The following is a 115343-nucleotide window of genomic DNA, read 5'->3' on the forward strand; positions in this document are numbered from 1 at the left end:
CTGATGCCGGTTGGTCGTAGCGCGCGGCCCGAAACAAGTCTATCGCACCAAAGTCCGGGTTCCGGCTGCGCCTGCCTCTTGCCTGCATGGACGCATTGTCCTATCGATTTGTCATACAAATACGGAGACCACCATGGCAGGCGCCCCTACCAAGAAAAAGAAATTTCGCTCGCAGGAGTGGTTCGACAATCCCGACAATCCGGGCATGACGGCGCTCTATCTCGAACGCTACCTCAATTATGGCCTGACGCGCGCCGAGCTGATGTCGGGCAAGCCGCTGATCGGCATCGCGCAGACCGGTTCCGACCTTTCGCCCTGCAACCGGCATCACCTCGAGCTTGCCAAGCGCGTGCGCGAGGGCATCGTCTCGATGGGCGGCATCCCATTCGAGTTCCCCTGCCATCCGATCCAGGAGACCGGCAAGCGCCCCACGGCCGCGCTCGACCGCAACCTTGCCTATCTCAGCCTAGTCGAAGTGCTCTACGGCTATCCGCTCGACGGCGTGGTGCTGACCATCGGCTGCGACAAGACGACGCCTGCCTTGCTGATGGCGGCGGCCACCGTCAACATCCCGGCGATCGCGCTTTCGGTCGGCCCGATGCTGAATGGCTGGCACAAGGGCAAGCGCACCGGTTCGGGCACCATCGTCTGGGAATCGCGCCAGCGGCTGTCGGCCGGCGAGATCGATTATGACGAGTTCATGGACATCGTCGCCTCCTCGGCGCCGTCGACCGGCTATTGCAACACCATGGGCACCGCTACCACCATGAACTCGCTCGCCGAGGCGCTCGGCATGCAACTGCCCGGCTCGGCCGCTATCCCTGCACCCTACCGCGAGCGCGGTCAGATTTCCTACGAGACGGGCAAGCGCATCGTCGAGATGGTGCATGAGGATCTGAAGCCGTCCGACATCATGACCCGCGAGGCGTTCGAGAACGCCATCGTCGTCAACTCGGCCATCGGCGGCTCGACCAACGCGCCGATCCACCTCAACGCCATCGCTCGCCATCTCGGCGTGCCGCTCGACAATGACGACTGGCAGAAGATCGGCCTCGACATCCCGCTGCTGGTCAACCTGCAGCCGACGGGCGAGTATCTCGGCGAGGACTATCACCATGCCGGCGGCGTGCCGGCAGTCGTCGCCGAACTGATGAAGGGCGGCCTGCTGCCGCATCCCGATGCCGTCACCGCCAACGGCAGGTCGATGGGCGACAATTGCCGGGATGCCGTCAACGAGAATCACGACGTCATCCGCAGCGCCGACAAGCCGCTCAAGGCCAATGCCGGCTTCATCAACCTCAAGGGCAACCTGTTCGATTCCGCCATCATGAAGACCAGCGGCATCTCGCCCGAATTCCGTGAGCGCTACCTCTCCAACCCGAACGACCCGGAGGCCTTCGAGGGCAACGCCATGGTCTTCGACGGGCCGGAGGATTACCACGCCCGCATCGACGATCCGGCGCAGGGCATCGACGAGCACACGATCCTGTTCATGCGCGGCGCCGGTCCGGTCGGCTATCCGGGCGGCGCCGAGGTGGTCAACATGCAGCCGCCTGCCTACCTGATCAAGAAGGGCATCCACGCCCTTGCCTGCATCGGTGACGGCCGCCAGTCCGGCACGTCGGGTTCTCCGTCGATCCTCAACGCCTCGCCTGAAGCTGCGATCGGCGGCGGGCTGGCGCTGCTCAAGAGCGGCGACCGCGTCCGCATCGACCTGAAAAAGGCCACGGCCAATATCCTCGTCAGCGACGAGGAGATCGCCAAGCGGCGCGCCGCGCTGCAGGCCAATGGCGGCTATCACTATCCCCAGAACCAGACGCCTTGGCAGGAGATCCAGCGCGGCATGGTCGACCAGTTCTCGGCCGGCATGGTGCTGAAACCGGCGGTGAAATACCAGGACGTCGCCCATACCAGCGGCGTGCCGCGCGACAATCACTAGGCCTATTTATTCGGCCGATCAAAAGGGGCGGCTTGCCGACGGCGAGCCGCCCTTTTCTGTTGCCCTTGTTTCATCTCCAGGGAACCCACAGATAAGCTCGACCTCGGCAGCTCACGAAGCGACAGATCATCGTGGCAAAACGGCGCTCTTCCCTCGGCTTTCTCGGCATGTTCGGCCGCTCCGGCGATCTGCGCCAGCTCGACGACGCGTTGCGTGCGGCCGACCTGCATCCGGCGCTGGTACCAGAGGGCGTGAAACTCACCATCGTCAACCTGATGAACGACCGCTGGCCCGATGAGCCGCCGGGGGACGCCTATGCATCCGTGGCGCAGCTCTGCGGCTATTGCGTCGCCGGACGCCATGTATTCGAGCAGGTCAACGGCCGCGAGCTGACATTGCAGGTCGAGCGCCGCATCGAGGCGGCGCTGGAGGCCGGCGACAGTTTCGACGCGCAGATCGTGCTGATGACGCTGCACGCCAAGCTGATCAACTCCGAGGTCGTCGAGCGCTATGCGCTGAGCGCTGAGTAGCGGTCCTAGCCGCCCATCTTGCTGCGCGGCAGCTTGATCATCTCGCCGAAGCGGGCGCGCAATTTGTCGTCGAGCAGGCGCGAGACGTGGCGCGGGAAGCGCTCGGCAAGCACGCGCTTCTTCTCCGCGATTGCCCGCGACAGGATGTCGGGCCGGCCCTTCTCGTTCCATTCCTTGGGCGAGAAACGGTCGCCGACGGCGGGATAGAAATACTCGGTCTGCATCAGCTTCAATGTCTGATCGTTGCCGAGATAGTGCCCGGGACCCTTGAGGCAGACATCGGCGATCGTGTCGATCGATAGCGCGTCGTCGGTCACCTCGATGCCGCGCACGCAGCGCAGGCAATGGCCGAGCATGTCGTTGTCGATGATCAGGCTTTCGAGGCAGAAGCCGAGCAGCGAGGCATGCATGCCCGCCGATTCATAGACCAGGTTCAGGCCGGAGAGACCCGCCATCACGTTGGTGATGCCCTTCTCGTAGCCGGCCTGGATGTCGGGCAGCTTCGAGTCCGACATGCCGGCAGCCGAGCCGCCGGGCAGGTCGTAATATTGCGCCATCTGCGCGCAGGCCGCGGTCAAGACTGCTTGCTCGGCCGAGCCGCCGGACATGGCGCCGGTCCTGAGATCGGAGACGAACGGCCAAGTGCCGAAGATCGCCGGATGTCCAGGCTTGACGGCATTGACATAGACCAGGCCCATCAGCACTTCCGCCACCGCTTGCACGACGGCGCCGGCAATGGCGGCAGGTGCCGTGGCGCCGGCCTGGCCGGCCGACAGAAGCAGGATCGGAATGCCGCCTTCGACGCAGGCCTCCAACACTCCGCAGGCGTCCTCGGCGAACTTCATCGGCGGCACGACGAAGCAGTTCGAGTTCGACACGAACGGCCGCGCCCGGAAATTCTCCTCCCCGCCGGCGATCGCATAGAGCATCTCCAGCGCCGGCTTGACGTTCTCGCGCACGGTGAACGAGGTGCCGACATGCTTGGACGTCCCCATCACGCAGGCATAGAGCGTGTTGAAGTCCATATCGAGCGGGTCAGGAATATCACGCGGCACCATGGTGCGCTGGAAGAAATGGATGTTGTCCAGCCCATCGACGAGACGGGCGGCGTCGTAGAGGTCCTGCAGCAGCGATTCGCGATATTCGCGCTTCTCGACATCGACCAGATGCACCGCCGCACCCGCCGTGCCGTAATGCACGCGTTTGCCCTGGATCAGCATGTCGTGCTTCGGATCCTGGCCATGGAGGGTGAAGTTGCGCGCCGCCTTTTTGATCGTGTCCAGCACCAAGGCGCGCGGCAGCCGAACGCGGCCGTCATCGCCATGGATGCCGCCGACCCGGGTCAGCGCCTCGATGCAGGACGGGATGGCATTGGCGAAGCCGACCGTTTCCAGCAGCGTCAGCACCGCTTCGTGGATGCGTTCGCGGTCGTTCTGGCTCAATGGGCCATAGCTGCCGCCTTCAAGCCCCGGCCGCACCGGACGGATGTCGTCGGCCAAGGGCGCTGCCCGCATCGCGCGGCGCGCTTCGCGCCCGCCGGAACGCCGCGAACGCTGGTCCGACGACGATTCCTGCTTCTCGAGAGCCACTGACATGGAAGCACTCCACCTTTTGTCTTTTTCTGCGCGGCGAACGCGGCGGTTGGTCCACCATCGGCTGCCTCGTCCCCTTCTGGCTCCGACTATGCCGCCGGCATTGGCACAGCCTATGGGCCAAGCAATCCCGTCGAATATGCCAGAGTGCTAAAGCGGCAAACATGCGCCCAAACAAAAAAAGCCGGCGCGGCGCCGGCTTTTTTCAGGAGGTCTGCGGCGATCAGGCGGCCGCGGGCCTGCGCCCGGCGGCGGTGGCAAGTTCGCGGATGCCCGGCTCGATATGCTGCAGCGAGATCGAGGAGATGCCCAAGCGCATGAAACGAGAGGGCTTTTCGCTGCGATCGAAGAACCGGTCGCCGGGTTCGATGATGACGCTGCGCGAAGCGGCCGCTTCCGCAAGGCCGCGTGAATCGGTACCGCGCGGCCCTTCCAGCCACAGCGATGTGCCGCCCGCCGAGTCGGTCGAGCGCCACTCTGGCAGGAAAGCGGAAATCGCATGGACCAGGCGCTTGCGCCGTTCGTCGAAGGCGGTGGAAAGCCTGCGCACCAGCGCCTCGTGATGGCCGAGCGACAGGAACAGCGCGACGGCGCGCTGGTTGTTCGCCGGCGGGTGCCTGAGCATGAAGCGGCGCAGCGCGCGAAGCTCGGCGATCAGCCCGGCCGAGGCCACGATGTAGCCAAGCCTGAGACCCGGAGCCAGCGTCTTCGACATCGAGCCGACATAGATCACGCGGCCGGAACGATCGAGGCTCTTCAGCGCCTGCTGCGGCGCCTCATCGAGCAGCTGGCTGTCATAGCCGTCCTCGATAATGATCTGGTTGTTGCGGTTGGCGCGCGCCAGGAGATCCTGCCGCCGCTCCGCCGACAACGGCACCATGGTCGGGCAGTGGTGGCTGGGCGTGACGAAGACGAAGCCGGAATCGCTGGGGATCGCCGAGGTCACGATGCCCGACTGGTCGACCGGAACCGGCTGGATATCGGCGCCGGCCAGCCGGAAGATCGAGCGGGCGTCAGGATAGCCCGGGTCTTCCATGGCCACCTTCGAGCCCTTGGTCATTAGCAGCGACGCAAGCATGTAAAGCGCGTTCTGCGCGCCCAGCGTCACGATGATCTCGTCCGGATTGGCGAAGATACCGCGCCGCGGCAGAAGCCTGGCCTGGATCTGTTCGATCAGCAGCGGATCGTCGCGGTCCACCATGTCGGACGCCCAGTTGCGGATCTCGAGCACCGCCAGCGCCATGCGGTTGCACTCGCGCCATTCGGCGGTCGGAAACAGCGCCGGATCGAACTGGCCGTAGACGAACGGGTAGGAGGACTTGATCCAGTTGTCGTGCTTGGCCGGCGGCGGCATGTCGCTCGCGGCGATCTGCCGGCGCGCCTTCCAGTCGATCTCGTTCTGCTGGTCGGGCGCCTTCTGGTGCGGCTTGGCGGGGGTGGCCAGCACGTCCGGGTTAACGAAATGGCCGCGTCGCTCGCGCGCCACCAGGAAGCCCTGGTCGACCAGCTGCTGGAAGGCGAGCACCACCGTGCCGCGGGCAACCCCGAGTTTTTCCGCGAGAATTCGGCACGACGGCAACGGCATCGAGGCGGCGATCTGTCGGTCGAGAATGGCCGCGACGATCGCCTGGCGGATCTGCGCCTGGAGGGTTTGGCCGGATTCAGCCGAAATCCGGAACAGGCCGGACCATATGGCCGTGTCATTGCGCTGTGGCATGGGAAATCTTCCTCGGACGGCCAGCTGTTTTCACTTGGCTGGACCAGTGGAGTGTATGGGTGGCATAAGGGGTTGCGCCAATCAATTTTTCTGATCGCTGGGATTTATGCCAGTGATCTATCAAGCGCGACGCGAAGCGTCGTCGCCGCGCGTTCAGGCGCGATGCGCAGCATCGTCGCCCCCGCGATGCGCAGCATCGTCGCGGCACTGTTCCAAGGCGCGATGCGACAGCATCGTCGCCCTCCGCCCAGCGCCCCGCCGCGAGTTCCCGCACCTCACCGTCCAACACCGCCCCTCATCAAAGCGTGAATGCGGTGCGGCAAAGCCGCGCTTGAACGAAATGGAAATCGGCTCGATAGAATGACGCGCCGACACGCGCCGGAAACATCCGGCCTGTTAAAATGGTCTAAAAACCCGCCAGGAGCCTGCCCCGTGGACCAGTCATCCTTCGACAAGCAACTTGCCGCCTTGCGCGATCAGCGCGCGGCGGCCAAGGGCTCAATGCGCGAGGCTTTCGCCGCCGATCCCAAGCGCTTCGAGACATTCTCAGCGACCGATGGCGATCTTTTGCTCGACTGGTCGAAATGTGCCGTCGACGCAGATACGATGACGATGCTGGAAAAGCTCGCGGGTGCGGCCGATCTCGCGGGACGCCGTGCCGCCATGTTCCAAGGCAAGAAGATCAACATCACCGAGAACCGCGCCGTGCTGCACACCGCGCTGCGCAACCTGACCGGCAAGAGCGTGATCGTCGACGGCCAGGACACCAAGGCCGATGTGATCGCCGTGCTCGACGCCATGGGCGCCTTCGCCGACGCCATCCGCTCCGGCAAGGCGGCCGGCGCCACCGGCAAGAAGATCACCGACATCGTCAATATCGGCATCGGCGGCTCCGATCTCGGCCCGGCGATGGTGACGCTGGCGCTCGCGCCCTACCATGACGGGCCGCGCGCGCATTACGTCTCCAATGTCGACGGCGCCCATATCCACGACACGCTGAAGGGTCTGTCTGCCGAGACGACTTTGTTCATCATCGCCTCCAAGACCTTCACCACGGTCGAGACGATGACGAATGCGCAGACGGCGCGCGATTGGGTTCAGAAGGCGTTGGGCAAGGAAGCGGTCGGCAAGCATTTCGCCGCCGTCTCGACCGCCCTCGACCTGGTGGCGAAGTTCGGCATCGAACAGGACCGCGTCTTCGGCTTCTGGGACTGGGTCGGCGGCCGCTATTCCGTCTGGAGCGCCATCGGCCTGCCGGTGATGATTTCCGTCGGTCCGCGCAACTTCCGCGCTTTCCTCGACGGCGCGCATGAGATGGACGAGCATTTCCGCTCGGCGCCGATGCAGAAGAACCTGCCGGTGCTTCTGGGGCTGATCGGCTGGTGGCATCGCGTCGTCTGCAAATATCCGGCCCGCGCCGTCATCCCTTACGACCAGCGCCTGTCGCGCCTGCCGGCCTATCTGCAGCAGCTCGACATGGAATCGAACGGCAAGAGCATCACGCTGGACGGCACTGCGGTCGCCACGCCGACCGGCCCGCTGGTCTGGGGCGAGCCCGGCACCAACGGCCAGCATGCCTTCTTCCAGCTCCTGCATCAGGGCACCGACTTTATCCCGGTCGAATTCCTCGCCGCCGCTGTCGGTCACGAGCCCGAATTGAAACACCAGCATGATCTTTTGCTCGCCAACTGCCTGGCGCAGTCGGAGGCCCTCATGAAGGGGCGCACGCTGGAAGAGGCGCGCGCCCAGATGCTGGCCAAGGGCATGAAGCCGGCCGACGTCGACCGCATCGCGCCGCACCGCGTCTTCTCGGGCGATCGCCCCTCGCTGACCATTCTCTACAGAAAGCTCGACCCGCGCACGCTCGGCCGGCTCATCGCGCTTTACGAGCACCGCGTCTTCGTCGAAGGCACGCTGTTCAACATCAATTCCTTCGACCAATGGGGCGTCGAGCTCGGCAAGGAACTGGCGACAGGCCTGCTGCCTGTCGTGGAAGGCAAGGAGACTGCCGCAAAACGCGACGCCTCGACTGCCGGGCTGGTGGGACATATCCACCAATTGCGCGGCGCGGAGTAAACGGGATTGGCGGATATCAAGGGAATATTGTTCGACAAGGACGGCACGCTTGTCGACTTCAACGCAACCTGGCTCGGCGTCGCCGACTTCATGGCGATGGATGCCGCCGAGGGCGATCGCTGGAAGGCGGATCGACTGCTCGCCGCCGCCGGCTTCGACTTCGTCACGAAGCGCTTCAAGCCGGATTCGATCTTCGCCTCCGGCTCGAACATGGACGTCGTCGAGCTCTGGTTCCCGCGTCTGTCCGAGGAGGACCAGATGCACGCCGTTTCCCGCTTCAACGAGATCACTTCGGCGCAAGGTTCGGCCATGGCGGTCGCGCTGCCGGGCGTCGTCGACTCGTTGCGGGCCTTGCACAAACGATCCTATCGCATGGGCGTCGCCACCAACGATTCGACCAGCGGCGCCGAAAAGACGCTGGCCACGCTGGGCATCGCGCAGCTCTTCGATGCCGCCTTCGGCTATGACGCTGTTGCCAACTCCAAGCCGGCGCCCGACACGGTCGTCGCTTTCTGCGACCTGACCGGGTTGAAGCCGGGCGAGATCGCCATGGTCGGCGACAACCGCCATGACCTGGAGATGGCGCGCGCCGGCGGCTGCGGCCTGGCGGTGGGCGTGCTCTCCGGCACCGGCACGCGCGACTCGCTGGCGCCGATGGCGGACGTCGTTCTGGACTCGGTCGCCGACCTGCCGGATTTTCTGACTGCGCGGGTGAACGTGCCGGCGGGCTAACCAGTCGCCGCCCAGGAAGACGCCTCAGTCAGCCATTTTCCGATGCGACTGCTTCTTGGCCCGATTGCCGCAGCTGTTCATCTCGCACCACCGTCGCGAACCGTTCTTCGTGCGATCTATGAAAAGCCAGCGGCAGTCGTGCGGCGGGCATTGTTTGAGACGCGATAGTTCGTCGCCGCGAAGCAGGTCGAGAGCCGACCACGCGATTGCCCCGGTGATGCGATTGGCGCCTAGGAAATGCAACGACACGGCGATCCAGCGAGCGCGGCGGTTCTGAGCGCTTCGGCCGCGTATTTTCTGATGGTATCGAGCGCGGCAGCGGGAGGTTCGTCGCCATGAGCGATTGCCGAGCCGGTGTCGCTTACGGCGCGGCGAAGGGCGAGAACGTCTTTGACCAAAGCTTCGTGGTCGGCCGAAGGAAGGGCGAAATCATCGTCGATCAGGCCCGTTTGCCTTGACCACGCCAGGATGTCCGCCGCCGTCGCGAGATGGTCGATTTCCCGGTCGGTGCCGCGCCGACTGATGGTGTTGGCGAGATCAAGGGCCAGGTTGCCGGCGATACGATGGGGAAGTGACATTGGCGACGGCTTTCATTTCCTCGCTGCGTTGGGGCGGTCGCGCCCAAACAACGCCAATCCTGCGGCTACCAACAACAGTGCGGCGCCGCCGATCTCGGCCGCTCCGACCTTTTCGCCGAACAGCCAAACGCCTACGGCCAGTGCAACGATGGGCGAGATGAAGGCATAGAGCCCGGCGCGGGCGGTGCCCCATTGTTCAAGCAGGCACAGATAGATCGTGTAGGCTACGATGGTTCCGAGGAGGGAGAGGAACAACAGGCTTGCCGCAGCCGGAGCGACATCGATCCTTCCTGGCAGCGTCGCCGAAACCTCGCCCAGAAGGAATGAGACGACGATCAGCGCCGCGCCGCCGAGAACGGCGTGGATCGCGGTGAGTGTCAGAGGCTTGATCGGGCCGATCAGCGGCCGCGCAATGACGCTCCCCGCGCAGTAGCACGCCGTGCCGGCCACGATAGCGGCAAGGCCCAATCCGTTTCCGGATTCCTGTTCGACAAGACGCGTCCAGAAGAGGCCAAGGAGACCTGTGCAGCCGAGCGCCAGCGCCAGGCCGTGCCGCCAAGTGGGCCGCTCTTCTCCGAGCAGGACTGCCAAGCCAAACAGAAGCACCGGAACCAGCGCGAGATTGACCAAGCCGGATAGGCCGGAGGGGACCGTTTGCATGCCCCAGAACAGCAGTCCGTAGGTTCCGGCATTCGTCAGCAGGGCCGATATGATGACTCGCATCGACCGGCCTTCCGCGAATGCCGATAGGGCTCCATGTGTCCAAAATGCCAGGATTCCCGCAGTCAGCAGATAGCGCAGCCCCGCCAGAAGAATCGGGGGGACGCCCGCATCCAGGCCGATCTTGACTGCCGCCCAGGTCAGCCCCCAGATCAGTGCCATGAGGCCGAACAGGGCGAGGTTGCTCATGACGGCAACGTCAGCGCAGATCCTGGTCGTCGACGAGGATGCGGTGGATCTCGATGCGCTCGGGCAGTTCGATCAGAAATTCGGCGTCGCGGTCCAGATGGTGGACTTTGATCGGGTCGCCCTTGGTGAAAGCGGTCATCGCCTCGATATCGGGCCAGTAAGAGATGGTCGTGAACCAGGTCTCCTCTTCCCGGTCCTCGCGAAAGAGCTGGACGCCGAGCGCAACCCGCTGAAGCGGAGGAATGCCTTCTGCCTTCAAATAGGTTTCGTAGCTGTTCGCGACGTCGCGACGGGTGCGGCCGCGCCAGATGCGTGCGATGGTTGGTTTCGTCGCCATGTTCGTCTCCTTGGGTTCTGGATTTGGCGGAGAGCCGTGCTTACGGCAGCGTTCGCGAGAGGAAGTCGCGCACCAGCCGCAGGGCTTCCTCGAAATGTGTTTCCAACAGCCAATGGCCGGCCTCGTCGAGGATGTGCAGTTCTGCATCCGGGAGGTCGCGCCGATAGGCGAGCGCTGACTGCTCGGGCATGTAGCCGTCCTGCGGTCCCCAGACGATCAGCGTCGGCGGACGGTGCTCGCGCAGATAGGATTGGTATCGCGGGAACCATTCGATGTTCTGCTCGAGCTTTTCCATCAGCCGGACCGACACCGCCTTCCGGATCGGTGTGTTCATGAGCGGCCAATGCAGCTTCCACAGATCGGGAGGAACGCGGCTGGCGACGTCCTGAGATATCTCGCCGATGAACTCCTTGCGGAATCCCTCCTCGCTGACCGCCTCCTCGAGTGGACGGTGCCTCTCTGCCGATTTGTCCACCCACCAGGCTTTGATCGTGTCGTATTTCGGCCCGAGCACGTCCTCGTAGATGTCACCGTTCTGGATGACCAGGCCCGCGATCCTGTCGGGATGCGCTATCGCGTGACGGAGGCCGATCTGAGAACCGTAATCGTGGAGCCAGAGCGCATAACGCTCCAAATGCAGCGCATCGGCAACGTCAGCGAGAACGCCGGCATAGGCATTGAAATCATAGTCGAACTCGGCGGGGTCCGGTGTGTCGCTGTAGCCGAATCCAGGCCAGTCGAAAGCTACTGTCCGCCAGCGGTCGGCCAAGCCCGGCATCAGGCGTCTGAACTGGTAAGACGAGCAGGGGTAGCCATGCGGCAAAAGAAGGACGGGAGCATCGGGCGGTCCTGCTTCTCGCAGAAATATCGTGTGGCCGCCGATCTTTGATCGACGGTGATTTGTGTCGTGGATTTCCATGACTGCTCCGTCTCTTCGTTCTATCCGTTAGAACTGGTAAAACGGGTTTAGCTGGTCCCTGTTCCGAGCTTTGCTCTCGGAACGATGAATAAGAAAGTGCTGTATGACCCGTGGCGCCCGATGTGAGGCGAGGGGCGATTGCTGGGCTCCTCAGCCACCCTTTTATCGGACAAAGGCGAACACCGCGCTGGGCCTGGGTTCGCTGCCGCCGTTTCCGCCGACATCCGGCACGTGATATTCGCCGAGCAGGCAAAGCCGTGGTCTGGGCAGCCAGGCGCGGCCGGGATCGCCGACCAGCACATCGATGCCGGCGGCTAGGCAGCGGTCGAGGAACGGGATCATCCGTTGCCCGACATCCTGCGCGTAAAAGACGTCGCCGGCGAGAACCAGGTCGACCACCGGCGGGGGGCCGTCGGTGAGGTCCTCGTCGCGTGTCTGGATGGCGACGCCGTTGGCTTGCGCATTGAGGCGGAGCGCCACGATGCCGTTGCGGTCGATCTCCGCTGCGATCACTGCGCTCGCGCCGGCTTTTGCCGCAGCGATGCCGACCAGCCCCGAGCCGGCGCCGAGGTCGAGCACGCGTTTGCCGGCTACGATCGACGGACGGTCGAGGATATAGCGTGCCAGCACGGTGCCGCCGGCCCAGGCATAGGCCCAGTAGGGCGGCTGTGGGTCAGGCCGGCTTCCGTCGCTCTCGTCTTCCGGTTCGAGCAGCCGCCGCAGTCCGCTGCCGGGATGCGCCTGGTAGAGTCGGACCTCCGGCACTGACGGCACCGGCGCCAGCCGCATGTTCGCCTTGATGAAATCCGCCGGATCGAGCCGCTTGCCTCGCTCCCATGCCTTGCCGGCGGAATAATCGCTCAAACCTGGTCCCGCAGCGCCCGCCGCAGGATCTTGCCGACCGGTGTCTTCGGCAACTCGGTGCGGAATTCGATGAATCTCGGCCGCTTGTAGCCGGTCAGGTTCTCGCGGCAATAGGCCATCAACGTCTCGACGGTGAGCGCCGGATCCTTCTTCACCACGAACAATTTAGGCACCTCGCCGGAATGCTCGTCCGGCACGCCGATGGCCGCCACTTCGAGCACGCCGGGGTGATGCGCCACCACCTCTTCCAATTCGTTCGGGTAGACGTTGAAGCCGGAGACCAGGATCATGTCCTTCTTGCGGTCGACGATCTTGGTGTAGCCGCGCTCGTCCATGAAGCCCATGTCGCCGGATTTGAAGAAGCCGTCCTTGGTCATTGCCTTGGCGGTCTCATCGGGCCGGTTCCAGTAGCCGGCCATAACCTGCGGGCCGCGGATGCAGATCTCGCCCACTTCGCCGAGCGGCACGTTGTTGCCGTCGTCGTCCCGAATGGCGATCTCGGTCGAAGGCAGCGGCAGGCCGATCGTGCCGGTGAAATCGGCCGAGCTGAACTTGTTGGCGGTCGCCACCGGCGAGGTTTCAGAGAGCCCATAGCCTTCGCTCACCGGACAGCCGGTCAGCGCCTTCCAGCGCTCCGCCACGCCCTTCTGCACCGCCATGCCGCCGCCCAGCGTCAGGATCAGCGGCTTGAAGTCGAGCTTGCGGAACTCCTCATTGTTGAGCAGCGCGTTGAACAGCGTGTTGAGGCCGGGGAAGATGTGCATCGGGTATTTCGCCAGTTCCTTGACGAAGCCCCGGATGTCGCGCGGGTTGGGGATCAGCACGTTCTGCGCGCCCTGCTGCATGCCCATCAGCGCGTTCACCGTCAGCGCGAAGATGTGATAGAGCGGCAGCGCGCAGATGAAGTTGAGATGCGCCGGCTTCGGCTTGACCGTATAGGCGTCCTCTACCCACAGCGAATTCTGCGCGACGTTCGAAAGCACGTTGCGATGCAGCAGCACAGCGCCCTTCGAGACGCCGGTGGTGCCGCCCGTATATTGCAGGAAGGCGATGTCGTCGCCAGAGACCGTGGGCGGCTTGAAGGCGATGCTCGCTCCGGTCTTGAGCACGGCGTTGAACTTGACATGGCCGGGCAGCGACCATGCCGGAACCATCTTCTTAACCCGTCGCACCACGAGGTTGACGATGGCGCCCTTGAGGCCGCCCAGCATGTCGCCCATGGCGGCGACGATGACATGCTTGACCGGCGTCCTGGCGATCACCGCCTGCAGCGTGGCGGCGAAGTTCTCGAGGATGACGATCGCCTGCGCGCCGGAATCCTTCAGCTGGTGTTCCAGCTCGCGCGGCGTGTAGAGCGGGTTGACGTTCACCACCGTATAGCCGGCGCGCAGTATGCCCATCATCGCCACCGGATATTGCAGCACGTTCGGCATCATCAGCGCCACGCGCGCGCCCTTCTCCAGGCCTCTCGCCTGCAGATAGGCGCCGAACGCGGACGACAGCCGTTCGACCTCGGCATAGGTGATCGACTTGCCCATGCATACGAAAGCCGGCCGCCCGGCGAATTGCTTGCAGGCGCCGACGAGGAACTCGCCGATGGACTTGTAGGGCAGGGCGCCGATCTCGGCCGGCATGTTCTTGGGATAGCTTTTCAGCCACGGCTTTTCCGGCAAGCCGACGGTGAGCTCGGTGATCGCCTTCGGCAGGCTCTTCGAGGCAGGCTTCGCGTTGCCCGTCGCTGGCGCCGTCTTCGCGGCGGGCGACTTCGCGGCCGCTTTTCCGGCTTTTGCCGCCGCGGGCTTGGCAGCGGCCGGCTTTGGGGCTGATTTTGCGGGTTTTGCAGTCGTCTTCGCCTTCGCTGTGGCTGCGGCCTTGGCGGTCTTGGGCGCATCGCTTGCGGCGGCGCCCTTGGCCTTTGCATTCACCGGGGCTGTCGTCTTGGCTGCTTTTGCCACCTGTCTCTCCCTGTCGCCTTCGATCTCGGCGTCCGCTTCCAGGGAAGCGTCCTCCACGCCGTCGCGGATTTCCGGGAAATCCCGCCCGCAGTCTATGTATTGCCTCTATCGGCGACGGTGCAAGCCTTGCCCCAGCGGCAGGGCGGGGAAAGATTTGCCGTCGAAATCCGATGATCCGGACACCTTCCGCAGCACGTCCGGCGGCGGGCAGATCTTCGGCAGTCGGGCCCTGTCGGCTGGTTTTAATAGGTGAGCGATCAATAAAAAAATGCCGTCGTTAATAATGTCGTGAGCAGAAAAAACTACTCATTTTTTCTGCGGTTTGAGCAAAAGCTAGATTCTTTTCCTGCTTCCCATGGGGTACGCAAACGAGGTGTTCCAAAGGCGAAGAAACGGTGCTTATATGCGCCCTTCGCGAGCCTGATAGAGGGGCTTGAGAGAACATCAGGGAGTGGTCAATGAAAAAGACAATGACTTTTGCAGCCGCGTTGCTGGCTGCAAGCGTCCTCAGCGGCATGGCCAGTGCTAAGACGCTCGTTTATTGCTCGGAAGCGTCGCCGGCCAATTTCGATCCGGGTACGACGACCGGCGGCAACGACTTCGATGCGTCTTCGCGCACCGTCTATTCCCGCCTGGTCGAATTCAAGCATGGTGGCACCGAGATCGAGCCTGGTCTGGCCGACAAGTGGGAAATCTCCGACGATGGCCTGGTCTATACTTTCCATCTGCATCCGGGCGTGAAGTTCCAGACCACCGACTATTTCAAGCCGACGCGCGACCTCAACGCCGATGACGTCGTCTTCTCCTTCGATCGCCAGTTCAACAAGCAGAATCCGTGGAACGGCGACAAGTATCTGCCGAACCTCACCTGGGACTATTACACCGGCATGGACATGCCGAAATATGTCGCCAAGTGGGAGAAGGTCGACGACCTCACCGTCAAACTGACGCTGACCGAGCCGAACGCGCCGATGCTGGCCAATCTCGGCATGGATTTCGCCTCGATCGTGTCGAAGGAATATGCCGACCAGCTCCAGAAGGACGGCAAGATGGCCGACTTCTCGACCAAGCCGGTCGGCACCGGCCCGTTCCAGTTCGTCGACTACCAGCTGGATTCGGTCATCCGCTATGCTGCCAATCCCGACTACTTCAAGGGCAAGGAAAAGATCGACGATCTCGTCTTCGCCATCACGCCTGACGCGACCGCCCGCATCCAGAAGGTGATGGCCGGCGAATGCGACGTAGCGCCCTATCCGAACCCGGCCGACATCGCCACCATCAAGACCAACAAGGACGTGACGCTGATGGATCAGGCCGGCCTGAACATCGGCTATATGAGCTACAACACCACCATCCCGCCGCTCGACAAGCCGGAAGTGCGCCATGCGCTCAATCAGGCGATCGACCGGGAGGCCCTGATAAAGTCGCTGTTCCAGGATGCCGGCGCGACGCCCGCCGAGAACCTCATCCCGCCGACCATGTGGTCGTGGAACAAGGACGTGAAGACCGACACCTACAATCCGGAAGCGGCCAAGAAGGTTCTCGCCGATGCCGGCCTGAAGGAAATCCAGCTCTGGGCTGCCGACCGCGTTCGTCCTTACAATCCGAACTTCCAGCGCGCGGCTGAGCTGATCCAGGCCGACTGGGCCAAAGTCGGCGTCAAGGCGAACATCGTCAACTACGAGTGGACGAAGTATCGCGAGGAAGGCAAGAAGAAGGACCGTCCCGGCGCCTTCCAGATCGGCTGGACCGGCGACAATGGCGATCCGGACAATTTCTTCGCCACTCTCTTCGCCTGCTCGGCCATCGGCGTCTCGAACTACTCCAGCTGGTGCGACAAGGATTTCGAGGACCTGATCCAGAAAGCCAAGAAGACCAGCGACCAGGCCGAGCGCACCAAGCTCTATGAGCAGGCGCAGGTGATCTTCGCCAAGCAAGCGCCCGCTTTCCTGCTGGCTCATAGCCAGGTTTACGCGGTCGTTCGCAATAATGTCACCGGCTTCAAGATGGACCCGCTCGGCATTCACCGTTTCGACGGCGTTGACAAGTCCGAGTAATATTGCGAACGGGGCGGCGCAACTTCCAGCGCCGCCCCGTTCCATTTGATGATGCTCCGATATCTTCTCAACAAAATCGCCCTCCTGATTCCGACCCTGGTCGGCATCACCATCTGTGCCTTCGCCTTTGTCCGGCTGCTGCCGGGCGATCCGATCCTCGCCATGGCCGGCGAGCATGGCGTCGCCCCCGCCCGCTACGAAGAGCTGAAGCAACAGTTCGGCTACAATCTGCCGATCTGGGAGCAGTATGCGCGCTATGTCGGTGAGGTCGCCACCGGCGATTTCGGCGTTTCCATCTCGTCCAAGCGCCCGGTCATCGAGGAGTTCAAGACGCTCTTCCCGGCGACGCTGGAACTGTCCTTCTTCGCCATGGTCTTCGCCATGGTGATCGGCATTCCCGCCGGCATTTTTGCCGCCGTCAAGCGCGGCTCATGGTTCGACCAGTCGCTGATGGGCACGGCCCTTGTCGGTTACTCCATGCCGATCTTCTGGTGGGGCCTGCTGCTCATCATCTTCTTCTCGGGCTATCTCGGCTGGACGCCGGTCTCGGGCCGCATCGGCCTGCAGTTCTTTTTCAAGCCGATCACCGGCTTCATGACCGTCGACAGCCTCCTCTATGGCAAGTGGGATGCATTCCGCTCCGCGCTTAGCCATCTCGTCCTGCCGGCGATCGTGCTCGGCACCATTCCGCTGGCAGTGATCGCGCGCCAGACGCGCTCGGCCATGCTCGAGGTGCTGGGCGAGGACTATGTCCGCACCGCGCGCGCCAAGGGCCTTTCGGCAGCGCGCGTCATCGGCGTGCATGCGCTTCGCAACGCGCTTATCCCGGTCGTCACCACCATCGGCCTGCAGGTCGGCACGCTGCTTGCGGGCGCCATCCTCACCGAGACCATCTTCGCCTGGCCAGGCATCGGCAAGTGGATGGTCGATTCCATCTTCAAGCGCGACTATGTCGTCGTGCAGTCGGGTCTGCTTTTGATCGCGCTCATCGTCATGGCGGTGAACCTCATCGTCGATGTGCTCTATGCCGTCATCAACCCACGCATCAGGGCGGCATAAAATGACCCAGACCGAAATCGCCCCGATGGCCGCCGGCAGCCCGGATCGGCTCACAGGCCTCAAGACCTTCTGGCACTATTTCTCCGTCAACCGCGGCGCCGTCATCGGCCTGTTCGTCTTCCTCCTTTTGGTGCTCGCCGCGCTGTTCGCGCCGCTGCTCACGCCTTATGCGCCCGACGTCCAGGACAAGACCGCGTTTCTGCGGCCCCCCGCCTGGCAGGCCGGCGGCTCGACGCAATATCTGCTCGGCACCGACCCGGTCGGCCGCGACATCCTCTCGCGCCTTCTCTACGGCGCGCGCTTCTCGCTGCTGATCGGCGCCGTGGTGGTCACGCTGGCGCTCACCGGCGGCATCACGCTCGGCCTGCTGGCCGGCTATTTCCGCGGCTGGGTCGACGTTGCGATCATGCGCGTCATGGACCTGATCCTGGCCTTTCCGTCGCTGCTCCTGGCGCTGGTGCTTGTCACCATTCTCGGCCCGGGCCTGTTCAACGCCATGCTAGCGATCGCATTGGTCCTGCAGCCGCATTTCGCCCGCCTGGTGCGTGCCGCCGTGATGGCCGAGAAGAGCCGCGAATATGTCGTGGCGGCGAAGGTCGCCGGCGCCGGCCATCTGCGGCTGATGCTCGCCACCATCCTGCCCAACTGCCTTGCGCCTTTGATCGTCCAGGGCACGCTGTCCTTCTCCAATGCTATCCTGGAAGCCGCCGCGCTCGGCTTCCTTGGCCTCGGCGCCCAGCCGCCGACGCCGGAGTGGGGCACGATGCTTGCCACGGCGCGCGAATTCATCCTGCGCGCCTGGTGGGTGGTGACCTTCCCGGGTCTCGCCATCCTCATCACCGTGCTTGCCATCAACCTTGTCGGCGACGGCCTGCGCGATGCCCTCGATCCCAAGCTCAGGAGGTCGTGATGGCGCTGCTCGACATCCAGAACCTCGTCGTCGAATTCCAGACCGCGTCCGGTCCGTTCCGCGCCGTCGACGGCGTCTCGCTCCATGTCGACGAACGCGAGGTGCTCGCCATTGTCGGCGAATCCGGCTCCGGCAAGTCGGTGTCGATGCTGGCGGTGATGGGCCTGCTTCCGTGGACGGCGACCGTCACCGCCGACCGCATGGCCTTCAACGGCCGCGATCTGTTGAAGATCGACCCGGCCGACCGCCGCAAGATCATCGGCAAGGACATTGCCATGATCTTCCAGGAGCCGGTCGCCAGCCTCAATCCCTGCTTCACCGTCGGCTTCCAGATCGAGGAAGTGCTGCGCTTCCATATGGGCATGGACAAGACCCAGCGGCGGGCGCGCGCCATTGAGCTTTTCAAGCAGGTCGGCATTCCGGAACCGGAGGAGCGGCTGAATTCCTTCCCGCACCAGATGTCGGGCGGCCAGTGCCAGCGCGTCATGATTGCCATGGCGATCGCCTGCAATCCGAAGCTGTTGATCGCCGACGAGCCGACCACTGCGCTCGACGTCACCATCCAGAAGCAGATCCTCGACCTGCTGGTCTCGCTGCAGGCCAAATACGGCATGGGCCTGATCATGATCACCCACAATATGGGCGTGGTTGCCGAAACCGCCGACCGCGTCATCGTCCAGTACAAGGGCCGGAAGATGGAAGAGGCCGACGTGCTGTCGCTCTTTGAATCGCCGAAGAGCAACTATACGCGCGCGCTGCTCTCGGCGCTGCCGGAGAACGCCGTCGGCGACCGGCTGCCGACCGTCTCCGACATGCTGTTCGAGCCCGCGCCTTCAGGAGCCGGCGCATGACCAAGGTCGTCGAAGGCAAGGACATCAAGCGCGACTACCATGTCGGCGGCGGCCTGTTCCGCGGCGCGCGCACCGTCCATGCGGTGAAGGGCGTGTCCTTCAGCGTCGAGAAGGGCAAGACGCTTGCCGTCGTCGGCGAGAGCGGCTGCGGCAAGTCCACGCTCGCCCGCATCATCACGCTGATCGATCCGGCCACTTCCGGCGAGCTCTTCATCGACGGCAACAAGGTCGACATCGCCAGGGACGGGCTCACCAAGGAAATGCGCCGCAAGGTGCAGATCGTGTTCCAGAATCCTTATGGCTCGCTCAATCCGCGCCAGAAGATCGGCGACGTGCTGGGCGAGCCGTTGCTCATCAACACCGACAAGCCTGCCGAAGAGCGGCGCGACCTGTCGATGAAGATGCTGAAGAAGGTCGGTCTCGGACCCGAGCACTACAACCGCTACCCGCATATGTTCTCGGGCGGCCAGCGCCAGCGCATCGCCATTGCCCGGGCGCTCATGCTGAACCCGAGCCTGCTGGTGCTCGACGAGCCGGTCTCGGCGCTCGACCTCTCCGTGCAGGCGCAGGTGCTGAACCTGCTTGCCGACCTGCAGGACGAGTTCCAGCTGACCTATGTCTTCATCAGCCACGACCTCTCGGTGGTCCGCTATATCGCCGACGACGTGATGGTCATGTATTTCGGCGAAGCCGTCGAATACGGCCCGCGCGACGAGGTCTTCTCCGACCCCAAGCACGCCTACACCAAGACGCTCTTCGCCGCGACGCCGCGCGCCGACATCGCCAGCATCAAGGCCCGGCTGGCGAAGAAGGCTGCTTAAGTCCGGAATTCGTCATCCATGGGCGGAGCGACGCGAAGCGTCGCGCAGACCCGAGGATCCATTCCGTCCCCTACAGGGCAGGCACAGCGGAGCAGAATTCTGCACCGCTGCAACGCGTTGAAGTCACGGAATGGATCCTCGGGTCTGCGCCGCGTCGCTTCGCTCCTTGCTCCGCCCGTGGATGACGAAGCGGAACTTGCTGCGCCCCAATTCACCTAAGAAGGCTCGGTTATTTCACGCCAACTTCGCAATAGTCGCCCGCAGCGCTTCCCCAAAGCGGTGCACCTCTTCCACCGTGTTGTAATGCACCAGCGAGGCACGAATGGCGCCGCTGTCCATCGACAGATTCAGCCGCTTCATCAGCCGCGGCGCATACATGTGGCCGTCGCGTATGCCGATCTGCATGGCGGCCATCTCCTCGACGATCCGCTGCGGCGACAGCTTGCCGATGTTGAAGCAGAAGGTCGGCACGCGCTCGGTGATGCGCGCCTCGTCAGCGACGCCGTAGATCGTGGCATTGCAATCCTTCAGCACCTTCAGCATTGCGCGCGCCAGCATCAGCTCGTAATCGCGGATGGCGTTCATGCCGGCGACGATGTTGTCGCGGCGCGAGCGGTTGTTTTCGGGAAGGAAGTTGCGGCCGATCGATTCCAGATAGCGCACCGCCGCGTCCATGCCGGAGACGTTCTCATAGATGAAGGTGCCGGCCTCGACCTTGTAGGGCGGCTCGTCGGGAATGAAGTCCTCGCGGAAGGTCGGCAGCCGCTTCAGCGTGTCGAAGCGACCCCATAGGAAACCCATATGCGGCGAGAAATTCTTGTAGCCGGAGCAGACGAGATAGTCGCACTGCCAGGCTTGCACGTCGATCAGCCCATGCGGGCCGTAATGCACGCAATCCAGCAACACTTCGGCGCCGGCCGCATGCGCGATCGTGGCCACCGAGGCGACGTCGACGATCGAGCCGATCGAATGCGCCGTCACCGTGCAGGCGACGAGGCGCGTGCGCTCCGACACCAGCGGCTTGAGGTCGTCGACATGCAAATTGCCGTCCTCGCGCATGCGCCACCATTTGAACTTGGCGCCGGCGGATTCCAGCGCCAGCCAGGTGGCGATGTTGGCATCGTGGTCCATGTCGGTGATGACGATCTCGTCGCGTCCCCCAACCGTGTCGTTGGAAAGCATCTGGCCGATGCCGAGGCTGACCAGGCGGATGAACGAGGTGGCGTTCATGCCGAAGCAGATTTCGGACGGACTGTAGGCATTGATCAGCAGTGCCACGCTTGTCCGCGCGTCGGCGACCGACTGATCGACGGTGACGCTGCGGCCATAGCGGCCGCCGCGTTGCACATTGTGCGACACCAGGTGGTTGGTCACGGCGTCGAGCACGCTTTGCGGGATCTGCGCGCCGGCGGCATTGTCGAGGAAGATGAAGTCGCCCGCCTGTTGAAGCGCCGGAAACATGGCGCGGATCTTCTCGACCGGGAACGCGGCGGCGTTGGTATTGTCGGACTGGTGCTTGTTCACGGGCAGGCTCCTGCGGGGGACTTGGACGATCGGTGGACGGGGTTCAGCGCGTCTTCTCGGTCTGGAAGCGGCGCTCGAGCAGGCTGACGAGGCGCACCATCGGCCAGAGGAAGATGAGGTAGACAAGCGCCGCGCCGATCAGCGGCGAGGGATTGGCGTAGAGCGACTGCGCATTGGTCGCTTCCTTGAGCAGCTCCGGCAGCGCCACGGTCGAGGCGAGCGAGGTGTCCTTGAACATCGAGACGCAGTTGCTGGTCATCGGCGGGATGACCACGCGGATCGCCTGCGGCAGCACGACCTTGCGCAGGGTCAGCATGAACGACAGGCCAAGCGCCTGCGCCGCCTCGAACTGGCCGCGTGGAATGCTTTCGATGCCGGAGCGAAATACCTCGGCCGAGTAAGCCGACATGATGATGGCGAAAGCCGTCACGGCGGACGCCCAGGACGACAGGCGTATGCCGAGGAAGGGCAGCGCGTAGTAGATCAGGATCAAAACCACCAGCACCGGCAAAGCGCGAAAGATGTCGGTGTAGCCGACTGCGAGCAGCCGCAGCGGCTTCGGCGCATAGAGCCGCACGAGGCTGATCGCCAGCCCCGCCGCGATACCGATGACGATGCTCATCACCCCAAGCAGGAGCGTGTTGAGAAAGCCGCGCAGCAGCGCCGGCAGGCTGGCTGCAATAACGCCGGGATTGAAGAAGGTGTCGATCAGCGACATGGGAGCGTTCCCGAACCGTTTTGCGTCCAGAGCAATTCCACGAAAAGTGCGAAACGGCTTTTCATCCGCAATTGCATCAAATCAAGGAGACAGACGCCAGAGCCAGGCACCGACACCGATTTTGCCGCACCGGCTTCGGCGATGGCAGGGCTCGTGGGTGAAAAAACGGACGTGCCGGCCTCTCGCGCCGGCACGTCCTGTTGTGTTCGTCGCCGCTCAGGCCTTGGGCAGCGGCATTTCCTTGACCGTGGAGGAGTCCGCCGGAGCATCGCTGTCGAACCACTTCTTGTGGATCGCGGCCAGCGTCCCGTCCTTCTTCATCGCCGTCAGCGCGTCGTTCAGCTTGCCGAGCAGCGGGTGGTCCTTGGTCATCATCAGGCCGTATTGCTCGCCGGTCTTGATGCGCTGCTTGACGACGAGGTCCTTCATCTTCTTGAAGGAGTATTGCATGCCGGGGATATCGCTGACGGCGGCATCGACGCGGCCGGCGCTGAGGTCGAGCAACAGGTTCTGCTGCGTGTCATAGCCCTTCACGTCGCTGAAGCCGTCGGCCTGCTGATGGTCCTTGACCCAGGTTTCGCCGGTGGAACCGGAAAGCACGCCGACGACCTTGCCCTTGAGGTCCGCCTCGGTGCTGATCGGGCTGTCGGCCTTGGTGGCGATGCCCATGTCGGAGTCATAATAGGGCTGCGTGAAGGACTGCGACTTCAGCCGCTCCTGCGTGATGGTGATCGAGGAGATGGCGACGTCAATGCGCTTGGAGGTGGTGGCGGCAAACAGCGCCTGGAACCCGAGATCGGCGATGTCGGTGGTCATGCCGATGCGCTTGGCCGCCTCGTTGACGATGTCGACCTCGAAACCCTCGAAGGTGCCGCTCTCGTTCTTGTATTCGAAAGGCGGATTGGTCGGGTAAGCGCCGACATTGAGCGCATCCGCGGCGTAAGCGGTGGCGGGGCCGGTGGCGATGCCGATAGCGGCGGCCATGAGAAGCAGGTTGCGACGAGTAAAGCTCATTTCTGTTCCCTCTGTTGTTGAACGGGCGGGTTTTCCCCGCACGGCTTTTTGCCGCCCCGCTTCCGGCAGGGCGTCAATTCATTGCGGCGGTCATGCGTTGAAGCGCCGTTTCTATCTGGCTGGTGTCGTGGCACACGCACATGCGCAGGAACGCCGCCGTCGAAGTTCCGAACAGGTGACCGGGCGCAAGCCCGACCCGCGCCGTCTCCAGAATGCGGGCGCAGGCGCGCCGCGCGTCGTTCTCGCCCTCCAGGGCGAAGAACGCATACATGCCGCCGCGCGGCTTGGTCGGCAGGATGGTGCCTGGGATTTGCACCAGCCGGTCATAGGCGAGGTCGAGGCCTATCCTGATCCGCTGCCTGATTTCCTCGACCAGCGGCTCGCCCTGGCGGATGGCGGCGACGGCGCCCGCCTGGATCGGCGCGGCGGTGCCGCTGTTGACATATTGCGTCATCGCGCCGAGCTGGTCGGCAACGCCTGACGGATGCGTCAGCCAGCCGATGCGCCAACCGGTCATCGCCCAAGCCTTCGAAAAACTGTTGACCGACAGCACCCTGTCGCCGTCCTCGGCGATCTGCAGGATGGAAGGAGCGACGTCGCCCTCGAGATAGAGTCGGCCGTAGACCTCGTCGGAGATGATCCAGATGCCGGTGCGCCTGCTGAAGTCGAGCAGCGCCTGCATCTCCTCGCGCGTCGCGGTCCAGCCGGTCGGATTGGACGGCGTCGACAGGAAGATCGCGCGGGTGCGCGCATCGCAGCTTGCAAACAATCGGTCGAGATCGAGTTGCCAGTCGCCCTTGAAGTCGAGCGAGAACGGGCGCGGCTCGCCGCCGATCAGATGGATGGCGTTGTGGATGTTGGGCCATTGCGGCGCGACATAGACGACGTTGGTGCCGGTATCGACCAGCAGTTCCAGCGCCAGATAGAGCGCCTGCATGCCGCCCGGCGTCACCGTGGTCCGCGCGATCGGGATCGAGCGGCCGTGGATGCGCGTCTGGTACTCTGAAAGCGCCTCGTTCAGCGGGCCGTGCCCGCGCATGTTGGGAACGTAGAAGGTCAGGCCTTCGTCGAAGGCGGCCTTCGCCGCGTCGCGGATGAAGGCTGGCGTCACCATATCGCCTTCGCCGTACCAGAGCGCGATGACATCGCCGAGTTCCCGCGCGCGAACCGCGAGGTTGGCGATGTTTTCGGTGTGCAGATCGCGAATCTGGGCACGCACGCCATCGAAGGCATAGCGCGCGCTGGACGATGAATGGGGCAGTATGAACGACAAGGACCGAACCCCTCTCACCCGGAACACTGCGATGGACCGGAAAAGCCCCTCCAGCCGGACAGTCGCGATCTTGATGCTATCCAAAGTACGGCGCTTTTCAAGGCGAAAGTTTTAAGCTTAAAGTTTGGCGACCTCTACCTTGCCGATATGCTCTCGCCTAGCCGGCCCCTTGCGCCAGTTCGGCACGGGCGGCGGTGCCGTTGGCCGCGGCCCCGGCACCGAGAAACATCGTGTCGCTGGCCAGCACGAAGAAACTCGCGCCGATGGCTGCCCATCGGCTGACGGTCTGGGGGCTGGCGCAAAATATGCCGGCAGTCCTGCCATGTGCGATCGTTACGCGAATGATTGTTCCGATCGCCTCGGAGAGCTTGTCCGCGCCTGCCGGGCCGATCGCGTCGATCGACACCGAGAGATCGCCAGGGCCGACGAAGACCACGTCGACGCCGTCGACCGCCGCGATCGCTTCGATATTGGCCAGTCCCTCCGATGTCTCAACCTGGACCGCGACGATCGTTCGGTTGTTGGCGGAGGCAAGATATTCGGGAATACGATAGCCATAGCCCGCGGCCCGGCCGGGACCGACACCGCGCGCGCCTTGCGGTGGATAGCGCGAGGCCTTCACCGCCATCGCGGCCTGCTCCGCTGTCGAGACGCGCGGCACGAGCACGCCTTGCGCGCCGCTGTCCAGCGCCGCCTGAATGGCTTCTGGCGCATGGCCGGGAACCCGGACCATCGCCGGCACGCGATGCACGTCGGCTGCTCGCACCATGGTCTCGATCATGTCACGCGAGATCTGCGCGTGCTCCCAGTCGATGCAGAGGAAATCGAGGCCGGACAGCGCCATGACCTCGACGGCGACCGGATGGGGAATGGCGACGAATGACCCGACGAGGTTCGTCTTGCCGATGCACTTCTGGCGGAACTCGCTCATGCCATCCCCTTTTTGAGTTGCCCAATGCATACCCGCAAATGACGGCCAGGCGAAGCTATTTCAGGCTTGAAATATTTTCACGCCAGCCTAGCGTGTGGCGTCCCGCCGCGAGTTGCCAAGATGATCAAAGCCCATCCCCTGCACGGCCCGAACAGACTGAAGCTCGGCGTCTTCTCGGCCAACGCCGATGGCGGGCTTGCCATCACCGACGTGCCGGAACGCTGGACCGCAAGCTGGCGGGATAATCTGACGGCCGCCCAGATAGCCGACCGCGCCGGCCTCGAATTCATGTTGCCGATCGCGCGCTGGCGCGGTTTCGGCGGCCGCAACAAGGTCCGCGAATTTTCCTTCGAGACCTTCACCTGGGCGGCGGCGCTCGCGGCCGTGACCGAGCAGATCGGCCTGTTCATGACGGTGCATGTGCCGCTGGTGCATCCACTCTACGCCGCCAAGGCGCTGGCGACGGTCGACCACATCAGCCAGGGCCGCGCCGGGCTCAACATCGTTTGCGGCTGGAACCCGAAGGAATTCGGCATGTTCGGCACGCCGCTGGTCGAGAAGGGCTATGACCAGGCGGCGGAATGGATTGAAATCCTCGAGCGGCTCTATGCATCGAGCGAGCCTCTCGACTACGAAGGCACTTATTATCGGCTCAAGGAGGCGGTGAGCCGGCCGGCCAGTCTCCAGGTTCCGCGGCCGGTGACGATGAATGCCGCTTTCGGCGGCCCGGGCCGGGATTTCGCCGCCGCCAGATGCGACTATCTGTTCACGACCTTTTCCGAGATGAACGATGCCGGCAAGCATGTCGCCGACATCGGTGAGCGCGCCGACAAGGCGGGCCGCGATGTCGGCGTCTATACGGTTGCGCATGTCGTCTGCCGCCCGACGGTGGAAGAGGCGCAGGCCTATTACACGCGCTACGCCGTCACGATGGCCGATCACGAAGCCGTCGATGCCCATATGGCCGGCAAGAAGGAATTCTCCCAGTCGCATGACCCGCACGCCTATGACCGCTATCGCCAGCGCTTTGCCGGCGGCGCCGGCACTTATCCATTGATCGGAACCCCTGAAAAGATTGCCGCCGATATGGTCGCCATTGCCGGGCATGGCTACCAGGGCATCGCATTGTCCTTCGTCAACTACACCCAGGAACTGCCCTATTTCTGCGACCATGTTCTGCCGCTGCTGCGGCAGGCCGGGCTTCGCCGGTAACTATTCCGGGATAACAGCCGTCGCCTGAATCTCAACCTTGGCCCGGTCCTCGACCAGCGCCACCACTTGCATCGCCGCCATCGCCGGGAAGTGTCGGCCGATCACGTCGCGATAGGCCTCGCCGATGCCCTTGAGGTTGCCGACATATTCGGCCTTGTCGGTAAAGTACCAAGTCATCGAGGTGATGTGCCGCGGCTCGCCGCCGGCTTCGGCGAGCACGGCAACGATGTTGGCGAGCGTCTGGCGCACTTGGCCGACGAAGTCGTCGGTCTCGAACCGGCATTCCGCATTCCATCCGACCTGGCCGCCGATAAAGACGAGCCGGCCATGCGCGGCCACACCATTGGCGTAGCCGATCGGTTTGGCCCAGCCTTCCGGCTGCAGGATCGTGTGCATGTCCAGTTCCCCCTGGTTCAAACTCGTTGTCACGCCCCGCCCATCACCTGCCTGGCGATGACCACCTTCTGCACGTCCGAGGCGCCCTCATAGATGCGCAATGCCCGGATCTCGCGATAGAGGCTCTCGATGATGTGTCCCTTGCGGACGCCATCGCCGCCATGCAGTTGCACCGCCTTGTCGATCACGTCCTGCGCCTTGTCGGTGGCGAAGAGCTTGGCCATCGCGGCCTCGCGCGTCACCCGCGCGGCGCCCATGTCCTTGGTCCAGGCGGCGCGGTAGATGAGGAGCGCAGCGGCGTCGACATCCAGCGCCATATCGGCGAGGTGGCCCTGCACCATCTGTAGCTCCGCCATCGGCGCACCGAACAGTTTTCGTTCGGCCGCGCGTTTAATGCTTTCGTCCAGTGCGCGGCGCGCGAAGCCGAGGGCCGCCGCGCCGACCGTCGAGCGGAACACGTCGAGCACCGACATGGCGATGCGGAAGCCGTCACCGGGCTTGCCGATCAGGCCGGAAGCCGGAATGCGCACATTATCGAAGGAGAGCCGCGCCAGAGGGTGAGGGGCGATGACCTCGAGCCGCTCGGCGACGCTGAGCCCCTTCGTCTCCGCCGGCACGACGAAAGCGGAAATCCCCTTGGCGCCGGGCGCCTCGCCGGTGCGGGCGAACACCACGTAGAGGTCGGCGATGCCGCCATTGGAGATCCAGGTCTTTTCGCCCGTGAGCAGACAGTCGCCGCCTTCGCGGACAGCGGTCATTTCCATATTGGCGACGTCCGACCCCGAGCGTGGCTCGGAGAGCGCAAAGGCGGAGATCGCTTGGCCGGCCCGCGTCTTCTCCAGCCAGCGCTGCTGGTCCGGCGTGCCGAACAGCGTGATCGCGCCGGTGCCCAGCCCCTGCATGGCGAAGGCGAAATCGGCGAGTCCGTCGTGGCGGGCAAGCGTCTCGCGCGTGATGCAGAGCGTGCGCACATCGAGCGGTCCGGGTTTGGCCGGGTCGAGCGCCGTCGGCTTCAGCCACCCGTCGCGGCCGAGCATCGCCACGAGCGCGCGGCAGGCGGCGTCGACGTCGTGGTGGTCGACGGGAAGGTTCTGTTGGCACCAGGCTTCGAGACGCTCGGCGAGTTGGCGGTGGCGATCTTCGAAGAAGGGCCACGAGAGGAAGGTGCGGTCAGGCATTTGCACCTCCGCAGTGCTTAGGGCGTTGCGCTCTACGGCGCCCCCCTCTGTCCTGCCGGACATCTCCCCCTCTAGGGGGGAGATTGGCAGTTTTGGCGTCCCGCTCAATCGTGCGGCGTTGGTGGTTGGCGAAAGCGGGGGCGACATCCGATTTCCCCCCTAGAGGGGGAGATGGCCGGCAGGCCAGAGGGGGGCGCTGTCCCGCCAACCTCTCCAAGAACACACCCATCCTCAACTCCCCTCGAACACCGGCTTTTCCTTCGCGACGAACGCCTTGTAGGCCCGCTTGAAATCGCCGGTCTGCATGCAGATCGCCTGCGCCTGCGCTTCCGCCTCGATCGCCTGGTCGAGGCCCATCGACCATTCCTGGTTGAGCTGCATCTTGGTGATGCTATGCGCGAAGGTCGGGCCGGAGACGATGCGCGCGGCCATGTCGAGCGCGTCGGGCTCCAGCGCCGCCGGTTCGACCAGCCGGTTGTAGAACCCCCAGCGCTCGCCTTCGGCGGCGCTCATGGTGCGGCCGGTGTAGAGCAGTTCGGCGGCGCGGCCCTGGCCGATGATGCGCGGCAGGATCGCGCAGGCGCCCATGTCGCAGCCGGCGAGGCCGACGCGCGTAAACAGGAAGGCGGTCTTTGCCTCCGGCGTGGCGATGCGGATGTCGGAGGCCATGGCGATGATCGCGCCGGCGCCGACCGCGACGCCGTCGACGGCCGCGATGATCGGCTTGCCGCAGTTGAGCATCGCCTTGACGAAATCGCCGGTCATGCGGGTGAAGGCGAGCAGCGCCTTCATGTCCATCTGGATCAGCGGCCCGATGATGTCGTGGACATCGCCGCCCGAGCAGAAATTGCCGCCATTGGGCAGGAACACCACGGCATCGACGTCGTCGGCATAGACGAGCTCGCGAAACGTGTCGCGCAGCTCGGCATAGCTGTCGAAGGTCAGCGGGTTCTTGCGCTCCGGCCGGTCGAGCCGAATCTTCGCGACCTTGCCTTCGACCTGCCAGAGGAAGTGCTTCGGCTTGAGCTTGGCCATGGCGCTCATTCGCGTCCCTCCCAATTGCTGCGGAACGATTTCAACATGCCGGTCAGCTGCCGCGCCTCGTCCTCGCTGACATTGCCGAGCAGCTCGCCGACCCAATTCTCATGCGCGGCGGCGATCGCGGCGAAAGACTTCGAGCCTTCCTCGGTCAGCCGTACCATCGAGGTGCGGCGGTCGCCGTTGCGGCGCGCCCGCGTCACCAGCCCTTCGGACACCAGCCGGTCGACGATGCCCGTCACATTGCCGTTCGACACCAGCAGGAAGCGCGACAGATCGCTCATCAGCATGCCTTCCGGCGAGCGGTAGAGCGCCGCCATCACGTCGAAGCGCGGCAGCGTGGTGTCGAACTCCTTCTTCAAACGCTCGCGCAGCTCCGCCTCGATGGTGCGCGATGCGCGCAGCAGGCGTATCCACAGCCGCAGCCTGTCCTTGCCCGGTCCGGCGGAAGTCGGTCCCGCTACCATGTCTCGCCCCCCGAGATCGAAATGGCCTGCCCGGTGATCGACCGCGCGGCGTCGCTGCACAGCCAAAGCACCGCCGCCGCGACTTCTTCCGGCTGGATGAAATGCCCCTGCGGGTTCGTCGCCGCAAGGCTCGCGCGCGCCTCGTCGGTGGAACGTCCGGTCTTCTCGACGATGCGCTGGACGGACTCCTCTAGCATCTCGGTTTCGACGAAGCCCGGGCACACGGCATTCACGGTGACACCGGATTTGGCGGTCTCGGCAGCCAAGGCCCGCATCAGGCCGACAACGCCGTGCTTGGCCGCGACGTAAGGTGCGACATAGGCGTAACCCTTGAGGCCTGCGGTCGAGGCAATGAAAATGATCCGGCCTGTCTTTCGCGCGAGCATTCCGGAGAGCGCCGGCTTCACGGTCAGGAAGGCGCCGGTGAGGTTGACGTCGAGCGTGCGCTGCCAGTCGGCCAGCGCGGTCTTGTGCGCCGCCGCGCTGCCCGCCATGCCGGCGTTGGCCACGACGATGTCGAAGGGTCCGCGTGCGGCTTCCGCCTTCTGGTACACGTCCGCCATGGCGGCCTCGTTCGTGACATCGGCGGTGACGGCAAAGATGCGGTCGTTTTCCTTTGTAACCTCAGCCAGCGTCGCTTCGCGCCGCCCGCATATGGTGACGGCCACACCTTCTGCCGCCAGCACTTGCGCAATGGCTTTGCCGACGCCGGAGCCGCCGCCGGTGACCAGCGCGTGCTTGCCGGCAATTTCGCGCACGGCGCTCATACTTTGAGCCCCGCAGCCGCTTCGCGCTCGGCCAGCCGGTAGATCTGGTCGCGTCCCGGCAGATAGGGATCGGGCCATTTGACGCCGCGGTCGCCGAGCGTCACCGCCGCGTGCAGCGTCCAGTAGGGATCGGCAAGATGCGGCCTTGCCAGCGCCACCAGGTCGGCGCGCCCGGCCATCAGGATCGAGTTGGCGTGGTCCGGCTCATAGATATTGCCGACCGCCATCGTCGCCATGCCGACCTCGTTGCGGATGCGGTCGGAAAACGGCGTCTGGAACATGCGGCCATAGACCGGCTTGGCGGCGATGGTGGTTTGCCCGGCCGACACGTCGCAAAGGTCGACGCCCGCTCCGTGCAGAAGTCTGGCAATCTCGACCGCATCCGAAGGCGTGACGCCTTCGATGCCCACCCAGTCATTGGCCGAGATGCGCATCGAGATCGGCTTCTCGGCCGGCCACACTGCGCGCACCGCATGGAAGATTTCCAGCGGATAGCGCATGCGGTTTTCCAGCGAGCCGCCATAGTCGTCGGTGCGGCGATTGGTCAGCGGCGTGATGAAGGCCGACAGCAGGTAGCCATGCGCGGCATGGATCTCCAGCATGTCGAAGCCGCAGCGTTCGGCCATCTCGGCCGAGGCGACGAACTGATCGCGAACCAGATCCATGTCGGCGCGGTCCATCGCCTTCGGCACCTGGTTCTTCGGCGACCATGGCACGGCCGAAGGCGCCATCACCGGCCAGTTGCCGTCCGGCAGTGGCACGTCGGTTCCTTCCCAGCCCACCCGGGTCGAACCCTTGGCGCCGGAATGGCCGATCTGGGCGCAGATCTTCGCTTCGGTCTCGGCATGGACGAAATCGACCAGCCGCGTCCACGCGACCTCATGCTCCGGTCTGTAGAAGCCAGGGCATCCGGGCGTGATGCGCCCTTCCGGGCTGACGCAGGTCATCTCGATATAGAGCAGGCCGGCGCCGCCCTTGGCGCGTTCGGCATAATGCGAAAAATGCCAATCGGTCGGGCAGCCGTCGACCGCCTTGTACTGCGCCATCGGCGAGACGACGATGCGGTTGCTGAGCGTCATGTCGCGCAGCTTGAACGGCGCGAACATCGGCGCGCGGCGTAAGCTGTTGCCGCCGGCGCCGGCCTTGCGCTGGAACCATTCTTCGGCGCCCGCGAGCCATTCGGCATCGCGCAGCCGAAGGTTCTCGTGGCTGATGCGCTGCGAGCGGGTGAGCAGCGAATAGTTGAATTGAACTGGATCTAAACCGAGATATCGTTCGACTTCTTCGAACCATTCCAACGAATTGCGCGCCGCCGATTGCAGCTTCAGCACCTCGGTGCGCCGCGCATCCTCATATTTGCGGAAGGCCGCATCGAGGTCCGGCTCGGACTCGACATAGTCGGCGAGCGCCACCGCGCTCTCCAGCGCCAGCTTGGTGCCGGAGCCGATGGAGAAATGCGCTGAAGCCGCCGCATCCCCCATAAGCGCCAGGTTCTTGTACGACCAGCGCTCGCACAGCACCCGCGGAAAATTGATCCAGGCCGAACCGCGGATGTGGTTGGCGTTGGTCATCAGCGGATGGCCGCCGAGATGCTTTGAAAAAATGCGCTCGCAGACCGCGATCGAGTCCTGCTGCGTCATCTGGCCGAACCCGAACGCAGCCCAGGTCGCTTCGCTGCATTCGACGATGAAGGTCGCGGTCTCGCTGTCGAACTGGTAGGCATGCGCCCACACCCAGCCATGCTCGGTCTTCTCGAAGATGAAGGTGAAGGCGTCGTCGAATTTCTGCGTGGTGCCCAGCCAGACGAACTTGCATTTGCGGGTGTCGATGTCCGGCTTGAAGACGTCGGCGAACGTGGCGCGGGATTTAGAGTTCAACCCGTCGGCGGCGACCACCAGGTCATGCGTTTCCATAAAGGGTTTCGGGTCGGAAACATCGGTCTCGAACATCATTTTGATGCCGAGCTCGCGGGCGCGCCGCTGCAAGAGGATCAGGAGCCGCTTGCGGCCGATGCCGCAAAAGCCATGACCTGAAGACACCGTGCGCACGCCATCATGGATGACGGCGATGTCGTCCCAATAGGCGAAATGCTTCTTGATCCAGACGGCGCTGACCGGGTCGTTCCTGGTCAGATTCTCCAGCGTCTCCGCCGACAAAACAACGCCCCATCCGAATGTGTCGTCGGCGCGGTTGCGCTCATAGACCGTCACCTCATGCGCGGCATCGCGCAGCTTGAGCGAGATGGAAAAGTAGAGGCCGGCTGGTCCGCCGCCGAGAACCGCAACCTTCATGTCTTGCGATCTCCTCTAGGGCAATTCCAGGAAAAGCGCGTAACGGTTTTCCGTCCGGAATTGCATGAAACGCTCTAAGGCATCGGGAACGCCGGCAATCCGGCGACCCAACTGTCAGTATCGCGCTGGCCGGCGATTATTTCAAGCTTAAAGTTTTATAATTGAATGATCAACGTCAGCCTGTTTGGTTAGTCACTTGGTCGGATCCTTTGGGCTCCACAGCACCGTCTCGGCGCCCTTTTCATACGCCATCCCTTCGGGGTAGCTGATCGCCTCGAGCTGCAGCCCCCACGGCGCCTGGAAATAGAGGATGGTCTGGCCCGCGGCCGGCCCTTGCTTCACCGGCAGCGGTCCCATCCGGGTCTTCACGCCCTTGGCCTCGAGATAGGTTTTCGCGGCGGCGACGTCGTCGACATAGAAGGCGATGTGGAAGCCACCGATATCGCTGTTCTTCGGCGTCAAATCCTTCTGGTCGGGCGCGGTATATTTGAACAGCTCGATGTTCGATCCATAGCCGCAGCGCACCAAGGTGATCTCCTCGATCACCGCCTTCGGATCGACACCAAGCAGGTCCTGCATGAAGGTGCCCTTGTCGTCGGCGAACGGCCCGAACGACATCGCCTTCTTGCAACCCACGACATTGGTGAAGAAGTCGACGGCCTGCTTCATGTCGGGCACGGTGATGCCGGTGTGGTCATGTCCGCGCATGCCGGGGATCGAATCCGCGGAAGCCACTCCCATTGCGCCGAACAAGGAGGCTGCGAAAACCGCCGCCTGGATTGCGTATTTCATGTCACCCTCCGTTGGCGGGCTGACTTGTCCTCGCGCACATCCGAGGCCCGCTGGTCGGCGTGCGAATCAAAAACTCACGTCATGCCGATGCCTTGGGCTGCAGCCAATCCGGATCGATCTCCGGCAGCGGAATGGCGGCGAGCAGGTCGCGCGTGTAGGTCTCCTTCGGGTTCTCGAACAGCGCGTCCGTGGCGCTGGCCTCGACGATCCTGCCTTCGCGCATCACGATGACCTGCTGGCAAAGCCGCCGGATCACCGACAAATCGTGGCTGATGAAGGCGACCGTCAGCCCCATCTCGGCCGCCAGCTTTTCCAGCAGCGTCAGGATCTGCGCCTGCGTCGAGACGTCGAGGCCGGAGACGATCTCGTCGGCCAGCACGAATTTCGGCGACAGCGCGAGCGCTCGTGCGATACCGACACGCTGACGCTGGCCGCCCGACAATTCGTGGCGGTAGCGGCTGGCAAAACTCTGCGGCAGGCCGACGCGCTGCAGGGCTTCCGCGACGCGTTCCTTCAGCCTGTCGCCAAGCCCGTTCTGCCGCAAGGGTGCGGCGATGATGTTGAAGATCGTATGCCGCGGATTGAGCGATGACATTGGATCCTGGAAGATCATCTGCAGGTCGCGGCGCAGCGGCCTGAGCTCGGTTTCCGAAAGACGGCTGATGTCGCGCCCCTCGAAGCCGATGGAACCCGCGCTGGGTTCGATCAGCCTGACCAGCGCGCGGCCGAGCGTCGACTTGCCGGAGCCGGATTCGCCGACGATGCCAGTGACAGATCCCTTTGGCAGGTCGAAGTCCAGTCCGTTGAGTATCTCGGCCAGCGGCGCGCGGCCGATCAGCGGCTTGCGCGTCATGTCGGGCAGCGCCACCTTCAGCCCGCGCACGGAAATCAGCGGCTCAGCCATGGCCGGGCCTCCAGTCCTGGTCGGCGGCGGCGATCTCTACGGCCAATCCGGCAAGCACGTTTTCGTCCACCGGCTTCAGCGAGGCGTATGGGTCGGTGTAGCGCGGTGTCGCCGCCATCAGCGCGCGCGTATAGGGGTGCTGCGGTGCCGCAAACAGCGCCTCGGTCTCGGCCTCTTCGACCACCTTGCCGGCATAGAGCACCGACACTTTCTGGCTGATCTTGGCGACGACGCCGAGATCGTGGGTGACGAACAGGATCGCCGTGCCGTGGTCGCGCTGCAGTTGCGCGATGAGCCGCAGGATCTGTTTTTGCACCGTTACATCCAGCGCCGTCGTCGGCTCGTCGGCGACGATCAGCCTGGGCTCCGCCGCGAAAGCCGCCGCGATCAGCACACGCTGACGCATGCCGCCGGACAATTCATGCGGATAGCTCTTCAGCACGCGCTCGGGGTCGCGGATCTGCACCTCGTCGAGCAGCTGCCGGATGCGCTTGTCGGCCCTCTCTGTGCTCCAGCCAAGGATGCGCACCAGCCGGTCGGTCATTTGCGGGCCGATGCGGCGCGACGGGTTGAGCGCGGTGAGCGGATCCTGCGGGATTAGCGCCGTGCGCGCGCCGATCAGGGTCCGCCGCGCCTTGGCATCGAGGCGGCCGAGGTCCTCGCCCTCGATCAGCATCTCGCCTTCGACGATGCGCACGCTCTTCGGCAGCACGCCGAGCACCGCCTTGCCGATCATCGTCTTGCCGGCGCCACTTTCGCCGACAAGCGCGCGCACCTCGCCCGGCTGGACGGCGAGCGACACGGAGCGCAGCACGCGCTGGCCGTTGGGCAGCACGGCGCTCAAACCGCGGATTTCCAGGCACGCGCTCATCGCAGCACCGGATCGAAGCGCGCCTTCAGCGCTTCGCCGAACTGGCTGAAGGAAAGCACGGTGAGGATCAGAGTGATGAGCGGGAACACCAGCACCCACCAAGCCTGGTGGATCGACAGCCGTCCCTCGGCGATGATGCTGCCCCAGGTCGGGTCGTCGGTCGAGATCGACAGATTGACGAAGGAGAGGATCGCCTCGACGATCACGGCGATGCCCATTTCGAGCGACAGCAGCGCCACCACCGACGGCAGCACATTGGGCAGCACTTCGCGCAGCATGATGCCCATGCGGCCATAGCCGGCAATGCGCGCGTTCTCGACATAATCCATGCTTGCCTGGCTCATCGCCTCGGCGCGGATCACTCGGCAGAAGCGCGTCCAGTCAATGATCGCAATCGCGAGGATGACGGAGCTCAAGCCGGTGCCCAGCACTGCTACCAGAAGGATCGCGAACAGCACCGGTGGGAATGCCATCCAGACATCGACGATGCGCGAGATGATGCGGTCGGCCCAGCCGCCGAAATAGCCGGCGATCAACCCTAGCGCGGAGCCGAGCAGGCAGGCGGACGTCGCCGCAGCGAAGGCGACGATGAAGGCGATGCGGCCGCCGAAGATCAGCCGCGACAACAGATCGCGTCCCAGGCTGTCGGTGCCCAGCCAATAGCCGGGCTCGGCCCCGTCCAGCCAGAAGGGCGGCAGGCGCTCCAGCATCAAATCCTGCGCCAGCGGGTCCTGCGGCGCGATCAATGGCGCGAAGATGGCCGCCAGCAGCGTCAGCAGCAGCCAGCCGCCGGCCAGCCACAGCCTCGGGCTCAAACCTCGCCTGGCGACACTTGCCTCATCCATGGCGCAGCCTCGGATTGAGCAGCGCATACATCATGTCGACGGTAAGGTTGATCAGCACGAAAAGCAGCGCGAACACCAGCACGATGCCCTGGATCAGCGGCAGGTCGCGGTTGATGACGGCGTCGATCGCCATGTTGCCGAGGCCTTCATAGGAAAACAGCCGCTCGACGATGACGGTGCCGCCGATAAGGAAGGTGAACTGAACGCCGACGAGCGTCAGCGTCGGCAGCGCCGCGTTCTTCAGCGCCTCGCGCAGGATCACCTGTGTCTCCGAAAAACCTTTCACGCGCGCCAGCACCACATAGTCGAGGTCGAGCACTTCCTTCAGCGACTGTTTGAGCAATTGAGCGATGATCGCTGCCAGCGGCAGCGCCAGTGCCACGGCTGGCATCAGCATGTGCTTGAGCAGGTCCCAGGTCAGGTCGAAGCGAAGCCTGAGGATGCTCTCGACCAAGTAGAACTGGGTGGCGAAGGGCAGATCGAGTTGCGGCGACACCCGGCCCGAAATGTCGAACACCGGCACCAGCACGCCGAACAGCAGGATCAGCACAAGACCCCAGAGGAAATCGGGGATGGAGAGCGTCGCGCCACTCACGATGTCGATGCCGGCCTCTATCGCCGTGCCGCGTGAGCGCGCTCCGAGGATCGCGGCGGTCGTGCCGATCGCGATCGCCATCAGCAGCGCCACGGTCGCGAGCTCCAGCGTGGCCGGCAGCCGGTTGAAGACGAGGCCGAGCACATCCTGACGCAGCGAGATCGAGGTGCCGAAATCGCCATGCAGCACGCCGCCGAGCCAGATGAAGAATTGCTGCACGATGCCCTTGTCGAGTCCATAGAGCGCGCGCAGCCGCGCAATGTCGTCATTGCTGGCGCCGGGCGGCAGCATCATCGCGATCGGATCGCCGGGGGCGACTCGGATGACGACGAAAACGACGACGGCGGCGCCGAACAGCGTCACCAGCATCGTCAGCAGACGAACGAAGAATCTTTGCAGCAGCATGCGCCCATATGCCTGGATGAAAATGCGCGCCGTCTTGCGGACGGCGCGCGTGGCAATCCAAGACCGGTGATCAGGCGGCCGGGGTCATCAGCGCCGGCAGCAGCGCGCCGGACACATGCTGCACGACATTGACCTTCTTCGAATGCACGATCGGTTGCGCATATTGGATCAGCGGCAGCACGTAGGCCTGCTCGGCGATGTACTTGTCGACGGCCTTCCAGCCGGCGATGCGCTTGGCCTCGTCCTTCTCGCCCCACAACGGGTTGATCATGTCGATCAGGTCCTGGCTGTCCCACACCGAATGCGGGCTTGGGCCATACATGGCAAATCCGGTCGAGGTGGTCGGATCGCCGATCGAGTTGCCCCAGTTGTAGAAGGCGGCCGGCGCCAGCTTGTCGGCGGCGCGCAGCTCGTAATGCTTGGCGATCTCGTAGACCTCGATATTGGCCTCGATGCCGACCTTGCGCCACATGCCGACGATCGCCTGGATCATCTCGTAATCCTTGGGCTTGAAGCCCTTGGTCGTCTGAATCGTGAACTTGACCGGCTTCTTAGGCGAATAGCCGGAAGCGGCGAGCAATTCCTTGGCCTTCTCCGGGTTGTGCTCGACCTTGATCGAGGGATCGAAGGCCGTGTATTCCGGCGTCTCCAGCGTCGCGATCGGCTGCCCGTAGCCGCGCAGCAGCCGCTTGACCAGAAGCTCCTTGTCCACCGCCATCACGGCGGCCTGGCGGACGTTCTTGTCCAGCATTGCCTCGATGTCGTTGAAGAAGATCATGCCGATGTCGGAGACGTTCTTGATTGAGCCGGCCAGTCCGTCCTTGGCGATCAGCCGGTCATATTCCTCATAGGGGATTTCGAGCGTCACCTGCGAGGAGCCGGATTCGATCTCGGCGACGCGGCTTGCGGCGTCTGTGACGAACTTGATCGTCACATTCTCGAAGGCGGGCTTCGTGCCCCAATAGTGCGGGTTGGCCTTCAGCCGCAGGAAGGCATTGCGCTCGAACTTGTCGACCATATAGGGACCGGTGCCGATCGGCGCCTTCTCGAAGCCTTCCGCGCCGACCTTCTCGTAATAGGCCTTCGGCATGATGTAGCCGGTGAGGAACGACATCCACTTGAAATAGACCGGGTCGAACTGCACGACGTCGCCGGTGATCTTGTTGCCGTCGATCCTGAAGTTGTTCACGTTCTTCCAGACGAACTGGATCGGATTGCCGGTCTTCTCGTCACCGGCCCGCTGCAGCGACCACACCACGTCCTCGGCCGTGAAGGGCGAGCCGTCATGCCATTTCACGCCGTCGCGCACCGTCATCGTCACCTTGGTGCGGTCGTCGTTCCAGCCCCATTCGGTGAGCAGGCCCGGCGTGAAGGAGAGGTCCGGCTTCTGGCCGATGATCTGATCGAACACCGACTGGTACAGGCCCTGGATGGTCGGATTGACAGCGGAGGGTCCGGTTGTCGGGTCCCATGAAGGCAGGTTGACGTTGTAGGCGATGGTGAGCTCGTCCGCCGCGTTTGCCGCCCTCGGCAGGCCAAACGTGGCGGCACCGATCGCCGCGGCGCCATATCCAAGCAAGTCACGTCTGTTGATGGTCATGGTCGTTCCCCTTGTTGGTTGTCTTTAATTTGCGCGGCGTCATCGATCCGTCTGTTCAGGCACCGGGCAACCGCACACTTCCCGTCCTGGAATTCTAGTTCCCTCCCAGCTGTTGGGCGAGCATGAAACCCGAGCCTGCGCCCGTGCCGGCGCCGGGCCATGTCGCGGCGCCGGTGAGGTAAAGGTTCGAGACCGGCGTGTTCCAGCGCGCGAAGCCGCGCGCCGGACGGAACAGGAAATTCTGCGCGAGCTGGTGGCTGCCGCAGATCTGGTCGCCGCCGACGAGGTTCGGATTCTCGCGCTCGAGGTCGAGTGGCGAGAAGATCGTGCGGCCGAGGATCTTTTTGCGCAATCCCGGCGCATAGCTCTCGACGATGTCGAGCACGCGCTCGGCATAGGCGTTCTTGACCGCATCCCAGTGCGCAGGCCCGATCTTGCCCGCGGCATCGCCAAGGATCTCCGCCGGCAGCATGCGCACCTGCACCCACAGCACATGCTTGCCTGGCGGTGCGCGCGACGGATCGACCGCCGTCGGCTGGCCGACCACGAGCACGGGCTGGTCAGGCAGCAGGCCGGCGATCGCCTGCTGGTAGACGTGCGACATGGCGTCGAGCGACGGCGCCAGATGCACATAGGCGAACTGGCGAAGTTCGGCGCCTGCGCTCCAGTCGGGCAGGTCGTCCAGTGCCAGGTGGATCATCATCGTGCCCGGCGCGTGGCGGAATGTCTTCATCGCCGCGTCGAAGCCGGCGTCGCCGGAACCGTTGGGCAGCAGCCCGCCTGCCAGCGCCTTGGGCGCGACGCCGGCAATGACCGCCTTGCTTGCGGCATGGGTTTCGCCGGATGCCAGCCGCACCCCCGTCGCCCGGCCGCCGGCCACCGTGATCTCCGACACCTCCGCACCTGTTGTGATCTTGCCGCCGGCCGCCTTCAGCATGCCGGCAAGCGCCCGGATGATGATATCGGCGCCGCCTTTGCCGAGCACCATGCCGAAACTCTGGTTGGCCATCGATTCCAGGTAAGGGAACACGGCGCCGCCGGCGATGTCGGGCGCGAAATCGAGATGCATGCCCCAGGCCGCGAGTGTCGTGCGCACATGCGGCGTCTCGAAATTTTCCTCGAGCCACGCGCGGGGCGATGACAGCAGCAATCTTCCCGTGTCGAGCGCGCCGGCCAGGCCCTTCTTGCGCCAGATGTTCCATGCGCTGCCGGCCAGCGCCCTTGCGCTCATCGGCGATCCCAGCAGGCGGAAGAGATGTTCGGCCTCGCCTGGAAAAGCGTCGACCAGCCTGCGCCATGTGGCTGCATCCGCCGCCGAGAAGGCGGCCAGCCGCGACGCCGTCTTTTCCAGGTCGTTGCTGACGCCGAACCATTTCCCATCCGGGAAGGCGCTGGCGAAACAATCGGCCACCGGCGCGAACTCCAAGCCGTGGCTTTTCAATTCATTTGCATATTTCCGGTGGAAGGCGGAGCCGGCGAAGAGGCTCAAATTCATCGCGCCGAAATCGTGCCGGAAGCCGGGAAGCGTGTACTCGGCGGTCCGCACCGCGCCGCCAATATCCCCGCTGCGCTCGAAAACCGCTATTTTCCAGCCTTTGAGCGCCAAATGCGCGGCGCATGCCAGGCTGTTATGGCCCGCCCCGACAAAGATGGCGTCGAACTCGCTCACGCCCCGCCCCAAAAATGCTTTATGCTTAAAGATAATTGCAGATGCATATGTTTTCGTCTAGTAGGTATATTAAGGGCCGCAACGAGCCTTGAAGGTCACGAACAAGAGGGAACAAAAGACCATGGACACGCAAGAACTCCTCGGCGAGGTCGCCGGCCAGCTGCTCTCGGGCGCCATCAAGGTGGTCGACCTGACGGCGCCGCTCGGGCCGAACACGCCGCTGATCAAGCTGCCGCCGGAACTCGCCGTCGACACGCCGAAGGTCGAAATCCACGAGATCTCCAAATACGACAAGAACGGCCCGTGGTGGGCCTGGAACTGGCTGAAGCTCGGCGAGCATTCGGGCACGCATTTCGACGCGCCGCAGCACTGGATCACCGGCAAGGACTATCCGGACGGTGCCACCGACACCATTCCGGCGCAGAATTTCATCGGCCCGGTCAACGTCATCGACTGCTCGAAGGAAGCGGCCGCGGACCACGACTTCCTGCTCACCGTCGATCACATCAAGGCCTGGGAAGCCAAGCACGGCGCCATCAACCCCGGCGAGTGGGTTGTGATGCGCACCGACTGGTACAAGCGCAACGGCTCGGAAGCCGAGTTCCTCAATGCCAACGAGACCGGCCCGCACACGCCGGGCCCGACGGCCGAGGCCATCCAGTTCCTGATCGCCAAGGACATCAAAGGCTGGGGCTCGGAAACGATCGGTACCGACGCCGGCAAGGCCGGCGGCATGGAGCCGCCATTCCCGGCCCACACGCTGATGCACAAGGCCAACCGTTACGGACTCGCCAGCCTCTGCAACCTCGACCAGCTGCCGCCGAAGGGTGCGATCCTGATCGCCGCCCCGCTCAAGATCGAGCACGGCACCGGCAGCCCGATCCGGGCATTGGCGCTGGTGCCGGGCAAATAGGCGAGGCGACGGTCTTCGGGAGAAGATCATGCTTGCGGGCGATGGAGTGATCGGGACGTTGGGACGACCGTTCTGTAGCGCTAGCGCTCTACGGCGCCCCCCTCTGTCCTGCCGGACATCTCCCCCTCCCGGGGGGAGATTGGCAGCTTTGGCGCCCCGCTCAATCCTGCATCGTAGACAATTGGCGAAAGCCGCGATGACGGCTGATCTCCCCCCTAGAGGGGGAGATGTCCGGCAGGACAGAGGGGGGCGCGAAGGAACGCCGTCCTGCGCGATTGACTTCCCATCATCCGCGAGCCTCCAATGACCGCCTCCGATCACATCATCGTCGGCAGCGGCATCAACGCCCTGGTCTGCGCGGCGATGCTGGGCGCCAAGGGCGCCAAGGTGCTCGTGCTCGAGCGCAACGATCGTATCGGCGGCTGCATGCGCACCGACGAGACCACGGCGCCTGGCTTCGTCCATGATGTGATGGCCACAACCTTCGTGCTGTTCATCACCTCGCCGGCCTTTGCCGCGCTCGGCAAGGACCTTGCGCGGCATGGGCTGGAGTTCTGCCATACCGCCACGCCGACAGGCGTGATCACGCCTGACGGCAGCCATGCCGTGCTCACCACCGACCGTGCCGCCAACATCGCGGCGCTGAACCGGATCGCCTCCGGCGACGGCGACCGCCATGGCACCGATGTCGGCGACATCCAACGCAATGCCGGTCTTCTCTTCGGCCTGCTCGGCGGCGCGCTCTGGTCCTACCCGACGACCAAGCTCATCGCCGGCGAGGCCTGGCGGCGAGGCCCGCGCAACCTTGCCGCCTTCATGGGCGAGGCGCTGGTGCCCGCGCGCGGCTGGCTGGAAACGACTTACAGTTCCGACCTCGTCCGCGCGCTATGGGCACCCTGGGTGTTGCATGCCGGGCTTGGACCGGAAGACGCCTTCTCCGGCCAGATCGCCAAGGTCATCGCCTTCGCGCTGGAGGCCGCCGGGGCGCCGATCGTCAAGGGCGGCGCGAAAAACCTGCTCGCCGCCTTCGAGGCGCTGATCAGGGAACGCGGCGGCGAGATCCGCGTCAACGCCGACGTCGCCTCGATCGTCCAGACCGGCGGCCGCGCCAGCGGCGTGCGGCTCGCCTCCGGCGAGACGTTGAACGCCGAGAAAAGCGTCATCTGCTCGGTCACGCCGACGCAGCTCTACGGTCGCCTGCTCGGCGACGCGGCTCCAAAGCGCGACGTCGAAGCGACGCGCGTCTATCGCTACGGCAAGGGCAATTTCCAGATCCATTACGCGCTGGACAAGCCGCCCGCCTGGCGCGGCGAGGGCCTCGACAAGGTCGCGCTGCTGCATCTGACGCCGGGTTTGGATGGCGTGTCGAAGGCCTGCAACGAGGCGGTGCGCGGCCTGCTGCCCGAAGTGCCGACCATCTGCGTCGGCCAGCCGCATGCGCTCGACCCGTCGCGCTGCCCCGATGGCAAGGCGATCCTATGGCTGCAACTGCCTGAGGTGCCGCGCCACCTCAAGGGCGATGCCGCTGGCAAGCTCGATGTCTCGCCCGACGGCCGCTGGACCGAGGCGCTGCGCGAGGCCTATGCCGACCGCGTCGAGGCGATCCTCGCCAACCACATCGACGGCTTCCGCGAGACGGTCATTGCGCGTCGCGCCTATTCGCCGGCCGACCTCGAAGCCATGAACATCAACCTTGTTGGCGGCGATCCCTATGGTGGCTCGTCGACCATCGACCAGTCCTTCCTGTGGCGGCCATTCAAGGCGAGCCGCAACCACGAGACCGGCATCAAGGGCCTCTATCATATCGGCGCCTCGACCCATCCAGGCGCCGGCCTGGGCGGCGGCTCCGGCTTTCTGCTGGCGGGAAGGCTGTGATGGAACAGAAGCTCGCCGAAAAGCGCCAGCGCATCTCGACCCTCGGCCAGATCGGCCTGCAGCAATTCGCGCCCTATCTGATGAACCGCATCATGGGCCGCTACAACGCCACTTTGCGCGACGACTTCCGCAAGCAGGGCCTGACCATCCCGCAGGTACGAACGCTCGCCGTGCTCTCGGTCGCCGACGGCGTCACCGTCAACGATCTCTCGGTCTATACGGTCATCGAGCAGTCGACCTTGAGCCGCACGCTCGACTCGCTGGAAGGCCAGGGCCTGGTGCGGCGCGAGCAGGGCGTCACCGACAGCCGCATCCGCCATGTTTTTCTTACCGATGACGGGCGAGCGCTGTTCACCCGCGCCTGGCCCGCAATGCATGACGCTTTCGAAGCCATGTTCGACGGTATCGACGATGCCGAATACGCCGCGCTGATCGCGACGCTGCAAAAAATGCTGAAGAACATCCGCAAGCACGAGATCTAGATGTACGCGCCGCCCCATGGAAGGCGGCAACGGAAGGAGGCGGAGATGGCCGAACGGTCTTTTGCCAAGGAAGTCGAAAAGCTGAGATTAGGGGCCGGCGAGGAATTCGCCGGCGAGGGCATCCTCGCCATCACCAAGGCGCTCTTGCAATGCGGCGTCGGCTATGTCGGCGGCTACCAGGGCGCGCCGATCAGCCATCTGATGGACGTGCTGGCAGACGCGCAAGACATTCTGGGCGAGCTCGGCGTGCATTTCGAGGCGAGCGCTTCTGAAGCGACCGCCACCGCCATGCTGGCCGCCTCCGTGCATTATCCGATCCGCGGTGCCGCCACCTTCAAGTCGACGGTCGGCACCAACGTCGCTTCCGACGCGCTGGCGAACCTGGCGTCCGGCGGCGTCACCGGCGGCGCGCTAATCATCGTCGGCGAGGACTATGGCGAGGGCTCCTCGATCATGCAGGAGCGCAGCCATGCCTTCGCCATGAAGAGCCAGGTCTGGCTGCTCGACCCGCGCCCGAACCTGCCATCGATCGTCAAGGCGGTCGAGGATGGCTTCGAGCTGTCGGAGGTGTCCAACACGCCGGTGATGCTGCAGGTGCGTATCCGCTGCTGCCACGTCCACGGCCACTTCATCGCCAAGGACAACAAGCGCCCGCCAATGTCGGTCGCCGATGCGCTTGCCGCGCCGCGCCGCGACACCGGCCGCATCGTGCTGCCGCCCGCCTCCTTCCTGCATGAGAAGGAAAAGGTCGCCAAGCGCTGGCCGGCGGCTGTCGATTTCATCAAAAACCGCAAGATCAACGAGATCTTCGGCTCGGACCATGGCTCGGTCGGCATCGTCATGCAGGGCGGCATGTATAATTCTGTCATCCGGGCGCTGCAGCGGCTCGGCCTTGCCGACACCTATGGCGAGACCGACGTGCCGCTTTACGTGCTGAACGCCGTCTACCCGCTGGTCGACGACGAGCTCCTCGCCTTCTGCGAAGGCAAGCAGGCGGTGCTGGTCGTCGAGGAAGGCCAGCCCAATTATATCGAGCAGGCCTTTGCCGCGATGCTGCACAAGGCCGGGCGCGGCACGAAGCTGGTCGGCAAGGAGCATCTGCCGATGGCCGGCGAATATACCGGCCAGGTGATGCTCGACGGCATCGGCTCCTTCCTGCGCACCAATGCCCCGCATCTGCTGCCGGGCGAGGTGCGCGCGCCGAACAAGGCGGGCGAGGGCGTCGACACGGCCGACCTCATCAATGTCGTTCCCGGACGGCCTCCGGGCTTCTGCATCGGCTGTCCCGAGCGGCCGATCTTCGCGGCGACGAAGCTGGTCGAGCAGGAGCTCGGCAAGCATCACATCGCCTCCGATATCGGCTGCCATCTGTTCTCGATCATGCCGCCCTTCGAGCTTGGCGCCACCACCATGGGCTACGGGCTCGGGCCGGCCTCGGCCTCCGCCTTCAATTCGCCGGAGGCAAAACGCCGCTCGATCTCCTTCGTCGGCGATGGCGGCTTCTGGCACAACGGCCTGACCTCCTCGATCGGCAATGCGGTGTTCAACAAGAATGACGGCGTCATCGTCATCGTCGACAATTTCTACTCGGCCGCCACCGGCGGCCAGGATATCCTGTCCTCGCGCGCAAACAACCGCACCAAGTCGACCAAGCATCCGATCGACGAAGCGGTGAAGGGCATGGGCGTCAAATGGCTGCGCCACATCGACCGCACCTATGATGTCGGCAAGATGCAAGCCGCGCTGCGCGAGGCGCTGACCACCGAGGAGAAGGGTCCGAAGGTCATCGTCGCCTCGTCGGAATGCATGCTCAACCGCCAGCGCCGCGAGAAGCCGCTGGTCGACAAGGCGATCAAGGGCGGCGAGCGCGTGGTCAAGCCGAAATTCGGCGTCGACGAGGACATCTGCACGGGCGACCATGCCTGCATGCGGCTGTCCGGCTGCCCGTCACTGTCGGTGAAGTCGCTCGACGATCCGCTGCGCGACGATCCGGTCGCCTCGATCGACCAGAACTGCGTCGGCTGCGGCAATTGTGGCGAGGTGGCGGATGCGGCCGTGCTCTGCCCATCCTTCTACCGTGCCGATGTCGTCCACAATCCCGGCCGCTGGGACCGTTTCCTGGAAAGCGCGCGCCGCGCCGCGATCGGCCTTCTGCAGCGCCGCCGGGAGAGCCGCCGCTTGATGTTTACCGATGCTTGACCAGGCTTCTCCCCTGCGCCCGAAGGCGGGCGCCTCTGACGACGAGCGGGTGATAAAGCTCGCCGTGCTCGCCGTCGGCGGCCAGGGCGGCGGCGTGCTCGCCGACTGGATCACCGACGTCGCCGAGCGCAACGGCTATATCGCCCAATCGACCTCGGTGGCCGGCGTCGCCCAGCGCACCGGCGCCACGATCTATTACATCGAGATGGCCCGCGACACCGGCCGGCTGCCGGTTTTCGCGCTGTCGCCCTCGCAAGGCGACGTCGATATCCTGATCGCCGCCGAGCTGATGGAAGCCGGCCGCGCCATCATCCGCGGTTTCGTCACGCCCGAGCGCACGACGCTGATCACGTCCTCGCACCGCATCGCCGCCGTCTCGGAAAAGATCGAGCCTGGCGACGGCCGCGCCTCGTCGGAAAAAGTGCACGCGACGGCACAAGCGGCGGCCAGGCGCTTCATCGCCTTCGACATGGAAAAGATTGCCGCCGACAACGGCACCATGATCTCGGCCAGCCTGCTTGGCGCGCTGGCCGGCTCCGATGCGCTGCCCTTCACCCGCGAAAGCTACGAGCAGGCGATCGGCGCCGGCGGCCGTGGCGTCAAGCCGAGCCTCGCCGCCTTCGGCGCGGCCTACGACCGCGCGCGCGGGATCGCGGCAGCGGCGGCCGGCGAAAAGGCGGCGGCGGAACCCGCCGTTGCCCAGTCCAAGACAACGGGGAGGGTCAGCGGACCAGAAACCCTGTTTAAGGGCTGGCAGGCCCTTGTCGCTCGCGTGGCATTGCTCCCGGAGCCCGTGCGCGACATGGCCGAGCGCGGGCTGAAGAAGGTCGTCGAGTACCAGGACATCGCCTATGGCGGCGAATATCTCGATCGCCTGGATAAGGCCATCGCGCTGGACAATGCGGAGCGCGGCTACGCGCTGTCGATCGCCGCGGCAAAGCATCTCGCCAACGCCATGTGCTACGACGACATGATCCGCGTTGCGGATTTGAAGACACGCTCGACGCGAGACAGGCGAGTGCGCAAGGAGGTCGGCGTCAAGCAAGGTTCGGTCCTGCAGGTCACCGAATATTTCCATCCGCGCATCGAGGAATTCTGCGGCACCCTGCCGGCTGGGCTCGGAAGCTATATCGAGAACCACCCAAACCTCGCCGCCTTTCTGGACCGCCGCATCAATCGCGGCCGCCACATCCGCACCGACAGTTTCACCGGCTTCGCCATGCTGTGGTTCATCGGCGGCCTGCGCCGCTGGCGCCGCCGCCTGCTGCGCCACAGGATAGAGGTCGAGCATCTCGAACGCTGGTACGGCCTGGCGCTCGGCTATATGCAGCAGGATTATGCGCTTGCCACCGAAATCCTGAACTGCCGCCGCCTGATCAAGGGCTACAGCGACACCCATGCCCGCGCCCAGTCGAAATTCGACCGCGTGCTGTCGGCGCTGCCGATGCTCAAAGGCCGCGAAGACGCCGCCGACTGGATCCGCCGCCTGCGCGAGGCAGCGCTGAAGGACGAAAAGGGCGACATGCTGGACGGCGCGCTGAAGACAGTGGCGACGCTCAACGAAGACGCCGCACGCTAACGAAGACGTGATCCATCGCGCTCCGACGGAATTCGACCGTGTCCCCCGTTTCACGGAGGTAGGGACGAATTACGGAGACAACGCATGTTCGCAAAATACTTTCTGCCTCTCGCGATGGCCGCCGGCACGTTGCTGCTATCCAGTGTGGGCTCGCAAGCCATGCCGATGGCCAAGCCAGGTGCTTCGCCGCTGCCCATCGAAACCGTCGGCTGGCGCTGCGGTCCCGGCTGGCACGTGAACCGCTGGGGCAGATGCGTGCCGAACGGCCGCCGGTTCATCCGGCCGATGCGCCATTGGCATCCCGGCTTTTGGGCGCATCACCGCTGGCACCCCGGCTATTGGAGCTGGTGATCGCTCTCGGATCGCCGTTGATGCCCGCGCTGGCAACGGCGCGGGCGGTTTGGCTAAGGTCCCACGCACAGGTTCGAAACCTCCGCGCCAGCGTTGGTGATTGGCCGAGGCTCCTCAGCCTCGTCATCCACGGGCGGAGCAAGGAGCGAAGCGACGCAGCGCAGACCCGAGGATCCATTCCGTGACGTTCAGGCGTTGCCACGGTTCAGAATTCTGCTCCGCAGCACCCACGATCAAAGTCACGGAATGGATCCTCGGGTCTCCGCGTCCGCTTCGCTCCCGCTCCGCCCGTGGATGACGAACTGACTGGCGCCGCCAGCCTATCGCTGACCGGCAAACTCACGACTCACGCCACCAGGTCCCGCATCGGCTTCACCGCCGCCGACTCCGGAAACACCTTGTCGCCTAGCACTGCCGCCGACAGCCCGAACTGGTCGGCCAGCAGCCCCTTCAGCACTGCACGCACATCGCTGGTCGGCGCCAGGTCGCGGCCTTCGTAGAGCTGCGCCGGCTTCAGCCCCGGCCAGTCGGCGATGACGCGGCCGCCCTTGATCGCGCCGCCGGCGAGCAGCACCACCGTGCCGGTGCCATGGTCGGTGCCGACCGTGCCGTTGATGCGCGCCGTGCGGCCGAACTCGGTGATGGCGACGACCGCGGTGTCGCGCCAATGCTCGCCGAGCCCCTTCTCGAACTCCTCGAACGCCCCGTCGAGGCCGCCGAGCAGATTGGCGAGCCGCCCTGTGGCGCCGCCTTCGTTGACATGGGTGTCCCAGCCGTCGAAGGCGAGCGCCGCGATGCGCGGTCCGTCGTCGGCAGCCATCAGCCGCGCCGCGCCTTGCGCCGACTGCCGCATGCCGGCGGCATTGTCGAGGCCGCCCTTACGCTTCATCGTCGTGCCGTCGAGCTGGTCGCCCAGCGCCATGCGGTCGGCGTCGAGCCCTTTCTGAAGCGCGGCCGCCAGCGCAGGATCGCGATGGTTGTAGAGATCGAGCACACGCTCCGCCAGCGCATCGCCAGGCGTCGGCAGCGCCTGCGGCGCCCAGCCGAGCACGGGCGCGGCGCCACGGATCACCAGCGGCGTCGAGGGCCCGACCGCCAGCCCGCCGGCTTTCGCAATCCTGTCGCCCGCCGGCAGGCTGGCCAACGCCCGGTTGAGCCAGCCGGTGGTGGCGTTGCCAGGGCCGGGCAGGCCGCTTTCCAGCACGTCCTGGCCGTCGAAATGCGAGCGGTCGCGGTAGCCGGTCGCGGCCGCGTGCACGATGGCCGCCCGGCCTGCCTTGAACAGGCGCGCAAACACCGGCATTGCCGGGTTGACGGCGAAGAAACCGTCGAGCGGCAATGCCGGGTTGGCGCCTGAGAGCGAAAGCGCGATATCGCCATGCAGGCCGGCATAGTCCGGATCGCCGACCGGCCCGACCGTCGACAGCCCGTCCAGCGCGCCGCGCAGCACGACGACGATCAGGCGCGGGTCGCGATTGTCGGCTGCGCGCGCGAAGCGCGGCAGATAGGCCCAGGCAAACAGCGCGCCGCCGCTCATCAGCACCGCGCGCCGGGACAGGCTGGGGGTTTCGCAAAGAAGGCTCATGGCCGCATCTCCATCACTGTTACCGGCGCTGGAATTACCGGCGCTGAAATTCCGGCGCCATCAACAGCAGCGCCAGGCCTTGCTGCTTGGACTCCGCGCGCGAAATCGCCTGCCGCGTCTCGGCCGAGACGGATGTGCCGATCAGCGACGCCAGCATCTCGTCTGGATCGCCGATATCGTCCGCCTGCTTCGCCGCCTGCCAGGCGATGTCCAGTCGCGTCTTGAGGCCCTCGGCGGAAACCCATGCGTCCGTCCGGTCGGGAAAGCCGTTCGGCCCCGGCGGTCGCCACAGCGGTTCGCCGAGCACGCTCAGCCAGCGAAGCGATCGTTGCGGTTCGTTGCCGGCGGTGGTGCCCACCGCCCGGCGCAACGCCACGACATAGTCTAGTGGCGAGCGCAGCTTCGTGAGCGGCGTCGACCAGGCTTCTGGCATGTCGACCAGCGCCAACGCGATCGCTCGCAGGTCGCCGTCGGTCTTGGTGAAGACCGTGGCCAGGCGGGCGACCGCCGCTTCGGGCGGATCGTCCGCGATGAAATGGCGGGCAAGCTTGCTGGCGATGTGCCGCGCGGTGGCCGGGTGGCGGGCAATGTCGTTGAGCGCGGCCTCCGCCTGGCCCATGCCGCCATCGGGATAGGTCTTGCCGAGCAGCACCACCTGGCCCGGCTGATGCGCATTGGCGTTGAAGACGAAGCTTCCCGGCTCGCCCAGCCGCCCCTCGCGGCCGGCCATCGTCCAGCCGGTCAGCATGTTCGCGAAACTGGTGACGTCGGCCTGGGCATAGCCGCTGCCGACGCCCATCGTGTGTAATTCCAGGATCTCGCGGGCGAGGTTCTCGTTGAGGCCGCGTCCGCGTCGCTTGCCGGCGCGGGAATCGGGGCCGATGGACTGCCGGTTGTCGAGATAGAACAGCATGGCCGGATGGTGCTCGACGGCCAAAAGCATGTCGGCGAAGCGGCCGAGCACGAAGGGGCGGATCGCCTCGCGCTCGAAGGCGCCGGCGCATGCCCGCACGACGGGTGCCTTGGCGACGGAAACGCAGAAATGGTTCGACCAGAAGCCGACCAGGCGCTCCACGAAGCCGGGCGCCGCAGTGAGCGCCTTGTCGAACCGGGCCTGCGCTTCGTCGCGATAGATATCGGCCTCGACACGCGGCACCGCGGGTTTGGCTTTTGCCATGGCCGGGCCGGCTGGATCATCCGTTGCCATCGGCTGCATGACGGCGGCCGCCGCCTCGGCGCGCGCCGCCTTGCGCTCCATGGCTGCCGCCATGCTGGCCTGGATCGCCGCAGTGCTGTCCAGCAACCCGGCATTCCGTGGGTCGTCGGGGGAAATGAGCGCGATGTCCTGCTGCTTGAGCTCGGCCTCGAGGTAGCCGCGCGGATCGGCGGCGATCTTGCCAAACTCGTCGCCGGGTTTCGCGCCGAGGCCGAAGCGGTTGAGCGCCACCAGGGCGGGGTCCGGCGAGGCGGAATTTGCAAACGGTGCGGCCAACAAAGCCTCCGTTGAACCCGGCGCCGATCGCGTCGGTTTCATGGATCATCGGGGATCCTCACGATGCCGGCCGCAGCACCGGCATCGCGAAGGATTGTTACCAGCGGCGCCAGTGGTGCCAGCGATGGTAGGGATGCCAGACGGGGCCGATATAGACGCGCGGTCCGCCCCAGTAGTAATAGCCGGGATAGATCACGCGGCGATTGGGCACGCAGCGGCCCCAGTGGTTAGGATGCCAGCCCGGGCCGCAGCCCCAGGCGACGTGCTCGACAAGCGCCGGTGAGGGCGTAACCGGTGCGATCGGCATCGCAGAGGCGGCGCTTGCGGCGGCCGTTCCGCCGAGGGCGAGGGCAGCCGCGATCGAATATTTTGTCAGACTGTTCATGCGATACTCCCGAAAGCTTCGAGGTTGAAGAGAACCTGCCGCCAAAGGCGGTCGCAGGCCTGTCCCTCTTCCCTTGAACGGAGCGTGCTCGCCGTTTCCGTCGCCGCCTATGGCGATTTTTTTGCAGGCGGCGGTTGCCGGCCGGCGCGTCGCAACAAGGCGTCCGCCAGCAGCCGGCGGTCCTCCGGCGAGCCTGATGCGGCGAATTCGATGATGCGTTGCTCGATCCGGGTGCGCACGGTGACATCGGCATTGCGCGCGCGCTCCAGGGCGGCGGCAAGCGCGTTGGTGTCGAGAGCCGGCTGTTGCAGAAGGTTTGCCGCCTCGCGCCGCGCGGCCTGTCCGTCGAGGATCACGTCCCGCGACTCCCGGCGCACCTCGCGTAACGCCTGGCGGAAGACCTTGCGGTCGGCGGCAGGCAACCTACCGCCGGCCGATTCCAGCGAATAGCCCGGATTGGACTTGCCGATCAGCCAGCCGGCGCCGCCGGCCACCGCGCCGATCAGAAAAACATTCAGCACCAGCGATGCCGCGACAAGACGGGGGTTCATAGATCTTCCTCGTAAGGATCGGCGTCGGGACCGGCATCGCCGAACGACGTCGCATTGGCATCCATCACATAGTGGTCGGGCTGGATATCCGGGTTGACGACGGTCACCAGCGCCAGGCCGGCCACGGCGCCGGCCAGCCCGACACCCGCAAGCCCGAAGCCCAGCCACCAGAACTGTCGGCGGCGGCTCTGCCTGACCTCGGCCGCTGCCCGGGCGACAATGGCGCGATGGAGCGCCGGGCTGGGTGCTTCGACCCGATGCCGGTCGAGCATGGCGTCGAGCCTGCCGGCGCGCGCCAGGATAGCTCGGCCCTCGTTGGTGTCGGCAAACCGCATCGCGGCTGCCTGTTCGCCCGGCGGCCAGCGGTGCAAGGCGCCGCCATAGGCATCTGCCAGCGCAGCGAAGCGCCCGGCATCCATCCGCCCCTTCGTTCTCTTCTCAGCCATCCCGTTCCCCCTTCCGCCATCCCGACCTGGCCCCCCACGTCCTTGCCCGCAACGCCGGCAATGCCTTTGCTGTCTCAGTCATCGCCATCGTCTCCAATGAGCATGGCATGCAAGGAGCGCCGGCCTCGCGCGAGCAGGCTTTCCAGCGCATCGACGCTGACCTGCATGGCGCCGGCGGCCTCGATGTTGGACAGCTCCTGATAATACACCAGCACGATGGCCTCGCGCTGGCGTGGCGCGATCCGCTGCAGCGCTTGGTTGACCCTGCGCTCTTCGTCGCCCGGCATGACATCGGGAAGCGGCGCCTCGTCCGCCACCTCCGGCAGCTCGTCCGTCGTCCATTCGCTCCGGCGCCGCAGCCGGTCGTAGCAGAGGTTGAGCGCGACGCGGTGAATCCAGGTGTCGAAGCGTGCGTGCCCCTGGCGCCAGCCCGAGGCATGGCGCCAGATGCGCACGAAAGTCTCCTGGGCGACGTCCTCTGCTTCCGCCGGGTCGCCAAGCATCCTGGCGGCCAGGGCCAGGATGCGCGGCAGCTTGCGCGCCACCATCGCCTGCACCGCGGCGGTGTCGCCGGTGCCGATGCGGCGTACCAGTTCCTCGTCCGGATCGGCGCCCATCACGTCGGGCGCTCGCGGCTGTCATTGTGCGGCATAGCCTCTTGGTCATTGCTCCTGATTGGGAGCGGTTTTATGGCCCGGCCTCTCGTCGGCGCCGAGCACGCCGTCGCTATTCTTGTCGAGCCTGGCGAAGCGCTCGGCGAGAAAGGCGTCGAGCTCGCCCCTGTCGACGAAACCGTCCTTGTTGGCGTCGATGCGCGCGAAGGATTTGGCCGGATCGCCCTTGGCCTTGCGCGCGGTCTGGAAAGCGGTCCATTCGGTGAGGCTGACCTTGCCGTCATTGTCTGTGTCGGCCCGCATGAACGCCCTTTCCCGGCGCGCCTCGAACTTTTCCAGCGTCAGGCCGGATTTGCGTTGGTCAGACTTGGCGGCCGGAGTCGGGCTGCTCGGCGCCGTCTGGGCCGGGGCAGGGGGCGGCGTCGTTGTCTGGGCGACCGCGGCCGCGGTCTGCAGGCCAAGGGCAACGACGAATATGGTGGGGCGGATCATGCTCTCGTCTCCGGTTGGGCGCGGCCATTGGCGGCCACGCTTCAACCGTTGAACGCGAGACAGAGCAAAATCCGTCGGTCTTTTTCGACCGGACACCAACCTACCGGATCCGGCGCAGCCGGATCGAAGGATTGCTAAGGACAGGAGTCGACGGCTATCTCGGCTGGTCGACCGCCACCAACTGGTCCTGCTTGAAACCTGCATGTTGCGGCGTCCAGACGTCGCCCTCGCGGTTGAACCAGTGGCACAGATACGTGCCGGAAGCCGCCCCGTCGCTGACAGTCATTTCGGGGCCTCCGGACTTCAGCCTGACGACGTCTCCGGTCTTGAAACTATTGGGCATTTCGACCTCCCATGCTGACAAAGGGAGTTTCCCACCAACAGCTGTTCCCGACAATGGCCGAGATGCGCCGATCACGCGGTGCAGGGGGAAGGCGTGAGAATGACGCCGCTTGTGAGACACGCCGGGTAGCACCGTAGGCGTGGCCGGATCATCTCGAGGTTCTGGAGCTGAAGCGAGCGGCCCGATCGCTCCTTGGGTTCAATCGGTGTCGCGCAGTGGGGCCGGCGGCTGTGCCGATTGGCTGTCTTCTGCAGCCGGGCGGACGGTCATGGACTTTTCATCGGGCCACAATGCTTGTGCCTTCATCACCGCCGCCAAAAGATTGTCTGCTTCAAGGCTTCCGATTTTGGTTAGAAGCGGTCTGCTGCCCCCTGCTCTGAAATCGACGTGATAGACCGTCCAACTCCTCATTGCATTTCCGACAGATTGCGTCTTGGCATGGGCACGCGGATTGAAGCCCGGCTCGCTTTTGTGGTTAGGATTTTGAGGTCCGCAAGCCGGGCATGCACCGACCGATAGGGCGGGGGGCTTGGGGTTATCAGCCGGTGCGATCGCGAGACTGTCTGATTTGCCCGCCAGCCCACAATCGACCGAGGTCCATCCTGCCGAACGCATTGGTCCGAAAGGACCAAAGATATAGCCCCTTATTCCGTTGGGGCAGGTTGCCCCCGCCGGTGACTTTTTGTCATCCGCCGATGGCCCATGGTTCACGGCAGACCGCTCAAGCGCTCGGCCTCCGCTAATGCGCCTGGGCAGAGATGGCGGCCACCGGCGAATCGCGGGACGTGAACCGCTGGACCTCACAGGCCCAGCATTTCGCCGGAGCCTGTGAGGAAGATCCGCCCTAGCCCCCGTTAGCAGGTGCCGGTGCCGGTTTGGCGGGAGCGGCGGGCTTGGAGACGGACGGTGCGGACGGCGCCTCAACCTTGGGCGTGTTCACGCTAACGTTCACATCCTTACCTCCGCCCCCATTTATGTTTATCGCCCCCGTGAAGAATAGTAGGGCAACAACTGCGATGATGCCAAGGATTATCGCAACGGCTGTTCCGCCACCACCAGAGTTTACGACTGTAGGGCCGTCAGACATGGCTTTTCTCCTTTTCTTGAGTTCTCACTCGGAAGAAAAGAGAACTTTGTGGTATTTGTTCCGCACTCGGGCCACGGTCTTAAAGTACATACGACCGAAGTCCATTGACTGGAATGCCCAGACGGTTGTCGCCGAGCTGTGACAGAATGAAAAAACCCGCCGGCCGAAGCCAGCGGGTGAAGGTGGTTGGGCTCGGCCCCGCCAGGACCGAGCGCCCTATCATGTGCACACGGCCGAACTGGTCGCGCCTACAAATGTTAGGGCTAAAGGAAATTCCGAAGCACGGTCTAGGCGAGCAGGGAGAAAGTTAGCTGATCAGACGGTGAAGTTCGCGGTCGCTCAGGTCTACAGCCTTCGGCATCAGGTGTTTCTGTGCGGTTTCTGTACAAATCCGGCGAGGCGATCGGCTAAGTTATTGGAATTTTGGTGCCGCTTGCGTGACTCGAACACGCGACCCCATCATTACGAATGATGTGCTCTACCAACTGAGCTAAAGCGGCCCGGGAAGCGCTGAGCTTCCAGAATGGGCTGGGTGATAGACTCAACCGCTCGCTAATTCAAGATGGGCAGCGGTGAATTCCGGTCTCGCCGGCGGCAATTCCGATCTACGGTTACCGCGCGACGGGCGCCGGCGTGGCCCGCGGCGGCGTGCGGGTAAGCGGTCCTTCGCATCTGGCTGGCCGGCGCGGCTGCAGCCGCGGTGACGAAAAATGTTGATTCTTCAACAAAAAATGCCGAAATGGCTTTGGCCGGCAAGGCAGCCGCTCGCCGTTGATCGATTGGTCGTCTGCGGCTGACGACCAGACAACCGTGAGCGAACGCGCAGAGGGAGCTCGCTTGGACCCCATCGAGAAAGCGATCCGCAATGCCTTCGAGAAAGGCAATGCCGAGGACCGGGCGTTCCGCGAGAGGGTCTATCGATCCGCTTTTGCCGCGCTCGACCGCGTCCTGCAGGCCAATCCGAACGTCACGGTCGAGGCCGCCATCAGCCGCCGCAAGGCGGTCCAGGCCAAGATCACCGAGATCGAATCGGAGTTCCTGCCGGCCGTGCCAGAGGTGACGCTGCCGCCGGAAAGCGTCGCGCCCGCCGGCAATGGCGCACCGGCCCCCCGCGTCGAAGCGCCGTCCGAATCGGCCGCGCCGTCTGTCGACGCGCCGCTGCCGCCGTCGCAAACCGCGCCCTCGCCCTCGATCACCGTCGACGGCCCGGTCCAGCCCGATGCTTCGGACCGGCCGCGTGCGCGTGTGCTGCCGCGCGTGCCCGACATCATGCCCGACGAGACGGGGCTTCCCGATGCGCCCTCGCTCGATGATTCGCCGGGCGCTCCGGTCGGCAATGGCGCCCAGGTCGCGCCCGACCGCGACGAGCGGCGCATCAGGGGCCGGCGCTTGCCGCTCACCGCGGTCTTCGTCGTCGCGACATTGCTCGCGGCCGCCGGCATCGGCCTCTATTTCGCCAAGCAGACCGGTGTCTTCAAGACGGCGGCCGAGCTCAACACCGGCCCGCCGGAGCCGGCGCCGGCGCTGGACGACGAGGACTCCTCGCAGCCGACCGAGCCAGGCTCGCCGCAGAAACCGGGCGAAGCCGACCAGTCGAAGAACTGGATCAACGTCTTCTCGCCCGCCGACCCGACCCATGTCAGCGCGCCGTCCGACGCCGCCGCCGAGGTGATGAAGGACGATACCGGCCAGTTCCTGCGCATCCGCTCGGGCGCGTCCGGTTCGGCCATCGCCTTCGATGTCGGCCAGGGCGTGCTGGAGAAGCTTGCCGGCAAGCATGCCATGTTCGACATCGTTGCCCGTTCGGAAGAAGGCAAGGAGACGCAAATATCGATCGACTGCAATTTCGGCGATCTCGGCGATTGCGGCCGCAAGCGCTACGCGGTCGGCCACGAGCGCAACGAATATCTGTTCGACGTGCAGTTCCCGAACAAGCATCCGGGCGCCGCCGGCACGATCGCCGTCAATTCCGATTTCGACCAGAAGGGCAAGTCGGTGGATATCTACGAGATACGCGTCTCGATAGCGCAGTGATCGCGCCGCTCTATCCGCCAACGCAGGCGCTGCACCCCACCCGCGCCTTCGGCGCGACCTCCCCATCAAGGGGGGGTAGAAGGTCGCGCCACCCCCTACCTCCCCTTGATGGGAAGGTCGGCGCGAAGCGCCGGGTGGGGTGAGGCGCCGGCGCTCGATCTTTAGCTATCCAGCAATGCCTGCAGCGTCTCGATGCGGTCGGCTTCCGCCGCCGGCTTGTCCCAACGCAGCCGTGAGATGCGGGGGAAGCGCATCGCGACGCCCGATTTGTGGCGGGTCGAGCGGTTGAGGCCTTCGAACGCCACCTCCAGTACCAGGCCGTTCCTGCGGTCGGCGCGCACCGAGCGCACCGGCCCGAAACGCTCGATCGTATTGTCGCGCACATATTTGTCGATCTCTCTCAGCTCCTCGTCGGTGAAGCCGAAATAGGCCTTGCCGACCGGTACCAGCTCTTCCGAGCCCTCCGGGCCGGACCAGACGCCGAATGTGTAGTCGGAATAGAAACTGGAACGCTTGCCGTGGCCGCGCTGCGCATACATAAGCACCGCGTCGATGGTGTGCGGGTCGCGCTTCCACTTGAACCACGGGCCTTTCGGCCGGCCGGCAAGATAGGACGAATCCCAGCGCTTCAGCATCACCCCTTCGATGATCGGATGCGGCGGCGCCTGGCGCAGCCGCTCCAGCGTCTCCCAGTCGGAAAACGCGACCAGCGGCGAGAGATCGAAGCGGCTGGGGTCGAGGGTTTTGACGAAAGCCTCGAGCCGCTTGCGGCGCTCGGCGAAAGACAGCGCGCGCAGGTCCTCGCCGTCGATCTGCAGCGCGTCGTAGCAGCGCATGAAGGCCGGATATTGCTGCTGGATCTTTGGCGACACGCTCTTGCGGTTCAGTCGCTGCTGCAGGTCGGAGAAGGTTCCGGTCGCCTCGCGCGGGTCGCCGACCAAAAGCTCGCCGTCCAGCGCCGCCTCGAAATTCATCGCGGCGGCAAGGTCCGGGAAGGCGCCGGACACGTCGTCGCCGGTGCGCGAATAAAGCCGGCGCACCCCGCCTTCGCACACCGCCTGCACGCGTATGCCGTCCCACTTCCATTCCGCCGCATAATCGGCCGGGTCGAGCTTTTCGAGGTCGCCGTCGTCGACGGCATTGGACAGCATCACCGGACGGAACAGCGCCAGCGCGGCGCTCGTCGGCTTTTCCGCCCGGCCCTCGAGCCAAGCGAACAGCTCGGTGTAAGGTGGCGCCAGCCCGTGCCAGAGCTCCTCGATCTCAGCGACGTCGACTTGGCCAAGGTCGGCCAGCGCCTGCTTGGCGAGCCGCGCCGACACGCCGATGCGCAAGCCCCCGGTGACCAGCTTGATGATGGCGAAGCGCGCCGAGATGCTGGCGTCGTCGAGCAGCCGTGACAGAACCTTCGGCCCGTCGGAGCGGCTCGCCGCCTGCAGTCTGCCGACCACCTCGGCAAGCGTCGGCACATGATTGGGGATGTGGCCTTGCGGTTGCGGCCAGACCAGTGACACGGTCTCGGCGAGGTCGCCGACATAGTCGTAGGAATAGCCGAACAGTACCGGATCCATGCGCTCGACCACCAGCGCGCGCAGCATCGCCGGCTTCACCGCCGCGATCGAGAGATCGCCGGTGATCGCCGCCAGCGCCAGACCGCGATCGGGATCCTCGACGCTGCGGAAATAATCGGTCAGCAGCGTCAGCTTGCCGTTGCGCGACGGCGTCAGCACGAGGCGGTCGAGGAGCTCGGCGAAGCGGTTCATGGGCGTTTGCGCTGCGCCAATTGCGAAAGCTGGCGCGAGGCCCCCCTCTCTGGCCTGCCGGCCATCTCCCCCTCAAGGGGGGAGATTGGACGGCGCGTCCGCTTTCGCGAATCTTCGGCGCCGGTAGAGATGCGCCGGCGTTCAAGCTGCCAATCTCCCCCCTTGAGGGGGAGATGTCCGGCAGGACAGAGGGGGGCGCCGTAGAGCGCGGCGGTGGCGATTTCCCTATGCGCGTACGCCATCAATCGCCCTCATCCTCATACCCCACGAGATGCAGCGGCCGCGCCGCGATGCCCTCCAGCTCGCACCAGCGCACCAGCGCCTCCTCGCGGCCATGCGTGACCCAGATTTCCTCCGCGCCGGTTTCCTTGATCGTGATGATCAGCTCGTCCCAATCGGCATGGTCGGAAATGATCAGCGGCAGCTCGACGCCGCCTTGCTTGGCGCGCTGGCGGATGCGCATCCAGCCCGAGGCGAAGCAGGAGATCGGGTCGGGAAAACGCCGCGCCCAGCGGTCGGCGAAGGCCGACGGCGGGCCGACGACGATCGCGCCGGCGAAATCGGCCTTGCCGCGGCTTTCCACCGTCGCCGGCTCGAGCTGCCCAAGATCGATGCCCTGGCTCTGATAATATTCGCTGAGCTTCGCCAGCGCGCCATGGATATAGATCGGCCTGTCGTAGCCGGCGTCGCGCAACAGCCGCATCACGCGCTGCGCCTTGCCGAGCGCATAGGCGCCGATCAGATGCGAGCGTTCGGGAAATTGCGCCGCCGATCTGAGCACGCGCGCGATCTCCTCATGGTCCGGCGGATGGCGAAACACCGGCAGGCCGAAGGTCGCCTCGGTGATGAAGACATCGCATCGGATAGGCTCGAACGGCAGGCAGGTGGCGTCCTTCTGACGCTTGTAGTCGCCGGAGGCGACGATGCGCATGCCCGCATGCTCGACGCAGATCTGCGCCGAGCCTAGCACATGCCCGGCCGGATGGAAGGTGACGGCGACGCCGTTGATGTCGATCGTCTGACCGAAAGCAGCCGCCTGTGTCGTTCCGGCGAAATCCTCGCCGTAACGTAGCCCCATGATGTCGAGCGTCTCTTGCGTGGCCAGCACCGAGCGGTGGCCGGAGCGCGCATGGTCGGAATGGCCATGCGTGATCAGCGCCCGCCCGACGGGCCGCACCGGATCGATGAAGAAATCGCCGGGCGGGCAGTAGAGGCCCTCCGGCTGGGGCTTGAGCAGGTCGCTGGCGTGCATGGCTTTGAACATAGTGGCTAAATTTGCCTCGGGAAGCCTGTTGCAAGAGACTGCTGACTCGTCCTACAGCCCCTTGCCGGCTCCGCCTCGCCGGTGGGATTCTTCAAAAGATGAAACCGCTCCAGGCCTCCTCGGGCGATTTGAACGCCGATCGTCGCGCCGATTTCGCCGAGACGCTGCTCGCCTCGGGCGAGCCGGCGCAGGCGGCCGAGCTTCTGCTTGGCGCGCTGGAACTGGCGCCGCAATGGGCGGCGGGCTGGTTTCGCCTCGGCGAGATGCAGGAGGGGGCAGGCCTGCTCGACCAAGCCGCGCAGGCCTGGGCCATGGCGCTGAAGCTCGAGCCCGCGGACCGCCTTGGCGCCGCGCTGAAGCTTCAACTGATCGGCAAGGCGCCCGCCGCCGAGGCGCCGCCCAGCGCCTTTGTCGAGACCCTGTTCGATCACTATGCCGACAGTTTCGAGGATTCGCTTGTCGGCAAGCTCGGCTACGGGCTGCCGGATTTTCTCTGGCGCGCCATAAGCAAGGCACGGCCCGGCCGGTTCCGGCTGGCCCTCGACTTCGGCTGCGGCACCGGCCTGATGGGCGAGAGGCTGCGCCCGTTCGCCGACCGGCTGGAGGGCTACGACATCTCGGCCGGCATGCTGAGGAAGGCGAAGGCCAAGGGCATCTACGACCGGCTGGCCAAGGCCGACCTCCAGCATTTCTCTTACACAGGCGCCAAGGCCGACCTCGTTGTCGCGGCCGACGTGTTCATCTATCTGGGCGCGCTCGAACGCATTGTCGGCGCGGTCGCGAACATGCTTGCCGAGGGCGGCCTGTTCGCCTTTTCGGTCGAGACGCTTGCCAGCGACGGCGATTTCGCCCTTTTGCCGTCACGGCGCTATGCCCATTCCGAGGCCTATGCGCGGCGCGTGCTTCGCGCCAACGGGCTTGCAGTCCTGTCGCTGGAAAGCACGGTTATCCGGCACGACCGGCGGGATCCGGTCGCGGGCCTGGCCATTGTGGCTGGGCTTCCCGCTGCAGCCGCCGAGGTGGGGAATCCGGCAACGGCATGAGGTCGACCTTGCTGCGAAAAAGCCTGAATGGCATGGTCCCGGTTGCGCGGGGCGGATACCGAGTCTTTGTTTTTGCGCAATTCCGGACGGAAAACCACGAGGCACTTTTCCTGGAATTGCCCTAGGGAGATATCCATGCGCTGGACCATGGTTGCGTTGGCGTCTTGCCTGACGGTCTCCGGCTGTGTCGGCGGCACGTCGATGGCCGAGCGTCAGGACGAGGATGTCCAATCCTCATTGCAATACGACGATGTGCCTTGCGATCAGTTGCTGGCGCAGCGCAATCAACTGGCGCGGCAGAACAATCTGCCCGTCACTGCCAAGCCGGGCTTCTCCAATCCGGCCATGGGCTTCGGCCCGTTCATGCCGGACATGCGCTCCAAGGCGCAGCGCGCCAGCAACAAGGCGAGCGGCGAGATCGACGCCATGAACCGCTCGATCGAACGCCGCGACTGCGGTAAGCCGAAGAAGAAGGAGACGCTCGGGCTGCCCGGCTCGAAACCTTCCTGAGCGTTCGATTCGATATTCCGTTTGACGCTCGGCTGGACCGACGAGCGTTTGATCGCGCTTCAAAGACCGCCCGATGAACCTCTCAGACCTCGGCGAGCGCATCTGCATCCTGGGCCCGTCCAATAGCGGCAAGTCCACCCTTGCCGACGCTATAGCGCGCAAGCGCGGCCTGGAAGCCGTTCACCTCGATCAGCTCTTTCATCTGCCCAATACGGATTGGGAGCAGCGTCCGAGGGCCGAATTCATTGCCCTGCACGATGCTGCGATAGCCGGCGAGCGCTGGGTGATGGACGGGAACTATTCGGGTTGCATGCCGCAGCGACTTCGGCGGGCGACAGGCTTGATTCTGCTGGATATCTCCACGGCCGCGAGTCTTCTGCGCTATTTAAGGCGAACGCTGTTCGAGAAGGACAGACTCGGCGCTCTGGAAGGCGGGCGCGACAGCATCAAATGGGACATGATCCACCACATCGCCGTGGTGACGCCGCGAAACCGCAAGCGATACCAAGCGATGTTTGAAGAGCTTGAGCTGCCGAAGTTGCGGCTGTCTTCGCTGCGGTCGATCAAGCAGTGCTTCGATGCTTGTGATTTGACCCTGAACTAATGGCACTGCACAGGGATTTTGGCAGGCGGCATGCGTTGGAGATTGGCCGAAACGCCTATCGCGATCGTCATTCCAGGGCGAAGCAGGAGCGAAGCTCCGTCGCGAAGACCCTGGAATCCATGCCGTTACCTTCGTCAAGGTGTGCAACGGAGCAAAATTCTGCACCGTGGCGGCGCTTCGAAGCCACGGCATGGATTCCAGGGTCTGCGCGCGTCGCTTTCGCTCCTTGCTCCGCCCTAGAATGACGAGGTTGGGCGGCTTCAACCAATCCTCGGAGTTTGCGCCGATTTCACGGGAATGAACGGAAAATCTTGCGCCAAGACAAACGGCAACCTTTCAAATCCCTGTGTCGGGAGAACTAATACCCCGCCTTGCGGTCGACCAGGTTCTCGAGCTTCTCGCCGCGCTCGAAGGCGGCCATCTGGCGAAGCATGATCGGCACCAGATGCGCCGGGTCCGACGTCGCCGCCGCATGCGGCGTGACGAACACTTTCGGATGACTCCACAGCGGGCTGGTCTTCGGCAGCGGTTCGACCTCGAACACGTCGAGGCTCGCTTCCTTCAGCGTGCCGTCGTCCAGCGCGCGCAAAATGTCGGCGTCCTTCTGCAGGCGTCCGCGCCCGGCATTGATCAGCACGGCGCCGCCGAGCCCGTTGCGCCGGCGCAGTTCCTTGAGCAGTCCGTAATTGACGATGCCCTGGGTCTGCGGCGTGAGCGGCAAGAGCACAACCAGGATGTCAGTGGCATTGAGGAAGGGGATCAGCCCCGCCTCGCCGGCATAGGTCGAAACGCCCTTCATCCCCCGCTCGCTGCGCGACCATCCGTTGACGGCGAAACCGAGCGACAACAACGCCGAAGCCGCGGCGCGGCCAAGACTGCCAAGCCCCATGATGCCGACGGAGACGTCGCCCGCCACCCGTTGCGGCGGCTCGTGCCAGATCTTCTTTTGCTGCTGGGCCCGGTAAAGCGACGCCTGGCGATGGTGGTCGAGCACGCGCCAGACAACATATTCGACCATGTGCTGGGTAAGATTGTCGGCGACGATCTTGACGATCGGCACGTCGGGCAGGCCGGGATCGGCAAAGACATGGTCGACACCGGCGCCGATCGAGAAGATGGCACGCAGATTGGGCAGCGACTTGAGAAGGTTGGGCTTCTGCTTCCACACCACCGCATAGGTGATCGACGGATCGTCGGCGCCGTTCGGCTCCAGCACGACCTCGCGCTCGGCCGACAGCAGCTCATGCCAGCGCTGCGGGTGGATGCCCGTGAGGACAAGCAGGATTTTGCCTTTTTCCATTCTCGGATTTTTTCCCTGTTTCGCCGGTGCGGAACCGGCTACTCGCTGACCACGCCGGTCGGCGCGGTCTCGATCTTGAAGGCCGCCGCCATCAGCGCCCGCGTATAATCGGTTTGCGGGCTGCTGAAAATCTGCTCGGAAGGTCCCGCCTCGACGATCCGGCCATTGCGCATGACGATGACATCATTGGCAAGGGCGCGGACGACCTTGAGGTCGTGGCTGATGAAGAGGTAAGCGAGATTGTGCTTGGCCTGCAGGCTGCGCAAAAGGTCGACCACCTGCGCCTGCACGCTCATGTCGAGTGCGGAGGTCGGCTCGTCGAGCATGACGAAGCGCGGGTTGAGCACCATGGCGCGGGCTATGGCGACGCGCTGGCGTTGGCCGCCGGAGAATTCATGCGGATAGCGGTGGCGCGTTTCGGGATCGAGGCCGACCTCCTTCAGCACGGCGACCACCTTGTCGTCGCGCTGGTCGGCCGAGAGCTTCGGCTCGTGGATCTTCAGCCCTTCCTCGATGATCTCGGAGACCGACAGGCGCGGGCTGAGCGATCCGAACGGATCCTGGAAGACGATCTGCAATTCGCGCCGCAGCGGCCGCATGGCGCCGAAGGACAGCTGGTTGATGTCGCGTCCGTTGAAATTGATCGTACCGGTCGAGGAGATCATCCGCGCGAGCGCCAGGCCCAGCGTCGTCTTGCCCGAGCCGGATTCGCCGACGACGCCAAGGGTCTGGCCGGCCCGCACTGTGACGTCGATGCCGTCCACGGCCTTCACATGGTCGACCGTGGTGCGGAAGAAGCCTTTCTTGATCGGGAACCAGACCTTGATGTCCTTGCCGGTCATGACGGATTTGGCGCCCGGGTCGGTTGTGGGCGGCTTGCCCTTCGGCTCGGCCGCGAGCAGATGCTTTGTATAGTCATGCCGCGGATTGGCGAAGATTTCCCTGGTCGGGCCGCTCTCCACGATCTTGCCCTTGGTCATGACGCAGACGCGGTCGGCGATCCTGCGCACGATGCCGAGATCATGCGTGATGAACAGCAGCGACATGCCCTTGCGGGCTTTGAGCTCCGCCAGCAGTTCCAGGATCTGCGCCTGCACGGTGACGTCGAGCGCGGTCGTCGGCTCGTCGGCGATCAGAAGCTCCGGCTCGTTGGCCAGAGCCATGGCGATCATGACGCGCTGGCGCTGCCCGCCGGAGAGCTGGTGCGGATAGGCGTCGAGGCGTTTCTGCGGATCGCGGATGCCGACCTCGGTGAGCAGCTCCAGCGTGCGCGCGCGGGCGGCTTGATCGCGCAGGCCCTGATGCAATTGCAGCACCTCGACGATCTGCTGCTCGATCGTGTGCAGCGGGTTGAGCGAGGTCATCGGCTCCTGGAAGATCATGGTGATCTTGTTGCCGCGCACGCCGCGCAACGCCTTCTCGTCCATGGCGAGCAGGTTGGCCCCGCTGAACAGGATCCTGCCCGACGGATGGCTGGCGGCGGGATAGGGCAGGAGCTTCAGCACCGACAGCGCCGAGACCGATTTGCCCGAGCCGGATTCGCCCACCAGGGCCAGCGTCTCGCCCTTGGCGATGTCGAATGAGATATGGTCGACGGCGATCGATTGCTCGCCGCCTTGCGCGAAGGCGACGCTCAGGTCTTGGACGGAAAGCAGGGCTTGGCTCATTTGAACGTCTTGCGCGGATCGAAGGCGTCACGCGTCGCCTCGCCGATGAAGACCAGCAGCGACAGCATCAGCGAGATCACGATGAAGCCGGAGATGCCGAGCCAGGGGGCGTTGAGGTTGCGCTGCGCCTGTTTCAGCAATTCGCCGAGCGAGGCCGAGCCCGGCGGCAGGCCGAAGCCGAGATAGTCGAGCGAGGTCAGCGTCGAGATCGAGCCCGAGAGCAGGAAGGGCAGGAAGGTCAGCGTCGCCACCATGGCGTTCGGCAACAGGTGGCGGAACATGATGGTGAGGTTCGGCACGCCCAGCGCGCGCGCCGCGTTGACATATTCGAAGTTGCGGGCGCGCAGGAATTCTGCCCGCACCACGCCGACCAGCGCCACCCATGAAAACAACAGCATCAGGCCGAGCAGGATGAAGAAGCCGGGCGGCAGGATGGCCGAGATGATGAGCAGCAGATAGAGAACCGGGATCGCCGACCAGATCTCGATGAAACGCTGGAAGAGAAGGTCGGTCCAGCCGCCGAAATAGCCTTGCACCGCGCCCGCCGCGACGCCGATCAGCGACGAGCCGAGCGTCAGGATCAGGCCGAACAGAACCGAGATGCGGAAGCCATAGAGCACCCGCGCCAGCACGTCGCGGGCCTGGTCGTCCGTGCCCAGCCAGTTCCAGTTGCCGACGGTGCAGTTGGCGTCGGCCTCGCCTTGCGGATACTGGCTGCAGCGCGTCTTCTTGTCGTAAAGCCAGGACGGCTTTGCCGGCGCCGGTTCCGGAATGGCGTTGTTGACCGTCTGATAGGAATAACGGACCGGCGGCCAGATCATCCAGCCATTGGAGTTGATCTCGTCCTGGATCACCGGATCGCGATAGTCGGTGACGGCGTAGAAACCGCCGAACTTCTCCTCCGGATAGGCGACCAGGACCGGAAACAGGATCTCGCCCTTGTAGGAGGCGACGATCGGCTTGTCGTTGGCGATCAGCTCTGAGAACAGCGACAGCACGAACAGGAACAGGAAGATCCAGAGCGACCAGTAGCCGCGCCGGTTGGCTTTGAAATTCTGCAGCCGCCGCTGGTTGAGCGGCGACAGAAATGGCCTGCGAGGCCGCGCCGGCGCGCTTTCGATCGCCGCCTCGGCCATCAGATGTCTCTCCGCTCGAAGTCGATGCGCGGATCGACCCAGGTGTAGATCAGGTCGGACAAAAGGCCAACGAACAGGCCAAGCAGCGAGAAGATGTAGAGGGTGGCGAATACCACCGGATAGTCGCGGTCGATCACCGACTTGAAGCCGAGCAGGCCGAGGCCGTCGAGCGAGAAGATGTTCTCGATCAGCAGCGAGCCGGTGAAGAAGGCCGAGATGAAGGCGCTGGGAAAGCCCGCGATCACGATCAGCATGGCGTTGCGGAAGACGTGGCCGTAGAGCACTTTGCGCTCCGACAGGCCCTTGGCGCGCGCCGTCACGACATATTGCTTGCGGATTTCCTCGAGGAAGGAGTTCTTGGTGAGCAGGGTGGTCGTGGCGAAGGCCGACAGCACGAGCGCCGTCAGCGGCAGCGTCATGTGCCAGAAATAGTCGGCGATCTTGCCCGGCCAGGACAGCTGATCCCAATTGTCCGAAACGATGCCGCGCAGCGGAAACCAGTCCCAGAACGAACCGCCCGCGAACAGCACCATGAGCATGATGCCGAACAGGAAGCCGGGAATGGCATAGCCGACGATGACGACGCCGCTGGTCCATACGTCGAAGGTCGAGCCATCCTTCACCGCCTTGCGGATGCCGAGCGGGATCGAGATCAGGTAGGACAGAAGCGTGATCCACAGGCCGATGGAGATGGAGACGGGCATCTTCTCCAGGATCAGGTTCAGCACCGAGATATCGCGGAAATAGCTGTCGCCGAAATCGAAGCGGATATAGTTCCACAGCATCATGCCGAACCGCTCGAGTGGCGGCTTGTCGAAGCCGAACTGCTTTTCCAGCTTCTTGATGAATTCGGGATCGAGCCCCTGCGCGCCGCGATATTTCGAGCCGACATCGCCGGCCACGTCGAAATTGCCGCCGCCGCCTGCGTCGCCGCCACCGCTGCCGAGGCGATCGTTGCCGCCCTGATTGGTCAGCCGGGCAATCACCTGCTCGACCGGGCCGCCCGGCGCGAACTGGATGACCGCGAAGGAGATCGCCATGATGCCGAACAGCGTCGGGATCATCAGAAGAATGCGGCGCAGGATATAGGCGCCCATCAGGCGACGGGCCCCGCGCGAACAGTGATGTCAGGCTTTGCCAATCTTTGCCGCCTTGCCCTTGTCGAACCACCACAGCGCCTCGACCGGAAAGCCGAAATCGGGTTTCTGTTCGGGAAAGCCGAACATGTCCCAATAGGCGCTTCGGTGATTCGCCAGATACCAACTTGGAATCCAATCGCGCCGCGCGCGCAAGGCCCGGTCCAACGCACGCATGGCGGTGCTCAGGCTTTCACGATCCTTGGCGGCGCCGACGGCATCGATCAGCGCATCGATTGCCGGGCTTGCAACGCCCGACAGGTTGCGTGAACCCGATACTGAGGCGCTGCGCGAATGGAAGAAAATTTCCAGATCGTCGCGGGTCGGCGTGGCGCTGAAATTGAAGGCGGCCGAGAGCAGGTCGAAATCGAATGTCGATTGCCTGAGCTGGTACTGCGCTGAATCCACCAGGCGGATCGAGGCATCGATGCCGATGGCCTTCATGTTGGCGACCCAGGGCGAATAGACTTGCACGAAGGTCTCGTCGTCGACCAGGAATTCGGCGGTCAGCCGCCCGCCTTTGTCGTTGAGCACGAAATCGCCGGAGCGTTTCCAGCCGGCCTCGGCGAGCAGCTTCAGCGCAGCGCTCAATTGCTTGCGGTCACGCCCGGACCCGTCCGATGGCGGTTGCGTCACCGCCTCGCCAAAGGTCTCCGGCGGCAACTGGTCGCGCAGCGGCTCAAGCAGCGCCAGTTCCTGCGGTGTTGGCATGCCAGAGGCGCGGAAGTCGGATTTCTCGAAGCAGGATTGCGAGCGCTGGTAGGAACCGTAGAAGAAGTTGCGCCGCGTCCATTCGAAATCGAAGCAGAGCGCGATCGCCTGCCGCACGCGCGGATCCTTGAATTGCTCCCGCCGCTGGTTAACCGCCGTGGCCTGCATGGAAGGCGTGGTTTCGGCGGGGAATTCATGCTTGATCACCTTGCCGCCGGTGAAGGCCGGAAAGTCGTAGGCCGTCGCCCAGACACGCGAGGTGAACTCCTCGCGGTAGAGGATCTCGCCCTTCTTGAAGGCCTCGAAGCCGGCCGTGCGATCCTGGTAGAATTCGATACGGATACGCCCGAAATTGTTCTGGCCGCGGTTGACCGGCAGGTCGTTGCCCCAATAGTCGGGCACGCGCTCATATTCGATCCAGGCGCCCGCCGACCAGCGCCCGACCTTATAGGCGCTTGAGCCGAGCGGCGGATTGAGCTGCGAGGAATCGAACGGGTTGGCCGTAAAGAAGGCCTTCGAAAGGATCGGGAACCCGACCACATTGAGGATGGTGCGGGCCGACTGCTTGCCGGAGAATTTGAGCTCGACCGTGTGGGTATCCTTCGCCACCGCGTCATCCAGATGTGTCAGCGACAGCGCGTAGTCCGGATGCCCTTTGTCCTTCAACAGCTTGAAGGTGAAGGCGACATCGTCGGCGGTGAGCGGCGTGCCGTCATGGAAGCGTGCCTGCGGGCGCAGCGAGAAGGTGAAGCTGTTGCGGTCGTCCGAGAGCGTGACACCGTCGGCGATCAGTCCGTAAACCGCGTCCGGCTCGTCCAGCGCCCGCACCATCAGCGAATCGAAGCACATTTCCATACGCTGCGGGGAATCGCCCTTGGGGACGAAGGAATTCAGCGTGTTGAAGGTCTGCGGGCTCTCGTTGGCGCCCCAGTTCGGCGGCGAGAAGTTGAAGGTGCCGCCTTGCGGCGCATCGACATTCACATAGTCGAAATGCGTGAAGTCGGGTTTGTATTTCAGGTCGCCGAAGGCCGACAGGCCGTGCAGCTTGACGCCGGTAGGCGTCTCGGCAAAGGCCCGGCCAGGCAGCAGCGCCGCGGCAGCGGCTGCGGCGCCGAGCGCCAGGAAGTCGCGGCGAGGGAGCAAAGTCCGCCGCTCCATCAATTGAGACCCTTGTATTTGGCGGCCAGCGCCTTTTCCTTCACCGGGTCGATCCACCAGGAATCGATATCGGCGCCGCGGTAGCTGGGCTGCTTATCCGGCATGCCGAATTTATTCCAGTAGGCGTACCAGACAGCGGTGCGATGGTACTGCGGCAGGACGTAGAAGTTCCACAAGAGCACCCGGTCAAGGGCGTGGGTGGCGGCGATAAGATCGGCGCGGTCGCTGGCAAAAACGATCCGATCTATCAGGGCGTCTACGACCGGGTCCTTAATGCCCATCAGGTTACGCGAGCCTGGGGCGTCTGCTGCCTTCGAACTCCAGAATTCGCGTTGCTCGTTGCCGGGCGATTCAGATTGCTGAAGCACCGTCGTTACCATATCGAACTCGAAGTGGTTGATCCGGTTGATGTACTGGGTCTGGTCGATGATGCGTAGGGTCGCGTCGATCCCTATTTTGCGCAGGTTAGCGATGTAAGGGCTGGAGATGACTTGGTCGGTGTCGTTCGAACCGAGTATCTCGAACTTAAGCGGCTCGCCGGACTTTGTGTTGATCATCTTGCCGCCCTTGATCTGCCAGCCGGCCTGAGCAAGGAGATCAACGGCCCGCTTAAGATGTTTCCGCTCCGCTTGCGGTGAGTCATAGACAGGTAGCTTGAACTCCTGAGTGAACAATTCGGGCGGCAGCTTGTCGCGATATTTTTCCAGGATTTCCAGTTCCTTGCCTTGCGGCAGGCCGCTCGACGCCAGTTCGGTGCCTTGGAAATAGCTCGACGTTCTGGTGTTGAAGCCAAAAAACAGCGTCCTGTTCATCGTCTCGAAATCGAAGGGCTGGGTCAGCGCCTCACGCACCCGACGATCTTGGAAAAGTGCTCGCCGCTGGTTGAACACGAAGCCCTGCATGGGCTGCGCATGTTCGCTTTCGAAGGTCTTCTTGATCACGTCGCCGCCCTTGAAGGCCGGAAAGTCATAGGCCGTTGCCCATTTGCGCGAACTCATTTCGCGGTGGATGTCGTCGAGCCCCCCCTTGGTGAAGGCCTGCCAGGCAGCGTTGTCGTCGAGGATGTAGGTAAAGCGCTGGGTGTCGAAATTCTCGCGCCCGATCTTGACCGGCAGCTTGGCGCCCCAATAGTCCGGCACGCGCTGCCAGACGATTTCCGAGCCTGGCTTGAAGCTGGCAATCTTGTAGGCCGCGGAGCCCAGTGGCGGCTCGAGCGTCGGCCTTGTGATGTCGCGCTTCTTGCCGCTGGCGTCCGTGCCTTCCCACCAGTGCTTCGGCAAGACGACGAGATCGCCGAGGATCTTGGGCAGCTCGCGGTTGCCCTTCTGGTTGAAATGGAACTCGACCTCGCGGTCCGAGACCGCGACCGCCTCGGTCACATTCTCGAAATAGCGATTGTATCTTGGGCTGTTGGCTTTGAGCACCTGGAACGACCAGATCACGTCGTCGACCGTGATCGGCTGGCCGTCATGCCATTTGGCGCGTGGATCGAGCCGGTAGGTCGCCGTCGAATAGTCGGCGGGATACTTGAAGGCATCGGCAATCAGCGGGTGGCTGACGCTGCCTTCGTCGGTCGCCTGGTCCATCAGCGTGTCGTAGAGCAGGCCGCCGCCAAACTCGGCGAAGCCGCCGGCAGGCGATCCTTGCACGATGTATGGGTTGAAGCTGTCAAACGTGCCGACGGCGACGGCGTTATAGGTGCCGCCCTTCGGCGCATCTGGATTGACGTAGTCGTAATGCTGAAAATTCTCGCCATACTTTGAAGGTCCGATCAGCGACGATGTCGTGCGCCATTCATCGGCGAAGCCGGCCTGCAGGCTGGCGGCGAAGGCAAGCGCGAATGCCGATGCGAAAAGCGTGCGGAAGCGGCCAACCTTCATGCGTTCTCCTCGTCGCGAACTCCAGAGCGGTTCATCGTTTCCCGGAAACCGCTCTATCGCTTTGTTTCGACGCAATTCCGGACGGAAACCCGGTTCCCGCTTTCGTGGAATTGCTCTGTCCACCCGCAATCTAGATCATTTGACGCGGGTGGAAACCGCAAGTGCCGCCTTTGTCGCGGTCCATGCAGCTTTCCTAACAGAAAAGCCGGGACGAACCCGGCTTTTCCAAGGAAGTCTCTATGACGAATTGTTTATTGAGCGGGCGCGGCGGGCTTGGCCGGAGCGGTTCCCTCGGCCGGCTTGGCCGGCGCAGCGCCTTCGGCGGGCTTCGCGGGTGCGGCACCTTCCGCCGGCTTGGTGCCTTCGGCAGGCTTGGCTTCGGCCGAAGCGCCCGGCTGCGGCAGCGGCTTCGGATTGTCCGACAGCGTGCGCAGATAGGCGATCACATTGGCGCGATCTTCATCCTTCGGCAGGCCGGCGAAGCCCATCGCCGTGCCCTTCACGAACTTCTTCGGCGAGGTGATGAAGTGGTTGAGATTGTCGTAAGTCCAGTGCTCCTGGCCGCCCTTGGAGAAATCCTTCATGCCGGCCGAATAGGCGAAGCCTTCATGCTCGGCGACGGGGCGGTCGACGATGTCCCAAAGGTCCGGACCGACCTTGTTCGGGCCGCCTTTTTCGCCGGAATGGCAGGCCTGGCATTTCTTGAAGATCGCTGCGCCCGCCTCGACATTGGCGGTGGCGAGCAGGTCGGCGATCGGCTTGGCTTCCGCCGCGGGAGCAGCCGGACCGCCTTCGGTCGGTTCCTGCGCTTCGATGGCGAAGCCGGGCTTTTCGGGCGTCGGCGAGGCGAACAGCCCGTCCGAGACGAGGCCTATGGAAAAGACGATGAAGCAGGTTCCAAGAAATCCGCCGAGCAGCTTGTTCACTTCGTTGGAATCCATACGCCCCTTGCTCCCTTTTCCGGCGGACCGTCCCGTCCACTCCGTCCGTCGGTATCGCGAACTGCCCTGAAAGGCCAGTCAAACCGCGCGGAAACTAGGTCTTTTGCTCTGGCGTTGCAACACCTATAAGGGCGCTTCCAGTGAGACCTTTTGCCACTTTTCCATCCGCTTTTTTCGGCCGCCCTGAAATCCGATGTCGACCTTGATCCTGATCCCCGCCCGCATGGCCTCCACGCGCCTGCCGGGCAAGCCGCTGGCCGACATTGCGGGCGTGCCGATGATCGTCCATGTCGCCCGGCGCGGAGCCGAGGCCGGGCTTGGCCGCGTGGTGGTGGCGACCGACACGGAAGCGGTCGCGCAGGCCGTGCGGGCGCATGGTTTCGAGGCTGTCATGACCCGCGCGGATCACGAATCGGGCTCCGACCGCATCTTCGAGGCGCTGACGGCGCTCGACCCCGAAAGGCGGGTGCAAACGATCGTCAACGTCCAGGGCGATCTGCCGACCATCGACCCCGAAATCATCGGCGCGTCGCTGCGGCCGTTTGAGGACAAATCGGTCGATATCGCCACGCTCGGCGTCGAGATCGTGCGCGACGAGGAGAAGACCAACCCCAATGTCGTCAAGATCGTCGGCTCGCCGCTGTCGTCGACACGGCTGAAAGCGCTCTACTTCACCCGCGCCACCGCGCCCTGGGGCGAGGGGCCGCTCTACCATCATATCGGCCTCTATGCCTATCGGCGCGCCGCGCTGGAACGTTTCGTCGCGCTGAAGCCGTCGCCGCTGGAGCGTCGCGAGCGGCTGGAGCAGCTGCGCGCGCTGGAAGCCGGCATGCGCATTGACGCCGAGATCGTCCATTCCGTGCCGCTCGGCGTCGACACGCCGCATGATCTCGAGCGGGCAAGACAGATCCTTTCAAATTGAGATATCGGCATGGCTGACAAGACCAACAGAATTTCCTTCCAGGGCGAGCCCGGCGCCAATTCCGACACGGCCTGCCGCAACATGTTCCCGTCGATGGAGCCGTTGCCGTGCCCGACCTTCGAGGATGCCTTCAACGCGGTCGAGACCGGCAAGGCCGAGCTCGCCATGATCCCGATCGAGAACACGATCGCCGGGCGCGTCGCCGACATCCACCACCTCTTGCCGGAATCGAAGCTGCACATCGTCGGCGAATATTTCCTGCCGATCCATTTCCAGCTCATGGTGCTGCCGGGCGTGAAGCGCGAAGAGATCAGGACCGTCCACAGCCATATCCACGCGCTCGGCCAGTGCCGCAAATATATCCGCAAGAACGGCTGGAAGCCGGTGGTCGCCGGCGACACGGCGGGTTCGGCCAAGATGGTGTCGGAGGTGAAGGACCGCACCATGGCCGCGCTGGCGCCGGCTTTAGCCGCCGAGCTCTATGGGCTCGACATCGTCGAGAAGAATGTCGAGGACACCGACTCCAACGTCACCCGCTTCGTCGTGCTGACCAAGAACAAGCAATGGGCGGAGCGCCCCGCGCCGGACGCCAAGATGATGACCACCTTCATCTTCCGTGTCCGCAACGTGCCGGCCGCGCTCTATAAGGCCATGGGCGGCTTCGCCACCAACGGCATCAACATGACCAAGTTGGAGAGCTACCAGCTTGGTGCCTTCACCGCGACGCTGTTCTACGCCGACATCGAGGGCCACCCGGACGATCCGCTGGTCAAGCTGGCGCTGGACGAGCTGCGCTTCTTCTCGCGCGAGATGCGCATCCTCGGCGTCTATCCGGCCAGCACCTCGCGCGAGCAGTGGAAGGTCGCGGACTGAACGGTCTTCGGTCCGTAAGCTGACGGTTCAAAGGGCACGACTGCCCTTCGGGGATTGGCGGAGGCATGCGTGCTTCGTCATCCACGGGCGAAGCAAGGAGCGAAGCGACGCGCGCAGACCCGAGGATCCATTCCGTTACGCCGGAGCGCCGCCCACCAGTCCAGAATTCTGCTCCGCTGCACCCTTCCGCCGAGGTCACGACATGGATTCCAGGGTCTCGCTTCGCTATCCCTGGAATGGCGATGTCACGGGCGTTCCGGCTATTCTCGGACTCCGCCACTCAACCATTCTCAGCCGAACCCCAACGGCACGTAGTCGATCTCCATGAACTTCTCGACCTCGGGCACCCAGCGGTCGCGCACGAAGGCGACATGGTCGGGGTGCTCGTTGTAGCGCGTGTAGGCCGCCTGGTCGGCGAATTCCATCGAGAAGCCGAACTGGTAGTCGTTCTTCGGGCTCACCTGCCGCAACTGCTCGAAATGCGTGACGCCCTTGATCCCGGTCAGGATCTTCTTCGCATCGTGGAGGAAGCGCTTCGTCTCCAGCGATTGCAGCGGATGCTTCAGCGTGAACACGACGGTGTGGCGGATCATGTCTCGGCTCCTATTCGCTGTCGACCCAGGCGCGGATGAGGTGATGGGCGATCGCCCCTTTCGGCGGTGTAATCAAGCCGTCGGCATGCTGCCTGTCCAGCATGGAGCGCACCTCGTCGCGGAAGAACCAGCGGCAGTCCTCCAGCTCGTTGAGGTCGGCCTGGATATCCTCGTTAAGGGGCTCGCCGAAACAACCAATCATCAGCGAATAGGGGAACGGCCAGGGTTGGCTGGCGTGGTAGACGACGCGGCCGAGCCGGATGCCGGCCTCTTCGAGCGTCTCGCGCCGTACCGCCGCCTCGATTGTCTCGCCCGGCTCGATGAAGCCTGCAAGCGCCGAATACATGCCCGGCGCGAAATGCCTGCCGCGCCCCAATAGGCATTTCTCGCGCGTCACCGTCAGCATGATTGCCACCGGATCGGTGCGCGGGAAATGGTCGGTGCCGCAGGCAGGGCAATGGCGCCGGTAGCCGCCGGCGCGCATCTCCGAGCGGTTGCCGCATTTGGAGCAGAAGGCATGGCTTACGTGCCAGGCAAGCAGCGCCGCGCCTTGCGCCAGCGCGCCGGCCGCCGCCTCGTCGACCAGCCCTTGCATATAGACGGAACGATAGTCGATCGCCTTGATCGTCTCGGGCAGCTTTTCCGGCTCGATGCCGGCGGGCACGGCCAGCACCGGCCCGCTGTCGGAGAAGCCGAGCAGCACGCCGCGATCGAGTGCGGCTTCGAAAGCTCCACTCTCATCCGTCCTGAACCAGGGGTCGAACGTGCCATCCTCGAGCTTGAGATAGAGCCGGCCCGCATGCATCAACATCAGCCGCGCGGCTTGGTCGGCCAGCGCTTTTTCGACCGCATCATCGGCGCGGTTCTCGGACTGCCGATCGATGCGGTTGCCGGCGAAACCGACGAATTGGCTGGGCTCGCGCAAGGGCGCGTCGAACAGGCGGAAGCTCATGGAAACTCGGGTGGGCTCGATGTGCGGATGGACACTGGTCAGCTTATAGCGCCGCCTTGATCGTTTCGGCAAACCGCCTGATATCGGAGCGCTGGTAGGGCTCGCGTATGCCATAGCCCCAAACCGGTCCCGGCCAGCCGGGATCGCCCTCCGAGCGGGCGACGACGTGAACATGCAACTGCCGCACGATGTTGCCGAGCGCGCCAGTGTTGATCTTGGTGCATCCGGTCACCCGCTTCAGCGCCTGCGCCACCATATTGGTCTCGAAGGTCAGCATCGCCTGGTCGAGCGGCGTCAGGTCGTGAATTTCCTCCACGCCCGGCCGCTGCGGCACCAGAACCAGCCATGGCCAGCGGCGGTCGTTCATCAGCCTGAGCTCGCAAAGGCCAAGCCACAAAAGCTGCTCGCTGTCCGCCTCCAGCCGGGCGTCCAGCGTGAATCCGGCCTCGAGGCCCGGCAGCATGAGCGTTTCCTTCGCTTTTGTTGCAAGCATTTTCCAAACCAGGAACGCTAGAGCGGCGGCAGGGTGGCTGCAAGCGATTCATTGACCGCCATTATCGATTTGAAGGACTTTCCGCCTTCGATGCGGTTGCGGGTTCCGGCTCGGCCCTTGCATTTCGCTGCCGAATTGCCGATATGGAGCGCGGGAGGTTGGTGGTGGACGATCCACTCGCCAACCGGGTCAGGTCCGGAAGGAAGCAGCCCTAACGAGCCCGGAACGGGTCATTGTTCCAGCCTCCCACCTCTTCGCCTTTCTCCCGCGACATTGACGGCGCCAAGCCGTGCGGGTGAGACTATGCGCAGGAATCGGCCGCCTTCCGTCGCGGTCCTGGGAGCTTTTGACGGCGAATGAGCGAAGCCGGAAATTTGGGGCCACAAAGCCTGGAGACTGGCAAGGCCGCCGCTTATCGCGTCCTGGCGCGCAAATACCGCCCTTCGAATTTCTCCGAGCTGATCGGCCAGGAGCCGATGGTTCGCACGCTGACCAACGCCTTTGCCACCGGCCGCATCGCCCAGGCCTGGATGCTGACCGGCGTGCGCGGTGTCGGCAAGACGACGACCGCGCGCATCCTGGCGCGGGCCCTGAACTACAAAACCGCGACCGTCGACCAGCCCTCCGTCGATCTTTCGATCCTCGGCGAGCATTGCCAGGCGATCATGGAAGGCCGCCATGTCGACGTCATCGAGATGGACGCCGCCTCCCATACCGGCATCGACGACATCAGGGACATCATCGACCGGGTGCGCTACGCACCGGTCTCGGCGCGCTACAAGGTCTACATCATCGACGAAGTGCACATGCTCTCCACCCAGGCCTTCAACGGCCTGCTGAAGACGCTGGAAGAGCCGCCGCCGCACGTCAAATTCATCTTCGCCACCACCGAGATACGCAAGGTTCCGATAACGGTCCTGTCGCGTTGCCAGCGCTTCGATCTCCGCCGCATCGATGCCGGCGCGCTTGTCGGGCATCTGTCCTCGATCGCGGCCAGGGAAGGTATTACCGTCGACGACGAGGCGCTGGCGATGATCGCGCGGGCCGCCGAAGGCTCGGCGCGCGATTCGCTTTCCATCCTCGACCAGGCGATCGCCCATGGCAGCGGCACGGTCAGCGCCGAGGCGGTGCGAGCCATGCTCGGCCTTGCCGACCGCGCCCGCATCATCGACCTGTTCGAGCATGTCATGAAGGGCGATGTCGCAGCGGCCTTGGCCGAATTCCGCGCGCAATACGACACCGGCGCCGATCCGGCCGCCGTGCTTACCGATCTTGCCGAGTTCAACCACCTCGTCACCCGCCTGCGCTTCGTGCCGGCGGCAGCCGACGATGCTTCGCTTTCCGAGGATGAGCGCCGGCGCGGCGCCGAATTCGCCGGCACGCTTTCGGTGCGCGTGTTGTCGCGGACCTGGCAGATGCTGCTCAAGGGTATTCCTGAGGTGCAGTCTTCCAACCGCCCGGTCAGCGCCGGCGAAATGGTGTTGATCCGCCTGGCGCATGCCGCCGACCTGCCGACGCTGGACGAGGCGCTGAAATCGCTGGAAGGTGCGGCCCCGCAGTCGAATGCCGCGCCGCGCGCCAACGGAGCACCCGCGGGGTCCGGCAATGGCAGCGCAACTGCTGTCGCGCAGACCCGGGTGCCAGCTTCCCCCGGCGGCGCGCAGACGATGCGCCTGGTCGAGGCGCAGCCTGTGCCGGAGACCTTCGTTCCCGCGCCGGAGCCGGTCGCCGAGGCGCCTGTCGTTCCAGTGAAATCGCTGGCCGACATCGTTGCGCTTGCCGACGCCAATCGCGACATGGCCTTCAAGGTGCTGCTGAAACGCTGCGTGCGGCCGGTTCGCATCGAGCCCGGCCGGCTCGACGTTGCCTTGACTAACGACGCGCCGAAGATGCTGCTCAACGACCTCACCGCCAAGCTGCGCGCCTGGACCGGGCGCAACTGGCTGGTGTCGCTGTCGAAGGAAGAAGGCGGCCAGACATTGGCCGAGATGGAGACGACGAAGCGCGAGAATGCCTTCTCCGACGCCAAGAGCGATCCCGTAGTCGCGGCCATTCTCGCCCGTTTCCCTGGCGCCAAGATCATCGATGTGCGCATCCCGGACGTGCCGGAAGTGGATGAAGCCGAGGCCGACCTGCCGGTCGAGCCGGCGGCCGATGACGACGAGACCTGAAACATTTTTAGAGGACCAACCGATGAAAGATCTTCTCGGCCTGATGGGCAAGGCGAAGGAAATGCAGGCCAAGTTCCAGGCCATGCAGGACGAGATCGCCACGCTTGAAGCCACCGGCCAGGCCGGCGGCGGTCTGGTCAGCATCACGCTGACCGGCAAGTTCGAAATGAAGGCGCTGAAGATCGATCCGTCTTTGATCAAGGCGGACGAAGCCGAGATCCTCGAGGACCTGATCCTTGCCGCCCACAATGACGCCAAAAATAAGGTCGAGCAGGTGATGCAGGAGAAGACCAAGGCACTCACGGCAGGCTTGCCGATCCCGCCCGGAATGAAATTGCCGTTCTGAGGCGGTGTCCGCCAGTTAATTGATTATGAACGGAAATTGAGTCCGGGCTGCAATATTAACCATTTGCCGGCAATGTTCACGGGCTCATTTCGCGGCATTCATAAAGTTTTACCCAAGTCCAGAAGTTGCTAACCTTCTAGCCATCTTTTTGCCTGAAAGAGTCTCATTCTTGCCACATCTCGGGGCGGGCTGGCATCTGGACATGAGGCTTTTTTGGTGATCGCGACGCGATGGAAGACGCCGCTGCTGCTTATCGGCATCGTCACTTCCCCCTTGCTCCTGGCCGGTTGCAGCCAGACCACTTCCTCCCATGGCATGTCGGCGTCGGGTCTGACCGACGCCCTTACGCCGAGCTTCCTCAGCTCGCGCTCCTACACGATGAAGGACAAGGAATGCCTGCAAAGGGCGATGTTCTTCGAGTCCAACCGGTCGAGCCGTGACGGCATGATCGCCGTCGGCACGGTCGTGATGAACCGGCTGCGCTCGGGCCAGCATGGCAACACCATCTGCGAGGTCGTCGGCGAGAGGGGCCAGTTCGCGCCCGGCGTGCTGACGCGGCCGATGAACTCCAGGGCGCTGCCCGACGTCGAGGAAGCCGCGAACGCGGTGCTGAAAGGCGAGCGCAAGGCCAAGCTCAAGAACACGATGTATTTCCACACCGCCGGCCTGCGCTTCCCTTACAAGAACATGCATTACACCATGGTGGCCGGCGGCAACGCCTTCTATGAGAAGCGCGGCCGCAACTGGCAGCCGCTGCCGGACGAGCCGATGGTCGCCATGGCCTCCGACAAACAGCAGAAAATCGACCCTGCCGCCCCCGTTCTGGTGGCTTCCGCCGAGCCGGTGGTCAAGACGATCGTACGCCCCGATCCGGCCAAGCAGGCCGCGATGAATGCGGCCGAACCAACGCTTCCGGCCAAGGCGGCAATCGTTCCGGCCGAAGCGACCTATGTGACGGCTGCTGCTGCTCCTTCGCAGAAATCCGGCCGCCTCGCGCAGAAGCCGATGGTCGTGGCGATGCAGGAGCCGATGGCCGAGCCGGACGCCTCGCGTTTCGGCGGCACGCTCAAGGGCCGCTACGTCTCTTCGGTGCCCAGCGCGCCGCAGGAAGCGTCGATGGGCTTCCAGTCGACACCTGAGAACACCGACGCCATCGGCGCGATGATCGCCAGCCAGGATCGGCCGCTCGAAACCAACTGAGCCCGATTTCATCCAATACAGGGCCCGCCATGGCGCCATGGCGGGCCCTGTGCCCTCGCTGGCTGTTCCAAACCGCTCTGAAAATCCTGGATCAGTCCACCGTTTCCAGAAGCGGCGAACTGATCCATCTTTTCCCTTGCACGCAGTTAGGGACGGAAAACCGCTTCGCACTTTTCCTGGAATTGCTCTAGATCAGGGCGATGTCGAAGAGAATCGCCGGTCCGGAAATCGAACGCCTGATCCAGCTCCTGGCCAAGGTGCCGGGGCTAGGGCCGCGTTCGGCGCGGCGCGCCGCGCTTCATCTCATCAAGAAGAAGGAACAGCTGCTCGAGCCCCTGGCTGCCGCCATGAGCGAAGCGGTCGACAAGGTGCGCATCTGCTCGACCTGCGGCAATGTCGATACCGCCGATCCTTGCATGATCTGCACCGACCCACGCCGCGACGCCGGCACGCTGATCGTCGTCGAAGACGTCTCGGACCTCTGGGCGCTGGAGCGCGCGGCGGCGATGAACGTGCGCTACCATGTGATCGGCGGCACGCTGTCGCCGCTCGACGGTATCGGTCCCGACCAGCTCAACATCCGCTCGCTGGTCGACCGCGTTGCCGGCGGCGAGGTGAAGGAAGTCATCCTCGCCGTCAATGCGACCGTCGAGGGGCAGACGACGGCGCATTACTTGACCGATCAGTTATCGGGCTCTGATGTGAAGGTGACGCGGCTCGCGCATGGCGTGCCGGTCGGCGGCGAGCTCGATTACCTCGACGAAGGCACGCTGGCCGCGGCGCTGCGGTCGAGGACGGCGTTTTGAGGGGATTGGAGAGGGCGCGCGTGACAGATGTTATTCCTCGAGATGCTGCGCTCCGTCACACCCCCCTCTGCCCTGCCGGGCATCTCCCCCGCAAGGGGGGAGATTGGCAGTTTCTTTGCCGGCGCTTTTATCCCCACGTCGGCAATTGGCGAAAGCCTGCGCGACATCTGATCTCCCCCCTTGCGGGGGAGATGTCCGGCAGGACAGAGGGGGGTGTGAAGGAACGCCAGCATTTCAGGCTGGCTATTCTTTCCTTCCTAGCGACGTTTCTCGCTCTTCTCCTCACCACCCCCACCCAAGCCGCCCCCATCGACGACCAGTTCCAGGCCTGGCTTCAAACCGACCTCTGGCCCGAAGCCAAGTCCAAAGGCATCTCCAAGAAGACCTTCGACGCGGCCTTCCTCGGCGTGAAGCCGAACCTGAAACTGCCCGATCTCGTCCTGCCCGGCGAGAAGCCGACGACGCCTGAGAAGCAGCATCAGGCCGAGTTCGGCCCGCCGGCCAGCTACTTCGCCGAGAAGGTCGTTCGGGCCGTCACCTCTGGCGGAAGGACGCGCGAGAGCGCCAATGCCCGGACGCTCGGGTTGATCGAGAAGCGCTATGGCGTTCCGGGCGAGATCGTGCTGGCGATCTGGGGCCGCGAGACCGGATTCGGCGCGGCCAAGATGCCTTACGATGCCTTCGAGGTGCTGGGCACCAAGGCGTTCATGTCGACCAAGAAGGATTTCTTCCGCACCGAGGTGCTGGCGGCGCTCGAAATCGTCCAGCGCGGGCTGGCGCCGGTCAATGCGATGAAATCGTCCTGGGCCGGCGCGCTCGGCCAGCCGCAATTCATGCCGACCTCCTTCTTGAAGCATGCCGTCGATTTCGACGGCGACGGCCGGCCCGATATCTGGAATTCGACGCCCGATGTGCTCGCCTCGATCGCCAACTACCTCGTCCATTATGGCTGGGTGAGGGGGCGCGGCTGGGGGGCCGAGGTGACGGTGCCGGCAAATGTGTCGTGCATGCTCGAAGGACCCGACCGGGGCAAGAGGATCTCCGATTGGGTGGCGATGGGCATCAGGCGCGTCGACGGCAAGGCATTTGCGGCGAGCGAATTGAAGGCCGAGGGCTTGCTGCTGATGCCGGCCGGGCGCAGCGGTCCGGCCTTCGTCGTGACGCCGAACTTCTATGTGCTGAAGCAATACAACAACAGCGATCTCTACGGCCTGTTCATCGGTCATGCCGCCGATCGCATCGCCAAGGGCGACGCCGCCTTTGTCGGCGGCTGGGGCGCGGTCGGCGATCTCCACCGCTCCGATATCGCCGCCCTGCAGCGGGCGCTGGAGGCCAAGGGCTACGATGTCGGCAGCGCCGACGGCCTGCCCGGCTTCAAAACCCGTCGCTCCATCGGCATCTGGCAGGCAAAGAACGGCAAGCCCGCCACCTGCTTTCCCGATGCGGGCCTAGTCGCGCAGTTGAAATAGCGGCTGCCTCGCAAGGGATGGACCTGATAATTTTTTGCGGATTGGCGGCTTCAATTAGCCGGCGCATGGGTCGACTCATACGGCTCGACTGGTCCCCCAATATAGCGTCTCGCAAAATGTCCGTTGCCGGTTCGAGAACCGCTGAATAGGGTGTTGACCAACTGGACAAAAAACACGACGGTAAGCGGTCAAAGCCGCAGCGGCCTTGCAAAGAACAATACAGCCCTGAGCCGGGAACTCAGGTCAACAAAACAGGGAACGATCACTATGATGCTGGAAAAGTTTGCTCTCCGCTCGCGCGCCTTGCTTGCAGGCGCCGCGCTGTCCGCGCTGCTCGTCGCGCCCGCTTTCGCGGTCACGCCCGCCGATACGCTGGTCGAGGGCTTTGCCATCGACGACATCATCTCGATGGATCCGGGCGAAGCGTTCGAGCTGTCGACGGCCGAGGTCACCGGCAACACCTATGATCTCCTGGTCCGCCTCGATCTCAGCGACACCTCCAAGGTCAAGCCCGATCTCGCCGAGAGCTGGACCGTTTCCGATGATGGCCTGACCTATACGTTCAAGCTGAAGCCCGGCATGAAATTCGCGTCCGGCAATCCGATTACCGCGGCCGACGTCGCCTATTCCTTCGAACGCGCCATCAAGCTCGACAAGAGCCCAGCCTTCATTATCAACCAATTCGGCATCACCGGCGACAACGTCACCGAAAAGGCCAAGGCCGTCGACGACACCACCTTCCAGTTCGTGGTCGACAAGGCCTATGCGCCGAGCTTCGTGCTCAACTGCCTGTCGGCCACCGTTGCTTCGGTCGTCGATGCGAAGCTGGTCAAGGAGCATGTCGCCGCCGTCACGCCGAGCGCCGACTACAAATGGGACAATGATTTCGGCAATGCCTGGCTGAAGACCGGCTATGCCGGCTCGGGCCCATACAAGCTGCGCGAATGGCGCGCCAACGAGGCCGTCGTGCTGGAGCGCAACGACAATTACAATGGCGAGAAAGCCAAGCTCGCCCGCGTCATCTATCGCAACATGAAGGAAAGCTCGGCGCAGCGCTTGGCGCTCGAAGCCGGCGATATCGACGTTGCCCGCAATCTCGAGCCGAACGATCTCGACGCCATTGCCAAGAACGCCGACCTCACCACCACCAGCGCGCCGAAGGGGACTGTTTTCTACATCAGCCTCAACCAGAAGAACCCGACGCTCGCCAAACCCGAGGTTCGGCAGGCGTTCAAATATCTGGTCGATTACGACGCGTTGAGCACCACCATTCTCAAGGGCATCGGCGAGATCCATCAGTCCTTCCTGCCCAAGGGCGACCTCGGTGCCATCGATGATAACCCGTTCAAGCTCGACGTCGCCAAAGCCAAGGAATTGCTTGCCAAGGCCGGCCTGCCGGACGGCTTCAAGGTGACCATGGACGTGCGCACTGGACAGCCGACCACCGGCATGGCGGAATCGATCCAGCAGACGCTCGGCCAGGCCGGCATCAAGCTGGAGATCATTCCGGGCGATGGTAAGCAGACGCTGACCAAATATCGGGCCCGCAACCACGACATCTATATCGGCAACTGGGGCCAGGACTATTTCGATCCGAACTCCAACGCCCAGACTTTTGCCTCCAACCCGGACAATTCCGACAACGCCAAGATCAAGACGCTGGCCTGGCGCAATGCCTGGGACATTCCGGACCTGACCAAGGAAACCGAGGCGGCATTGCTGGAGAAGGATGCGGCCAAGCGCGCCGATATGTACAAGGACCTGCAGCAGAAGATCATGGACACCAGTCCCTTCGTCATCATCCACCAGCAGCTGGAAGTGGCGGGGCTACGCAAGAAGCTTCAGGGCTTCAAGCTCGGCCCGAGCTTCGATACCAATTTCGTCTGGGCGGTGTCGAAGCAGTAACCCCGGGCGCCACGCGTGAGCGTAGCTGAAAACCAGGCGGCCGGGCGCGGTAGCGCCCGCGCCGTCGCCATCCTATCGTCGCTCGGCCGTTTTCTGGTCGTCGCGGTGACGACCTATCTTGGTCTGCTCGCGGTGACCTTCTTCATCGGCCGGGTCATCCCGATCGATCCGGTGCTGGCCGTTCTCGGCGACCGGGCGCCGACGGCCGTCGTCGAGCGCACGCGCCGCGAAATGGGCCTCGATCTGCCCTGGATCGAGCAGTTCTATATCTACGTCAAAGCGGCGCTGAGGGGCGACTTCGGCACGTCGGTGCTGACCACCAATCCGGTGATGACCGATATCCGCCGCGTTTTCCCGGCGACCATCGAGCTGGCGACGCTGGGCACGATCATCGGCGCCGTCATCGGCGTGCCGCTCGGCGTGCTGGCCGCCGTCAAGCGTGGCAGCATCATCGACCAGATCGCCCGCATCGTCGGCCTCATCGGCTATTCCGTGCCGATCTTCTGGCTGGGGCTCCTCGGGCTGGTGCTGTTCTACGCCAAGCTGCAGTGGATCGCCTTTCCGGCGCGGCTCGATGTCGTCTACGAATACACGTTCACGCCGATCACCGGCTTCTACCTGCTCGATGCCGCGATCCAGGGGCAGTGGGACGTCTTCTACGACGCCTGGCGCCACATCGTCCTGCCGGCTTCGCTGCTCGGCTACCTGTCGCTTGCCTATATCAGCCGCATGACGCGTTCCTTCATGCTGAACGAGCTGGCGCAGGAATATATCGTCGCGGCCCGTGCGAAAGGCCTGTCGGAGACGCGCATCATCTGGGGCCACGCGCTGCGCAACGCCGCTGTGCCGATGGTGACGGTGATCGCGCTTTCCTACGCCAACCTGCTCGAAGGTTCGGTGCTGACCGAGACCGTCTTCTCTTGGCCGGGCATCGGCCTCTACATCACCAACTCGCTGCAGAACGCCGACATGAACGCCGTGCTCGGCGGCACCATTGCCATCGGCTCGGTCTTCATCGCCATCAATCTTTTCTCCGATCTGCTCTACCGGCTGCTCGATCCAAGGACGAAGACCGGATGATCGGAGCTATTGCCGTTTTGGGCTTGGCCGCGGCCAGCCACCCCCGCTCCGGCCCTTCGGGCCGCCTCTCTTCGTGCCCGGGGGAGAGGAAAAGCTGGTCGCATGCCAGGCGCCTTTCTTCTCCCCCGTCGAACGGGGGAGAGGTGGTCTGCGAAGCAGACCGGAGTGGGGGTCGACTATTTCAGGAGGCATTGTCATGACCGCCGCCGACGCCGGCGCCTTCTCCCGTCGCGCATGGCTGCTGAGCGACCGACCGGCCTCGCGCCTGCAGGCGAGGCTCGGCCGCGCCTATGTCGCCTGGCGCCGCTTCTCCGCCAATCGCTTGGCGCTGGTCGGCATGCTGATTATCATCGCGCTGCTGGTGGTCGCCGCCCTTGCCGATGTGCTGGCACCGTATTCGCCGACCGTTGGCGATCTCAAGAACGCCCGCCTGCTGCCGCCCGGCGCCGCGCACTGGTTCGGCACCGACGACCTCGGCCGCGACATCTATTCACGCATCGTCTATGGCTCACGCTGGACGCTTTATGTGGTGATCCTCGTCGCCATCATCGCCGCGCCCATCGGCCTTCTGGTCGGCACGATCGCCGGTTATGCCGGCGGCTGGACCGACACGATCCTGATGCGCATCACCGACATCTTCCTCGCCTTTCCCAAGCTGGTTCTGGCGCTGGCTTTCGTTGCCGCGCTCGGCCCCGGCATCGAGAACGCCGTGCTGGCGATCGCCATCACCTCATGGCCGCCCTACGCGCGCATCGCGCGCGCCGAGACGCTGACGGTGCGCAATTCCGACTACATCAAGGCGGTGCAGCTGATGGGCGCCTCGCCCTTCCGCATCGTGCTGCGCCACATCATGCCGCTCTGCATCTCCTCGCTGATCATCCGCGTCACGCTCGACATGGCGGGCATCATCCTGACCGCCGCCGGCCTTGGCTTCCTCGGCCTCGGCGCGCAGCCGCCGCTGCCCGAATGGGGCGCGATGATCGCGTCCGGCCGCCGCTTCATCCTCGACCAGTGGTGGGTCGCCGCAGCCCCAGGTGCCGCCATCCTCATCGTCAGCCTCGGCTTCAACCTGCTCGGCGACGGCCTGCGCGACGCGCTCGACCCCCGGAGTGGCGACCAATGAGCGACACGCTTCTCCAGGTCGACGATCTGCGCGTCACCTTCCCGACCCGCACCGGCCTCGTGCAGGCGGTGCGCGGCGTCTCCTTCTCGCTCGGTCGCGAGCGGTTGGGCATCGTCGGCGAAAGCGGCTCCGGCAAATCGCAGACCGGCCGCGCCATCATGGGGCTGACCCCGCCGCAGGCTGAGGTTTCGGCGACGAAACTCGCTTTCGACGGCATGGATCTGCTTTCCATATCGCCGCGTGAGCGCCGGGCGCTGCGTGGAAACCGCATCGCCATGATCCTGCAGGATCCGAAATATTCGCTCGATCCGGTCATGACCATCGGCCGCCAGATCGTCGAGACGCTGCGCACGCATGAGAAGGTCGGAAAGACCGAAGCGCGCGAACGGGCGCTGGCGATGCTGCAGGCGGTGCAGATCCGCGACCCGGCCCGCGTCTTCGACCTTTACCCGCATGAGGTCTCGGGCGGCATGGGCCAGCGCGCCATGATTGCCATGATGCTGGTCACCGGACCCGAATTGATGATCGCCGACGAGCCGACCTCGGCGCTCGACGTCACCGTGCAGCTCGACGTGCTCAATATCCTCGACAAGCTCGTCGCCGAGCGCGGCATGGGGCTGATCTTCATCTCGCACGATCTGCGCTTGGTCTCCTCCTTCTGCGACCGCGTCGTCGTTATGTATGCCGGCAAGGTGGTCGAGCAGATCAAGGCTTCGGAGCTGCGCGACGCTCAGCACCCTTACACGCGCGGCCTGCTCAACTGCATGCCCAGAATCGGCTTCGAGCGCCATCCGCTGCCAGTGCTCGACCGCAAGCCGGAGTGGGCGGCATGACGGCTTCCATCACTGTCGAAGGGCTGCAAGTGGTCTTCGACCGGTTTCGCGCGCTGAAGGGCGTCAGCCTCGAAGTCAGGGAAGGCGAATCCTACGGCCTCGTCGGCGAAAGCGGTTCCGGCAAGTCGACGCTGCTGAGAGCCATCACCGGTCTCGCGCCGGTTTCTTCCGGCACCATTACCGTCAACGGCAAGACGCTCGGCAAAACTCGCGACAAGGCGTTCTATCGCGAGGTGCAGATGGTCTTTCAGGATCCTTACGGCTCGCTGCATCCGCGTCAGACCGTCGACCGCCTGCTGCAGGAGCCTCTGGCCATCCACGGCATTGCCGACGGCGAGAAGCGCATCGAGCGCGCGCTGGACGAGGTAGGGCTTGGCAAGGGCTTCCGCTTTCGTTACGCGCACCAGCTGTCCGGCGGCCAACGCCAGCGCGTCGCCATTGCGCGTGCGCTGATCCTCGAACCTTCGATCCTGTTGCTCGACGAGCCGACTTCGGCGCTCGATGCCTCGGTGCAGGCGGAAGTGCTGAACCTGCTGGAAGAGGTGCGGCGGCGCCGCAAGCTCACCTTCCTGATGGTCAGCCACGACCTCGCCATCATCACCCATATGTGCGAGCGGCTGATGGTGATGCAGAATGGCGAGGCCGTGGAGACGCTGACAGCGAGCCAGCTGATCGGCCATCGCGTCAGCGAGGATTATACGCGCAATCTGTTGAGGGCCAGCGAAGGGTTTGTGAGGGTTTAGCTCGCAATTGCCAAGCCGCGTCCCTGCCCAGGTGTACCGGGAGGCTTTATCTGAGGCAGGCCCAATTGACTGGACCGCGTGCTGACTTGAGCAAAACGTGAAATAAGGTCAGAAGGGATTTCAACGGCATCAAACGAGAACGGGCCTAGTCTCGATGAGGGATGGCCCGATTGAGGGACGATATGAAGAATTCAGCCATTTCCGAACGCAAGAACCAGTCGATCTCGCGCGGCGTCGGCATGACGACACAGATCTACGCCGATCGCGCCGAGAATTCGGAAATCTGGGATGTCGAAGGCCGCCGCTATATCGACTTCTCGTCCGGCATCGCCGTCGTCAACACCGGCCATCGCCACCCGAAGGTGATCGAGGCCGTCAAGGCGCAACTTGACCGCTTCACCCACACCTGCCACCAAGTCGTACCCTATGAAAGCTACGTGCATCTCGCCGAGCGCCTGAACGGCCTGCTGCCCGGCAAGTTCGACAAGAAGACCGTGTTCGTCACCACCGGCGCCGAGGCGGTCGAGAACGCAATCAAGATCGCCCGCAACGCCACCGGCCGTCAGGCGGTCATCGCCTTTTCAGGCGGCTTTCATGGCCGCACCTTCATGGGCATGGCGCTGACCGGCAAGGTCGTGCCCTACAAGGTCGGCTTCGGCGCCATGCCCGCCGATGTCTTCCACGCCCCGTTCCCGGTGGCGCTGCACGGTGTCTCAGTCGCCGATTCGCTTGCCGCGCTCGACAAGCTGTTCAAGGCCGATGTCGATCCGGGCCGCGTTGCAGCCATCATCGTCGAGCCGGTTCAGGGCGAGGGCGGCTTCTACGAGGCGCCGCGCGATTTCATGGCCGCACTGCGCAAGATCTGCGATCAGCACGGCATCCTGCTGGTCGCCGACGAAGTGCAGACCGGCTTTGCCCGTACCGGCAAGATGTTCGCCATGGATCATCATGACGTGGCGCCCGACCTCACCACCATGGCCAAAAGCCTCGCCGGCGGCTTCCCGCTGTCGGCCGTCACCGGCCGCGCCGAGATCATGGACGCGCCCGGCCCCGGCGGGCTCGGCGGCACCTATGGCGGCAGCCCGATCGGCGTTGCCGCCGCGCACGCAGTGCTCGACGTCATCGAGGAGGAAAAGCTCTGCGACCGCGCCAATGCGCTGGGCGCGCGGCTGAAGCAGCGGCTGGTATCGATCCGCGAGGACGTGCCGGAGATCGTCGACATCCGCGGTCCGGGCTTCATGAATGCCGTCGAGTTCAACGATGTGAAGAAGGGGCTGCCCTCGGCCGAGTTCGCCAATGCGGTCAGGCTGAAGGCGCTGGACAAGGGCCTCATCCTGCTCACCTGCGGCGTCTATGGCAACGTCATCCGCTTCCTGTCGCCGATCACCATCCAGGACGGCGTCATGACCGAGGCGCTGGATATCCTGGAAACCTCGATCCGCGAGGCGCAGGCCGCCTGAGGATGGTGCGGTGCTCTTCTGACGGTCTGCGCCGGCGCGCAAGCCGTCAGGAGCCCGGATTTTGTAACCAGGATGGGATATCCATCTTGGCGTGAAGCACGCGCCACACATCGATGTGGTCTGCCTGTTCAATATAGAAGATCAAATATGGATGACGCTTGAGCGGCAGGCTGCGTAGGCCGGGCAACCCAACTTCATAACTATATCTCAGAGAGCCTGATGCCGGGTGGCTGGCTATTAACTTGTAGGCATTCTGAAGGTCCTCGACATAGCCTAACGCCACGTGCTAACCAGCTTCACGTGCATAATAATCGACAGCGTCCTCGATATCGCGCAGAGCAAGCCTTCGAGGAATAATTGGCTTGGTGGCCACTAACTTATTGGCCCTGCGCTCGTTTCCTCAACGCTGCGAAATAGTCGTCGTCAACGGGCTCACTCGGCGCGGACGACGCGCCCTCTAGGAGCAAGCGGCGCAAAAGTTGACGATCCTGATCCTGGCGGATCAATTCACGCACATATTCGCTGCTCGTGCCATAGCCTCGATCAGTCACTTGCTGATCGACAAAATTCTTCAAGCTGTCCGGCAGTGAAATGTTCATCGTGCTCATTCAGCCACTTTATGATCTATGGCAAAAATTGGCAATCTCTACGCGCCTCGCCCTTGCCGGTTCGTCCCGACTGAAGGCCGCAAGCGCCGCCTTCAGCGCATCCGGCCCGCCTGCCACCGTTTGCGGCGTCGGCGAGAAGCCGGCGCCGAGCATCTTGCGGCCAAGCATGTGGTCGGCCGGGCGGTTGACGGATTCGATACCGAGCAGCCGGTTGCCCGCATAGTGGTAGATCGAGAACTTGTTCTCGGCGAGATCGCCCAGCACGACATGGTGATCGCCGCCTTGGGTCAGGCCCACCATCTGCAGCTTCATGTCGCCGATATCCGACCAGAACCACGGCACGGCCGAGAAGGGCTCGCCATGGCCGAGGACGGTGCGTGCGGCAAGCCGCGCCTGGTCGGTGGCGTTCTGCACCGATTCCAGCCGCACGTCGCCGCCGGTGAACCAATGCCGGTAGGAGGCCGCGTCGCCGATGGCGAGGATTTCGGGAACAGAGCTTTGCATATGCTGGTCGACGCGGATGCCGTTGCCGGTTGCCAGGCCGGCGGCTTCAGCCAGTTCGACATTGGGCACCACGCCGATGCCGATGATCACCATCTGCGCCGGCAGGCGTTCGCCGCCCGACGTGATCGCGGCCGCGACGCGGCCGCCTTCGCCTTCCAGGCGGGCAATGGTGGTGCCGGTCAGGATGCGCACGCCGATCGCTTCCAGGCGCTGGCGCACATGCGCGGCGATGACCGGCGCCACGGCGCGGCCGAGCAGCCGGTCGACCGCCTCGACGACGGTGACGTTGCGGCCGGCCGCTCTCAGCGTCGCCGCGATCTCCAGGCCGATGAAGCCGCCGCCGAGAATGACCACGTCCTCGCTTTGCGCGCTGAGCTCGCGGATCAGGCGCGCATCGGCCAGCGAGCGTAGCGAGATCACGCCGGCAAGGCCGGCGCCGTCGAGCTTGAGCAGGCGCGGCCGCGAGCCGGTGGCAAGCACCAGCCGGTCGAAGGCAAGCGTTCCACCGCCTGCGACATTCAGCCGGCTCGCGCGGGCATCGATGCCGTCGATGCGCACTCCCGGCCGGTAATCAATGTTGTTGCCGGTGTAGAAGGTTTCGCCGCGCAAGGGCTGCGGCTTGGCCTCGGCGTCCTTGATGAAGGTCTTGGACAACGGCGGCTTGTGATAGGGCAGGTCCTGCTCGTCGCCGACCAGGACAACCGGCCCTTCATAGGCCTCTTCGCGCAGGCTGGCGGCGGCCTGCACGCCGGCATGGCCCGCACCGACAATCACAACCCCGTTGGTCATCGCAATCCTTTTTGGTCAGCAAATCTAGGCTCTTGCGCCAGGTGGCGATTGTCTGCCGCCGCCGCAAGAGCCGCGCATCGGGTCGCACCCAGAATGGCTGTCTGTCAATCGGGCCCAGCGAGGCAATACCGAGCTTAAAGTTGACATTTGTAGTTTAGAATAATTCTAAACTGTTGTTTCAATTGTATATTTTCTACCTCACCAGTTGACTCCCGGCCTCTCCATCGCTTTATGGAGAGCTGCGCGCAAAGCGTATCCCTTTGATGTCTGGGCCTTGAACCCTTTCGATTGGAGGCAAGTGGGTGTCTTTTTATCGCGAACCGCACATCGACGCGGCCACCATTTTTCCCGGCATGATTATGCCTAGGCGCGGGTGGGCGCCTTTTATTGAATTTCCAAAGAACTGGAGAAGGATGATGACGGCACGTAATGGCGGCAGGCTGGCTGCGATCTGCGCCACGGCTGCGCTGACGGCGGCGGTGTTCGTGTTGCCGGCGAAAGCCGAAACGGACGCCAAGGCGGTGATCAAGACCTATGCCGACATCGCTTTAGCCAAATACGAGGATTCTCTGACCACTGCGCAGGCGCTGGATAAGGCGGTGGATGCGCTCATTGCCAGCCCCTCGGCAGACACGCTGAACGCCGCGCGCGAGGCCTGGAAGGCGGCGCGCATTCCTTACCAGCAGACAGAAGTCTACCGCTTCGGCAACAAGATCGTCGACGACTGGGAAGGCAAGGTGAATTCGTGGCCGCTGGATGAGGGCCTGATCGACTATGTCGCCAAGAGCTATGGCACCGAGTCGGACGAAAACGCGCTCTATACGGCCAATGTCATCGCCAACAAGGAAATCGAGATCAACGGCAAGAAGGTCGATGCCTCGAAGCTAACGCCCGAGTTCTTGTCCGGCACGCTGCAGGAGGCCGGCGGCGTCGAAGCCAATGTCGCGACCGGCTATCACGCCATCGAATTCCTGCTCTGGGGCCAGGACCTGCATGGCACCGGGCCGGGCGCCGGCGAGCGGCCCTTTACCGACTACGACCTCAAGAACTGCACAGGCGGCAATTGCGATCGCCGCGCCGAATATCTGAGATCGGCGACCGATCTACTGGTGTCCGACCTGCAGGAAATGGTCGGCAACTGGAAGGAAGACGGCGCCGCGCGCAAGAACCTCACCGAGGGCGATGCGAATGCCGCCATCTCCACCATCTTCACCGGCATGGGCTCGCTCTCCTATGGCGAGCTCGCCGGCGAGCGCATGAAGCTCGGCCTGTTGCTGCACGACCCGGAAGAGGAGCACGACTGCTTTTCCGACAACACCTACATCTCGCATCTCTATGACGCGGTCGGCATCCGCGACGCCTACCATGCCAGCTACAAGCGGCTCGACGGCTCCGTGGTCTCGGGTCCGTCGGTGTCCGACATGGTGAAGGCCGCCGATCCGGCGATCGACAAGGAGCTGTCGGGCAAACTCGACACCACCGTCGCCAAGATGGAGGCCATCCAGGCGCGTGCCCTTGCCGGCGAGGCCTATGACCAGCAGATCGCCGAGGGCAACACGGAAGGCAACGCCACGGTGCAGGCGGCGATCGACGCCCTCATCGACCAGACCAAGTCGATCGAGCGCGCCGTCGGCTCGCTCAAGCTGAACGAGATTGCTTTCGAGGGCTCCGACAGCCTCGACGCGCCCGACAAGGTGTTCAAGTAAGATCGGGCATGGTCCCAATAACCGGTCTTTGGACAAGATCGCGCCCAATTGAGAAACCAGCCAAGCGGCGCCGGAACGGCGCCGTCAGCCAGAGCAAGTAGATGCTGATCTGCCATTGCAACATCATCACCGAAAAGGAGATCGAGCAGACGATCGTCGGCCTGCTGGATCAGGATCCGTGGCAGCTGATCGTGCCCGCGAAGGTCTATCATGCGATGGCCAAGCGGGGCCGCTGTTGCGGCTGTTTCCCAAATGTGGTGGAAACGATCATTCGGGTCACCGAGAATTACCACGCCCGCTCGGACACGGAGGGCGCGGACATCGTTTCACACCTGGATCGCGTGCGAGGCTTGCGCGGCCAATATGGGAGCAGAAGCCATGAAAGGCGAACCGCAGGTCATCGAGCGGCTTAACGACGCTCTGTTTCTCGAGCTTGGAGCCGTCAACCAGTATTGGGTGCATTATCGTCTGCTCGAGGATTGGGGCTACACCAAGCTGGCCAAGAAGGAGCGGGCGGAATCGATCGAGGAAATGCATCACGCCGACCGGCTGATCGCGCGCATCATCTTCCTCGAGGGCCATCCCAACCTGCAGTCCGTCGCGCCGTTGCGCATCGGCCAGAACGTCAAGGAAGTGCTCGAATCCGATCTGGCCGGCGAATATGACGCGCGCACCGCCTACAAGCGCTCGCGCGAGATCTGCCAGGACGAAGGCGATTTCGTTTCGATGAAGCTGTTCGAGGATCTCTTGACAGACGAAGAAGGACATATCGATTTCCTGGAAACGCAGCTCGACCTGCTTGCCTCGATCGGCGAGGAAAAATACGGCCAACTCAATGCCGACTCGGCCAACGAGGCGGAGTAAGGACATGCGGGAATGCGGCGCCCCGTAGATTTTTCGCGCCGCGCGTGGCGGGCCGAGATTCACGGCTTGCCGTCCCAGACGACCCCGCGATATCGCATCGGTCGCGGGGCGTCGCTTTTGCTGGCGATCATGCTTTCCGCATCCGCTTTAGCCGATCAGCCCGCCGCTCTGCCGACGAGCCGCACCGACCTGACGCCGAAGGACCAGGCGCGGGTTCTGGCGGTCACCAGGCCGACAACCGATTTCACCAGGCCCGAGCCGTTCGAGCTGATGCAGGGTGGCGCCGGCACGTCGCGCAAGGACGCCAACCGAGATGCCTTCTCGCAATCCTCCGCCAATATCACCTTCGAGGAAGAAGGAACCTTCAAGCTCGGCAACGCGCTGTTTCGCAAGAACTGGGTGTCGTCGCCGTCCTCGACCCAGGCTTCGGACGGGCTCGGCCCGCTGTTCAACGAGCGCGCCTGTCAGAACTGCCACCTGAAGGATGGCCGCGGGCGTCCTCCGGAAGGCGATGCCGGATCGACATCGATGTTCCTGAGACTCGCGCGCGATGCCGATAGCGCCGAGGAAAGGGCCGCGCTCACCGATCATAAGCTGCTGAACTTTCCCGATCCTGTCTATGGCGCGCAACTGCAGGACCTTGCGGTTCCCGGACTCAGGGGCGAGGGCCGGATGCGCGTCGATTATCAGGAGCAAAAGGTGACGCTCGGCGACGGTGCCGTCGTTTCACTGCGCAAGCCGAGCTATACGATCGAAAATCTCGGCTACGGTCCGCTCGATCCGCGCACCACGCTGTCGCCGCGCCTGACGCCGCCGATGATCGGGCTGGGCCTGATCGAGCAGATCGCGCCGGCCGATATCCTCGCCAATGCCGATCCGGACGATCGCAACAGTGACGGCATTTCGGGCCGGCCGAACATCGTGCGCGACGAGCTGAGCGGCGCGGTGACCTTGGGCCGCTTCGGCTGGAAGGCGCAGACCGCCTTGATCCGCCAGCAAACGGCCGATGCCTTTGCCGGCGATATCGGCATCTCGACGCCCGAAGTGCGGAAACCCTGGGGCGATTGCACCGAGGCGCAGACGGATTGCCTGGCCATGCCAAACGGGGTGCAGCAACGCCTTGGCACGGCCGAGGCGCCGCCGCCGGTGATGGACCTCGTCACCTTCTATTCGCAGAACCTGGCCGTGCCGGCGCGGCGCGATATCGGCAAGCCTGATGTGCTTGCCGGCAAAAAGCAGTTCTACGACATGGGCTGCATTGCCTGCCACGCGCCGAAATTCGTCACCATGCGCGGCACGCCCGACAAGGCGCAGGCCTTCCAACTGATCTGGCCCTATTCCGACTTCCTGCTGCACGACATGGGCGAAGGCCTTGCCGATGGGCAACGCGTCGGCCAAGCGAGCGGCAGCGAGTGGCGCACCCCGCCGCTCTGGGGCATCGGGCTTACCGCGACGGTCAACGGCAATGCTTTCTATCTGCATGACGGCCGCGCCCGCACGCTTGCCGAGGCGATCCTGTGGCATGGCGGCGAGGGCCAGAAGGCGCGCGACCGCTTTGTCGGCGCCGCCGCGGCCGATCGCGACGCGCTGATCAAATTCCTGGAGTCCCTATGATGTCGAACGCGTCGCTCTGATGTCGAAACGCATGGCCCTTGCTCTTCCGTTCCTTCTGGCCGCCGTGATGCCGGCATCAGCCGCGGTCAAGGCTTCCGATGTCATCGGCCGCGCGATCGATGGCTTCGTCCGCCCCGCCTATGCCAGCCTCGATGAGCATGCGGCGGGCCTGACCAAGGCGATGCACCAGCTTTGCGAAGCGCCGTCCAAGGAGAAGCTCGAAGCGGCTCGCGCGGCGTTTTCAGGCACGGTCGAGGCCTGGTCGGTAGCCGAGATCATCGCCTTCGGACCGATCAAGGAGAACAACCGGCTGGAACGCATGCTGTATTGGCCGGACCGCAAGAGCATCGGCCTGAGGCAAGTGCAGGCCACGCTCGCATCCAAGGACCCATCAGCCACCGATCCGGCGCAACTGGCGCAAAAGAGCGTCGCTATGCAGGGCCTCGGGACCCTCGAATATGTGCTTTACGGCGACGGCGCCGAAACGCTTGCCGGGAAAGACGATCCTTACCGCTGCGCCTATGGCGCGGCGGTTGCCGGCAATATCGAAACGATGGCGGGCGAGGTGCGCGACGCCTGGCAAAAGCCCGACGGCTTTGCGTCGCTCTGGGCCAATCCGGGGCCGAAGAACCCGCTCTACCGCGACGGCAACGAAGCGGTGACGGAACTGGTCGGCGTCTTCATCAACGAGCTGGAAATGATCCGCGACGTGCGGCTCAAGGGATTTCTCGGCGCGAAACCCGATGCCGACAAGCCGAAGCAGGCGATCTACTGGCGCTCGCAGAACACGACGGCCTCGCTCGCCGGAAATCTCTCGGGCATCGACCAGCTGTTTCATGCCTCCAGGCTCGGCGACGCTCTGCCTGCCGACGCGCAATGGATAGCCGAGTCCATCCACATCCAGCTCGCCAACGGCGTGACAACCGCGAAATCCGTTGCCCGTCCGATCGACAAGGCGCTCGCCGACCCCGCGCTGCGCGACAAGCTCGAGCATTTCGCGCTGATCACCTCCAGCCTGTCGACCTTGATCGGCACCAGGTTGACCGCAGAATTCGGCCTGACCGCCGGCTTCTCCTCGCTGGACGGGGATTGATGCCGTGAGAACCGCCCTCATCGACCGCCGCGATTTCCTGCGGGCAGCGGGCGCGGGTTTCGCAGCCGCGATGGCGCCGCGCGCATGGGCTGACACGCTTGCCGCGGATGCGGTGTTCGCCACGGCCTTCGTCAAGCGCGACGGCAGCTTCGGCGCCGCCGTGCTCTCCGAGGCGGGGAAAATCCTGCATACGGTCGATCTGCCGGATCGCGGCCACGACGTCACTTTCGATCCGGTGTCGAAGCGCTCGGTGGTCTTCGCCCGCCAGCCCGGCACCTTCGCGGTGGTCTTCGACCATGCCGGCCGCGACAAGCCGCTGACCATCGCCAGCATCGCCGGCCGGCATTTCTTCGGCCATGGCGTGTTCTCGCCCGACGGCGCTCTGCTCTACGCTACGGAGAACGACTTCGACAACGCGGCAGGTGTCGTAGGCGTCTACGATGCGCGGGCGAAATTCAATCGCGTCGGCGAGTTCCCGACCTACGGCATGGGGCCGCATGAGCTGCTCCTGCTTGGCGATGGCCGCACTTTAGCCGTCGCCAATGGCGGCATCGAGACCCATCCCGATTTCGGTCGCGCCGAACTCAACATCGCGACGATGAAGCCCTCCTACACACTGGTCGACCGGATCACCGGCGACCTTATCGAAAAGCACGAATTGCCGCCGGCGCTGCATCAGCTTTCGATCCGCCACATGGATCGCGACCAGGCGGGCACCGTCTGGTTCGGCTGCCAGTATCGCGGGCCGGCGACCGACCGACCGGCATTGGTCGGCCGCGCCGCGCGCGGCAGGGAGCTCGAGCTCCTGGAAATGCCGCAGGACGTGCTCTCGGGCTTCCACAATTATATCGGCTCGGTCGCCGCCAATGGCGCAACGGGCACGGTCGCCGTCACCTCGCCGGAGGGCAATTCGCTGGCCGTCATCGATGCCGCCAGCGGACGCGTGGTCACGACAAGAGCGCTGGTCGAGGTCTGCGGCGTCGCGCCCGACGGCGCCGGCTTCATGGCGACGACCGGCGCCGGCGAAATCGTCAGTGGCGCCGGCGCCACCCGTTCAGAGCCGGACTATGTCTGGGACAACCACATGCTGCGCATTGTCGCGACGGCGTGATCGCGGCGCGTAGAAGCGAAGCCGCTTAACATTTCTCCGCCCTGGCCCTTGCGGCGGTGGCCTATGCCGGGCAGAGGGAATTGTGTTTCGATCCAGTTCGTTAACCGGCCTATGAAACTGCCCGTATGAAGCTGCTTGCCATCGACTGCGCCGCCAATCTCTGCGCCGCCTGTGTCTATGACGCGGGCGCGGGGAAGGAGCTTGGCCGCGAAGTGCGCGACCTAGGCAAGGGGCATGCCGAGCATCTGATGGCCGTCATCGAGACGGCCTTGAAAGCCGGCGGCGTCGGCTACCCTGATCTCAACGCCGTCGCCGTCTCGATCGGACCCGGCTCGTTCACCGGCCTACGCGTCGGCGTCTCGACCGCGCGCGGCCTGGCGCTGGCGTTGAAAATCCCGGCGATCGGCGTGACGACGCTGGAAGCCTTGGCGGCGGAGGGTGCGAAAGCTTTTCCCGGGCGCGCGGTGCTTGCCGCGCTCGATGCCGGCCGCGACGAAATCCACGCGGCGCTCTTTGACGAAGCGTTAGCAGGGGCTTACGGACCTTCGGTGACCACGCTTTCCGAGGCGGCGATCATGGCCAACGGCGCCGATGCCGTCCTTGTCGGCACCGCTGCGCCACAGATTGCCGCAGCGGCGGGCCGTGCCTTCGACACCGGTCCGGTCGCCGCCACTGCCGACATCGCGACCTATGCCAAGCTGGCCTCGATCAGGGAGCCGGGCGAAAAGCCCAAGCCGCTCTATCTGCGCAGCGCCGACGCCAAGCCTCAGGCGGGCTTCATTCTTCCAAGGCAGGCGCCCAAGGGTCCGAAGGCAGACCATGATCCCAAAAAGTGGGACCCGGTTTTTGGAAAAGATCATGGCCCAAAGAGAAAAGGCTCCTGATGCGCATACCGTTCTTTCAGCCGCGCCGCAGGGACTATGCGCTGGAGCCGCTGACGGTTGCCGACAGCGCCGCCGTCTCGGAGCTGCATCGCGAGGATTTCGTGCGGCCCTGGACCGATGGCGAGTTCGCAGCGCTGCTCGAGCAGGACACGGTGTTCGGCTACGCCGCACGCGAGACAGGGCAGGGATCGAAACCTCCGGTTGGCTTCGTGCTGGCACGGCTCGCAGCCGGCGAGGGTGAGATCCTGACCGTGGCCGTCGCCCGTAGCCATCGCCGCCGAGGCCTTGGCTGGCAATTGATGGATGCGGTGCTGCGCGAGCTTCATGCGCAGCGCGCCGAAGCGCTCTTCCTCGAGGTCGACGAGACCAATGCGCCGGCGATCGCGCTTTATCGCAGGCTCGGCTTCATCCAGGTCGGTCACCGCCCGAACTATTACCGTTCGACCGAGCACGGTCCGACCGGCGCGCTTGTCATGCGCCGCGATCTTCGCTAGCCAGTCCGCGCGATAGGGCGGAGCGAATGATCAAGAAATTGCGGATTTTCCTGGCGCTCTTCTATGTCGTCGTCTGTTCACTGGTGCTGGTGCCGCTGCAGATCCTGTCGATGAAGACGGGACTCTGGCCCGAGATCTTCATCCTGAAAATCTGGCACCGCATGATCCTGAGGGCGCTGGGCATGCGGGTGCATGTGAAGGGCGCGCTGGCCAGGGAACGTCCGCTGCTGATCGCGGCCAACCATATCTCCTGGACCGACATCATGGTGCTCGGCTCCTTTGTCGATGTGAAGTTCATCGCCAGGGCCGACATGGAAGGCTGGCCGCTGATCGGCATGCTGTCCAAGTTGCAGCGCACCGTCTACATCGAGCGCGAGCGCAAGCGCACCTCCGGCGACCAGGCGAGTGAGATCGCCAGGCGCATGACCAAGGGCGACGCCATGGTGCTGTTCGCCGAAGGTTCGACCGGGGACGGCAACCTTGTGCTGCCGTTCAAGAGCACGCTTTTCGGCGCCGCCTCGATGGCGATTTCGGAAGGTGCGGCGGACCAGGTCTTCATCCAGCCCGTGGCGATCGCCTATACGCGCCTGCATGGCATGCCGATGGGCCGCCGCCATCGGCCGATGTCCGCCTGGATCGGCGATCAGGATTTGATGCCGCACCTGAGAACCCTGCTTGCCGAAGGCGCGATCGATGCCGAGGTGCATTTCGGCGAGCCTGTGCCGTTCTCCAAGGGCTCGAACCGCAAGGAAACGGCACGGCTGATGGAAGCCAGGGTGCGCGAGATGATGCAGGCCGTCCTCGCCGATCCGGCCAAGAGCCGGTAGCCGATGCATTTTGCCCAAAGTGCGTAGCGGTTTTGGGATAACGACATACATAAAGAAAAAAGGCCTGAAGCGGGTCCTGTCGGGACGACCTGCTTCAGGCAGATTCGTCTGTTTTTTGTCACGGAAAGGCGCTAGAAGCCGCCCGATGGATTTGAACACGATTGAAAGCCACGGCATCGGCGCTGCCGCCGAGCACTCGGCCGGCACGGACCGGGCGGCGAAAAAGGTCTTCGTCAAGACCTATGGCTGCCAGATGAATGTCTACGATTCCCAGCGCATGACCGATGCGCTGGCGGCCGACGGCTATGTCGCCACCGACGCCGTCGAGAATGCGGATCTTGTGCTGCTCAACACCTGCCATATCCGCGAAAAGGCGGCGGAAAAGGTCTATTCCGAGCTTGGCCGCATTCGCGACATGAAGGCCGAACGCGCCGAGGCTGGCCGCGAGCTCCTGATCGGTGTCGCCGGCTGCGTGGCGCAAGCCGAGGGCGCCGAGATCATCCGCCGCTCGCCAGCGGTCGATCTGGTCATCGGCCCGCAGACCTATCACCGGCTGCCCGACGTCCTGGCGAGGGTCCGTGCCGGCGAAAAGATCGTCGAGACCGAATACGCCGTCGAGGACAAGTTCGAGCATCTGCCGCAGCCGAAGCGCGCCGAGCTTGCCAGGCGCGGCGTCACCGCTTTCCTGACGGTGCAGGAAGGTTGCGACAAGTTCTGCACCTTCTGCGTGGTGCCTTACACGCGCGGCTCCGAGGTTTCGCGCCCGGTGGCGCAGATCGTCGCCGAGGCCGAGCGCCTCGCCGAGGCCGGCGTGCGCGAGGTGACGCTGCTCGGCCAAAACGTCAATGCCTGGCACGGCATCGGCGAAAATGACGAGGAATGGGGTCTTGGCCGCCTGCTGTTTCGTCTGGCGGAAATCCCCGGCCTGGCGCGGCTGCGCTACACCACCAGCCATCCGCGCGACATGGACGACGAATTGATCGCCGCGCATCGGGACCTGCCGGCGCTGATGCCCTATCTGCATCTGCCGGTACAGTCGGGCTCCGACCGGATTTTGAAGGCGATGAACCGGCGCCATACAGCGCGCGACTATCTGGCGCTCATCGAGCGCATTCGCGCCGCCCGCGCCGATATTGCCATGTCCGGCGACTTCATCGTCGGCTTCCCCGGCGAGACGGATGAGGATTTCGAAGCGACACTGAAATTGGTGCGCGAGGTGAACTATGCCTCGGCCTTCTCGTTCAAATATTCGCCGCGCCCCGGCACACCGGGCGCCGAAATGGATGGCCATGTCTCGGAAGCGGTGAAGGACGAGCGTCTGCAGGCTCTGCAGGCTCTGCTTCTCAGGCAGCAGCAGGATTTCGGCTTGAGCCTGGTCGGCAGGACCATCGGCACGCTGATCGAGAAGCCTGGCCGGCAGGCAGGGCAGAAAGTTGGCCGTTCGCCCTGGCTGCAGCCCGTTATTGTTGACGACAAGGCCGGCGGAATCGGTGACATTATCGACGTACGAATCACAAGGACCGGCTACAATAGCCTGTTCGCCGAACTGGCCTGACGGGCCTCGGCAGATGAGGAGAGACGGTTGAGCGCTGCTGAACTGAAGAATCCGCCCCCGAACCAGGCGTCCGGGGCTTCCGACATGGCGCACATCGTACTGACCTTCGACAACAACAAGCTTGCCAGCGCCCTTTACGGTCAGTTCGACGAGAATCTGGCCCGGCTCGAGCAGAAGCTCGGCGTGGATATCCGTTCGCGCGGCAACCAGCTTGCGATCAAAGGCTCGGCTCCGGCCGCCGAGCAGGCGCGCCGGGCGCTGGATACGCTCTACGGCATCCTGCAGAAGGGCGTCGACATCGGCCAGTCGGATGTCGACGGCGCCGTGCGCATGGCGATTGCCGCCGACGACCAGCTGACGCTGCCCACGTTGGAGCGCAAGGGCAAGGTTTCGGCCGCCCAGATCGCGACGCGCAAGAAGACGATCTATGCCCGGTCGCTGACGCAAGACGCCTATATGCGGGCGCTGGAGCGCTCGGAAATGGTCTTCGGCATCGGCCCGGCCGGCACCGGCAAGACCTATCTGGCGGTCGCGCATGCGGCCATGCTGCTCGAACGCGGCATGGTTGAGCGCATCGTGCTGTCGCGCCCGGCCGTCGAGGCCGGCGAGCGGCTGGGCTTCCTGCCCGGCGACATGAAGGAGAAGGTCGACCCCTATCTGCGGCCACTCTACGACGCGCTCTACGACATGATGCCGGCCGACAAGGTCGAGCGCGCGATCGCCGCCGAAGTCATCGAGATCGCGCCATTGGCCTTCATGCGCGGCCGCACGCTGGCGCATGCGGCGGTGATCCTCGACGAGGCGCAGAACACCACGCCGATGCAGATGAAGATGTTCCTGACCCGTCTCGGCGAGAACTCGCGCATGATCGTCACCGGCGATCCGACCCAGATCGACCTGCCGCCCAACACCAAGTCGGGGCTGGTCGAGGCGCTGCGCATCCTCGACGGCGTGCCGGGCATCGTCACGGTCCGCTTCAACGAAGGCGACGTGGTGCGCCACCCGCTGGTCGCCGAGATCGTCAAGGCTTATGACCGCGACGGCAAGCTGGCGCGAGGCCTCGGCGCCGAAAGCTGATCAAAAGGCCGCATGGCTGCAGACAACAAATCCTCTGCCGGAATCCCGGTCGACATCGATATTTTCATCGAGGCCGGCGCTTGGCCCGCGGAAGCCGAGTTGACGCGTCTGGTCGAGCGCGCAGTTGCGGCCGCTTTTGCCGAGACCGGCGCGGGCGGCGCTTCCGAGCTCAGCGTCGTTTTTTCCGACGATGCCCATATCCAGGCGCTCAATGCCGAATGGCGCGGCAAGGACAAGCCGACCAACGTCTTGTCTTTCCCGGCTTTTTCGTTTTCGAAAGGCGGCAAGCTGCCGCCGATGCTGGGCGATATCGTGCTGGCTTCCGAGACGGTATCTCGCGAGGCGGCACTGGAAGACAAGCCGGTTGCGAACCATATCACCCATCTTGTTATCCATGGCCTGCTGCATCTTTTGGGCCATGATCATGAGACCGACGCCGAGGCCGAGGAGATGGAAGCGATCGAGCGCGCGGCGCTTGCGAGACTTGCCATTCCCGATCCCTACGCGTAACAAAAAAGCTCAATTGACCCGATGGCGATGAACGACACACCAGAAACTGCCGCCCGTCCGGACGCCGGCAGTGCTGCCAAGTCTTCCGAAAAGACGGAAGAGGGCTCAAGTCCGAGTATTCCGACCGGCAGCGCGGCCGCTGAGCCGACGCATGCCGGTCCTTCCCTTGTCGACCGTGTGCTTGGCCTGTTCCGGCACCGCAACGGCACCAGCCTGCGCGAGGAAATCGCCGGCGCGCTTGCCGAAACGGCGACCGATGCCGGCGCCTTCTCGCCCGGCGAACGCGCCATGCTCAACAACATCCTGCGCCTGCGCGAAGTCCGGGTGGAGGACGTCATGGTGCCGCGCGCCGACATCGAGGCGGTCGAGATCAACACGACGCTTGGCGATCTGCTTGGGCTGTTCGAGCAGTCCGGCCATTCGCGCATGCCGGTCTATTCCGAGACATTGGACGATCCGCGCGGCATGGTCCACATCCGCGACGTACTCGCCCACATCACCAAGGTCGCCCGCGTCAAGAAGGGCCGCACCAGAGCGAAGGCGCCGGTGTCGACCGCGCTCGACCTTGCTCAGGTCGATCTCGCGCGCACCATCGGCGATCTCAGCCTGATCCGTCCGGTTCTGTTCGTGCCGCCCTCGATGCTTGCCTCCGACCTGATGGGGCGCATGCAGACGACCCGCACGCAGATGGCGCTGGTCATCGACGAGTATGGCGGCACCGACGGCCTCGCCTCGCTGGAGGATATCGTCGAGATGGTGGTCGGCGACATCGAGGACGAGCATGACGACGACGAGCCGATGATCACGCAGACCGGCGACGGCGTCTTCGTCGTCGACGGCAAAGCCGAGATCGACGAGGTCGCCAAGATGATCGGCGAGGATTTCGCCGCCGGCGAGCATGGCGAATATGTCGACACAATCGGCGGCATGATCTTCAACACGCTCGGCCGCGTCCCCGCTCGCGGCGAAGTGGTGCAGGCTATCCCAGGTTTCGAGTTCCACGTGCTCGACGCCGACCCGCGCCGCGTCAAGCGCGTGCGCATCGTGCAGAGCCAGAAAGGCGAGCGTCGCCGCCGCGCCGCGCGCACCGAGCAGGCCTGACACCGTCGCGACATGCCCGTCGACGATCCTTTCAAGCATGCCGTTCTCGGCTCAGGCGTCTTCTATAAAGATCCGCGCGCCGCATTGACCTGGCTGCAGGCGGCCTTCGGCTTCGAGCCAAGCATGGTGGTGAGCGACGCCGACGGCCGGCTTGTCCATGCCGAAATGCGTTTCGGCGACGGCTACATCATCGTCGATTGCGAATGGGCCGAGCATGTCGCCAGCCCGGCCTCGGTCGGCGGCAAGAACACCCAGGCCGTCTATATCCGGCTGCGGCAGGATCTCGACGCTCATTGCGAAAAGGCACGTGCGGCCGGCGCGGAAATTCTTCAGGGACCGACGGATCATTTCTACGGCGAGCGCCAATACCGCGCCCGCGATCCCGAGGGTCATGTCTGGACGTTCAGCCAGACCGTGCGCGTTGTCCCGAAGGACGAGGCCGAGCGGCTGAGCGGCTGCGGATCGAGGGCTGGCACAACTGAGCATTTTGCACCCAACCGGAATCGCTTGGCGTTGCAGAAATGCGGCTAAGGCAAAGAGCTATGGCGGGATACCGATATAGCGCGACGGCGCATCAGGCTGCGCTTATCTGGGTTTGGATCGGGCGGTGCAGCCTGTTAAACCTCTAGCTCCCTGATTCGCGCGACTTGGGACGCTTGATGCAGCGCTTTGCCGGCCGGATAATTCTGCTGTGGGGGTGGCGGCGGGCTCTGGTTGCGTTTGCCGCCGGAGCGCTGGCGGTGCTTGCCCAGGCGCCTTATGATTTCTTCGCCGTCTGCTTCGTTTCGTTCCCGGTCCTTGTCTGGCTGCTCGACGGCGCCACCGGCGAGGCGTCAGATGGCTGGTTGAGGCGCCTGAGGCCGGCCTTCGCCGCTGGCTGGTGGTTCGGCTTCGGCTATTTCCTGGCCGGTCTTTGGTGGATCGGCCAGGCATTGCTGGTCGAGGCCGACAGCTTCGCGTGGGCCTTGCCCTTCGCCGTTGTCGGCATCCCGTTCGCGCTCGCTTTCTTCTATGGCTTTGCCACCGTTGTAGCGCGGCTGTTCTGGAGCAGCGATATCGGTCGTATCGCGGCGTTAGCCTTCGGCTTCGGGCTCGCGGAATGGCTGCGCGATTTCCTCTTCACCGGCTTCCCGTGGAATGCCGTCGGCTATGCCGCAATGCCGGTGCCGCTCCTGATGCAGAGCGTATCGGTGACCGGCATGATCGGCATGAATGCGCTTGCGGTCTTTGTCTTTTCGCTTCCTGCGCTCCTCGCCGCGCGCCACCATCTCAAGCTCGGCCTCGCCTTGTTCGTGATCCTCGTCGCCGCCCATGTCGGCTTCGGCTATGTCAGGCTTGCGGCACCGGTCGAATCGAGCCGCGCGATCGACGTTCGCATCGTCCAGCCGGCGGTCGATCTCAGCGAGAAGTGGGATGCCTCGGTGCGCGACCGCATCTTCGCGACTTTGCTGGGGATATCGGGGAAAGCGCCGGAACAGGGCCATGCCAAGCCGCAGCTTATCCTGTGGCCGGAGACATCGGTGCCGTTCCTTTTCACCGAGCGTCCGGACGCGCTGACGGCGCTGGGCGACATGCTGGCCGACGGTCAGATGTTGATTGCCGGTGTCGTGCGCGAAGAAGGCGGATCGGCCAATGCCGGCAGCCGCTACTACAATTCCGTCGTAGCGATCAACGACAAGGGCGAGATCGTCGATGCCGTCGACAAGGTGCATCTGGTGCCGTTCGGCGAATATCTGCCCTTCGCCGACTTGTTCGAACGCTTGGGCATAGGCCAACTCGTTGCCGGGCCGATGAATTTCGCCGCCGGCAACGAACGCCATCCGATCGGCGTTCCGGGCGGCCTGCGTGCCGCTCCGTTCATCTGCTACGAGGTGATTTTTCCCGATCTCGTCGCTGCTGACGCTGCATCCGCCGACTTGATTGTAAACGTCACCAACGACGCATGGTTCGGCGACACGCCAGGCCCGTATCAACACTTCAGGCAGGCGCAGATTCGCGCAGCGGAGAATGGAATGCCTCTGTTGCGCGCGGCTAACAATGGCATATCGGCCGTCGTCGATTCGCGCGGGCGCATTGTCGATGCGCTTGCCGTCGACGCGCGCGGCGCTATCGACGCGCATGTGCCCGTTTCTGGGCGCTCCCTCCTGCCCGCCGAACAGCGACGCATTAACGGATTGCTGATCATGTTGCTGTTTGCGCTGATTGCCTTCACATTGAATGTAAGGCAGCGGCTACGGGTGAATTGACAGTCGGCACATTAGAAACTCATACTGTAACGCCTAAAATTTTCTCGAAGTCGGTTGGAGGGTTCTGTTGGGGCAGGTGGCTCCGGCTTCATATGGGCGGAACAAATAGAAAAAGCCGGAAAAATTCGGCGAGGAAAAAATGACAGAAGAGAACAAGAAGAAGCCGAATCCGATCGACATCCATGTCGGGAGCCGCATCCGGCTGCGTCGCAATATGCTTGGAATGAGCCAGGAAAAGCTGGGTGAAAATCTCGGCATCACCTTTCAGCAGATCCAGAAGTACGAGAAGGGCACAAACAGGGTTGGCGCCAGCCGCCTGCAGGCGATCGCCTCCATCCTGAGCGTTCCTGTCGCCTTCTTCTTCGAGGATGCCCCGGGCGAGGAGCCCGCCGGCGGCACCAGGGGATTTGCCGAAGACTCCTCGATGGCGTTCGCCATCGAATTCTGCGGCAGTCCCGAGGGTCTCCAGCTCAACCGGGCCTTCGTCAAGATCGGTGACGTTAAGGTGCGCCGCAGGATCATCGATCTGGTGAAGGCACTTTCCGCCGAGGACGCCGATTGATTCGCCTGATGCCGCCGGCGGTTTCATGCCGTCGGTGGCATAGCCGACCTTGCCTACATTCATGCCAGATCCGTCGCGCCGCTTGACGAGCGGCGCCCGGCACCGCTAACACGTGGCGCGCCAAAATCGGCAGCTTGCCGATCTTTTCAAGAGGGGACACCCGTGACGCGGCAGAACTATCTCTTCACCTCGGAATCCGTCTCCGAGGGTCATCCCGACAAAGTCTGTGACCGTATCTCCGACGAGATCGTCGATCTGGTCTATCGCGAAGCCAAGAAGACGGGCATGGATCCGTGGAAGGTGCGCGTTGCCTGCGAGACGCTGGCCACCACCAACCGCGTCGTCATCGCCGGCGAGGTCCGCGTCCCGGACACGCTTTTGAAGAAGGACAAGGCGGGCAACGTCCTCAAGGACGCGTCCGGCCACCCTGTGGTCAACCCGGCCAAGTTCAAGTCGGTTGCCCGCAAGGCGATCCGCGAGATCGGTTACGAGCAGTCCGGCTTCCACTGGAAGACCGCCAAGATCGACGTGCTGCTGCATGGCCAGTCGCCCGACATCGGCCAGGGCGTCGACAATGCCGCCGACCGCCAGGGCGAGGAAGGGGCCGGCGACCAGGGCATCATGTTCGGCTACGCCTGCCGCGAGACGCCCGACCTGATGCCGGCACCGATCTATTACAGCCACAAGATTCTCGAACTGCTGGCAGCGGCACGTCATGAAGGCAGTGGCGAGGCAGGCAAGCTCGGCCCGGACGCCAAGAGCCAGGTCACCGTGCGCTATGCCGACGGCAAGGCGGCGGAAGTCACGCAGATCGTGCTCTCCACCCAGCATCTCGATGCGAACTGGGACTCCAAGAAGGTCCGCAAGGTGGTCGAGCCCTATATCCGCGAGGCGCTTGGCGACTTGAAGATCGCCGAGGACTGCAACTGGTACATCAACCCGACCGGCAAATTTGTCATCGGCGGGCCTGACGGCGATGCCGGCCTCACCGGCCGCAAGATCATCGTCGACACCTATGGTGGCGCAGCCCCCCACGGCGGCGGCGCCTTCTCGGGCAAGGACACCACCAAGGTCGACCGTTCGGCCGCCTATGCGGCGCGCTATCTTGCCAAGAACGTGGTGGCGGCCAAGCTTGCCGACCGCTGCACCATCCAGCTCTCCTACGCCATCGGCGTCGCCCAGCCGCTGTCGGTCTATGTCGACCTGCACGGCACCGGCAAGGTGGACGAAGCGAAGCTCGAGGATGCGCTGCGCAAGGTGATGGACCTGTCGCCGTCGGGCATTCGCCGTCATCTCGACCTCAACAAGCCGATCTATGCAAAAACCTCGTCCTACGGCCATTTCGGTCGCAAGGCCGGTCGCGACGGCTCCTTCTCCTGGGAAAAGACCGATCTTGCCAAGGCGCTCAAGGACGCCGTCGCCGCCTGACGCCAGCGGACGCAAAGGATAGGCCGAGCCGGGCGACCGAAGGATTCTTCGGTCGCCGGCACGGCAAGACTATACGCCCGCAGCAGGCGATCGCCCTCGAAAGCGGCCTGCGCCGATACCGGATCGACCTGACGGCGCAAGCGCCGGCCGATCTCAGGACCTTGTTCAAGGCACCGGTCTCGACGCTGCAGCTGGAAATCGGTTTCGGTGGCGGCGAGCATCTCCTGCATCGCGCGACGGAAGCGCTGGCAACCGGTTTCATCGGCGTCGAGCCCTTCGTCAACGGCATGGCCAAGATGATGACGGCGCTTGCCAAGGCGCCGCTTGCCAATCTCAGGGTTTATGACGACGACGCCACGCGCCTGCTCGACTGGCTGCCGGAAGCCTCGCTCGACGGCATCGACTTGCTTTATCCCGATCCGTGGCCGAAGAAGAAGCACTGGAAGCGGCGTTTTGTCGGCGCCGCCAATCTCGACCGCTTTGCCCGGGTGCTGAAAGCCGGCGGCAGGTTCCGCTTCGCTTCCGACATCGACAGCTATGTGAACTGGACGCTGCTTGCCTGCCGCGAACACGGCGCCTTCGCATGGCAGGCCGAGGACGCTTCCGGCTGGCACCAGCCCTATGACGGCTGGCCAGGCACCCGCTACGAGGCCAAGGCCATCCGCGAAGGACGGCGGCCGGCCTATCTGGCCTTTATCCGAAAATAGAAAGGTCGGGCGGGCTTCTGTATTGCATATAGCGCTACAGATCGTATTGCGGGGCAGGACAGTCATGGCCGCCTCGGTTGAAGGTAAGGAATACCCGATCTCAATTCGCCTGCCGGAAGCGGACGTGGCGATGATTGATCGTGCCGCCACTCTGCGCGGCCGATCCCGCGCGGATTTCGTGCGCGATGCTGCCGTGCGCGCGGCCGAGGATATGCTGATGGACGACCGTCTTGTCCGCATGATCCCGGAAGGGTTCGCGGAGTTCATGGAGGTCCTGTCGGCCCCGGCCGCGCCGGTTCCGGACATGGTGGAATTGGCAAAGCGGTCGGCGCCTTGGGAAGCTGGTTATACGACGAAGCGCTGCGTCGCCGCTCCGCCTCACGACGTGCGGAATTGACGAACCACTTTGGTTCTACCACATTCACAATGAACCAGAATGGAGACACGATGATGAGCGCCTTCACCGTACGGCTTCCGGATGAGACTGTGGCCAAGCTGGACCAACTGGCTGAAAAGGTGGATCGCTCTCGTTCCTACGTCGCCGCTCAAGCGATCGAAGACTATGTCGCCAGGGAAGAATGGCAGCTTGCCGAGATCGAGGCCGGCCTTGACGAAGCCGATCGAGGAGAATTCGCACGCGAGAAGGACTTGGCCGGCGTCATAGCGAAATACGTCAAGCCCGAACGATGAAGCGGACCCGCTGGACCCAGCGCGCCGTGCGTCGTCTCGACCAGGTTGGCGCTTTCATCGAAAAGGACAATCCAACGGCCGCGGCACGAGTGGTTGCCGGTATCGTTTCCTGTGCGGACAATCTCGCCGAGCAACCCGCCATGGGGCGGGTCGGGCGGGTGAAAGGGACACGAGAACTGGTCCTCGCTGATGTCCCATACATAATTCCCTACCGTGTTATCGGCGAGGAGATCGAGATACTCACCGTGATGCATGCGGCCCAACGATGGCCGCGCCAGTTGTAGACACCACCGCTGGCCTGTGCCTGAAGGCTTGAAACGCCGGCGGCAATCGTCTATATCAACTTCAAATTCTTGGTCGGTATGACGAAGAGTGGGTCCACCCGGTCCCGCTCTTTTTTGTTACCTGCCGGCCGGAAGCAAAAAGCGACAGGGATCTGATGACTGCAGCGGCAAGCGAGGCCGACGACCGTATCATCCGCGAAAGCGGTATCGATGCGCGCATTGCGCTGATCGTGCAGCCGGTGCTCAAGGCCATCGGCTTCCGGCTCGTGCGGGTGCAGTTGACCGGCCAGAACGGGCTGACGCTGCAGATCATGGCCGAACGCGAGGACGGCACCATGACCGTCGAGGATTGCGAAGAGGTCAGCCGCGCCGTGTCGCCGGCGCTCGATGTCGATGATCCGATCGAAAAGGCGTATCATTTGGAAGTTTCCTCGCCAGGCATCGACCGGCCGCTGGTGCGCAAGTCGGATTTCACCGCCTGGACCGGCCATCTGGTCAAGCTGGAGACATCGGTTCTTGTCGGCGACCGCAAACGCTTCAAAGGCAAGATCGCCGAGGCGGATGCCGATGGCATCCTGATCGAGCGCGACAAGGCGGCCTATGGCGAAGAGCCGACGGTGCGCGTGCCTTACGACGCGATCGCCGAGGCCCGGCTGGTGCTGACCGACGATCTCATCCGCGATGCCCTGTCGAAGGACAACCGGGCGCGCAAGGAAGCCAGGAAGCGCCGTGGCGAAGCGGAAGACGCCGCCGACGGCGAGGAAAATGAAACCGAACAGGAAAGTTGATTGAGTAGCCGGGCCGTATGCCCGGCGCGAAATCGGGAGAAAGACAATGGTTGTAAGCGCCAACAGGCTTGAACTGCTGCAGATCGCCGACGCGGTCGCGCGTGAAAAGTCGATCGACAAGCAGATCGTCATCGCCGCCATGGCCGATGCCATCCAAAAGGCAGCGCGCTCTCGTTACGGCCAGGAGACCAACATCCGCGCCGACATCAACCCGAACACCGGCGAGATGAAGCTGCAGCGGCTGATGGAAGTGGTCGAGAAGGTCGAGGACTACGCGACGCAGATCGCGCTTTCCACGGCGCGCGAGCGCAACCCCGACGCCCAGATCGGCGACTTCATCGCCGAGCAGCTGCCGCCCATGGATTTCGGCCGCATCGCCGCGCAGTCGGCCAAGCAGGTCATCGTGCAGAAGGTGCGTGAGGCCGAGCGCGATCGCCAGTATGACGAGTACAAGGATCGCATCGGCGAGATCGTCAACGGCACCGTCAAGCGCGTCGAGTACGGCAATGTCATCGTCGATCTCGGCCGAGGCGAGGCGATCATCCGCCGCGATGAGCTGATCCCGCGCGAGAACTATAAATATGGCGACCGCGTGCGGGCCTATGTCTATGACGTGCGCCGCGAGCAGCGCGGCCCGCAGATCTTCCTGTCGCGTACGCATCCGCAGTTCATGGCCAAGCTGTTCACCATGGAAGTGCCGGAAATCTACGACGGCATCATCGAGATCAAGTCGGTCGCCCGCGATCCGGGCTCGCGCGCCAAGATCGCCGTTATCTCGCGCGATTCCTCGATCGATCCGGTCGGCGCCTGCGTCGGCATGCGCGGCAGCCGCGTCCAGGCCGTGGTCGGCGAATTGCAGGGCGAGAAGATCGACATCATTCCCTGGTCGCCATCGGCCGCGTCCTTCATCGTCAACGCGCTGCAGCCGGCCGAGGTCGCCAAGGTGGTGCTCGACGAGGACGCCGAGCGCATCGAGGTGGTGGTACCGGACGACCAGCTGTCGCTGGCCATCGGCCGCCGCGGCCAGAACGTGCGCCTTGCCTCGCAGCTCACCGGCTGGGACATCGACATCCTGACCGAGCAGGAAGAAAGCGAGCGTCGCCAGAAGGAATTCGTCGAGCGTTCGGCGCTCTTCATGGAAGCGCTCGACGTCGACGAGATGGTCGGCCAGGTGCTTGCCTCCGAAGGCTTCACCAGCGTCGAGGAAGTCGCTTATGTCGACTCTGGCGAAATTTCCTCGATCGATGGCTTCGACGAGGACACCGCTTTGGAAATCCAGACCCGCGCCCGCGAATATCTGGAGAAGATCGAGGCCGAGCACGATGAAAAGCGCAAGGCGCTGGGCGTGAAGGACGAACTGCGCGACATTCCCGGCATCACCACCGCCATGATGGTGACGCTCGGCGAGGACGGCGTGAAGACGGTCGAGGACTTCGCCGGCTATGCCGCCGACGATCTGATCGGCTGGAAAGAGCGCAAGGACGGCGAGACCAAGGTCTATCCGGGCGTGCTCGCCAGCCACGGCGTCTCGCGCGCGGAGGCGGAGCAGATGGTGCTCGCCGCCCGCAAGCAGGCCGGCTGGATCACCGAGGAAGAACTCGCTGCCGAAGAGGCAGCGGCCGACGAAACCGTCGGTGCGTGAGGTGACCACCAATCGCAAAGCCCGTGGACGAGATGAACGATCGCACTTGCATCGTTACGCGCAGGCAGGCCGAAGCGGATGAACTGATCCGCTTCGTCGTCGGTCCGGATTCGGTCGTCGTTCCGGACATCAAGAGAAATCTGCCCGGCCGCGGTTGCTGGGTTACTGCCGATCGCCTACATATCGAGAAGGCAGCGGCCAAGAACCTGTTTGCCCGTGCCTTCAAGGCGCAGGTGACCGTTCCGGCCGATCTCGGCGGCATGGTCGACGGGCTGCTCTCCAGATCCGCTCTGGGCATGCTTGGCCTTGCTCGCAAGGCTGGCGCCGTCGTCCTTGGCGCTGCCAAGGTCGAAGGTGCGGTGCGCGACGGGCTGGCGCTTCTAGTGCTGCATGCGACCGAGGCTTCGGACGACGGTGTCCGCAAGATCAGTCAGGCGCGGCGGGCAACCGTCCATCTCGGCGGACCGGCCATCCTTGCCTACAAACTTTTCCCCGAAGCCGAGTTGAGCTTGGCATTGGGGGGTACAAATGTGATACATGCTGCCGTTCTCGCGCAGGACGCGGGACAGGCGGTTGAGAAGCGCGTAGTTGCGCTCGACCGATATCGGGGCGGTACCCCGAACGATCTGGCAATGCTTGCGGCCGTTGCTGACGAAGATGATGCCGCAGAGGATATGGAATGAGCGATACGAAATCGGGCGACGACAAGACGTTGAGCGTGACGCCGAAGAAGACCTTGACGCTGAAGCGCCCCGGCCTCGAGCAGGGCACCGTGCGCCAGAATTTCTCGCATGGCCGCACCAAGTCGGTCGTGGTCGAGACCAAGAAGCGCAAGTTCTCGCTGCCCGGCGACAAGCCGGAACCGGTGGCTGCGTCCGTCTTCACGCCGAAGCCCGCCGTTGCCGCCGCGCCTGTCGTGCAGGAAGCGCCGAAGGCGCCGCCTCCGCCGCCGGAGCGTTCCGGCATGGTCCTGAACGAGCTCTCGCGCGGCGAGATGGAAGCGCGCCGCAAGGCGCTGGAAGGCTCCAAGGCCCGCGAGGCCGAGGATCGCTTGCGCGCTCAGGAAGATGCCAAGCGCCGCGCCGAGGAAGAGGAACGCCGCAAGCGCGAGCGCGACGAATCCGCGCGCCGTCAGGCCGAGGAGGAGGTACGCCTGCAGACTGAGGCCGAGGCCCGCCGGCGCGCCGAGGAAGAGGCTCGCCGCCGCGCGCCGCTGGCTGCGGATGTCGCCACCGCTGACGACGAGGAGGAGGCCAAGCCGAGGCGTACCGGTGCCGGTGCCGCGAGTGCGCCACCGCGCCGTCTTGCGACGCCGGAAGTGGCAAGGCCTGCCAAGCCGACAAAGGGCGAGGAAGATCGCCGCCGCGGCAAGCTGACGCTGAACTCGGCGCTGTCGGATGACGACGCACGCGCCCGTTCGCTATCGTCGATGCGTCGCCGCCAGGAAAAATTCAAACGCGCGCTTCACAATGAGCCGCGCGAGAAAGTCATGCGCGAAGTGATCCTGCCCGAAACCATCACCATCCAGGAACTGGCGCAACGCATGTCCGAGCGCGCCGTGGACGTGGTCAAGTTCTTCATGAAGCAGGGCCAGATCCTCAAGCCGGGCGACGTCATCGACGCCGACACGGCCGAACTGGTCGCCTCCGAATTCGGCCACACGGTCCGCCGCGTCGCCGAATCCGACATCGAGGAAGGCCTGTTCAACATCGCCGACCGCCCGGAAGACCTTGTGTCGCGTCCGCCGGTCGTGACGATCATGGGCCATGTCGACCACGGCAAGACCTCGCTGCTCGACGCGATCCGCAACGCCAATGTCGTCTCCGGCGAGGCCGGCGGCATCACCCAGCATATCGGTGCCTACCAGATCGAGAAGAACGGTCAGAAGATCACCTTCATCGACACGCCCGGCCACGCGGCCTTTACGGCCATGCGCGCCCGTGGCGCGCAGGTTACCGACATCGCGGTGTTGGTGGTGGCGGCCGACGACAGCGTGATGCCGCAGACGATCGAATCGATCAATCACGCCAAGGCGGCCGGCGTGCCGATCATCGTGGCCATCAACAAGATCGACAAGCGCGATGCCGACCCGCAGAAGGTGCGGACCGAACTGCTGCGCCACGAAGTGTTCGTGGAATCGATGGGCGGTGAGGTGTTGGACGTCGAGGTTTCGGCGACCAAGGGCATCAATCTCGACAAGCTCTTGGAAGCGATCCTGCTGCAGTCCGAAGTCCTCGACCTCAAGGCCAATCCCGACCGCACCGCCGAAGGCGCGGTCATCGAGGCGCAGCTGGACAAGGGACGCGGTCCCGTCGCCACCGTGCTGGTGCAGACCGGCACGCTGATGCCGGGCGACATCATCGTCGCCGGCAACGAGTGGGGCCGTGTGCGCGCGCTCGTCAACGATCGCGGCGAGCATGTGCCGGAAGCGCCGCCGGCAATGCCGGTCGAGGTGCTTGGCCTCCAGGGCACGCCGCAGGCGGGCGACCGCTTCGCCGTCGTCAACAACGAGGCGCGCGCCCGTGAGATCACCGAATACCGCCAGCGCCTGGCGCGCGACAAGGCGGTGGCCAAGCATGCCGGCCAGCGCGGCTCGCTCGAGCAGATGATGTCGCAGCTGCAGACGAGCGGATTGAAGGAATTCCCGCTGGTCATCAAGGGCGACGTGCAGGGTTCGATCGAGGCGATCAATGCCGCGCTTGAAAAGCTCGGCAATGACGAGGTGCGCGCGCGCATCGTCCATGCCGGCGCCGGCGGCATCACTGAAAGCGATGTCTCGCTCGCCGAGACGTCCGGAGCGGCGATCATCGGCTTCAACGTCCGCGCCAATGCGCAGGCGCGTGCTGCCGCGGCCGCGGCCGGCATCGAGATCCGCTACTACTCGATCATCTACAACCTCGTCGATGACGTGAAGGCAGCGCTTTCCGGCATGCTTTCGCCGGAGCGGCGCGAGACCTTCATCGGCAATGCCGAGATCCTCGAGATCTTCGACATCTCCAAGGTCGGCAAGATCGCCGGCTGCCGTGTCACCGAAGGCAAGGTCGAGCGTGGCGCGGGTGTTCGCCTAATCCGCGACAACGTCGTGATCCACGAAGGCACGCTGAAGACGCTGAAGCGCTTCAAGGACGAGGTTGCGGAAGTGCCGGGCGGCCAGGAATGCGGCATGGCCTTCCAGAACTACGAGGACATGCGTGTCGGCGACGTCATCGAGTGCTTCCGCGTCGAGATGGTAACCAGAACGCTCTAATTCGGGTATACTTGCCGAATAATAAAGGGCGGCGGCCGAAAGGCTGCCGCCCAGATCCCTCATGCATGTTGAGACATGTGGCGCGGTCCCATCCCGCGCTTCACGATTTCAGGACCAGAGAAAATGCCCCGTTCGACACCGTCAGGCCCCTCCCAGCGCATGCTGC

109 protein-coding genes, 1 tRNA gene and 1 other RNA gene (1 of these 111 cut by a window edge) are annotated in these 115343 nt (G+C 64.2%); 60 read left to right on the top strand and 51 right to left on the bottom strand.

The features are described 5' to 3' along the window. Positions 1-133 precede the first annotated feature (133 nt). Both LB552_RS05820 and LB552_RS05825 read left to right on the top strand, forming a co-directional pair. Positions 134-1939 carry an IlvD/Edd family dehydratase gene (locus tag LB552_RS05820; RefSeq protein WP_224602687.1) on the top strand — a complete coding sequence of 602 codons (1806 nt, stop codon included), beginning with the start codon at positions 134-136 and terminating at the stop codon, positions 1937-1939. A gap of 131 nt (positions 1940-2070) precedes the next feature. Beyond that, positions 2071-2469, top strand: a complete 399-nt coding sequence (locus tag LB552_RS05825; protein WP_224602690.1) for a hypothetical protein — start codon at positions 2071-2073, stop codon at positions 2467-2469. Positions 2470-2474: 5 nt separating this feature from the next. On the opposite strand, the gene LB552_RS05830 is transcribed toward LB552_RS05825, so the two are convergent. Together LB552_RS05830 and LB552_RS05835 are read right to left on the bottom strand one after the other, a co-directional pair. Next, positions 2475-4064, bottom strand: coding sequence for a trimethylamine methyltransferase family protein (locus tag LB552_RS05830; protein WP_224602692.1), 1590 nt, complete (start codon positions 4062-4064; stop codon positions 2475-2477). Positions 4065-4284: 220 nt separating this feature from the next. After that, positions 4285-5778: a PLP-dependent aminotransferase family protein gene (locus tag LB552_RS05835; protein ID WP_095766049.1), complete on the bottom strand. Its 1494-nt coding sequence runs from the start codon at positions 5776-5778 to the stop codon at positions 4285-4287. A gap of 432 nt (positions 5779-6210) precedes the next feature. Between LB552_RS05835 and pgi the strand changes: the two genes are divergently transcribed. After that, entirely contained in the window at positions 6211-7854 is a 1644-nt protein-coding gene (gene pgi, locus LB552_RS05840) for a glucose-6-phosphate isomerase (protein ID WP_318012016.1), read from the top strand. A gap of 6 nt (positions 7855-7860) precedes the next feature. Further along, complete coding sequence (locus LB552_RS05845; RefSeq protein ID WP_140724452.1) at positions 7861-8586, top strand: HAD family hydrolase; 726 nt, start codon at positions 7861-7863, stop codon at positions 8584-8586. Positions 8587-8610: 24 nt separating this feature from the next. Here LB552_RS05845 and LB552_RS05850 read toward each other — a convergent pair whose 3' ends face one another. The 7 genes from LB552_RS05850 to LB552_RS05880 all read right to left on the bottom strand — a co-directional run bounded on the left by LB552_RS05850 (position 8611) and on the right by LB552_RS05880 (position 14148). Then, on the bottom strand, positions 8611-8835 hold the full coding sequence (locus LB552_RS05850; protein WP_224602694.1) for a CGNR zinc finger domain-containing protein: 225 nt from the start codon (positions 8833-8835) through the stop codon (positions 8611-8613). Then, the gene (locus LB552_RS05855; RefSeq protein ID WP_224602704.1) at positions 8817-9164 is read right to left on the bottom strand and encodes an ABATE domain-containing protein; all 348 of its coding nucleotides are present in this window, start codon (positions 9162-9164) and stop codon (positions 8817-8819) included. Before LB552_RS05855 ends, LB552_RS05850 begins: the two co-directional genes overlap by 19 nt. A 12-nt stretch (positions 9165-9176) precedes the next feature. Next, entirely contained in the window at positions 9177-10073 is an 897-nt protein-coding gene (locus tag LB552_RS05860; protein ID WP_224602706.1) for a DMT family transporter, read from the bottom strand. Between the two features lie 10 nt (positions 10074-10083). Continuing rightward, positions 10084-10410 (bottom strand): hypothetical protein, encoded by a 327-nt coding sequence (locus tag LB552_RS05865; RefSeq protein WP_224602708.1) that lies wholly within the window; start codon positions 10408-10410, stop codon positions 10084-10086. Positions 10411-10450: 40 nt separating this feature from the next. Beyond that, positions 10451-11329, bottom strand: a complete 879-nt coding sequence (locus tag LB552_RS05870; RefSeq protein WP_224602710.1) for an alpha/beta fold hydrolase — start codon at positions 11327-11329, stop codon at positions 10451-10453. A gap of 162 nt (positions 11330-11491) precedes the next feature. Next, positions 11492-12118, bottom strand: a complete 627-nt coding sequence (locus LB552_RS05875) for a class I SAM-dependent methyltransferase (protein ID WP_224603395.1) — start codon at positions 12116-12118, stop codon at positions 11492-11494. A 71-nt stretch (positions 12119-12189) separates the two neighbouring features. Next, positions 12190-14148 carry a long-chain fatty acid--CoA ligase gene (locus LB552_RS05880; RefSeq protein WP_224603396.1) on the bottom strand — a complete coding sequence of 653 codons (1959 nt, stop codon included), beginning with the start codon at positions 14146-14148 and terminating at the stop codon, positions 12190-12192. 458 nt (positions 14149-14606) lie between these two features. Here LB552_RS05880 and LB552_RS05885 point away from each other — a divergent pair, with 458 nt between their 5' ends. From LB552_RS05885 to LB552_RS05905, 5 genes are read left to right on the top strand one after another with little or no spacing between them, the layout of a single operon-like run. Then, positions 14607-16205: an ABC transporter substrate-binding protein gene (locus LB552_RS05885; protein ID WP_224602712.1), complete on the top strand. Its 1599-nt coding sequence runs from the start codon at positions 14607-14609 to the stop codon at positions 16203-16205. Between the two features lie 51 nt (positions 16206-16256). Continuing rightward, entirely contained in the window at positions 16257-17264 is a 1008-nt protein-coding gene (locus LB552_RS05890; protein ID WP_224602715.1) for an ABC transporter permease subunit, read from the top strand. 1 nt (position 17265) lies between these two features. After that, positions 17266-18174 (top strand): ABC transporter permease subunit, encoded by a 909-nt coding sequence (locus tag LB552_RS05895; RefSeq protein ID WP_224602717.1) that lies wholly within the window; start codon positions 17266-17268, stop codon positions 18172-18174. After that, a complete protein-coding gene (locus LB552_RS05900) occupies positions 18174-19025 on the top strand; it encodes an ABC transporter ATP-binding protein (protein WP_224602719.1) in 852 nt (283 codons plus the stop codon). Before LB552_RS05895 ends, LB552_RS05900 begins: the two co-directional genes overlap by 1 nt. Next, on the top strand, positions 19022-19846 hold the full coding sequence (locus tag LB552_RS05905) for a dipeptide ABC transporter ATP-binding protein (protein ID WP_224602721.1): 825 nt from the start codon (positions 19022-19024) through the stop codon (positions 19844-19846). Before LB552_RS05900 ends, LB552_RS05905 begins: the two co-directional genes overlap by 4 nt. 234 nt (positions 19847-20080) lie before the next feature. On the opposite strand, the gene LB552_RS05910 is transcribed toward LB552_RS05905, so the two are convergent. From LB552_RS05910 to LB552_RS05930, 5 genes are all read right to left on the bottom strand, one after another. After that, positions 20081-21370, bottom strand: coding sequence for a cysteine desulfurase-like protein (locus tag LB552_RS05910; RefSeq protein ID WP_224602722.1), 1290 nt, complete (start codon positions 21368-21370; stop codon positions 20081-20083). Positions 21371-21413: 43 nt separating this feature from the next. Further along, positions 21414-22088, bottom strand: coding sequence for an amino acid ABC transporter permease (locus LB552_RS05915; RefSeq protein ID WP_224602725.1), 675 nt, complete (start codon positions 22086-22088; stop codon positions 21414-21416). A gap of 216 nt (positions 22089-22304) precedes the next feature. Further along, positions 22305-23102 (bottom strand): ABC transporter substrate-binding protein, encoded by a 798-nt coding sequence (locus LB552_RS05920; RefSeq protein WP_224602727.1) that lies wholly within the window; start codon positions 23100-23102, stop codon positions 22305-22307. 73 nt (positions 23103-23175) lie between these two features. Continuing rightward, on the bottom strand, positions 23176-24375 hold the full coding sequence (locus LB552_RS05925) for a pyridoxal phosphate-dependent aminotransferase (protein WP_224602736.1): 1200 nt from the start codon (positions 24373-24375) through the stop codon (positions 23176-23178). Between the two features lie 157 nt (positions 24376-24532). After that, positions 24533-25306 carry an HpcH/HpaI aldolase family protein gene (locus LB552_RS05930; RefSeq protein WP_224602738.1) on the bottom strand — a complete coding sequence of 258 codons (774 nt, stop codon included), beginning with the start codon at positions 25304-25306 and terminating at the stop codon, positions 24533-24535. Positions 25307-25426: 120 nt separating this feature from the next. Here LB552_RS05930 and LB552_RS05935 point away from each other — a divergent pair, with 120 nt between their 5' ends. Continuing rightward, the gene (locus LB552_RS05935; RefSeq protein WP_224602740.1) at positions 25427-26518 is read left to right on the top strand and encodes an LLM class flavin-dependent oxidoreductase; all 1092 of its coding nucleotides are present in this window, start codon (positions 25427-25429) and stop codon (positions 26516-26518) included. On the opposite strand, the gene LB552_RS05940 is transcribed toward LB552_RS05935, so the two are convergent. The 13 genes from LB552_RS05940 to LB552_RS06000 form a co-directional block, all read right to left on the bottom strand. Next, entirely contained in the window at positions 26519-26914 is a 396-nt protein-coding gene (locus LB552_RS05940; protein WP_095766033.1) for a RidA family protein, read from the bottom strand. A 29-nt stretch (positions 26915-26943) separates the two neighbouring features. Next, positions 26944-28092, bottom strand: coding sequence for an acyl-CoA dehydrogenase family protein (locus LB552_RS05945; RefSeq protein WP_224602741.1), 1149 nt, complete (start codon positions 28090-28092; stop codon positions 26944-26946). A gap of 231 nt (positions 28093-28323) precedes the next feature. Then, the gene (locus LB552_RS05950) at positions 28324-29136 is read right to left on the bottom strand and encodes an enoyl-CoA hydratase family protein (protein ID WP_224602750.1); all 813 of its coding nucleotides are present in this window, start codon (positions 29134-29136) and stop codon (positions 28324-28326) included. Then, a complete protein-coding gene (locus tag LB552_RS05955; protein ID WP_140543119.1) occupies positions 29133-29597 on the bottom strand; it encodes a MarR family winged helix-turn-helix transcriptional regulator in 465 nt (154 codons plus the stop codon). Before LB552_RS05955 ends, LB552_RS05950 begins: the two co-directional genes overlap by 4 nt. Then, the gene (locus LB552_RS05960) at positions 29591-30364 is read right to left on the bottom strand and encodes an SDR family NAD(P)-dependent oxidoreductase (RefSeq protein WP_224602752.1); all 774 of its coding nucleotides are present in this window, start codon (positions 30362-30364) and stop codon (positions 29591-29593) included. Before LB552_RS05960 ends, LB552_RS05955 begins: the two co-directional genes overlap by 7 nt. Next, positions 30361-32655 carry a bifunctional salicylyl-CoA 5-hydroxylase/oxidoreductase gene (locus LB552_RS05965; RefSeq protein ID WP_224602754.1) on the bottom strand — a complete coding sequence of 765 codons (2295 nt, stop codon included), beginning with the start codon at positions 32653-32655 and terminating at the stop codon, positions 30361-30363. The genes LB552_RS05960 and LB552_RS05965 overlap by 4 nt, the downstream gene beginning before the upstream one ends. A 192-nt stretch (positions 32656-32847) precedes the next feature. After that, entirely contained in the window at positions 32848-33447 is a 600-nt protein-coding gene (locus LB552_RS05970; protein WP_224602756.1) for a VOC family protein, read from the bottom strand. Between the two features lie 79 nt (positions 33448-33526). Continuing rightward, positions 33527-34351 carry an ATP-binding cassette domain-containing protein gene (locus LB552_RS05975; protein WP_224602758.1) on the bottom strand — a complete coding sequence of 275 codons (825 nt, stop codon included), beginning with the start codon at positions 34349-34351 and terminating at the stop codon, positions 33527-33529. Beyond that, on the bottom strand, positions 34344-35222 hold the full coding sequence (locus LB552_RS05980) for an ABC transporter ATP-binding protein (RefSeq protein ID WP_224602760.1): 879 nt from the start codon (positions 35220-35222) through the stop codon (positions 34344-34346). Before LB552_RS05980 ends, LB552_RS05975 begins: the two co-directional genes overlap by 8 nt. Beyond that, positions 35219-36067: an ABC transporter permease gene (locus tag LB552_RS05985; protein WP_224602762.1), complete on the bottom strand. Its 849-nt coding sequence runs from the start codon at positions 36065-36067 to the stop codon at positions 35219-35221. The genes LB552_RS05980 and LB552_RS05985 overlap by 4 nt, the downstream gene beginning before the upstream one ends. Beyond that, positions 36060-37067 (bottom strand): ABC transporter permease, encoded by a 1008-nt coding sequence (locus tag LB552_RS05990; RefSeq protein ID WP_224602765.1) that lies wholly within the window; start codon positions 37065-37067, stop codon positions 36060-36062. Before LB552_RS05990 ends, LB552_RS05985 begins: the two co-directional genes overlap by 8 nt. 70 nt (positions 37068-37137) lie before the next feature. Continuing rightward, on the bottom strand, positions 37138-38667 hold the full coding sequence (locus tag LB552_RS05995; protein WP_224602766.1) for an ABC transporter substrate-binding protein: 1530 nt from the start codon (positions 38665-38667) through the stop codon (positions 37138-37140). Between the two features lie 94 nt (positions 38668-38761). Then, positions 38762-40336 (bottom strand): phytoene desaturase family protein, encoded by a 1575-nt coding sequence (locus LB552_RS06000; RefSeq protein WP_224602768.1) that lies wholly within the window; start codon positions 40334-40336, stop codon positions 38762-38764. A gap of 121 nt (positions 40337-40457) precedes the next feature. Here LB552_RS06000 and LB552_RS06005 point away from each other — a divergent pair, with 121 nt between their 5' ends. From LB552_RS06005 to LB552_RS06030, 6 genes are all read left to right on the top strand, one after another. Further along, positions 40458-41249 (top strand): cyclase family protein, encoded by a 792-nt coding sequence (locus LB552_RS06005; RefSeq protein WP_224602771.1) that lies wholly within the window; start codon positions 40458-40460, stop codon positions 41247-41249. Positions 41250-41552: 303 nt separating this feature from the next. Next, a complete protein-coding gene (locus LB552_RS06010) occupies positions 41553-43124 on the top strand; it encodes a phytoene desaturase family protein (RefSeq protein WP_224602772.1) in 1572 nt (523 codons plus the stop codon). Beyond that, positions 43124-43606: a MarR family winged helix-turn-helix transcriptional regulator gene (locus LB552_RS06015; protein WP_224602773.1), complete on the top strand. Its 483-nt coding sequence runs from the start codon at positions 43124-43126 to the stop codon at positions 43604-43606. The genes LB552_RS06010 and LB552_RS06015 overlap by 1 nt, the downstream gene beginning before the upstream one ends. Before the next feature lie 45 nt (positions 43607-43651). Further along, positions 43652-45805, top strand: a complete 2154-nt coding sequence (locus tag LB552_RS06020; RefSeq protein ID WP_224602778.1) for an indolepyruvate ferredoxin oxidoreductase subunit alpha — start codon at positions 43652-43654, stop codon at positions 45803-45805. Then, positions 45798-47384: an indolepyruvate oxidoreductase subunit beta family protein gene (locus LB552_RS06025; protein ID WP_224602780.1), complete on the top strand. Its 1587-nt coding sequence runs from the start codon at positions 45798-45800 to the stop codon at positions 47382-47384. Before LB552_RS06020 ends, LB552_RS06025 begins: the two co-directional genes overlap by 8 nt. 84 nt (positions 47385-47468) lie before the next feature. Continuing rightward, entirely contained in the window at positions 47469-47735 is a 267-nt protein-coding gene (locus LB552_RS06030; RefSeq protein ID WP_224602782.1) for a GCG_CRPN prefix-to-repeats domain-containing protein, read from the top strand. 346 nt (positions 47736-48081) lie between these two features. Here the strand turns inward: LB552_RS06030 and LB552_RS06035 are convergent, their stop codons facing one another. The 9 genes from LB552_RS06035 to LB552_RS06075 all read right to left on the bottom strand — a co-directional run bounded on the left by LB552_RS06035 (position 48082) and on the right by LB552_RS06075 (position 55230). Further along, a complete protein-coding gene (locus tag LB552_RS06035) occupies positions 48082-49320 on the bottom strand; it encodes a DUF1501 domain-containing protein (protein ID WP_224602784.1) in 1239 nt (412 codons plus the stop codon). A gap of 34 nt (positions 49321-49354) precedes the next feature. Further along, positions 49355-50812 carry a DUF1800 family protein gene (locus LB552_RS06040; protein WP_224602786.1) on the bottom strand — a complete coding sequence of 486 codons (1458 nt, stop codon included), beginning with the start codon at positions 50810-50812 and terminating at the stop codon, positions 49355-49357. Positions 50813-50909: 97 nt separating this feature from the next. Next, positions 50910-51197: a GCG_CRPN prefix-to-repeats domain-containing protein gene (locus tag LB552_RS06045; RefSeq protein WP_224602788.1), complete on the bottom strand. Its 288-nt coding sequence runs from the start codon at positions 51195-51197 to the stop codon at positions 50910-50912. Between the two features lie 107 nt (positions 51198-51304). After that, the gene (locus LB552_RS06050; RefSeq protein WP_224602790.1) at positions 51305-51748 is read right to left on the bottom strand and encodes a periplasmic heavy metal sensor; all 444 of its coding nucleotides are present in this window, start codon (positions 51746-51748) and stop codon (positions 51305-51307) included. Continuing rightward, complete coding sequence (locus LB552_RS06055; protein ID WP_224602792.1) at positions 51745-52194, bottom strand: hypothetical protein; 450 nt, start codon at positions 52192-52194, stop codon at positions 51745-51747. Before LB552_RS06055 ends, LB552_RS06050 begins: the two co-directional genes overlap by 4 nt. A gap of 74 nt (positions 52195-52268) precedes the next feature. Then, the gene (locus LB552_RS06060) at positions 52269-52811 is read right to left on the bottom strand and encodes an RNA polymerase sigma factor (protein ID WP_224602794.1); all 543 of its coding nucleotides are present in this window, start codon (positions 52809-52811) and stop codon (positions 52269-52271) included. Positions 52812-52856: 45 nt separating this feature from the next. Then, on the bottom strand, positions 52857-53300 hold the full coding sequence (locus LB552_RS06065) for an EF-hand domain-containing protein (RefSeq protein WP_224602797.1): 444 nt from the start codon (positions 53298-53300) through the stop codon (positions 52857-52859). A gap of 154 nt (positions 53301-53454) precedes the next feature. Next, complete coding sequence (locus tag LB552_RS06070) at positions 53455-53643, bottom strand: YodC family protein (protein ID WP_095766010.1); 189 nt, start codon at positions 53641-53643, stop codon at positions 53455-53457. Positions 53644-55154: 1511 nt separating this feature from the next. Further along, positions 55155-55230: transfer RNA gene (locus LB552_RS06075), tRNA-Thr, on the bottom strand. Between the two features lie 337 nt (positions 55231-55567). On the opposite strand from LB552_RS06075, the gene LB552_RS06080 reads away from it, so the two are divergent. Next, positions 55568-56764 (top strand): hypothetical protein, encoded by a 1197-nt coding sequence (locus LB552_RS06080; protein WP_224602808.1) that lies wholly within the window; start codon positions 55568-55570, stop codon positions 56762-56764. A 161-nt stretch (positions 56765-56925) separates the two neighbouring features. On the opposite strand, the gene LB552_RS06085 is transcribed toward LB552_RS06080, so the two are convergent. Then, on the bottom strand, positions 56926-58527 hold the full coding sequence (locus LB552_RS06085) for a cisplatin damage response ATP-dependent DNA ligase (protein WP_224602810.1): 1602 nt from the start codon (positions 58525-58527) through the stop codon (positions 56926-56928). 241 nt (positions 58528-58768) lie between these two features. Then, positions 58769-59779, bottom strand: a complete 1011-nt coding sequence (locus tag LB552_RS06090) for a ligase-associated DNA damage response exonuclease (RefSeq protein WP_224603397.1) — start codon at positions 59777-59779, stop codon at positions 58769-58771. Between the two features lie 110 nt (positions 59780-59889). Between LB552_RS06090 and LB552_RS06095 the strand changes: the two genes are divergently transcribed. The 3 genes from LB552_RS06095 to LB552_RS06105 all read left to right on the top strand — a co-directional run bounded on the left by LB552_RS06095 (position 59890) and on the right by LB552_RS06105 (position 61948). Beyond that, positions 59890-60834, top strand: a complete 945-nt coding sequence (locus tag LB552_RS06095; RefSeq protein ID WP_224602812.1) for a methyltransferase domain-containing protein — start codon at positions 59890-59892, stop codon at positions 60832-60834. Positions 60835-60969: 135 nt separating this feature from the next. Next, positions 60970-61344, top strand: a complete 375-nt coding sequence (locus LB552_RS06100) for a hypothetical protein (protein ID WP_140843790.1) — start codon at positions 60970-60972, stop codon at positions 61342-61344. A 73-nt stretch (positions 61345-61417) separates the two neighbouring features. Then, entirely contained in the window at positions 61418-61948 is a 531-nt protein-coding gene (locus LB552_RS06105) for an AAA family ATPase (protein WP_224602814.1), read from the top strand. A gap of 358 nt (positions 61949-62306) precedes the next feature. Here LB552_RS06105 and LB552_RS06110 read toward each other — a convergent pair whose 3' ends face one another. From LB552_RS06110 to LB552_RS06140, 7 genes are all read right to left on the bottom strand, one after another. Then, on the bottom strand, positions 62307-63248 hold the full coding sequence (locus tag LB552_RS06110) for a 2-hydroxyacid dehydrogenase (protein ID WP_224602816.1): 942 nt from the start codon (positions 63246-63248) through the stop codon (positions 62307-62309). Positions 63249-63286: 38 nt separating this feature from the next. After that, the gene (locus tag LB552_RS06115; protein ID WP_224602818.1) at positions 63287-64915 is read right to left on the bottom strand and encodes an ABC transporter ATP-binding protein; all 1629 of its coding nucleotides are present in this window, start codon (positions 64913-64915) and stop codon (positions 63287-63289) included. Beyond that, positions 64912-66051 carry an ABC transporter permease gene (locus tag LB552_RS06120; RefSeq protein ID WP_224602820.1) on the bottom strand — a complete coding sequence of 380 codons (1140 nt, stop codon included), beginning with the start codon at positions 66049-66051 and terminating at the stop codon, positions 64912-64914. Before LB552_RS06120 ends, LB552_RS06115 begins: the two co-directional genes overlap by 4 nt. Then, positions 66051-67148 carry a microcin C ABC transporter permease YejB gene (locus LB552_RS06125; RefSeq protein WP_224602821.1) on the bottom strand — a complete coding sequence of 366 codons (1098 nt, stop codon included), beginning with the start codon at positions 67146-67148 and terminating at the stop codon, positions 66051-66053. The genes LB552_RS06120 and LB552_RS06125 overlap by 1 nt, the downstream gene beginning before the upstream one ends. 30 nt (positions 67149-67178) lie before the next feature. Next, the gene (locus LB552_RS06130; protein WP_224602824.1) at positions 67179-69056 is read right to left on the bottom strand and encodes an extracellular solute-binding protein; all 1878 of its coding nucleotides are present in this window, start codon (positions 69054-69056) and stop codon (positions 67179-67181) included. Beyond that, positions 69056-70936 (bottom strand): extracellular solute-binding protein, encoded by a 1881-nt coding sequence (locus tag LB552_RS06135; protein ID WP_224602826.1) that lies wholly within the window; start codon positions 70934-70936, stop codon positions 69056-69058. The genes LB552_RS06130 and LB552_RS06135 overlap by 1 nt, the downstream gene beginning before the upstream one ends. Before the next feature lie 251 nt (positions 70937-71187). Beyond that, on the bottom strand, positions 71188-71877 hold the full coding sequence (locus LB552_RS06140) for a c-type cytochrome (protein ID WP_224602828.1): 690 nt from the start codon (positions 71875-71877) through the stop codon (positions 71188-71190). Between the two features lie 193 nt (positions 71878-72070). Between LB552_RS06140 and LB552_RS06145 the strand changes: the two genes are divergently transcribed. Both LB552_RS06145 and LB552_RS06150 read left to right on the top strand, forming a co-directional pair. Further along, positions 72071-72799 (top strand): 3-deoxy-manno-octulosonate cytidylyltransferase, encoded by a 729-nt coding sequence (locus LB552_RS06145; RefSeq protein ID WP_224602831.1) that lies wholly within the window; start codon positions 72071-72073, stop codon positions 72797-72799. Between the two features lie 9 nt (positions 72800-72808). Then, entirely contained in the window at positions 72809-73672 is an 864-nt protein-coding gene (locus LB552_RS06150; protein WP_224602834.1) for a prephenate dehydratase, read from the top strand. A gap of 290 nt (positions 73673-73962) precedes the next feature. On the opposite strand, the gene LB552_RS06155 is transcribed toward LB552_RS06150, so the two are convergent. The 3 genes from LB552_RS06155 to LB552_RS06165 are packed head-to-tail and all read right to left on the bottom strand — an operon-like array spanning position 73963 to position 75680. Further along, entirely contained in the window at positions 73963-74265 is a 303-nt protein-coding gene (locus LB552_RS06155) for a Dabb family protein (RefSeq protein ID WP_140843772.1), read from the bottom strand. Positions 74266-74275: 10 nt separating this feature from the next. Beyond that, complete coding sequence (nudC, locus tag LB552_RS06160) at positions 74276-75217, bottom strand: NAD(+) diphosphatase (RefSeq protein WP_224602836.1); 942 nt, start codon at positions 75215-75217, stop codon at positions 74276-74278. A gap of 43 nt (positions 75218-75260) precedes the next feature. Further along, complete coding sequence (locus LB552_RS06165; protein ID WP_224545216.1) at positions 75261-75680, bottom strand: HIT domain-containing protein; 420 nt, start codon at positions 75678-75680, stop codon at positions 75261-75263. Between the two features lie 183 nt (positions 75681-75863). On the opposite strand from LB552_RS06165, the gene ffs reads away from it, so the two are divergent. From ffs to LB552_RS06225, 12 genes are all read left to right on the top strand, one after another. Further along, an RNA gene (ffs, locus tag LB552_RS06170) (signal recognition particle sRNA small type) lies at positions 75864-75960 on the top strand. 106 nt (positions 75961-76066) lie between these two features. Continuing rightward, positions 76067-77881, top strand: a complete 1815-nt coding sequence (locus LB552_RS06175) for a DNA polymerase III subunit gamma/tau (RefSeq protein ID WP_224602838.1) — start codon at positions 76067-76069, stop codon at positions 77879-77881. A 22-nt stretch (positions 77882-77903) separates the two neighbouring features. Further along, positions 77904-78227 (top strand): YbaB/EbfC family nucleoid-associated protein, encoded by a 324-nt coding sequence (locus LB552_RS06180; protein ID WP_040993963.1) that lies wholly within the window; start codon positions 77904-77906, stop codon positions 78225-78227. 216 nt (positions 78228-78443) lie between these two features. Continuing rightward, on the top strand, positions 78444-79427 hold the full coding sequence (locus LB552_RS06185; RefSeq protein ID WP_224602840.1) for a cell wall hydrolase: 984 nt from the start codon (positions 78444-78446) through the stop codon (positions 79425-79427). A 200-nt stretch (positions 79428-79627) separates the two neighbouring features. Beyond that, a complete protein-coding gene (recR, locus tag LB552_RS06190) occupies positions 79628-80233 on the top strand; it encodes a recombination mediator RecR (protein WP_224602842.1) in 606 nt (201 codons plus the stop codon). A 191-nt stretch (positions 80234-80424) separates the two neighbouring features. Next, the gene (locus LB552_RS06195; RefSeq protein WP_224602844.1) at positions 80425-81702 is read left to right on the top strand and encodes a lytic murein transglycosylase; all 1278 of its coding nucleotides are present in this window, start codon (positions 80425-80427) and stop codon (positions 81700-81702) included. Between the two features lie 267 nt (positions 81703-81969). Next, a complete protein-coding gene (locus tag LB552_RS06200; RefSeq protein WP_411965586.1) occupies positions 81970-83607 on the top strand; it encodes an ABC transporter substrate-binding protein in 1638 nt (545 codons plus the stop codon). Positions 83608-83622: 15 nt separating this feature from the next. After that, complete coding sequence (locus LB552_RS06205; RefSeq protein ID WP_224602847.1) at positions 83623-84687, top strand: ABC transporter permease; 1065 nt, start codon at positions 83623-83625, stop codon at positions 84685-84687. Between the two features lie 196 nt (positions 84688-84883). Continuing rightward, positions 84884-85810, top strand: a complete 927-nt coding sequence (nikC, locus tag LB552_RS06210; protein WP_224602849.1) for a nickel transporter permease — start codon at positions 84884-84886, stop codon at positions 85808-85810. Next, positions 85807-86643 (top strand): ABC transporter ATP-binding protein, encoded by an 837-nt coding sequence (locus LB552_RS06215; RefSeq protein ID WP_224602851.1) that lies wholly within the window; start codon positions 85807-85809, stop codon positions 86641-86643. Before nikC ends, LB552_RS06215 begins: the two co-directional genes overlap by 4 nt. Then, entirely contained in the window at positions 86640-87386 is a 747-nt protein-coding gene (locus tag LB552_RS06220) for an ABC transporter ATP-binding protein (protein ID WP_224602853.1), read from the top strand. The genes LB552_RS06215 and LB552_RS06220 overlap by 4 nt, the downstream gene beginning before the upstream one ends. 182 nt (positions 87387-87568) lie before the next feature. After that, positions 87569-88846, top strand: a complete 1278-nt coding sequence (locus LB552_RS06225; protein ID WP_224602855.1) for a 4-aminobutyrate--2-oxoglutarate transaminase — start codon at positions 87569-87571, stop codon at positions 88844-88846. 46 nt (positions 88847-88892) lie between these two features. On the opposite strand, the gene LB552_RS06230 is transcribed toward LB552_RS06225, so the two are convergent. The 3 genes from LB552_RS06230 to LB552_RS06240 form a co-directional block, all read right to left on the bottom strand. Then, positions 88893-89129 (bottom strand): type II toxin-antitoxin system RelE/ParE family toxin, encoded by a 237-nt coding sequence (locus LB552_RS06230; protein WP_224602857.1) that lies wholly within the window; start codon positions 89127-89129, stop codon positions 88893-88895. A gap of 94 nt (positions 89130-89223) precedes the next feature. Continuing rightward, positions 89224-89454: a type II toxin-antitoxin system ParD family antitoxin gene (locus LB552_RS06235; protein WP_224526731.1), complete on the bottom strand. Its 231-nt coding sequence runs from the start codon at positions 89452-89454 to the stop codon at positions 89224-89226. 9 nt (positions 89455-89463) lie between these two features. After that, positions 89464-90747 (bottom strand): NAD(P)/FAD-dependent oxidoreductase, encoded by a 1284-nt coding sequence (locus LB552_RS06240; protein WP_224602859.1) that lies wholly within the window; start codon positions 90745-90747, stop codon positions 89464-89466. A 416-nt stretch (positions 90748-91163) separates the two neighbouring features. Here LB552_RS06240 and LB552_RS06245 point away from each other — a divergent pair, with 416 nt between their 5' ends. From LB552_RS06245 to rbfA, 26 genes are all read left to right on the top strand, one after another. Next, positions 91164-92453 (top strand): imelysin family protein, encoded by a 1290-nt coding sequence (locus tag LB552_RS06245; protein WP_224602861.1) that lies wholly within the window; start codon positions 91164-91166, stop codon positions 92451-92453. 101 nt (positions 92454-92554) lie between these two features. Then, positions 92555-92866, top strand: coding sequence for a (2Fe-2S)-binding protein (locus tag LB552_RS06250; protein ID WP_224602863.1), 312 nt, complete (start codon positions 92555-92557; stop codon positions 92864-92866). Continuing rightward, entirely contained in the window at positions 92832-93317 is a 486-nt protein-coding gene (bfr, locus tag LB552_RS06255) for a bacterioferritin (RefSeq protein ID WP_224602865.1), read from the top strand. The genes LB552_RS06250 and bfr overlap by 35 nt, the downstream gene beginning before the upstream one ends. A gap of 129 nt (positions 93318-93446) precedes the next feature. Further along, on the top strand, positions 93447-94931 hold the full coding sequence (locus tag LB552_RS06260) for a di-heme oxidoredictase family protein (RefSeq protein WP_411965671.1): 1485 nt from the start codon (positions 93447-93449) through the stop codon (positions 94929-94931). A gap of 19 nt (positions 94932-94950) precedes the next feature. Continuing rightward, a complete protein-coding gene (locus tag LB552_RS06265; protein WP_224602869.1) occupies positions 94951-96024 on the top strand; it encodes an imelysin family protein in 1074 nt (357 codons plus the stop codon). 4 nt (positions 96025-96028) lie between these two features. Continuing rightward, positions 96029-97135, top strand: a complete 1107-nt coding sequence (locus tag LB552_RS06270; RefSeq protein ID WP_224602871.1) for a DUF1513 domain-containing protein — start codon at positions 96029-96031, stop codon at positions 97133-97135. Between the two features lie 125 nt (positions 97136-97260). Then, positions 97261-98019: a tRNA (adenosine(37)-N6)-threonylcarbamoyltransferase complex dimerization subunit type 1 TsaB gene (gene tsaB / locus LB552_RS06275; protein WP_224602882.1), complete on the top strand. Its 759-nt coding sequence runs from the start codon at positions 97261-97263 to the stop codon at positions 98017-98019. After that, positions 98019-98513, top strand: coding sequence for a GNAT family N-acetyltransferase (locus LB552_RS06280; protein WP_224602885.1), 495 nt, complete (start codon positions 98019-98021; stop codon positions 98511-98513). Before tsaB ends, LB552_RS06280 begins: the two co-directional genes overlap by 1 nt. Positions 98514-98539: 26 nt before the next feature. Beyond that, positions 98540-99340 (top strand): lysophospholipid acyltransferase family protein, encoded by an 801-nt coding sequence (locus tag LB552_RS06285; RefSeq protein ID WP_224602895.1) that lies wholly within the window; start codon positions 98540-98542, stop codon positions 99338-99340. A 145-nt stretch (positions 99341-99485) separates the two neighbouring features. Then, positions 99486-100895: a tRNA (N6-isopentenyl adenosine(37)-C2)-methylthiotransferase MiaB gene (gene miaB / locus LB552_RS06290; RefSeq protein WP_224602905.1), complete on the top strand. Its 1410-nt coding sequence runs from the start codon at positions 99486-99488 to the stop codon at positions 100893-100895. 84 nt (positions 100896-100979) lie between these two features. Further along, a complete protein-coding gene (locus tag LB552_RS06295; protein ID WP_411962568.1) occupies positions 100980-101972 on the top strand; it encodes a PhoH family protein in 993 nt (330 codons plus the stop codon). Positions 101973-101984: 12 nt separating this feature from the next. Then, positions 101985-102482, top strand: a complete 498-nt coding sequence (ybeY, locus tag LB552_RS06300) for an rRNA maturation RNase YbeY (RefSeq protein ID WP_224602907.1) — start codon at positions 101985-101987, stop codon at positions 102480-102482. 27 nt (positions 102483-102509) lie between these two features. Continuing rightward, the gene (locus LB552_RS06305; protein ID WP_224602909.1) at positions 102510-103583 is read left to right on the top strand and encodes a hemolysin family protein; all 1074 of its coding nucleotides are present in this window, start codon (positions 102510-102512) and stop codon (positions 103581-103583) included. Between the two features lie 12 nt (positions 103584-103595). After that, a complete protein-coding gene (locus LB552_RS06310; RefSeq protein WP_224545235.1) occupies positions 103596-104114 on the top strand; it encodes a VOC family protein in 519 nt (172 codons plus the stop codon). Between the two features lie 128 nt (positions 104115-104242). Further along, positions 104243-105829, top strand: coding sequence for an apolipoprotein N-acyltransferase (lnt, locus tag LB552_RS06315; protein WP_224545236.1), 1587 nt, complete (start codon positions 104243-104245; stop codon positions 105827-105829). Positions 105830-105968: 139 nt separating this feature from the next. Continuing rightward, complete coding sequence (locus LB552_RS06320; protein ID WP_140545192.1) at positions 105969-106391, top strand: helix-turn-helix domain-containing protein; 423 nt, start codon at positions 105969-105971, stop codon at positions 106389-106391. Between the two features lie 162 nt (positions 106392-106553). Next, positions 106554-107819, top strand: a complete 1266-nt coding sequence (metK, locus tag LB552_RS06325; RefSeq protein ID WP_224602911.1) for a methionine adenosyltransferase — start codon at positions 106554-106556, stop codon at positions 107817-107819. Then, entirely contained in the window at positions 107816-108526 is a 711-nt protein-coding gene (gene trmB, locus LB552_RS06330) for a tRNA (guanine(46)-N(7))-methyltransferase TrmB (protein ID WP_224603400.1), read from the top strand. The genes metK and trmB overlap by 4 nt, the downstream gene beginning before the upstream one ends. A gap of 64 nt (positions 108527-108590) precedes the next feature. Then, positions 108591-108923, top strand: a complete 333-nt coding sequence (locus LB552_RS06335; protein WP_224602913.1) for a DUF1778 domain-containing protein — start codon at positions 108591-108593, stop codon at positions 108921-108923. A 50-nt stretch (positions 108924-108973) separates the two neighbouring features. After that, positions 108974-109216, top strand: a complete 243-nt coding sequence (locus tag LB552_RS06340) for a CopG family ribbon-helix-helix protein (RefSeq protein ID WP_224526699.1) — start codon at positions 108974-108976, stop codon at positions 109214-109216. Beyond that, positions 109213-109500, top strand: coding sequence for a type II toxin-antitoxin system RelE/ParE family toxin (locus LB552_RS06345; RefSeq protein ID WP_224551439.1), 288 nt, complete (start codon positions 109213-109215; stop codon positions 109498-109500). The genes LB552_RS06340 and LB552_RS06345 overlap by 4 nt, the downstream gene beginning before the upstream one ends. Positions 109501-109655: 155 nt before the next feature. After that, the gene (rimP, locus tag LB552_RS06350) at positions 109656-110288 is read left to right on the top strand and encodes a ribosome maturation factor RimP (protein ID WP_140629422.1); all 633 of its coding nucleotides are present in this window, start codon (positions 109656-109658) and stop codon (positions 110286-110288) included. A 46-nt stretch (positions 110289-110334) separates the two neighbouring features. Continuing rightward, positions 110335-111930 carry a transcription termination factor NusA gene (gene nusA, locus LB552_RS06355; RefSeq protein ID WP_224602923.1) on the top strand — a complete coding sequence of 532 codons (1596 nt, stop codon included), beginning with the start codon at positions 110335-110337 and terminating at the stop codon, positions 111928-111930. 32 nt (positions 111931-111962) lie between these two features. Next, positions 111963-112613, top strand: coding sequence for an RNA-binding protein (locus LB552_RS06360; protein WP_224523891.1), 651 nt, complete (start codon positions 111963-111965; stop codon positions 112611-112613). Continuing rightward, entirely contained in the window at positions 112610-115177 is a 2568-nt protein-coding gene (gene infB, locus LB552_RS06365) for a translation initiation factor IF-2 (RefSeq protein WP_224602926.1), read from the top strand. The genes LB552_RS06360 and infB overlap by 4 nt, the downstream gene beginning before the upstream one ends. Positions 115178-115300: 123 nt before the next feature. Continuing rightward, positions 115301-115343: the 5' end (the start) of a 30S ribosome-binding factor RbfA gene (rbfA, locus tag LB552_RS06370; RefSeq protein WP_224602927.1), read on the top strand. Its footprint extends 374 nt past the window's final position; 43 of the gene's 417 nt are visible here — the first part of the coding sequence; the start codon lies at positions 115301-115303; the stop codon falls past the right edge of the window.

The organism is Mesorhizobium sp. CA7 (genome assembly GCF_020165015.1).
Classification (GTDB): Bacteria; Pseudomonadota; Alphaproteobacteria; order Rhizobiales; family Rhizobiaceae; genus Mesorhizobium.

Bases quoted from the DNA above. Each gene is read 5' to 3' on its own strand.
- LB552_RS05820 (WP_224602687.1), top strand. From the start codon at position 134: ATGGCAGGCGCCCCTACCAAGAAAAAGAAATTTCGCTCGCAGGAGTGG.
- LB552_RS05830 (WP_224602692.1), bottom strand. From the start codon at position 4,064: ATGTCAGTGGCTCTCGAGAAGCAGGAATCGTCGTCGGACCAGCGTTCG.
- LB552_RS05835 (WP_095766049.1), bottom strand. From the start codon at position 5,778: ATGCCACAGCGCAATGACACGGCCATATGGTCCGGCCTGTTCCGGATT.
- LB552_RS05855 (WP_224602704.1), bottom strand. From the start codon at position 9,164: ATGTCACTTCCCCATCGTATCGCCGGCAACCTGGCCCTTGATCTCGCC.
- LB552_RS05860 (WP_224602706.1), bottom strand. From the start codon at position 10,073: ATGAGCAACCTCGCCCTGTTCGGCCTCATGGCACTGATCTGGGGGCTG.
- LB552_RS05865 (WP_224602708.1), bottom strand. From the start codon at position 10,410: ATGGCGACGAAACCAACCATCGCACGCATCTGGCGCGGCCGCACCCGT.
- LB552_RS05870 (WP_224602710.1), bottom strand. From the start codon at position 11,329: ATGGAAATCCACGACACAAATCACCGTCGATCAAAGATCGGCGGCCAC.
- LB552_RS05875 (WP_224603395.1), bottom strand. From the start codon at position 12,118: ATGCGGCTGGCGCCGGTGCCGTCAGTGCCGGAGGTCCGACTCTACCAG.
- LB552_RS05885 (WP_224602712.1), top strand. From the start codon at position 14,607: ATGAAAAAGACAATGACTTTTGCAGCCGCGTTGCTGGCTGCAAGCGTC.
- LB552_RS05890 (WP_224602715.1), top strand. From the start codon at position 16,257: ATGCTCCGATATCTTCTCAACAAAATCGCCCTCCTGATTCCGACCCTG.
- LB552_RS05895 (WP_224602717.1), top strand. From the start codon at position 17,266: ATGACCCAGACCGAAATCGCCCCGATGGCCGCCGGCAGCCCGGATCGG.
- LB552_RS05900 (WP_224602719.1), top strand. From the start codon at position 18,174: ATGGCGCTGCTCGACATCCAGAACCTCGTCGTCGAATTCCAGACCGCG.
- LB552_RS05905 (WP_224602721.1), top strand. From the start codon at position 19,022: ATGACCAAGGTCGTCGAAGGCAAGGACATCAAGCGCGACTACCATGTC.
- LB552_RS05915 (WP_224602725.1), bottom strand. From the start codon at position 22,088: ATGTCGCTGATCGACACCTTCTTCAATCCCGGCGTTATTGCAGCCAGC.
- LB552_RS05920 (WP_224602727.1), bottom strand. From the start codon at position 23,102: ATGAGCTTTACTCGTCGCAACCTGCTTCTCATGGCCGCCGCTATCGGC.
- LB552_RS05930 (WP_224602738.1), bottom strand. From the start codon at position 25,306: ATGAGCGAGTTCCGCCAGAAGTGCATCGGCAAGACGAACCTCGTCGGG.
- LB552_RS05935 (WP_224602740.1), top strand. From the start codon at position 25,427: ATGATCAAAGCCCATCCCCTGCACGGCCCGAACAGACTGAAGCTCGGC.
- LB552_RS05940 (WP_095766033.1), bottom strand. From the start codon at position 26,914: ATGCACACGATCCTGCAGCCGGAAGGCTGGGCCAAACCGATCGGCTAC.
- LB552_RS05945 (WP_224602741.1), bottom strand. From the start codon at position 28,092: ATGCCTGACCGCACCTTCCTCTCGTGGCCCTTCTTCGAAGATCGCCAC.
- LB552_RS05950 (WP_224602750.1), bottom strand. From the start codon at position 29,136: ATGAGCGCCATGGCCAAGCTCAAGCCGAAGCACTTCCTCTGGCAGGTC.
- LB552_RS05955 (WP_140543119.1), bottom strand. From the start codon at position 29,597: ATGGTAGCGGGACCGACTTCCGCCGGACCGGGCAAGGACAGGCTGCGG.
- LB552_RS05960 (WP_224602752.1), bottom strand. From the start codon at position 30,364: ATGAGCGCCGTGCGCGAAATTGCCGGCAAGCACGCGCTGGTCACCGGC.
- LB552_RS05965 (WP_224602754.1), bottom strand. From the start codon at position 32,655: ATGAAGGTTGCGGTTCTCGGCGGCGGACCAGCCGGCCTCTACTTTTCC.
- LB552_RS05970 (WP_224602756.1), bottom strand. From the start codon at position 33,447: ATGAAATACGCAATCCAGGCGGCGGTTTTCGCAGCCTCCTTGTTCGGC.
- LB552_RS05975 (WP_224602758.1), bottom strand. From the start codon at position 34,351: ATGGCTGAGCCGCTGATTTCCGTGCGCGGGCTGAAGGTGGCGCTGCCC.
- LB552_RS05980 (WP_224602760.1), bottom strand. From the start codon at position 35,222: ATGAGCGCGTGCCTGGAAATCCGCGGTTTGAGCGCCGTGCTGCCCAAC.
- LB552_RS05985 (WP_224602762.1), bottom strand. From the start codon at position 36,067: ATGGATGAGGCAAGTGTCGCCAGGCGAGGTTTGAGCCCGAGGCTGTGG.
- LB552_RS05990 (WP_224602765.1), bottom strand. From the start codon at position 37,067: ATGCTGCTGCAAAGATTCTTCGTTCGTCTGCTGACGATGCTGGTGACG.
- LB552_RS05995 (WP_224602766.1), bottom strand. From the start codon at position 38,667: ATGACCATCAACAGACGTGACTTGCTTGGATATGGCGCCGCGGCGATC.
- LB552_RS06005 (WP_224602771.1), top strand. From the start codon at position 40,458: ATGGACACGCAAGAACTCCTCGGCGAGGTCGCCGGCCAGCTGCTCTCG.
- LB552_RS06010 (WP_224602772.1), top strand. From the start codon at position 41,553: ATGACCGCCTCCGATCACATCATCGTCGGCAGCGGCATCAACGCCCTG.
- LB552_RS06015 (WP_224602773.1), top strand. From the start codon at position 43,124: ATGGAACAGAAGCTCGCCGAAAAGCGCCAGCGCATCTCGACCCTCGGC.
- LB552_RS06020 (WP_224602778.1), top strand. From the start codon at position 43,652: ATGGCCGAACGGTCTTTTGCCAAGGAAGTCGAAAAGCTGAGATTAGGG.
- LB552_RS06025 (WP_224602780.1), top strand. From the start codon at position 45,798: ATGCTTGACCAGGCTTCTCCCCTGCGCCCGAAGGCGGGCGCCTCTGAC.
- LB552_RS06030 (WP_224602782.1), top strand. From the start codon at position 47,469: ATGTTCGCAAAATACTTTCTGCCTCTCGCGATGGCCGCCGGCACGTTG.
- LB552_RS06035 (WP_224602784.1), bottom strand. From the start codon at position 49,320: ATGAGCCTTCTTTGCGAAACCCCCAGCCTGTCCCGGCGCGCGGTGCTG.
- LB552_RS06045 (WP_224602788.1), bottom strand. From the start codon at position 51,197: ATGAACAGTCTGACAAAATATTCGATCGCGGCTGCCCTCGCCCTCGGC.
- LB552_RS06050 (WP_224602790.1), bottom strand. From the start codon at position 51,748: ATGAACCCCCGTCTTGTCGCGGCATCGCTGGTGCTGAATGTTTTTCTG.
- LB552_RS06055 (WP_224602792.1), bottom strand. From the start codon at position 52,194: ATGGCTGAGAAGAGAACGAAGGGGCGGATGGATGCCGGGCGCTTCGCT.
- LB552_RS06060 (WP_224602794.1), bottom strand. From the start codon at position 52,811: ATGGGCGCCGATCCGGACGAGGAACTGGTACGCCGCATCGGCACCGGC.
- LB552_RS06065 (WP_224602797.1), bottom strand. From the start codon at position 53,300: ATGATCCGCCCCACCATATTCGTCGTTGCCCTTGGCCTGCAGACCGCG.
- LB552_RS06070 (WP_095766010.1), bottom strand. From the start codon at position 53,643: ATGCCCAATAGTTTCAAGACCGGAGACGTCGTCAGGCTGAAGTCCGGA.
- LB552_RS06085 (WP_224602810.1), bottom strand. From the start codon at position 58,527: ATGAACCGCTTCGCCGAGCTCCTCGACCGCCTCGTGCTGACGCCGTCG.
- LB552_RS06090 (WP_224603397.1), bottom strand. From the start codon at position 59,779: ATGCACGCCAGCGACCTGCTCAAGCCCCAGCCGGAGGGCCTCTACTGC.
- LB552_RS06095 (WP_224602812.1), top strand. From the start codon at position 59,890: ATGAAACCGCTCCAGGCCTCCTCGGGCGATTTGAACGCCGATCGTCGC.
- LB552_RS06100 (WP_140843790.1), top strand. From the start codon at position 60,970: ATGCGCTGGACCATGGTTGCGTTGGCGTCTTGCCTGACGGTCTCCGGC.
- LB552_RS06105 (WP_224602814.1), top strand. From the start codon at position 61,418: ATGAACCTCTCAGACCTCGGCGAGCGCATCTGCATCCTGGGCCCGTCC.
- LB552_RS06110 (WP_224602816.1), bottom strand. From the start codon at position 63,248: ATGGAAAAAGGCAAAATCCTGCTTGTCCTCACGGGCATCCACCCGCAG.
- LB552_RS06115 (WP_224602818.1), bottom strand. From the start codon at position 64,915: ATGAGCCAAGCCCTGCTTTCCGTCCAAGACCTGAGCGTCGCCTTCGCG.
- LB552_RS06120 (WP_224602820.1), bottom strand. From the start codon at position 66,051: ATGGCCGAGGCGGCGATCGAAAGCGCGCCGGCGCGGCCTCGCAGGCCA.
- LB552_RS06125 (WP_224602821.1), bottom strand. From the start codon at position 67,148: ATGGGCGCCTATATCCTGCGCCGCATTCTTCTGATGATCCCGACGCTG.
- LB552_RS06130 (WP_224602824.1), bottom strand. From the start codon at position 69,056: ATGGAGCGGCGGACTTTGCTCCCTCGCCGCGACTTCCTGGCGCTCGGC.
- LB552_RS06135 (WP_224602826.1), bottom strand. From the start codon at position 70,936: ATGAAGGTTGGCCGCTTCCGCACGCTTTTCGCATCGGCATTCGCGCTT.
- LB552_RS06140 (WP_224602828.1), bottom strand. From the start codon at position 71,877: ATGGATTCCAACGAAGTGAACAAGCTGCTCGGCGGATTTCTTGGAACC.
- LB552_RS06145 (WP_224602831.1), top strand. From the start codon at position 72,071: ATGTCGACCTTGATCCTGATCCCCGCCCGCATGGCCTCCACGCGCCTG.
- LB552_RS06150 (WP_224602834.1), top strand. From the start codon at position 72,809: ATGGCTGACAAGACCAACAGAATTTCCTTCCAGGGCGAGCCCGGCGCC.
- LB552_RS06155 (WP_140843772.1), bottom strand. From the start codon at position 74,265: ATGATCCGCCACACCGTCGTGTTCACGCTGAAGCATCCGCTGCAATCG.
- nudC (WP_224602836.1), bottom strand. From the start codon at position 75,217: ATGAGCTTCCGCCTGTTCGACGCGCCCTTGCGCGAGCCCAGCCAATTC.
- LB552_RS06165 (WP_224545216.1), bottom strand. From the start codon at position 75,680: ATGCTGCCGGGCCTCGAGGCCGGATTCACGCTGGACGCCCGGCTGGAG.
- LB552_RS06175 (WP_224602838.1), top strand. From the start codon at position 76,067: ATGAGCGAAGCCGGAAATTTGGGGCCACAAAGCCTGGAGACTGGCAAG.
- LB552_RS06180 (WP_040993963.1), top strand. From the start codon at position 77,904: ATGAAAGATCTTCTCGGCCTGATGGGCAAGGCGAAGGAAATGCAGGCC.
- recR (WP_224602842.1), top strand. From the start codon at position 79,628: ATGTCGAAGAGAATCGCCGGTCCGGAAATCGAACGCCTGATCCAGCTC.
- LB552_RS06195 (WP_224602844.1), top strand. From the start codon at position 80,425: ATGTCCGGCAGGACAGAGGGGGGTGTGAAGGAACGCCAGCATTTCAGG.
- LB552_RS06200 (WP_411965586.1), top strand. From the start codon at position 81,970: ATGATGCTGGAAAAGTTTGCTCTCCGCTCGCGCGCCTTGCTTGCAGGC.
- nikC (WP_224602849.1), top strand. From the start codon at position 84,884: ATGACCGCCGCCGACGCCGGCGCCTTCTCCCGTCGCGCATGGCTGCTG.
- LB552_RS06215 (WP_224602851.1), top strand. From the start codon at position 85,807: ATGAGCGACACGCTTCTCCAGGTCGACGATCTGCGCGTCACCTTCCCG.
- LB552_RS06220 (WP_224602853.1), top strand. From the start codon at position 86,640: ATGACGGCTTCCATCACTGTCGAAGGGCTGCAAGTGGTCTTCGACCGG.
- LB552_RS06225 (WP_224602855.1), top strand. From the start codon at position 87,569: ATGAAGAATTCAGCCATTTCCGAACGCAAGAACCAGTCGATCTCGCGC.
- LB552_RS06235 (WP_224526731.1), bottom strand. From the start codon at position 89,454: ATGAGCACGATGAACATTTCACTGCCGGACAGCTTGAAGAATTTTGTC.
- LB552_RS06240 (WP_224602859.1), bottom strand. From the start codon at position 90,747: ATGACCAACGGGGTTGTGATTGTCGGTGCGGGCCATGCCGGCGTGCAG.
- LB552_RS06245 (WP_224602861.1), top strand. From the start codon at position 91,164: ATGACGGCACGTAATGGCGGCAGGCTGGCTGCGATCTGCGCCACGGCT.
- LB552_RS06250 (WP_224602863.1), top strand. From the start codon at position 92,555: ATGCTGATCTGCCATTGCAACATCATCACCGAAAAGGAGATCGAGCAG.
- bfr (WP_224602865.1), top strand. From the start codon at position 92,832: ATGAAAGGCGAACCGCAGGTCATCGAGCGGCTTAACGACGCTCTGTTT.
- LB552_RS06260 (WP_411965671.1), top strand. From the start codon at position 93,447: ATGCTTTCCGCATCCGCTTTAGCCGATCAGCCCGCCGCTCTGCCGACG.
- LB552_RS06265 (WP_224602869.1), top strand. From the start codon at position 94,951: ATGTCGAAACGCATGGCCCTTGCTCTTCCGTTCCTTCTGGCCGCCGTG.
- tsaB (WP_224602882.1), top strand. From the start codon at position 97,261: ATGAAGCTGCTTGCCATCGACTGCGCCGCCAATCTCTGCGCCGCCTGT.
- LB552_RS06280 (WP_224602885.1), top strand. From the start codon at position 98,019: ATGCGCATACCGTTCTTTCAGCCGCGCCGCAGGGACTATGCGCTGGAG.
- LB552_RS06285 (WP_224602895.1), top strand. From the start codon at position 98,540: ATGATCAAGAAATTGCGGATTTTCCTGGCGCTCTTCTATGTCGTCGTC.
- miaB (WP_224602905.1), top strand. From the start codon at position 99,486: ATGGATTTGAACACGATTGAAAGCCACGGCATCGGCGCTGCCGCCGAG.
- LB552_RS06295 (WP_411962568.1), top strand. From the start codon at position 100,980: ATGGCGCACATCGTACTGACCTTCGACAACAACAAGCTTGCCAGCGCC.
- ybeY (WP_224602907.1), top strand. From the start codon at position 101,985: ATGGCTGCAGACAACAAATCCTCTGCCGGAATCCCGGTCGACATCGAT.
- LB552_RS06305 (WP_224602909.1), top strand. From the start codon at position 102,510: ATGAACGACACACCAGAAACTGCCGCCCGTCCGGACGCCGGCAGTGCT.
- LB552_RS06310 (WP_224545235.1), top strand. From the start codon at position 103,596: ATGCCCGTCGACGATCCTTTCAAGCATGCCGTTCTCGGCTCAGGCGTC.
- lnt (WP_224545236.1), top strand. From the start codon at position 104,243: ATGCAGCGCTTTGCCGGCCGGATAATTCTGCTGTGGGGGTGGCGGCGG.
- LB552_RS06320 (WP_140545192.1), top strand. From the start codon at position 105,969: ATGACAGAAGAGAACAAGAAGAAGCCGAATCCGATCGACATCCATGTC.
- LB552_RS06335 (WP_224602913.1), top strand. From the start codon at position 108,591: ATGGCCGCCTCGGTTGAAGGTAAGGAATACCCGATCTCAATTCGCCTG.
- LB552_RS06340 (WP_224526699.1), top strand. From the start codon at position 108,974: ATGATGAGCGCCTTCACCGTACGGCTTCCGGATGAGACTGTGGCCAAG.
- LB552_RS06345 (WP_224551439.1), top strand. From the start codon at position 109,213: ATGAAGCGGACCCGCTGGACCCAGCGCGCCGTGCGTCGTCTCGACCAG.
- rimP (WP_140629422.1), top strand. From the start codon at position 109,656: ATGACTGCAGCGGCAAGCGAGGCCGACGACCGTATCATCCGCGAAAGC.
- nusA (WP_224602923.1), top strand. From the start codon at position 110,335: ATGGTTGTAAGCGCCAACAGGCTTGAACTGCTGCAGATCGCCGACGCG.
- LB552_RS06360 (WP_224523891.1), top strand. From the start codon at position 111,963: ATGAACGATCGCACTTGCATCGTTACGCGCAGGCAGGCCGAAGCGGAT.
- infB (WP_224602926.1), top strand. From the start codon at position 112,610: ATGAGCGATACGAAATCGGGCGACGACAAGACGTTGAGCGTGACGCCG.